Source organism: Massilia sp. BGA-UO-ETr-WB1 (assembly GCF_059567845.1).
In genome coordinates this window covers 1,313,207-1,427,032 of the sequence record NZ_JCAQOT010000027.1, presented here as the reverse complement: position 1 = coordinate 1,427,032, position 113,826 = coordinate 1,313,207, and the positions used below count along the sequence as shown (strand labels likewise).

96 protein-coding genes (2 of these 96 only partly in view) are annotated in these 113,826 nt (G+C 67.6%); 49 read left to right on the top strand and 47 right to left on the bottom strand.

Annotated elements, in window-relative coordinates; translation table 11 throughout:
• The 7 genes from AC56DV_RS33000 to AC56DV_RS32970 form a co-directional block, all read left to right on the top strand.
• A protein-coding gene (locus AC56DV_RS33000) for an MgtC/SapB family protein (protein WP_496318425.1) crosses the window boundary here: on the top strand, nt 1-1,199 show its 3' portion. 73 nt of this gene lie to the left of the window's left edge; 1,199 of the gene's 1,272 nt are visible here — the last part of the coding sequence; its start codon lies off the left edge, out of view; the stop codon is at nt 1,197-1,199.
• A gap of 481 nt (nt 1,200-1,680) precedes the next feature.
• Complete coding sequence (locus tag AC56DV_RS32995; protein ID WP_496318424.1) at nt 1,681-2,016, top strand: metalloregulator ArsR/SmtB family transcription factor; 336 nt, start codon at nt 1,681-1,683, stop codon at nt 2,014-2,016.
• Nucleotides 2,013-2,444: a YeeE/YedE family protein gene (locus AC56DV_RS32990; RefSeq protein ID WP_496318423.1), complete on the top strand. Its 432-nt coding sequence runs from the start codon at nt 2,013-2,015 to the stop codon at nt 2,442-2,444. Before AC56DV_RS32995 ends, AC56DV_RS32990 begins: the two co-directional genes overlap by 4 nt.
• A gap of 10 nt (nt 2,445-2,454) precedes the next feature.
• Nucleotides 2,455-2,886: a YeeE/YedE family protein gene (locus AC56DV_RS32985; protein WP_496318422.1), complete on the top strand. Its 432-nt coding sequence runs from the start codon at nt 2,455-2,457 to the stop codon at nt 2,884-2,886.
• A gap of 170 nt (nt 2,887-3,056) precedes the next feature.
• A complete protein-coding gene (locus tag AC56DV_RS32980) occupies nt 3,057-3,758 on the top strand; it encodes an MBL fold metallo-hydrolase (RefSeq protein WP_496318421.1) in 702 nt (233 codons plus the stop codon).
• Entirely contained in the window at nt 3,751-4,527 is a 777-nt protein-coding gene (locus AC56DV_RS32975; protein ID WP_496318420.1) for a substrate-binding periplasmic protein, read from the top strand. Before AC56DV_RS32980 ends, AC56DV_RS32975 begins: the two co-directional genes overlap by 8 nt.
• Before the next feature lie 210 nt (nt 4,528-4,737).
• On the top strand, nt 4,738-5,991 hold the full coding sequence (locus AC56DV_RS32970; protein ID WP_496318419.1) for a putative Na+/H+ antiporter: 1,254 nt from the start codon (nt 4,738-4,740) through the stop codon (nt 5,989-5,991).
• Between the two features lie 230 nt (nt 5,992-6,221).
• On the opposite strand, the gene AC56DV_RS32965 is transcribed toward AC56DV_RS32970, so the two are convergent.
• The 4 genes from AC56DV_RS32965 to AC56DV_RS32950 form a co-directional block, all read right to left on the bottom strand.
• Nucleotides 6,222-6,488, bottom strand: a complete 267-nt coding sequence (locus AC56DV_RS32965) for a DUF5985 family protein (protein WP_496318418.1) — start codon at nt 6,486-6,488, stop codon at nt 6,222-6,224.
• A complete protein-coding gene (locus AC56DV_RS32960) occupies nt 6,488-6,745 on the bottom strand; it encodes a DUF5985 family protein (RefSeq protein ID WP_496318417.1) in 258 nt (85 codons plus the stop codon). The genes AC56DV_RS32965 and AC56DV_RS32960 overlap by 1 nt, the downstream gene beginning before the upstream one ends.
• The gene (locus tag AC56DV_RS32955; RefSeq protein ID WP_496318416.1) at nt 6,746-7,126 is read right to left on the bottom strand and encodes a winged helix-turn-helix domain-containing protein; all 381 of its coding nucleotides are present in this window, start codon (nt 7,124-7,126) and stop codon (nt 6,746-6,748) included.
• Between the two features lie 305 nt (nt 7,127-7,431).
• On the bottom strand, nt 7,432-10,101 hold the full coding sequence (locus AC56DV_RS32950) for a TonB-dependent receptor (protein WP_496318415.1): 2,670 nt from the start codon (nt 10,099-10,101) through the stop codon (nt 7,432-7,434).
• A 386-nt stretch (nt 10,102-10,487) separates the two neighbouring features.
• Between AC56DV_RS32950 and AC56DV_RS32945 the strand changes: the two genes are divergently transcribed.
• The 6 genes from AC56DV_RS32945 (at nt 10,488) to AC56DV_RS32920 (ending at nt 17,486) form a co-directional block, all read left to right on the top strand.
• Nucleotides 10,488-11,780 (top strand): cyanophycinase, encoded by a 1,293-nt coding sequence (locus AC56DV_RS32945; protein ID WP_496318414.1) that lies wholly within the window; start codon nt 10,488-10,490, stop codon nt 11,778-11,780.
• A complete protein-coding gene (locus AC56DV_RS32940; protein WP_496318413.1) occupies nt 11,777-13,090 on the top strand; it encodes an amidohydrolase in 1,314 nt (437 codons plus the stop codon). The genes AC56DV_RS32945 and AC56DV_RS32940 overlap by 4 nt, the downstream gene beginning before the upstream one ends.
• Nucleotides 13,091-13,094: 4 nt before the next feature.
• Complete coding sequence (locus AC56DV_RS32935; protein WP_496318412.1) at nt 13,095-14,102, top strand: GlxA family transcriptional regulator; 1,008 nt, start codon at nt 13,095-13,097, stop codon at nt 14,100-14,102.
• The gene (locus AC56DV_RS32930; protein WP_496318411.1) at nt 14,102-15,127 is read left to right on the top strand and encodes an arginine N-succinyltransferase; all 1,026 of its coding nucleotides are present in this window, start codon (nt 14,102-14,104) and stop codon (nt 15,125-15,127) included. The genes AC56DV_RS32935 and AC56DV_RS32930 overlap by 1 nt, the downstream gene beginning before the upstream one ends.
• A gap of 298 nt (nt 15,128-15,425) precedes the next feature.
• Nucleotides 15,426-16,322 (top strand): LysR family transcriptional regulator, encoded by an 897-nt coding sequence (locus tag AC56DV_RS32925; protein ID WP_496318410.1) that lies wholly within the window; start codon nt 15,426-15,428, stop codon nt 16,320-16,322.
• A gap of 132 nt (nt 16,323-16,454) precedes the next feature.
• Nucleotides 16,455-17,486 carry an MBL fold metallo-hydrolase gene (locus AC56DV_RS32920; protein ID WP_496318409.1) on the top strand — a complete coding sequence of 344 codons (1,032 nt, stop codon included), beginning with the start codon at nt 16,455-16,457 and terminating at the stop codon, nt 17,484-17,486.
• Here the strand turns inward: AC56DV_RS32920 and AC56DV_RS32915 are convergent.
• The gene (locus AC56DV_RS32915; protein ID WP_496318408.1) at nt 17,467-18,492 is read right to left on the bottom strand and encodes an NAD-dependent epimerase/dehydratase family protein; all 1,026 of its coding nucleotides are present in this window, start codon (nt 18,490-18,492) and stop codon (nt 17,467-17,469) included. The genes AC56DV_RS32920 and AC56DV_RS32915 overlap by 20 nt on opposite strands.
• Nucleotides 18,489-19,073, bottom strand: a complete 585-nt coding sequence (locus AC56DV_RS32910) for a TetR/AcrR family transcriptional regulator (protein ID WP_496318407.1) — start codon at nt 19,071-19,073, stop codon at nt 18,489-18,491. The genes AC56DV_RS32915 and AC56DV_RS32910 overlap by 4 nt, the downstream gene beginning before the upstream one ends.
• Before the next feature lie 158 nt (nt 19,074-19,231).
• Between AC56DV_RS32910 and AC56DV_RS32905 the strand changes: the two genes are divergently transcribed.
• The 4 genes from AC56DV_RS32905 to AC56DV_RS32890 are packed head-to-tail and all read left to right on the top strand — an operon-like array spanning nt 19,232 to nt 23,900.
• Complete coding sequence (locus tag AC56DV_RS32905; protein ID WP_496318406.1) at nt 19,232-19,834, top strand: sigma-70 family RNA polymerase sigma factor; 603 nt, start codon at nt 19,232-19,234, stop codon at nt 19,832-19,834.
• A gap of 7 nt (nt 19,835-19,841) precedes the next feature.
• Nucleotides 19,842-20,618: a hypothetical protein gene (locus AC56DV_RS32900; protein ID WP_496318405.1), complete on the top strand. Its 777-nt coding sequence runs from the start codon at nt 19,842-19,844 to the stop codon at nt 20,616-20,618.
• A gap of 37 nt (nt 20,619-20,655) precedes the next feature.
• Nucleotides 20,656-22,503, top strand: coding sequence for a DUF1800 family protein (locus AC56DV_RS32895; protein WP_496318404.1), 1,848 nt, complete (start codon nt 20,656-20,658; stop codon nt 22,501-22,503).
• Nucleotides 22,504-22,514: 11 nt separating this feature from the next.
• Nucleotides 22,515-23,900, top strand: a complete 1,386-nt coding sequence (locus tag AC56DV_RS32890; protein WP_496318403.1) for a DUF1501 domain-containing protein — start codon at nt 22,515-22,517, stop codon at nt 23,898-23,900.
• On the opposite strand, the gene AC56DV_RS32885 is transcribed toward AC56DV_RS32890, so the two are convergent.
• The 3 genes from AC56DV_RS32885 to AC56DV_RS32875 all read right to left on the bottom strand — a co-directional run bounded on the left by AC56DV_RS32885 (nt 23,884) and on the right by AC56DV_RS32875 (nt 26,522).
• Nucleotides 23,884-24,447 carry an RNA polymerase sigma factor gene (locus tag AC56DV_RS32885; protein WP_496318402.1) on the bottom strand — a complete coding sequence of 188 codons (564 nt, stop codon included), beginning with the start codon at nt 24,445-24,447 and terminating at the stop codon, nt 23,884-23,886. The genes AC56DV_RS32890 and AC56DV_RS32885 overlap by 17 nt on opposite strands.
• Before the next feature lie 56 nt (nt 24,448-24,503).
• Nucleotides 24,504-25,292, bottom strand: a complete 789-nt coding sequence (locus AC56DV_RS32880) for an alpha/beta fold hydrolase (RefSeq protein WP_496318401.1) — start codon at nt 25,290-25,292, stop codon at nt 24,504-24,506.
• Nucleotides 25,293-25,367: 75 nt separating this feature from the next.
• On the bottom strand, nt 25,368-26,522 hold the full coding sequence (locus tag AC56DV_RS32875; RefSeq protein WP_496318400.1) for an alanine racemase: 1,155 nt from the start codon (nt 26,520-26,522) through the stop codon (nt 25,368-25,370).
• 112 nt (nt 26,523-26,634) lie between these two features.
• Between AC56DV_RS32875 and AC56DV_RS32870 the strand changes: the two genes are divergently transcribed.
• Entirely contained in the window at nt 26,635-27,549 is a 915-nt protein-coding gene (locus AC56DV_RS32870; RefSeq protein ID WP_496318399.1) for a LysR family transcriptional regulator, read from the top strand.
• Nucleotides 27,550-27,663: 114 nt separating this feature from the next.
• Entirely contained in the window at nt 27,664-28,917 is a 1,254-nt protein-coding gene (locus tag AC56DV_RS32865; protein ID WP_496318398.1) for a styrene monooxygenase/indole monooxygenase family protein, read from the top strand.
• Between the two features lie 35 nt (nt 28,918-28,952).
• Here the strand turns inward: AC56DV_RS32865 and AC56DV_RS32860 are convergent, their stop codons facing one another.
• The 11 genes from AC56DV_RS32860 to AC56DV_RS32810 form a co-directional block, all read right to left on the bottom strand.
• Nucleotides 28,953-29,381, bottom strand: coding sequence for a bacteriohemerythrin (locus AC56DV_RS32860; protein ID WP_496318397.1), 429 nt, complete (start codon nt 29,379-29,381; stop codon nt 28,953-28,955).
• A gap of 7 nt (nt 29,382-29,388) precedes the next feature.
• The gene (locus tag AC56DV_RS32855; protein WP_496318396.1) at nt 29,389-30,576 is read right to left on the bottom strand and encodes a thiolase family protein; all 1,188 of its coding nucleotides are present in this window, start codon (nt 30,574-30,576) and stop codon (nt 29,389-29,391) included.
• Nucleotides 30,577-30,794: 218 nt separating this feature from the next.
• Complete coding sequence (locus AC56DV_RS32850) at nt 30,795-31,484, bottom strand: ABC transporter ATP-binding protein (protein WP_496318395.1); 690 nt, start codon at nt 31,482-31,484, stop codon at nt 30,795-30,797.
• The gene (locus tag AC56DV_RS32845; protein ID WP_496318394.1) at nt 31,481-32,725 is read right to left on the bottom strand and encodes an ABC transporter permease; all 1,245 of its coding nucleotides are present in this window, start codon (nt 32,723-32,725) and stop codon (nt 31,481-31,483) included. Before AC56DV_RS32845 ends, AC56DV_RS32850 begins: the two co-directional genes overlap by 4 nt.
• A 9-nt stretch (nt 32,726-32,734) precedes the next feature.
• A complete protein-coding gene (locus AC56DV_RS32840; RefSeq protein ID WP_496318393.1) occupies nt 32,735-33,754 on the bottom strand; it encodes an efflux RND transporter periplasmic adaptor subunit in 1,020 nt (339 codons plus the stop codon).
• Nucleotides 33,755-33,824: 70 nt separating this feature from the next.
• The gene (locus AC56DV_RS32835; RefSeq protein WP_496318392.1) at nt 33,825-34,556 is read right to left on the bottom strand and encodes a lipid-binding SYLF domain-containing protein; all 732 of its coding nucleotides are present in this window, start codon (nt 34,554-34,556) and stop codon (nt 33,825-33,827) included.
• Between the two features lie 70 nt (nt 34,557-34,626).
• The gene (locus AC56DV_RS32830; protein ID WP_496318391.1) at nt 34,627-35,460 is read right to left on the bottom strand and encodes a universal stress protein; all 834 of its coding nucleotides are present in this window, start codon (nt 35,458-35,460) and stop codon (nt 34,627-34,629) included.
• A 157-nt stretch (nt 35,461-35,617) separates the two neighbouring features.
• Nucleotides 35,618-37,159 carry a L,D-transpeptidase family protein gene (locus AC56DV_RS32825; protein WP_496318390.1) on the bottom strand — a complete coding sequence of 514 codons (1,542 nt, stop codon included), beginning with the start codon at nt 37,157-37,159 and terminating at the stop codon, nt 35,618-35,620.
• 267 nt (nt 37,160-37,426) lie between these two features.
• On the bottom strand, nt 37,427-37,846 hold the full coding sequence (locus AC56DV_RS32820; protein WP_496318389.1) for a universal stress protein: 420 nt from the start codon (nt 37,844-37,846) through the stop codon (nt 37,427-37,429).
• 30 nt (nt 37,847-37,876) lie between these two features.
• The gene (locus tag AC56DV_RS32815) at nt 37,877-38,662 is read right to left on the bottom strand and encodes a Crp/Fnr family transcriptional regulator (protein ID WP_496318388.1); all 786 of its coding nucleotides are present in this window, start codon (nt 38,660-38,662) and stop codon (nt 37,877-37,879) included.
• A 138-nt stretch (nt 38,663-38,800) separates the two neighbouring features.
• Nucleotides 38,801-39,526, bottom strand: a complete 726-nt coding sequence (locus AC56DV_RS32810; protein WP_496318387.1) for a Crp/Fnr family transcriptional regulator — start codon at nt 39,524-39,526, stop codon at nt 38,801-38,803.
• 290 nt (nt 39,527-39,816) lie between these two features.
• On the opposite strand from AC56DV_RS32810, the gene AC56DV_RS32805 reads away from it, so the two are divergent.
• The 11 genes from AC56DV_RS32805 to AC56DV_RS32755 all read left to right on the top strand — a co-directional run bounded on the left by AC56DV_RS32805 (nt 39,817) and on the right by AC56DV_RS32755 (nt 49,896).
• The gene (locus AC56DV_RS32805) at nt 39,817-40,269 is read left to right on the top strand and encodes an Hsp20/alpha crystallin family protein (RefSeq protein WP_496318386.1); all 453 of its coding nucleotides are present in this window, start codon (nt 39,817-39,819) and stop codon (nt 40,267-40,269) included.
• 12 nt (nt 40,270-40,281) lie between these two features.
• The gene (locus AC56DV_RS32800; RefSeq protein ID WP_496318385.1) at nt 40,282-41,331 is read left to right on the top strand and encodes a zinc-dependent alcohol dehydrogenase family protein; all 1,050 of its coding nucleotides are present in this window, start codon (nt 40,282-40,284) and stop codon (nt 41,329-41,331) included.
• Nucleotides 41,332-41,342: 11 nt separating this feature from the next.
• Nucleotides 41,343-41,780, top strand: a complete 438-nt coding sequence (locus AC56DV_RS32795) for a hypothetical protein (protein WP_496318384.1) — start codon at nt 41,343-41,345, stop codon at nt 41,778-41,780.
• A 28-nt stretch (nt 41,781-41,808) separates the two neighbouring features.
• Nucleotides 41,809-42,807 carry a zinc-binding alcohol dehydrogenase family protein gene (locus AC56DV_RS32790; protein ID WP_496318517.1) on the top strand — a complete coding sequence of 333 codons (999 nt, stop codon included), beginning with the start codon at nt 41,809-41,811 and terminating at the stop codon, nt 42,805-42,807.
• A 117-nt stretch (nt 42,808-42,924) separates the two neighbouring features.
• Entirely contained in the window at nt 42,925-44,004 is a 1,080-nt protein-coding gene (locus tag AC56DV_RS32785; RefSeq protein ID WP_496318383.1) for a CBS domain-containing protein, read from the top strand.
• 208 nt (nt 44,005-44,212) lie between these two features.
• Entirely contained in the window at nt 44,213-44,650 is a 438-nt protein-coding gene (locus AC56DV_RS32780; protein WP_496318382.1) for a universal stress protein, read from the top strand.
• Nucleotides 44,651-44,654: 4 nt separating this feature from the next.
• Nucleotides 44,655-46,061, top strand: coding sequence for an efflux transporter outer membrane subunit (locus AC56DV_RS32775; protein WP_496318381.1), 1,407 nt, complete (start codon nt 44,655-44,657; stop codon nt 46,059-46,061).
• Nucleotides 46,062-46,073: 12 nt separating this feature from the next.
• Nucleotides 46,074-47,327: an efflux RND transporter periplasmic adaptor subunit gene (locus tag AC56DV_RS32770; RefSeq protein WP_496318380.1), complete on the top strand. Its 1,254-nt coding sequence runs from the start codon at nt 46,074-46,076 to the stop codon at nt 47,325-47,327.
• A gap of 182 nt (nt 47,328-47,509) precedes the next feature.
• A complete protein-coding gene (locus AC56DV_RS32765; RefSeq protein ID WP_496318379.1) occupies nt 47,510-47,947 on the top strand; it encodes a bacteriohemerythrin in 438 nt (145 codons plus the stop codon).
• Between the two features lie 150 nt (nt 47,948-48,097).
• A complete protein-coding gene (locus tag AC56DV_RS32760) occupies nt 48,098-49,015 on the top strand; it encodes an MBL fold metallo-hydrolase (RefSeq protein ID WP_496318378.1) in 918 nt (305 codons plus the stop codon).
• A 107-nt stretch (nt 49,016-49,122) separates the two neighbouring features.
• A complete protein-coding gene (locus AC56DV_RS32755; RefSeq protein ID WP_496318377.1) occupies nt 49,123-49,896 on the top strand; it encodes a hypothetical protein in 774 nt (257 codons plus the stop codon).
• 10 nt (nt 49,897-49,906) lie between these two features.
• On the opposite strand, the gene AC56DV_RS32750 is transcribed toward AC56DV_RS32755, so the two are convergent.
• The 5 genes from AC56DV_RS32750 to pelA form a co-directional block, all read right to left on the bottom strand.
• Nucleotides 49,907-50,269, bottom strand: coding sequence for a cupin domain-containing protein (locus AC56DV_RS32750; protein WP_496318376.1), 363 nt, complete (start codon nt 50,267-50,269; stop codon nt 49,907-49,909).
• Between the two features lie 133 nt (nt 50,270-50,402).
• Nucleotides 50,403-53,396 carry a TonB-dependent receptor gene (locus AC56DV_RS32745; RefSeq protein WP_496318375.1) on the bottom strand — a complete coding sequence of 998 codons (2,994 nt, stop codon included), beginning with the start codon at nt 53,394-53,396 and terminating at the stop codon, nt 50,403-50,405.
• Between the two features lie 25 nt (nt 53,397-53,421).
• Nucleotides 53,422-54,801, bottom strand: a complete 1,380-nt coding sequence (locus AC56DV_RS32740; protein ID WP_496318374.1) for an oligogalacturonate lyase family protein — start codon at nt 54,799-54,801, stop codon at nt 53,422-53,424.
• Nucleotides 54,798-56,228, bottom strand: coding sequence for a glycoside hydrolase family 88/105 protein (locus AC56DV_RS32735; RefSeq protein WP_496318373.1), 1,431 nt, complete (start codon nt 56,226-56,228; stop codon nt 54,798-54,800). Before AC56DV_RS32735 ends, AC56DV_RS32740 begins: the two co-directional genes overlap by 4 nt.
• Nucleotides 56,225-58,861: a pectate lyase gene (gene pelA, locus AC56DV_RS32730; RefSeq protein WP_496318372.1), complete on the bottom strand. Its 2,637-nt coding sequence runs from the start codon at nt 58,859-58,861 to the stop codon at nt 56,225-56,227. Before pelA ends, AC56DV_RS32735 begins: the two co-directional genes overlap by 4 nt.
• 232 nt (nt 58,862-59,093) lie before the next feature.
• Between pelA and AC56DV_RS32725 the strand changes: the two genes are divergently transcribed.
• On the top strand, nt 59,094-61,382 hold the full coding sequence (locus tag AC56DV_RS32725) for a hypothetical protein (RefSeq protein ID WP_496318371.1): 2,289 nt from the start codon (nt 59,094-59,096) through the stop codon (nt 61,380-61,382).
• Here the strand turns inward: AC56DV_RS32725 and AC56DV_RS32720 are convergent.
• The 4 genes from AC56DV_RS32720 to AC56DV_RS32705 all read right to left on the bottom strand — a co-directional run bounded on the left by AC56DV_RS32720 (nt 61,374) and on the right by AC56DV_RS32705 (nt 68,774).
• Nucleotides 61,374-63,167, bottom strand: coding sequence for a glycoside hydrolase family 28 protein (locus tag AC56DV_RS32720; protein WP_496318370.1), 1,794 nt, complete (start codon nt 63,165-63,167; stop codon nt 61,374-61,376). The two genes, AC56DV_RS32725 and AC56DV_RS32720, sit on opposite strands and share 9 nt — an antisense overlap.
• A gap of 5 nt (nt 63,168-63,172) precedes the next feature.
• Nucleotides 63,173-66,748 (bottom strand): TonB-dependent receptor, encoded by a 3,576-nt coding sequence (locus tag AC56DV_RS32715; protein ID WP_496318369.1) that lies wholly within the window; start codon nt 66,746-66,748, stop codon nt 63,173-63,175.
• A gap of 495 nt (nt 66,749-67,243) precedes the next feature.
• Entirely contained in the window at nt 67,244-68,191 is a 948-nt protein-coding gene (locus AC56DV_RS32710; RefSeq protein WP_496318368.1) for a FecR family protein, read from the bottom strand.
• Nucleotides 68,178-68,774, bottom strand: a complete 597-nt coding sequence (locus AC56DV_RS32705) for an RNA polymerase sigma factor (RefSeq protein WP_496318367.1) — start codon at nt 68,772-68,774, stop codon at nt 68,178-68,180. The genes AC56DV_RS32710 and AC56DV_RS32705 overlap by 14 nt, the downstream gene beginning before the upstream one ends.
• Nucleotides 68,775-69,033: 259 nt before the next feature.
• On the opposite strand from AC56DV_RS32705, the gene AC56DV_RS32700 reads away from it, so the two are divergent.
• Nucleotides 69,034-69,333 carry a YciI family protein gene (locus tag AC56DV_RS32700; protein ID WP_496318366.1) on the top strand — a complete coding sequence of 100 codons (300 nt, stop codon included), beginning with the start codon at nt 69,034-69,036 and terminating at the stop codon, nt 69,331-69,333.
• Between the two features lie 3 nt (nt 69,334-69,336).
• On the opposite strand, the gene AC56DV_RS32695 is transcribed toward AC56DV_RS32700, so the two are convergent.
• From AC56DV_RS32695 to AC56DV_RS32670, 6 genes are all read right to left on the bottom strand, one after another.
• Nucleotides 69,337-70,242, bottom strand: coding sequence for a helix-turn-helix domain-containing protein (locus AC56DV_RS32695; RefSeq protein WP_496318365.1), 906 nt, complete (start codon nt 70,240-70,242; stop codon nt 69,337-69,339).
• 99 nt (nt 70,243-70,341) lie between these two features.
• The gene (locus AC56DV_RS32690; protein ID WP_496318364.1) at nt 70,342-70,980 is read right to left on the bottom strand and encodes an Isoquinoline 1-oxidoreductase subunit; all 639 of its coding nucleotides are present in this window, start codon (nt 70,978-70,980) and stop codon (nt 70,342-70,344) included.
• Entirely contained in the window at nt 70,977-73,151 is a 2,175-nt protein-coding gene (locus AC56DV_RS32685; RefSeq protein WP_496318363.1) for a xanthine dehydrogenase family protein molybdopterin-binding subunit, read from the bottom strand. The genes AC56DV_RS32690 and AC56DV_RS32685 overlap by 4 nt, the downstream gene beginning before the upstream one ends.
• Complete coding sequence (locus AC56DV_RS32680) at nt 73,148-73,633, bottom strand: (2Fe-2S)-binding protein (protein ID WP_496318362.1); 486 nt, start codon at nt 73,631-73,633, stop codon at nt 73,148-73,150. Before AC56DV_RS32680 ends, AC56DV_RS32685 begins: the two co-directional genes overlap by 4 nt.
• Nucleotides 73,634-73,791: 158 nt before the next feature.
• Nucleotides 73,792-74,991, bottom strand: a complete 1,200-nt coding sequence (locus AC56DV_RS32675) for an ABC transporter substrate-binding protein (protein WP_496318361.1) — start codon at nt 74,989-74,991, stop codon at nt 73,792-73,794.
• 32 nt (nt 74,992-75,023) lie between these two features.
• Nucleotides 75,024-76,607, bottom strand: a complete 1,584-nt coding sequence (locus tag AC56DV_RS32670) for an FAD-dependent oxidoreductase (RefSeq protein WP_496318360.1) — start codon at nt 76,605-76,607, stop codon at nt 75,024-75,026.
• Between the two features lie 188 nt (nt 76,608-76,795).
• On the opposite strand from AC56DV_RS32670, the gene AC56DV_RS32665 reads away from it, so the two are divergent.
• The 8 genes from AC56DV_RS32665 (at nt 76,796) to lnt (ending at nt 85,924) form a co-directional block, all read left to right on the top strand.
• A complete protein-coding gene (locus AC56DV_RS32665; RefSeq protein WP_496318359.1) occupies nt 76,796-77,143 on the top strand; it encodes a hypothetical protein in 348 nt (115 codons plus the stop codon).
• A gap of 114 nt (nt 77,144-77,257) precedes the next feature.
• A complete protein-coding gene (locus tag AC56DV_RS32660) occupies nt 77,258-77,713 on the top strand; it encodes a cache domain-containing protein (RefSeq protein WP_496318358.1) in 456 nt (151 codons plus the stop codon).
• Between the two features lie 87 nt (nt 77,714-77,800).
• Nucleotides 77,801-78,310 carry a coiled-coil domain-containing protein gene (locus AC56DV_RS32655; protein WP_496318357.1) on the top strand — a complete coding sequence of 170 codons (510 nt, stop codon included), beginning with the start codon at nt 77,801-77,803 and terminating at the stop codon, nt 78,308-78,310.
• Nucleotides 78,311-78,388: 78 nt separating this feature from the next.
• Nucleotides 78,389-79,159, top strand: a complete 771-nt coding sequence (locus AC56DV_RS32650; RefSeq protein WP_496318356.1) for a ThuA domain-containing protein — start codon at nt 78,389-78,391, stop codon at nt 79,157-79,159.
• A 155-nt stretch (nt 79,160-79,314) separates the two neighbouring features.
• The gene (locus tag AC56DV_RS32645) at nt 79,315-81,510 is read left to right on the top strand and encodes a putative bifunctional diguanylate cyclase/phosphodiesterase (RefSeq protein ID WP_496318355.1); all 2,196 of its coding nucleotides are present in this window, start codon (nt 79,315-79,317) and stop codon (nt 81,508-81,510) included.
• Nucleotides 81,511-81,721: 211 nt separating this feature from the next.
• Nucleotides 81,722-82,798: an SGNH/GDSL hydrolase family protein gene (locus AC56DV_RS32640; RefSeq protein ID WP_496318354.1), complete on the top strand. Its 1,077-nt coding sequence runs from the start codon at nt 81,722-81,724 to the stop codon at nt 82,796-82,798.
• Nucleotides 82,799-82,806: 8 nt separating this feature from the next.
• Nucleotides 82,807-83,415: a hypothetical protein gene (locus AC56DV_RS32635; protein WP_496318353.1), complete on the top strand. Its 609-nt coding sequence runs from the start codon at nt 82,807-82,809 to the stop codon at nt 83,413-83,415.
• Nucleotides 83,416-83,455: 40 nt separating this feature from the next.
• Nucleotides 83,456-85,924, top strand: a complete 2,469-nt coding sequence (gene lnt / locus AC56DV_RS32630) for an apolipoprotein N-acyltransferase (protein ID WP_496318352.1) — start codon at nt 83,456-83,458, stop codon at nt 85,922-85,924.
• Between the two features lie 12 nt (nt 85,925-85,936).
• Here lnt and AC56DV_RS32625 read toward each other — a convergent pair whose 3' ends face one another.
• Nucleotides 85,937-86,533 (bottom strand): NF038129 family PEP-CTERM protein, encoded by a 597-nt coding sequence (locus tag AC56DV_RS32625; protein WP_496318351.1) that lies wholly within the window; start codon nt 86,531-86,533, stop codon nt 85,937-85,939.
• A 21-nt stretch (nt 86,534-86,554) separates the two neighbouring features.
• Entirely contained in the window at nt 86,555-89,572 is a 3,018-nt protein-coding gene (locus AC56DV_RS32620) for a putative Ig domain-containing protein (protein ID WP_496318350.1), read from the bottom strand.
• 345 nt (nt 89,573-89,917) lie between these two features.
• Between AC56DV_RS32620 and AC56DV_RS32615 the strand changes: the two genes are divergently transcribed.
• Nucleotides 89,918-92,875 (top strand): diguanylate cyclase, encoded by a 2,958-nt coding sequence (locus tag AC56DV_RS32615; RefSeq protein ID WP_496318349.1) that lies wholly within the window; start codon nt 89,918-89,920, stop codon nt 92,873-92,875.
• A 5-nt stretch (nt 92,876-92,880) separates the two neighbouring features.
• Here the strand turns inward: AC56DV_RS32615 and AC56DV_RS32610 are convergent, their stop codons facing one another.
• Nucleotides 92,881-93,099 carry a hypothetical protein gene (locus AC56DV_RS32610; protein ID WP_496318348.1) on the bottom strand — a complete coding sequence of 73 codons (219 nt, stop codon included), beginning with the start codon at nt 93,097-93,099 and terminating at the stop codon, nt 92,881-92,883.
• Nucleotides 93,100-93,307: 208 nt separating this feature from the next.
• Between AC56DV_RS32610 and AC56DV_RS32605 the strand changes: the two genes are divergently transcribed.
• Nucleotides 93,308-94,198, top strand: coding sequence for a LysR substrate-binding domain-containing protein (locus tag AC56DV_RS32605; protein WP_496318347.1), 891 nt, complete (start codon nt 93,308-93,310; stop codon nt 94,196-94,198).
• A 107-nt stretch (nt 94,199-94,305) separates the two neighbouring features.
• Nucleotides 94,306-96,048 (top strand): cation:proton antiporter domain-containing protein, encoded by a 1,743-nt coding sequence (locus AC56DV_RS32600; RefSeq protein WP_496318346.1) that lies wholly within the window; start codon nt 94,306-94,308, stop codon nt 96,046-96,048.
• A 28-nt stretch (nt 96,049-96,076) separates the two neighbouring features.
• Here the strand turns inward: AC56DV_RS32600 and AC56DV_RS32595 are convergent, their stop codons facing one another.
• Nucleotides 96,077-96,496 (bottom strand): universal stress protein, encoded by a 420-nt coding sequence (locus tag AC56DV_RS32595; protein WP_496318345.1) that lies wholly within the window; start codon nt 96,494-96,496, stop codon nt 96,077-96,079.
• 353 nt (nt 96,497-96,849) lie between these two features.
• Between AC56DV_RS32595 and AC56DV_RS32590 the strand changes: the two genes are divergently transcribed.
• Nucleotides 96,850-97,038 carry a YgaP family membrane protein gene (locus AC56DV_RS32590; protein WP_496318344.1) on the top strand — a complete coding sequence of 63 codons (189 nt, stop codon included), beginning with the start codon at nt 96,850-96,852 and terminating at the stop codon, nt 97,036-97,038.
• 109 nt (nt 97,039-97,147) lie between these two features.
• On the opposite strand, the gene AC56DV_RS32585 is transcribed toward AC56DV_RS32590, so the two are convergent.
• Nucleotides 97,148-98,980 (bottom strand): PHA/PHB synthase family protein, encoded by a 1,833-nt coding sequence (locus AC56DV_RS32585; RefSeq protein ID WP_496318343.1) that lies wholly within the window; start codon nt 98,978-98,980, stop codon nt 97,148-97,150.
• 196 nt (nt 98,981-99,176) lie between these two features.
• Here AC56DV_RS32585 and AC56DV_RS32580 point away from each other — a divergent pair, with 196 nt between their 5' ends.
• From AC56DV_RS32580 to AC56DV_RS32565, 4 genes are all read left to right on the top strand, one after another.
• Nucleotides 99,177-99,824 carry a BON domain-containing protein gene (locus AC56DV_RS32580; RefSeq protein ID WP_496318342.1) on the top strand — a complete coding sequence of 216 codons (648 nt, stop codon included), beginning with the start codon at nt 99,177-99,179 and terminating at the stop codon, nt 99,822-99,824.
• A 30-nt stretch (nt 99,825-99,854) separates the two neighbouring features.
• Nucleotides 99,855-100,292 carry a universal stress protein gene (locus tag AC56DV_RS32575; protein WP_496318341.1) on the top strand — a complete coding sequence of 146 codons (438 nt, stop codon included), beginning with the start codon at nt 99,855-99,857 and terminating at the stop codon, nt 100,290-100,292.
• A 96-nt stretch (nt 100,293-100,388) separates the two neighbouring features.
• Nucleotides 100,389-102,005: a bifunctional aminoglycoside phosphotransferase/ATP-binding protein gene (locus AC56DV_RS32570; protein ID WP_496318340.1), complete on the top strand. Its 1,617-nt coding sequence runs from the start codon at nt 100,389-100,391 to the stop codon at nt 102,003-102,005.
• Between the two features lie 259 nt (nt 102,006-102,264).
• A complete protein-coding gene (locus AC56DV_RS32565) occupies nt 102,265-102,723 on the top strand; it encodes a KGG domain-containing protein (protein WP_496318339.1) in 459 nt (152 codons plus the stop codon).
• Nucleotides 102,724-102,735: 12 nt separating this feature from the next.
• Here the strand turns inward: AC56DV_RS32565 and AC56DV_RS32560 are convergent, their stop codons facing one another.
• Genes AC56DV_RS32560 through AC56DV_RS32550 form a run of 3 tightly spaced genes read right to left on the bottom strand, consistent with a single transcriptional unit; the run spans nt 102,736 to nt 106,945 of the window.
• On the bottom strand, nt 102,736-104,598 hold the full coding sequence (locus AC56DV_RS32560; RefSeq protein ID WP_496318338.1) for a feruloyl-CoA synthase: 1,863 nt from the start codon (nt 104,596-104,598) through the stop codon (nt 102,736-102,738).
• Between the two features lie 13 nt (nt 104,599-104,611).
• Nucleotides 104,612-106,066 carry an aldehyde dehydrogenase gene (locus AC56DV_RS32555; RefSeq protein ID WP_496318337.1) on the bottom strand — a complete coding sequence of 485 codons (1,455 nt, stop codon included), beginning with the start codon at nt 106,064-106,066 and terminating at the stop codon, nt 104,612-104,614.
• Nucleotides 106,067-106,111: 45 nt separating this feature from the next.
• Entirely contained in the window at nt 106,112-106,945 is an 834-nt protein-coding gene (locus tag AC56DV_RS32550) for a p-hydroxycinnamoyl CoA hydratase/lyase (protein ID WP_496318336.1), read from the bottom strand.
• Between the two features lie 126 nt (nt 106,946-107,071).
• Here AC56DV_RS32550 and AC56DV_RS32545 point away from each other — a divergent pair, with 126 nt between their 5' ends.
• On the top strand, nt 107,072-107,530 hold the full coding sequence (locus AC56DV_RS32545; RefSeq protein ID WP_496318335.1) for a MarR family winged helix-turn-helix transcriptional regulator: 459 nt from the start codon (nt 107,072-107,074) through the stop codon (nt 107,528-107,530).
• Here AC56DV_RS32545 and AC56DV_RS32540 read toward each other — a convergent pair.
• The 4 genes in view from AC56DV_RS32540 to AC56DV_RS32525 are tightly spaced (at most 19 nt apart) and all read right to left on the bottom strand, a layout consistent with a single transcriptional unit that may run on beyond the window.
• Nucleotides 107,507-108,790: a thiolase family protein gene (locus AC56DV_RS32540; RefSeq protein WP_496318334.1), complete on the bottom strand. Its 1,284-nt coding sequence runs from the start codon at nt 108,788-108,790 to the stop codon at nt 107,507-107,509. The two genes, AC56DV_RS32545 and AC56DV_RS32540, sit on opposite strands and share 24 nt — an antisense overlap.
• On the bottom strand, nt 108,787-110,742 hold the full coding sequence (locus AC56DV_RS32535; protein ID WP_496318333.1) for a carboxylesterase/lipase family protein: 1,956 nt from the start codon (nt 110,740-110,742) through the stop codon (nt 108,787-108,789). The genes AC56DV_RS32540 and AC56DV_RS32535 overlap by 4 nt, the downstream gene beginning before the upstream one ends.
• The gene (locus AC56DV_RS32530; RefSeq protein WP_496318332.1) at nt 110,723-112,339 is read right to left on the bottom strand and encodes a methyl-accepting chemotaxis protein; all 1,617 of its coding nucleotides are present in this window, start codon (nt 112,337-112,339) and stop codon (nt 110,723-110,725) included. The genes AC56DV_RS32535 and AC56DV_RS32530 overlap by 20 nt, the downstream gene beginning before the upstream one ends.
• Nucleotides 112,340-112,358: 19 nt before the next feature.
• Nucleotides 112,359-113,826 carry the 3' portion of an efflux RND transporter permease subunit gene (locus AC56DV_RS32525; protein ID WP_496318331.1) on the bottom strand. It continues 998 nt past the right edge of the window, so the window shows 1,468 of its 2,466 coding nt (coding positions 999-2,466); the start codon falls outside the window, past its right edge; it ends in the stop codon at nt 112,359-112,361.

The following is a 113,826-nucleotide window of genomic DNA, read 5'->3' as shown; positions in this document are numbered from 1 at the left end:
AGCGCGGCTGGAGCCAGCGCCACGGCGAAGAGGGGAGCCGGGTAGCCGGGCTGCGCACGTTTTCACTGGTGGGTCTTTTGGGCGGGCTGCCGGTCCTTGTCTCAGGACCGCTGGATGCATGGACGCTGCCGTGTGCGCTGCTCGGCCTGTCGCTGCTGCTGGCAGTCGCGTACCGCGAAACGGCGCGTACGACGGGTAATCTGAGCATCACCACGGCAGTGGCTCTGCTGCTCACGCTGATGCTGGGGGCCGCTGCCATGCACGGGCACGTGGCGATTGCCCTGGCGTCGGCAGTGGTCGCGGCCGTGTTGCTTGACCTGAAGTCGACCCTGCACAGCTGGTTGCGCCTAATCGAGCAACGCGAGCTGGCGGCATCCTTGCAGTTGCTTGTGTTGTCCGTGGTGATCCTTCCCAACCTTCCAGACGCGGGATATGGGCCTTACCACGCAGTCAATCCATACCAGTTGTGGTGGGCGGTGGTGCTAATCGCTGCGCTCTCTCTGGCCGGTCATCTGGCGATGCGCATCGCGGGCTATGCGCGCGGCCTTTTCCTGACTGGCGTGCTGGGCGGATTGGCGTCCTCCACTGCGGCGACCCTGTCGCTGTCGCGCTTGGTCGCAAGGCAGCCAGCGTTGTTGAGAAGCGCCGCTGCCGGCGCCTTGGCCGCCTGCGGTGTCATGTACTTCCGCATCTTGATCCTGCTGCTGACCATTGAACCGGCCTTGCTGAAATCGCTTGGTGCCGCGCTGGCTGTTACCGGCACCGTATTGTTGCTGCTTGGCGCCTGGCATTGGCGCCGCGTCCAACCGCTGCAGCCGGCTGAGGGACAAGCGCTATCGATCGAACCGTTCGATCTGTCGACCGCTTTGGTCTTTGGCGCATTCCTGGGACTGATGGCGATGGCGGTTCCGGCCGCAAAAGAATGGTCAGGCATAAGCGGCGTTTTCGCGGTCTCCGCCTTATCGGGATTGCTGGATGTCGATGGCATTGTCATCTCGATGGCCCGTATCCACCGCGCCGGCGACATCGCACAGAAAGTTGCAATAACCGCCCTGTGCCTGGCAATTTTCGCCAATATGGTGAGCAAGGTCATCATCGCCTGGGTCGCCGGCGGGCGCGCCATCGGCAAATGCTTACTGCAGGGTTATGCAATTGCGTTGCTTGCGGGGGCGGTTACGGTGTGGAGCGTGATCCTGTAGCCAATGGCGCGCGGCGCGGCCGCGATACAGCGCGCTGCGCGGCAGGCGCTGTGGGGGAAACCCTACGGATAATAGTTTAAGAAAAACCTACACCGAGAAGCGGGATTCCTTGATGACGGCTTCCAATCCGCTGCCCTACATTGAATCCAAGGCGAGCACCGCTTGCCGCTATCCGGAGTAGAGATCATGGACAACAATTTAGCTCGCCCCCAACCAAGCAGCAATCCAGTTTTTGCGCCGCTTCCGAGCGGCAAACCGGAGCCCCACGTCACACCCGAGCGTATTCGCGAACAGCTTGGCTGGGGCTTGCTTCAGACGAACTGGCGCTAACAGGGGGCGATTCGGCTGACGCGGCCACAGGCAGGGGGATGGCGACAATCCTGATGCCCGGTGAGGCAGGGCTATTGCATCATTATATCGGCATATAATATATAATATTGTATAATGATTGCGTTACTGTGGAACCGTGGTGATTTGACTTATGAGCGACCCTGATGGCCAGTTTGACTTAACTGTCATGCGCGCGGCGGCATTGCAGGCATGCGGCCTGCTGAAGATACTTGCCAACCCTGACCGGTTGCTGCTGCTGTGTCAACTCACGCAAGGCCCCCTATGCGTGAGCGAACTTGAAGCGCTGCTGGGAATTCAGCAGCCTACGCTTTCCCAGCAACTGGGCGTGCTGCGCGAGGAGGCGCTGGTGACGACGCGGCGTGAAGGGAAACAGATTTTTTACAGCATCGCCAGCAGCGAGGCGATGGCGGTGTTGCAGGTGCTGTACCAGCAGTATTGCGAAAAGCCGAGCGGAGCAACAGGATGATGATCGATTGGACAAACTTTACCCCTTGGGCGTCATTGGCCGGCGGCGCGCTCATTGGACTGGCCGCGGCGCTGTTTGTGCTCTTCAATGGGCGAATCGCCGGCATCAGCGGCATCCTTGGCGGCTTGCTGCAGTGGCCCAAGGGCGACATCGCCTGGCGGGTGGCATTCCTGTTCGGCCTGATCGCCGCCCCCGTCGTTTATGGTCTGATCGCCCCGGTGCCGATGGTGCAAGTCGACGCCGGGACCTCAACCCTGGTGATTGCCGGCCTGTTGGTCGGCGTCGGGACGCGTTATGGCGCCGGTTGCACCAGTGGCCACGGCGTATGCGGGCTGTCGCGCCTGTCGCCGCGCTCGCTGGCGGCGACGGCCGCTTTCATGGCGGCCGGCTTTGCCACCGTCTTCATCGTTCGCCACCTGCTTGGATAAGGAGCACCGCATGCACATCATCATGGCATTGTTCGTCGGGCTGGTGTTTGGCACTGGCCTGATCATCTCGGGCATGAGCGATCCATCCAAGGTCATCGGTTTCCTCGACTTGGCGGGCCGCTGGGATCCTTCGCTCGGTTTCGTGATGGGCGGCGCCATCCTGGTCGGATTCGCGGCGTTTCGTTTCGCTGCAGGGCGCGGCCGGTCGCTGCTAGGTGCTCCGATGCGCTTGCCGACGGCCACCCGGATTGACCGGCGTTTGATACTGGGCAGCTTGGCTTTTGGCACCGGCTGGGGACTGGCCGGTTACTGCCCCGGTCCGGCGCTGGCTTCGCTCGCCAGCGGCCAGACAGAACCGCTCGTTTTTGTTGCGGCGATGGTGGCCGGCATGGCGATCTTTGAATGGCTGGAACGCCTGCAGGCACCCAGGCAAGGAGCCTAAATGGACAACGACATGCTCATTGTGACTGGACTGGATGGGGAATGGCGACACGGTGTGGAACGTCGCGCTTCCGTTCGCAGCTGGTGCTCTTGCCGGCATGTTTGGCGTCGGCACGATCGCCAGGCCGGCACCTTAGCCGCCTTTACCCGCTTCCCCCTATGGAGACCGCGATGCACGCCAACCCTATTCAGCTGTTCGATGCCGAGTCATCGACCTTTACCTATATTCTGGTCGCCGACGATGGCCGCGCGGCAGTGATCATCGATCCCGTCGCGCGCCATTGGCAGCGCGATGTGGGACATATCGAACGGCTCGGTCTGAAGCTGGCCTATGTGCTGGAAACCCATGCGCATGCGGACCATGTCACCTCGGCCGGCAAGCTGCGCGAGCTTACCGGTGCGCTGGCCGCCGTTCCGTCCGGTTGCGGCATTGCGCCCGCCGAGGTGCAGTTGAACGACGGCGACATCATCCGCTTCGGCGCCGATGAACGGATCGAGGTCCTGCATACACCGGGCCACACGGCGGGCAGTGTCAGCTATGTATGGCGCGGCAACGTGTTTACCGGCGATACCTTGCTGATCGACGGCTGCGGGCGCACCGACTTCCAGAGCGGCAGCGCAGCGGCGCTGTACGCCAGTGTCAACGGCAAATTGTTTGCGTTGCCCGACGCAACGCGCATGTGGCCCGGCCATGACTACAAAGGGCAGTCGGTATCGACGATCGGATGGGAGAAGCGGCACAACGCGCGGCTCGCCAACCGCAGTCTGGAAGAATTCGTCACGCTGATGGCCGGCTTGAATTTGCCCAATCCCCAATTGATGGATATCGCGGTGCCTGCGAACAAAAATCTGGGACTTCCCCACGATGCTTGAGCCTATCCTGGTCCGATTCGTAACGATGGCCTTGGCCTTGGCCTTGGCCTTGGCCATGGCGTTGGCCTTGCCCGCCATGGGCGAGACGCTCAAAATCGTAACGATACACGGCCCTCCCTGGGGATTTGTTGGGATAGACGGCAAGCCCACTGGCATCATGTACGAGATCGGCAATCGCATCGCGGGGGAGGCAGGATTCAGCTTTACCAACGCTCTCGTGCCTTATCCCCGAACCGCCGTCGAGATAGAGCGCGGCAGCGCCGATTTCATCCTGCGCTTCGGTAATGATCAGATGACGCGCGACGCCGTGCCGGTGGCCACCGTCGTAGCCATGCCCATCATCCTGATCGGCCCTGGCGGAACACGCTTCAGTAACTTAAGCGAGGTGCACGGCAAGACCGTTGGCGTGGTCAGGACCAGTAAGTATGTCGAGCAGTTTGATACCGACGCGGCGATCCAGAAGTACGCCGTGAAAGACTATGTGGTGATGACAAAGATGCTGGCGTTGCGGCGCTTGGATGCCGGTGTGGGCTCGAGCGTGGGCTTGTTTTACGGCGCCTACACAGCCGGGGTCAAGCCGGAAGAGCTTGGTGTCCCGCTCGTCCTGGGCAGTAACGAATTCATCTTGTTTTTCTCCAAGAAAAATGCGAAACCGGAAACGATCAAGGCGCTGAAAGAAGCGGTGAGGAAACTCACTGCCAGCGGAGAGATCAGGCAGATCATCAACAAGTACAGCAAGGCCACCGGCTTCGAGCTGCCGCAGAAGTAGATCCGCTCTGGGTTGTGGGCCTGTCAGAATTCTGCGTGCGGGCGCTCTCGGTCGGACCGCGACAATGAAATTTGGTTTTCGTCGCTGCAACATTTCGCCCCTGCATGTTGAATCGCGTATAATTCCCGCAAAGGGTGCTCGCACAATTCGGTGCGACAGGATGCGCGAAGGTCGGGCCGCCACGCGTGTTTCTTGACGCCTTCATTTCTGATGCAACCGACTTCCATAGAGCTTCTTGGCGCCACGCTGTTCGGCGTCGCCGTCCTGCACACTTTTTCCACCGGCCTGTTCGAGCGTCTGGCTCATCGGCATCCGCGCCATGCCGGCATCTGCCATTTGCTGGGTGAAGTGGAGGTGGTATTCGGCTTCTGGGCAATGCTCCTGATGCTGTTCATGTTTGCAGCGCATGGCAAGGACGAGGCCATCGACTATCTCGAGAATCGGAATTTCACCGAGCCGCTGTTCGTCTTCGCCATCATGGTGATCGCTGGCACCCGGCCTATCCTGCAATGTGCGGCCCGTGCGGTTTCCTTGATTGCGGAGCGCCTTCCGCTGTCGCCCAATATCGCGCTGTATGTGGTGGTTCTGACCGTCGTGCCGGTCCTGGGTTCGTTTGTTACGGAACCTGCCGCGATGACGCTGGCCGCCTTAATGCTGCGCGAGCACTTTTATCGCCATCCCTTGTCGTCAAAGTTGAAATATCTGACGCTGGGTACGCTCTTTGTAAACGTATCGATCGGCGGAACACTGACAACTTTTGCCGCGCCGCCGGTGCTCATGGTGGCGAATGTCTGGAGCTGGGACGCTTCCTTCATGCTGACAACGTTCGGGTGGAAGGCCGTGATCGCTATCGTCCTTAATGCCTCGCTTGCAGCGTTCTGGTTCCGCAAGGAGCTGTCCGCCATTGATGGCACACCGGAGCGTATCGACCCTGTGCCGATGCCTATCGTGGGTGTTCACTTGGCGTTCCTGGTGCTGGTGGTGATGTTCTCGCACCATCCAGCAGTGTTTCTCGGGGTCTTTTTGTTCTTCCTTGGATTTGCACACGCATACGAGCGCCACCAGGACCCGCTGATTCTGAAAGAAGCGCTGCTGGTCGCGTTTTTCCTTGGGGGCCTGGTGGTCCTGGGGGGGCAGCAAGGGTGGTGGATCGAGCCGCTGCTGCTTGGCTTGAATGCGGACGCGGTCTTTTACGGGGCTGCGGCGTTGACTGCCATTACCGACAACGCGGCCTTGACTTACCTTGCATCTCTGGTGGAAGGCTTGTCGCCACAGTTCCAGGTTGCCTTGGTCGCGGGGGCGGTGACCGGCGGCGGACTTACCCTCATCGCAAACGCGCCCAATCCTGCAGGCGCGGCGATATTGCGGGAACGCTTTGATGATGGCGCGATCCGTGCGGAGTTTCTGTTTCTGGGGGCACTGGTGCCGACCATCATTGCGGCGTGCGCCTTTCGTATCTTATGACCGCCGGACGGCGGTAGGCCGGCGCAGCGGAGTACGGACTCCGGCGGTGCGCCTGGACAAGGCGCCGTCCGATTCTCTGGCGCCGACGCGCGTATTGCGGCAGTGCCGCGTGCTGTTCAACGACGTGCGCGGCCATTTCCGGGAAGTTGAGCGGGCGGCCGGTATAGGCGGCGCGCAACTGTGGGCGTCAAGCGAAATCAGCGCCTCGCCAGGCATGGGGCTGGGCGACTTTAGCGGGGAGGGGCGCGGTTCTTATTGACGATAGCCACCAGGATCAGCACGTAGGACGCCAAACGGATCAGGTAGTATGCCGGGGCATCGGCGTCGCGCAGCGGCGCGAGCGCCCAAAGCAAGCGGTGCAACGCCTCGAGAACGAACGCGACGGCGAAACACAGGAAAAAGCGGTCTCTGGTCTGACGCCAGAAACGCAGGAAGAACAGCGCGGCGACCAGCGCCGCCATCGCGATGGCGCCGGTGAGCAGGGCATTGATCGTCATCAGTCATCCTCCCAGATCAAGCCATACAACAGCGGCATCAACGACAGCAGTGCCGACCCCAGGCGCCAAGTCGACAAGTCCCGTTCGGGCAGAATGACGCGGTCCAGGACCAGCAGTAAGTTATTGATGAACATACCCGCGAAGCACAGCCCACTCCACAGTAGCAGACGATGCCGGGTGGCCCGGTAACTGCGCAGCAGCAACCAGGAACAGGCCAGGGCGGTGGCCGCGCACAGCAAGTAAATAACGGTGGCCATTCAGGGCTCCTTCTTGCGCCATACAAAGGCGTCTGCAAACAGGTGCGCCTTGCGGTTGGTCTTCAGGTGGATAAGGGTGCTGACCTCAACCAGGTTTTGTCCGTATACCACAGCCAATTGTTCGACCAGGGCGGCGAGTTGCGGCGTGCGCGGGGCGTAGACGTAGCGTGGCGTGGGCGATTGCTCCACACTCAGCAAGCCCGCGCGCACCAGTTGCGCCAGCAATGCGCTTGCCCTGGGTGTGTCGAGATACAGGCGCTGAGCCAGCTGAGTGCTGTCCCATTCCCTGCGCCCGCTTTCCCGCAAGAGCAGCAGCGCTTCCAGGAACGGCACGGAGGGAATGCACTGGACGATGAAGCGTCTGATGTCGTCGGGAATCATGGTTGAGGTGATGGCGGCGCGATTTACATTTGGACAAATTATATTGCAGGCGCCATATCCATGGCGCATTATGTTGCGCTACCGCCATGGACCGGACCAGGCTGAGCACCATCGCATGGCCGTCCACCATTTCCATCACGATGACCCGCCGCAAACACTGGCACGGCCGGGGACATGAGCCTGATATGGGAAGGCCACAAGGCTAGGCGCGACATAGGCTACTGTCATCTGCGCGCAAGATCCGTGCGGTAGGAGAATCCAGCCACCCTGCCTGCCACTGGCAGGACGGGGCGCCTGAGGGAAGATTAGAACTTGTACTGCAGGTTCGCAAACATCGAGCGGCCGCGCGGATCACCGTAGGTTGGGTCCCAGGTCACTTCAAAGTAGCGCGACTGGTTGGTGAATGGCGGCGGCGTATCGAACATATTGATCACGCCGACGCGCAGCTTGAGGTGCTTGTTGAACGCATAGCTGCCTGTCAGATCCCACAGCGAATAGGCTTTCACGTCACGGTCGTTCCAGCCCGGATCAGCCAGGCCCGGAATGTTCTGATCGCGATAGCTGGAGAAGAAGGTGTGGCCCAGGCTCAGATTGATGGGGCCGTCAGCCCAGTCAACATTGAGCTTGTGGCGCCAGCGCTGCACGGCCTTGTCGTCGCGGAATACGCCCAGGCCGTCGGTCATCGGCGAGTTGGGGTCCGACTGGAACTTGTACTCGGTGATCAGCGTACCGTTCAGGCTGGCGCTGAGGCGGCCCAGCGCGGTGGCGTCGCCATGCCAGTTCAGCGCGATATCGAGTCCGGAAGTGTCGAGCTTGCCGCGGTTCTCTTTCTTGAACTGCAGGTAGGACACGAAACCATCCTCGTCACGCACCACGATATTCGGATCGTTATAGTAGATCGGGTTGTCGAACACGGTTTGCTCGCCGATTTCCGAGATGATGTCGGATTTGCGGATGATCCAGTAGTCGAGGCTGGCGTTCCAGTTCTTGTTAGGCTCCAGCACCAGGCCGGCCGAAAACTGCTTGGATTTCTCCGGCTTCAGCTGCGGATTGCCGTAACGGTCCAGATCGAACTGGGCAATTTCACCCGAGACCGGGTCATTCACGAAGCTGGCCGTGGTGCCGGAGCGCACCGGCAGGAACAGTTCGGCAATCGATGGTGCACGGAAGCCGGTGCCGTAGGAAGCGCGGGCCAGTACTGCCTTGTTCGGACGGTAGCTGACCGCGATTTTCGGATTGGTGGTGGTCAGCTTCGGCGTGGTGACCTTGGTCAGCGGATCATGCACGCCTTTGTAGCGGTCGTGACGGATGGCGAACTGGCCTTCCCATTCCTTGCTGAACGGCGCGTTGATTTCCGTGTAGATGCCGGCGATGTCGCGCGAGTTGGAGGAGTCGGCCAGCAATTCGTCGGAGCTGGCGCGGTCGCCCTGCACGTCGTTGGTGCGCAGCGCATCGGTGGAGCTGAACGCGGTCTTCTCGCGCCGCAGTTCGGCGCCCACCGCCAGCATGACGTCGCCGCCGCCCAGGGCCATCAGCGAGCGGGTCAGCTTGCCATCGAAGCTGTCGCTGGTGCCTTTGGAAATACGCGCTGCGCCATGGATTTTGATCGAATCCATGAACTTGCGGCCCGCGTCATCTGTGGCCGGGACAAACGGGTTGTATTTGCCACTGGCAATGCCAGCCAGCATCTGGGTGCGCGAAACCCAGCCATCGATATCCAGGTCGGTGGCCTTGTTGACGCTGTGGTTATAGGCCGTATCGTATTCCCAGGCGCCTACCTTGCCGGTCGCACCCAGTACGAAGCGCGACCCTTTACTGGTCACTTCCGAGGTGCGGCGGCCCGCGTCCGTCAGGCGGAAGCGGAAGTTGACCGGGGTGGTGATGCCGGTCTTGGCTTGCAGATCGGCTGGCAGAGAGATGCCGGTGCTGGCGCCGTTGATGGCGCCCGAGGTGGCGGGCGAGGCGGCATAGCTGGTCTTGGCCTTGCTCAGCAGAACCTCGGCAAATATTTGATGGTCGTCTGTCGCCAGGAAGGTGGCACGGCCGATAAAGCTCTGTTTCTTGGATTCCGGATAGACTTCCGAGTCACCCATGTAGTTGAAGGAGCAGCCCTCCGTGCCGCCGGGACCGAGCGGACGCACCACGTTCGGGCTGCCGTTCACGCAGGAGTCCTTGCCGAAGTTGACGCGCCGGCCCGGCGATGGCGCCCAGGTGCCGCCGGGGCCGGAGCCCTTCAGGTAGCCCGATCTGTTCAGGGTCGCCAACTGGGCGGCAGTCAGGTCGACGTTGGCCGGGAACGAGTAGCTGGACAGCTGCGGCGACAGGCGGTCGGGCAGGCTGTATTCCTGCATGAATTGCCGTTGCGAGCTGGCCAGGCGGTCCGTTTCCTGCAGGTCCAGCGCGCCGAACACGTTGTAGCGGTCGGTGCTCAAGTTACCAATGCCGCCGGACAGCGAGGCCGATTTTTTGCCGCCGCCGCCTTCGTCCGTCCGCAGCGCATACAAGCTGGCATCGCCACCCTGGTAATCCTTGCGGGTGATGAAGTTGATCACGCCGCCCATGGCGTCGGTACCGTAAATTGCAGACGCGCCATCTTTGAGCACCTCCACGCGCTGGATGGCGCCGGCCGGGATGTTGTTCAGGTCGACGCCGGAATTGTCGCCAGGGCTGGCGAAGTTGGCCATGCGGCGGCCGTTCAGCAGCACCAGCGTGCTCGAGACACCCAGGCCGCGCAGGTTGGCGCCGTTGAAACCGCGCTGGCCGCCCATGACGTCGCTGACGCTGGCGCCATCGGTCAGGCCGCCCACATTGGAGGAAATCTTTTGCAGCAGTTCGGCAGCAGTGGTCACGCCGGACTTGTCGATATCTTCCCGCTTGATGATTTCCACTGGCAGTGCTGCCTCGCCCTCGATGCGCTTGATACTGGAGCCGGTGATTTCCACGCGGGGCATGGTTTGCGCGTAAGCGAGGCTCATGCCCATGCCGCCAAGCGCGAGCAATACGGCATGGGTGCAGCGGGAGCGGCGGAATGCAGACGCCTTGTGCGTGCCAGGTATTTTCATTGCGATCTGTCCTCGTAAGTGGGTATTCATACGGAAGCAACAAGCTTGTGCCACCCCTCGGTGGTGATGAAACAGTTTCATAGTATGCAACGTTGGCGGCTTGCGCGCACCGGAACTTGCCGGCGTCGCTCTGTGTAAAAGTCATGTCGCATTTGCAATGATAGTTAGCTGTCATTTGTTGTGGACTGTCCACAGTGCGACATGCAATTGCCAATGCGCGCAAACAGCGGAGCGTGTCTGGCTATTGCTGCCGGATTAATGGCATAGTGGCAATTCCATTGTGGTGAAGGAGTTTGCGCGTGAAATCTGTGTCGATACTGCTGCTCTGCGCGGCGCAACTGGGCGCTCAATTGCCGGGCTTCGCCGCCCATGCCGCAGAGACTACGCAGTCGCTGGCGTTCCAGCCTGTCGCTGGCACCGTGATACCGATGGGCGGCGCCGTGCGCTCCGACAATGAGGCTGTACGCCAGCGGCTGGTGCAGCTGGCCGGCGGCTCCGAGGCACGGTTTGTGGTGATACCCAGCGCATCGTCGCGTCCTGAAAAGGCGGGAGCGGATGCAGTAGAGCAACTACGGCGCCGTGGCGCGAAGGCGGAATTGCTGAAGGTCGCACCGCTCTGGGCTGGTGAGACGCTGGAGTCGGCGCGCCGGGCAGCAGCCGACCCGGCCAACGTGGCCAGGATCCGCGCCGCCACGGGCGTGTTCTTTACCGGCGGTGCGCAGGAACGCACGGTGGATGTACTGAATCCGGGCGGGGTGGCGTCGCCGGTGCTGCAGGCCGTGCGCGAGTTGCAGGCGCGCGGCGGCGTGATTGCCGGCAGCAGTGCCGGCGCCGCCATCATGAGCAGCACCATGTTCCGCGATGCGCTGAATCCGGTGCAGGTGATGAAGGGCGTGATGCGCGATGGTAAGGAAATCGATCGGGGCCTGGGGTTTGTCGGCGACCAGCTGTTCATTGACCAGCATTTCATCAAGCGGGGCAGGGTGGGGCGCATGCTGGCGCTGATGCTGGCCAAGGGTTACAAGGTGGGCCTTGGGGTGGACGAGAATACCGCAGCCATTATTCACGGGAGTGAAATCGAAATTGTCGGCGGCAGCGGCGCGCTGTTGCTGGACTTGCGCCAGGCAACGCAGGAAGCGGGGCCTTTGAATGTGCGCAATGTACGGATTTCTTATCTCGATAATGGCGACCGTTACGACTTGGCTAAATTGAAGGGGCAGGTGCTGGCGGCCAAACAGGCCAGGGGCGAGATCAAGTTCCGCCTGCCGGGCTTTGCGTCGGACCTGGAAAATATTCGGCCTGCTTATACCGACATCCTGGGTGAAAACGCCATCCTGCGCGCACTGACGCAACTGGTGGATGGCCCGCGCGATCATATTCGGGGCCTCGCCTTCGACCTCGAGCAGTTCCCCGATGCGCCAGTGGCCGATCCTGCCCCTGAGCTGGGTTTCGAGTTCATGCTGCGGCGTGATGAGCGCACGCATGGCTGGGATGATGCGGGACTGGACGATCATGATTACTCTATCTTGGATGCGCGGCTCGATGTGCGGCCGGTGCGCCTGAAAACGCCGTTCTATCAGGCTTGGCCATGAAGCCAGGACATTGGATCGCCAGCCTGCTGCTGTGCAGCCAGTCCGCCATTGCGATTGCGCAGTCGGCGCCGCCGGCCCGCTACCACAGTCAGCTCGACGCTGCGGCAGCGAAAGTGTTGCCGGAAGTGGTGAACTGGCGGCGCGACCTGCACGCCCATCCTGAACTGGCGTTTCACGAGCGCCGCACGGCGGACCTGGTGGCGAAAGAACTGAGCCGCATGGGATATGAAGTGACGCGCGGCCTGGCCGAGACGGCCGTGATCGGCTTGCTGGACACGGGGCGTCCCGGCCCGGTGGTAGCCCTGCGGGCCGATATGGATGGCTTGCCCGTGACGGAAGAAACCGGCCTGCCGTTTGCTTCGCGCGAGCGGGTGCAGTCGGGCGGCCAGGAGGTCGGCGTGATGCACGCCTGTGGCCATGACATGCATGTGGCCATGCTGCTGGGGGCAGCACGTGTGCTGGCCGGCATGCGCGGGCAGTTGCCGGGTTCCATCAAGCTGGTGTTCCAGCCTGCCGAGGAGGGCGTGGCCAATGCACCGAATGGCGCCGAACGGCTGGTCAAGGCGGGCGTGCTGGAAAACCCGAAAGTGTCGGCCATGTTCGGCCTGCACGTCGGCATTACGCCGCAGCCTACGGGAACCATCTCCACCCGCGCGCGCGGGCTGATGGCCGGCGGCGATACCTTCGAGATCGTGGTGCAGGGGCGCCAGACCCATGGCGCCCTGCCATGGAATGGCGTGGATCCGGTGGTGGTGGCGGCGCAGATTGTGCTGGGGCTGCAAACCATCGTCAGCCGCCAGACCGATTTGACGGCCGCGCCAGCCGTGATCACGGTTGGCACATTGCACGCCGGCCAGCGCGCCAACATCGTGCCCGGTGAAGTCAAAATGAGCGGCACGATACGCAGTTTCGATCCGGCCGTGCGCGAGCAGTTGCTGTTGCAGGTCAAGCGTACGGCGGAACACCTCGCGCTGTCGGCCGGCGCCACGGCCAGGGTGAGTTTTGATCCCGGTTATCCCGTGACATGGAACGATCCTGCGCTGACGGCAAAAATGCTGCCCAGCCTGCGCCGCGTGGCAGGCGCCCAGTTGCTGAGCGATGTGGCGCCGAGCACCACTGCGGAAGATTTTTCCTATTACGGCCGGCACGTCCCTTCCATGCTGTTTTTCCTCGGCGTGAATCCGCCCGGGGCCGACCCGGCACAGTGGGCTGCCAACCATTCACCGCGTTTCAATCCCGATGAGGCGGCCTTGCTGACGGGCGTACGCGCGCTTGCCAGTCTGGCCGCCGATTATTTGACCGGTAACTGACAGCATGGGGAATCCCTATTCCGTTTCATTGATTTTGCTCCCCGGCTTCTCGCTGTTCACGCTGGGGGCGGTGCGTGCTGCGTTCACCGTTGCCAATCAGGTGGAAGGGGAAGCCTTGTATCGGCTGCGTCAATACAGCCCGGAAGGCGAAGCGGCCTCGTCCCAATGTGGCCTGACGCTGGCGGCGGAAGCGCTGGCCGGATTGAATCTTGAGCAGCCCGGCCTGCTGTTGCTGATTGCGGACGAACGCATCGACGAGCGTCTGAGCGAAGAGGCCAGCCGCCTTCTGGGGCAGCAGTTGTGCCGTCTGGGGCAGGACAGTGTGTGGGTACTGGGTGCCTGCGGCATGGGCGCGCAAGTGCTGGCGCAACATGGGCTGCTGGATGGCTACCGGGCCGCGATCGACTGGCAATATCACGCGGAGGCAGCGCAGAGCTATCCCGATACGGTATTCACGCCGGGACTATACGAGATCGACCGCAACCGCATCAGTGCCGGTGCTGGCGCTGCGGTGATCGATTTGCTCCTGCACTGGCTGGGCAAGCGTCACGGCAGCATGTTTGCCGCCGAAGTGGCGGTCGTGCTGGGGTTGGAAAGGCTGCGAGGTGGCGATGAGCTCCAGCCCGTGCCCGCATCGGCGCAGCCGGCGGTGGGGTCGACACGGCTCAAGGATGCGCTGGAACTGATGGCGGCCAATCTGGCCGAACCGTTGCAAGCGGAAGATATTGCGCAACTGGTTGGGGTGTCGCGCCGCCAGCTCGAGCGGCTGTTCCGCCAGCACCTGGATACCTTTCCGTCTCGCTACTATCTGGAATTGCGGCTCAAGCAAGCCCGCCGCCAGTTAAAACAGACCACGCTCTCGATCCAGCAGGTGGGGCTGGCCTGCGGATTCACCTCGGGTTCGCATTTTTCCACGACCTACCGCAACTATTTCGGTTGCACTCCGCGCGAGGAACGTTCCCGGCATACCATGCCGCTAGTCGAGGCTAATAACGCCGGAGAGGAGATGTAATGAATCACCTGGACTACCTGTTGCGTCCGGCAACCCTGGATGATCTCGACGTCATAGAGAAGTTTTCCAGGGCTGCGACATTCAGCATCCGCACGTTGAAACCGGACCGTGCCCGGCTGGCGGCGCGCGTCGAACGTTCGCTGCAGGCGTTTGCCGGCACCGAACCGCTGAACGGCGATGAAATTTACCACTTTGTGCTGGAGGACATGCGGGCCGGGCGGGTAGTGGGCACCAGCGGCATCGTCGCCAGGGCAGCCTCGAATGGCCGCTTCTACTGCTATCGGAACGAGTTTCTCGCACACGTTAGCGAGGAGCTGGGCATCACCAATCGCGAGCACACCTTGCGGCTGTGTGAAGAGCTGTCCGACCACACCTTGCTCAGTTCGTTCTACATCGAGCCCGACTACAGTGAAACGCTGGCGCCGCAACTGCTGTCGCGTGGCCGGCTGCTGTTCATCCGTAACTACCCGCACCTGTTCGCAGAACGGATAGGAGCGGAAAATCCCGGGCTGTGCGATGACGAGGGCAATAGCCCCGTGTGGGATGCGCTGGGGCATCGCTTCTTCAACATGCCGTTGCCCGAGGCCGAGCTGCGTACGGGCGGGCGTTCCAAGAGTTTTATTGCCGAGCTGATGCCACGGATGCCGGTGTATGTGTCGCTGCTGTCCAAGGAGGCCCAGTGGGCCATGGGGCAGTTGCATCCAGATGCCGAACTGCCGTTCGGCATACTGGTGGCGGAAGGGTTTGATGTGGACTCCTACGTGGACATCTTCGATGGCGGACCAATCGCGGAGGCGCGGGTCGCCATGTTGCGCTCCGTGGTGTCGGCGCTCAATGTGGAACTGCGTGGTGATGCGGTTGCAGAGGGCGAGACGTGTCTGGTCGCCAATATGGAGCGCGCAGGTTTCCGCGCCACGCTGACGCACGGCAAATTCCTCGACGATACCTTGCAGATGACGCGTCCGGCGATTCAACGCCTCGGGCTGACCGAGGGCGCACGAGCCTGTGCTGTGCGCGTGAACTGATGGCTGCCGCGTTGATCCAGGCAGCTAGCTGCACCGAGTGCTTGTCCAATCCACTTTCCGGCGGATCGTCGGAGCGCACCGCGCCGGCAATCCCCGCGTGTTCGGTTCTGTGCTTCGAGGTTGCGATACGGACGAGAGCGACCTGGAATGCAAACCTTTAACTCTGGCAGAATGATGGTATCGGCAAGGGTCTTTTGTGGTTGAGGAAAAGATGGGCAAGTTCAGTGACTTAAATTTGTATTCTCATGGGGTGTTGCGCACCTGGGCACTGGGCGGCTGATGCCTGGAACCGTTGACAATGATCGATAGCATTTCGGACCTGCTCCTGTTTTCCCGCGTCGCCAGCATCGGCAGCATGACCGCCGCTGCGCGCGAAATGGATCTGTCCCTGGCAGTCGTGAGCAAACGCATTGCGGGACTGGAAGAGCGGCTCGGTGTGCGCCTGCTCAACCGGACCACGCGGCGGCAGTCGCTTACCCACGAAGGCAAGAAATTTCACGCGCACTGCACCCGCATCCTGGCCGTGGTGCAGGATGCCGAGTCGGAGTTGATCGAGAGCCGCACCGCAGTGGCCGGCGTGCTGCGGGTTACCGCGCCGCTTGCTTTCGGCCGCCGTTACGTCACCGGCCTGGTCGCGGCCTTCCATGCCATGCATCCCGCGCTGCAGATAGAGCTGGTGCTGGACGACGAGATGGTCGATCTTGTCGAAACCGGCATCGATGCGGCGCTGCGCTTTGGCGCGCTGGACGACTCCAACCTGATCGCCCGCCACATCGCGCCCAATTACCGGGTGATGTGCGCCTCGCCGGCCTATATCGCGCGGCGCGGCGCGCCGGCCGTGCCGGGCGACCTGAAGGACCACGACTGCATCGTCTACCGCGCCCGCTCCACCAGGCACTGGCTGCTGAACCACGCGGGAGAGCCGGTCGATGCAGCGGTGCCGGCCACTTTTGTCTGTAACGACGGGGACGCCGCCCAGGCATTGGCGGTGGCGGGCGCGGGCATCATTTACCGGACCATCTGGGATGTGGCGCCGGCACTTGAAAGCGGGGCATTGGTCCGCCTGATGCCGGACTACAGCGCGCCCACCGAGCCTTTGCACGTGGTCTACGCGCACACGCAGCAACTGGCTCCACGGGTGCGCCAGTTTGCCGATTTCGCTATCGAGTACTTGCGCGCGCAGTGGCGCTGGTAGCGCAGCCGGCGCCTGCCGGTGGCGGCAAGTGCAATTATCAATAATTTGGAAATATTGTTTCGTTCTTCCGCTGGTTTATCAATGAAATTGAAAACCTAGAATGGGCTCACCATTCAAACACGGAGAAACAAGATGACTCTCACCCGACTTCACCAGGTGACCGCTTCGGTACTGCTGGGCGCGCTCCTCGCTGCGAATAGCGCATTTGCGGCCGCCGCCGCTGCCGCTCCGGGCAAGGCCGGCCAGCAGCACGCCGGCGTCAAACCGGCCAAACTCAGCCGGGCGCAAGCAGGTTTCTACCATTTCACCATCGGCAGCGTGAATGTCACAGCGCTGTCCGATGGAACGCTGTCGCTGGAACCGCACCAGCTGATGACGAACACCACGCCGGCGCAGGTCAAGGCCGGCCTGGCCGATCATTTCCATGGCACGTCGGTCGATATCTCGGTCAACGCCTACCTGATCGAGACGGCGGACCGGCTGATCCTGGTGGACGCCGGCACCGGCGAGCTGTTCGGGCCAACGCTGGACAAGCTGCCGGCCAGCCTGAGGGCGATCGGCTACCAGCCGGAGCAGATTACGGACATCCTGGTCACGCACATCCATACAGACCACACCGGCGGATTGAGTGCGGGCGCGGCGATGGTCTACCCCAAGGCGACCCTGCACGTTGCCCGGCAGGAGCTGGACTATTGGCTGAGCGCCGCCAACAAGGCAAAGGCGCCCCAGGCCAAGCGCAAGGATTTCGACGAAGCGCAGGAAAAGATGGCGCCTTACATCAAAGCCGGCCAGGTCAAGGCGTTCAGCGGCGCCACGCAGTTGTTCCCCGGCGTGCGCACCATTCCCAGCCCAGGCCATACGCCCGGCCACAGCTTTTTCGCGCTGGACAGCGAGGGCGAAACGCTGGTGTTCTGGGGCGACCTGCTGCATGTCGCTGAAGTCCAGATGCCGCATCCGGAAGTAACCATCGCCTTCGACGTCGATCCCGCTGCGGCCAGGCGCCAGCGCGAGCTGGCATTCGCCCACGCGGCGAAACATCGCTACATGGTGGCGCCGGCGCACGTGTCCTTTCCGGGCACAGGCCATATACGTGCCGACGGCAAGGGCTATCGCTGGGTGCCGACCACTTACCGCAACGATTACGTCAAGCCTGCGGCGAAATGACCGGCTGCGGGAGCTGCCGCAATTCGAGCATGCCCGTCGGCAGGTCAATCACCGGTGCATAGCCAAGCTCCTGTTGGGCCTTGCGCGTGTTCAGCGTGACTTCCACCGCCATGGCGGCATATTGCTGCAAGCCGATAGGCATGGCGATCTTCCCCGAGGACAGCTTTGCCAGGGCATCTCCCACGGCCGCGGCACTGCGGACAAGCCAACGCGGAACGTTCTTGTCCGGCGCGGCCAGGCCTTGGGTGGCAAGCAAGCCGGTGACGAACTCCCTGAAAACCACGGGGGCGGCGTCCGACAGGAAGTAGGTGTGTCCCGCGTTGCCGCGCGAAAGTGCCAGCGCTACGCCATGGCATAAATTGGCAATGTGCGTCACGGACGTCATGTAGCGCCCGCCGTCGATCCATGCAAGCTGCCCCGTGGCAGCGGCCTTCGTCAATTGCGGCAGGGCGGTGGTGTCGTCGCGGCCCCAAACGAAGCGCGGCCGCACCGCCATCACGTCGAAATCGTGCGCGCCGAGTTGAAGCGCAAGCTGCTCGGCCTCGGCTTTCGTGGCGCTGTAGCTGCCGACGGCACGACGTGGCAAGGGATGGCTTTCATCCGCATTGACCAGCGGTTGCCCGGTGAGCAGCACCGATTCCGTGCTGAGGTGCACGGCGCGCCTGATCCCTGCCTGGCGCGCGGACGCAAAGATATGCCGGGTGCCGTCAACGTTGGTTCGCCTCTGCGCCGCATTGCCCCAGCCATGATTGGTGTCGGCGGCGGCATGCACCAGCAGTTCGCAGCCTTGCATGTGGCGGACCATGTCCGGGTCGTGCAGATCGCCTTGCCGCACGTCGGCGCCCAGTGCTTGCACGGTTTTCGCAGCAGCGTCGGAGCGGGCCAGGGCGACCACGCCCATGCCTTGTGCCCGGAAATGGCGTATCAAATTTCGTCCGACGTAGCCGCTGCCGCCGGTGATAAAGATCTTGCCTGGAGGCGCCGGTGCGATGTCGTTCGAATTCATTGTTTTACCTTTGGTTCTATGGAAGTGTCTTTTGTTTCGGCGTCCACGAGCCCGGCTATCTCGCGCAGAATCCGCGTGCGTTCCGGTTCCTCCCAGCTGTAATAGTCCAGTGCCTCCAGCAGCTTCAGTCCCTCCAGCGCGAGGTACGCAATCAGCGCGCCCCGGGGGCTTCGGGAATCCGACAGGATCTGGCCGACCACCTTGCGCTGGTTTTCCTGCACCGCCGACCGCAGGTCTCCGTCTTGCGCGAGGGCGGCGCACAGATTGAGCGCGACCGGCCGGAACTGTTCCGGCAGCGGTTGCGCCGCGGCGGCGATGCGGCCGCGGATGACGGCACTGTCGTCCGCGCTGAATCCGGCGGCGGCATCGTCGTTGAGGCGGTTGTCCGCCGCGACGGCGCGTTGAACCAGGGAGCGTATCAACGCCTGCTTGGACTTGTGGTCATAAAGCACGGTGGCCTTGCTGACGCCCGCTTCGATGGCCACCGCGTCGATGGTGAGATTGGCGGCGCCATCGCGTGCGATGACCTTTTCCGCGGCATTCAGGATGTCATCCGCGTGGATTTGCCGTTTGCGGCCCATGGTGTCCTCTTTTTTATAACCGAATGGTCGGATATTAAATATTGGGCGCCAGGACTGTCAAGCCGTTTTTGCTGCTGCGTCCAAAACTGCGCGGGCTTCGTATCTCAGGTATGCGGGCCGCGTTGACTGGCCTGCTTTTCAACTTTGATTGACTCGACATGCACAACCCAACCCCTGAAAACCTGCGCCTGGTGACCTTGCTTAACCGCGTGGCCCTGCACGACCACGCCGCTTTCGAAGAGCTGTACCGGCTAACCAGCGCGCATCTGTTCGGCGTCGCCGTGCGCCTGATGCGCAAGCGCGAAGCTGCGGAAGAAATCCTGCAGGACGCCTTCATCAACGTCTGGCAGCAGGCGGGGCGCTACGCCTCGGGCCTGTCCAGCCCGATGACCTGGCTGATCTTCATCGTCCGCAACAAGGCGCTGGACCGGCTGCGCAACAGCAAGCGCGACGCCGACACCCCCGCATCGTGCGGACCGGAAGGCAAAGCGGATGCCGATCCGCGCGAGGAGGGTGGCCATGCCGATCCGGAATCGCTGTTCGCCGCAGCAACCGACAAGATCATGCTGAACCGCTGCATCGGCCAGCTGGAGCCGCCGCAGCGGCAGTCGCTGGCGCTGGCCTACTACGATGGCTTGTCGCATTCAGAACTGGCGCTGCACCTGCAGGTTCCCCTTGGCACGGCCAAGGCATGGGTACGCCGGGGGCTGGAGCGGCTACGCAAGTGCATGGAAGCCGCCTCGTACTCGGCGGCGGCGTGAGGATGCCATGAACTACGAACGCCCCGGATTGCTCGAAAAACTGGCCGGCACTTATGTGCTGGGCACCATGAACGCCCGCGCGCGCTCGCGCTTTTCCCGTGTGCTGGCGCAATCGGCGGCGGCGCAGCAGGCTGTCGCCGCCGTCGGTGAACAATTTGCGCCGCTATACCGGGCGATCGCGCCGATCCAGCCGCCGGCGCATGTGTGGCGGGCCATTGCAGCCCACACACGGGCGCGCCCGGCGTTGCAGCAAGCCTCGCACGCGGCCTCGCACGCGGCCTCGGGCGCGGCCGGCTGGTGCGGCGCGCTGGCAGCCTGCGTTTCGGACTTGCGCGCAGGCTGGGTCGTGCCGGCCGCATGCTTTTGCCTGGGCGCGGCGCTGGCGGTCGGCGTGGTGTCGCTTCACCCGCACACCTTCGGCATGCACCACGTGGCCGCCTCGCTCCCCGCCAGCTATGTCGGCGTGCTGGCCGACGCCGGCGGCGTGCCCGTGCTCACGGCCGGCGCCCACCGGCACGGCGCGACGATAACGCTCAAGGTCGTGCGCCCGCTTGCTATTCCGCCCGGCGCCGTTGCGCGGCTGTGGGCCTTGCCGCAGCACGGCGCGCCGGTGGCCATCGCCAATGTGCCGGCCAGCGGCAAAGTGATGGTCGCGCTGCGCGCCCCCGCCGAGCAGGTCTTCGCCGATGTGCCGCGTCTCGCCCTCAGCTACGAAGCCGATCCTGCGGCGGTTGCGCCAACCACGCCGTTCGTGCTGAGCGGCCTGTGCGTCAAGCTTTGGTAGGAGTAATCGTTGGTCAACTTAAAGGAGTGCACAAGTAATGAAGCCAGCTAAGTATGGAATCACTGGACGCTGTGTAAGGAGCGCCGTCCTGGCGCTCGGCATTGCCGGCGGCGCCGGCCCGGCCCTGGCCGAGGGCAATGCCGCGCTGGAAAAGCAGGTGGACGCTTCGCGCCTGATGACGCAGGCGACGTTCGGCCCCACTTTGCAGGGTGTGCGGGAGATCCAGGCATCGGGCGCGAAAGCCTGGATGCAGGCGCAGTTCCAGCTCCCCGTCACGCAGTACACGGTGGGTTCGGAATTCATTCATAAAATCGCCGGCGGCTGTTCGAAAGGCACGTTCGACGACCACTACACGGCCGAACACTGCGGCCGGGACAACAATACCAGCGACCCGCTGATCTGGGAGTTCTACAGGAACGCCATCTATGCGCCGGACCAGCTGCGCCAGCGCACTGCCTTGGCCTTGTCTGAAATCCTGGTCGGCATGGGCGAGGGCTCGAACGCCACCTACGGCATGCGCATTCACCAGCAGATTTTCCGCGACCGCGCTTTCGGTAATTTTTACGAGATCCTGCGCGCCTTCACGCTCAGCCCAGTCACCGGCGACTTCATCAACTCGCTGAACAACGCGGGCAATGATCCCAACCAGAACTTCGGCCGCGAATTCCTGCAGTTGTTTTCCGTCGGTCCGTGCTTGCTGAACCATGACGGCAGCTTGCAGGAAGGCCGCTGCAGGCCGACCTATTCGGAAGAGGTGGCGTTGAGCCACGCCTACGCATTCTCCGGCCTGACTTATCCGCCCGGAGGGTACTCCCGGTACACGGTGCGCAGTCCCGATTCGTGGAACACGCCGTACTTCGCCGGCCCGATGGTGTTCATCAACGCAAAACACGACGACCCCGCCGCCATCGCGCGCGGCGACAAACGCACGCTGCTGTCCGGCCTCCAGCTGCCGGCCTCGAAGGACGCGGCGGCCGCGTTCGAGGCCGCCATGCAAGGCGTTCGGCTGCATCCGAACGTGGCGCCGTTTATCAGCAAGCAGCTGATCCAGCGTTTCGTCACGAGCAATCCCAAGCCGGAATACGTGGCGCGCGTGGCCGATGCGTTCGACAGCGGCTTCCACGACGATATCGGAAGCGGCCAGGCGGGCGATATGCAGGCGGTGCTGGCGGCGATCCTGCTCGATACGGAAGCGCGCAGCGCCTTTGCGGCGGCCGACGCCAGCTTCGGCAAGCTGAAAGAGCCCATCATCTTCATGGCCTCCTTGTTCCGGGCACTGGAAGGATCGGTCACGGATGGGCGCCAGATGGGACGCCACAGCATCGGCGAGCCCCTGGGCCAGATGGTGTTCGACGCGCCGACGGTCTTCAACTTCTTCAAGCCCGACAATCCACTGCCGGGCGAGAGCGGCGCCGGCTTGCTCGGCCCCGAATTCGAGATCAATGGATCGAACGAGATCGTGGCCCGGGCCAACTTCGACAATTACCTGCTGTTCAACCAGTACAACCTGGGCGCCGGCATCCTGCCGAATTGCGATACGAATCTGAAGCGCATCGGCGGCGAATGCCCCTTGGGCAGCGACGGCAAGCCGCGCTACAACTCGCCCTGGGACCAGGGCACGCGCCTCGAATACCGCAGCCTGAAAGCCATGGCTGCGGACGCGTCCGGCCTGGTGCGGGCATTGAATCTCAACCTCGCCGCCGGCGCGCTGCCGGAACCGGATCTGCAAACCATCATCGCCGAAGTCTCCCGATGGACGCCCGACAGCGACAGCGCCAACAGCGGCGCGCTGGTGAAGCTGCGGCAAAGCGATTACCTGACCGAGCGCAGCAAGCTGGCGCTTTATCTGATCCGAAAATCGGCCTACTACCAGATCCAGCGTTAAGGAGACCCCGAATGAAACGTCGTAATTTTTTGAAGTCCGCTGCTGCGCTGAGCGGCCTGTCCCTGTTTTCCCTGCGCGACGCGCAGGCCGCCGACAGCGCATACAAGGCGCTGATCTACGTCTACATGACAGGCGGGAATGATGGCTTCAACTGTTTCGTGCCGCTCGATGAAGCGGTCTACCGCATCTACAGCCAAACCCGCGCCGGCCTGGCGATGCGGCGCACGGCGGCCGATGCCGGCGCCGGCGGCGACAACGGCTTTCTGCTGCCGCTGCAGGGCGATGAAGCCATCGGCATGCACCCCTGCCTGGCGCCGCTGCAGCAGTTCTGGAACGACAGGAGCATGGCCATCATCACCAACGTCGGGCCGCTGGTGCGGCCGATCCAGAAAGCCGAGTACGCGGAACTGGTGCGCGAGGGCGATACCAGCAAGATCCCGGGTCAGCTGTTCGATCATGGCGGGCAGCAGAACTGCTGGCACAACGCCATGGGCGACCCCAAGGTGCAAAGCGGCTGGGGCGGACGCGCGCTGGAAGCTGCCGGCATGGGCGCCTCGTACTCCTTTGCCGGCGACAAGCGCTGGGGCCAGGCGCAACGGGTGCCGCAACTGCGCCTGTCCGGCACGGCGCTGAAATACACCGACAGCATGATCGTCCAGCCCAGGAGCGATGCCCCTGCGCGCCTCGATATCATCAAGTCCCTGGTCGAATCGGCCTCGCGCTCCGATGCCGCGCTGGTAAAAGCCTGGGGCGCGCAGGAACTGGACACCATCACGGTCAGCGAAACCATCGGCCCGCTGCTGACGGGGCAGCCGGCTGCGGCGGTCAGCCTGGGATTCGCCGGCACGCGCGATGTCGAATTTGTCCGCCACCTGAAACGCGCCGCCGCCATCGTTGGCGCGCGCGCCCAGTTGAACGGCGTGCGCGACATTATTTGCGTGGGCACCGGCGACTTCGACACCCACGCCAATCAGCTCGGGCGCCATCCGATACTGCTGCGCGACCTGGCCGAAGCGGTGGCGGGATTCAGCAAGGCCATGCAGAACATGGGCTTGAGCAGCCAGGTGACCTGCATGACGGCGTCCGACTTCGGGCGTTCGCTCAAGCCGAACAGCAGCGATGGAACCGACCATGCCTGGGGCAACTGCCACTTTGTTGTCGGCGGCGCAGTGGAGGGCCAGAAGGTGTACGGGAAGTGGCCCGACTACAGCGTCGGCGGTCCGGACGACAAAGGTTCCGGTCCCAGCGCCAAGGGCACGCTGATACCCACAACGTCGGTGAACCAGTACGCGGCCACCGTGCTCAAATGGTTCCTGCCGCAAGTGGACCCGGCGCAGACCTTGCCGGACCTGCGCAATTTCACGCAGCACGACCTGGGCTTCATGAAGCCGGGCTAGTCCGGGGCGGCGGGGCGGCGACGCACTTTCCCAGCGCGCCGAGCCCCCGCCGCACCCACGCTTTCGCGGTGCCCAGCGGTACCTGGAGATGCTCCGCCAGCTCGGCGTGCGACAGCCCGGCGTAATAGGCCAGCGCCAGCGATTGGCGCTGGCGCGCATCCAGCCGCGCCATGCACCGGTTGAGGAGCATCTTCTCGTTGGCCGCCGCCAGCAGCGCTTCGGGGCCGATGTGCTCCACCTCGCCCTGGGGCTCCGCCATGCCGGCTGGTTCGCCCGTTTCCGCAGGCACGGGGCCGTGCCAGGGCGCGCGCCGGGCTTTGCGCAAATGATCCAGCGCCTTGTTACGGACAATGAACATCAGCCAGGTCATCGGGCTGGAACGCTGCGGGGCATAACTGCCTGCTTGCTGCCAGACGTTGATAAACGCATCTTGCAGAATTTCCTCTGCCGCTTCCCGCTTGCGCACCAGCTGTATCGCCACGCCGTAGAGGTGCTTGCTGGTGAGTGCGTAAAGCTCTCCGAACGCCGCGTGGTCGTTCAGCGCCACGCGAGCGAGCAAACCCACCAGCCTTGAACTCCCGTGAGTGTGAATGGCCATGCGGCTTAGTTGGCCTGGGCGGCCTGCTCGATCAGGCTGGCGACCGCCGCCGGGTTCGACGTCATGACCACGTGCGACGCGCCGGCCACCACCACCGTCTTGCGCGACTTGGCGCGTTCCGCCATGAAGCCCAGCGCGGCGGCCGGAATGTTTTTGTCGGCGTCGCCGTAAATGAAGTACGACGGCAGCGTTTTCCATGCGGGGGCGCCGGCCGCTTCGGTCAGCGCCGCTTCGGCAATCGGGCGCTGCGCCATGGCCATCAGCTCGGCGTCGGCCTTGGGCACGTCGGCGGCAAATTGCTGGTGGAATTTGTCCTGCCGGATGTAGAAGTCCTTGCCGCCGCCTGGCAGCGCCACCGGCTCGGCCAGCGCGCCGCCCAGCGTGCCGCCCGGATAGCGGCCGGACAGTTCGAGCGCGGTCTCGCCGCTGTTGGGCGCGAAGGCAGCCACGTACACCAGGCTCCTGACGTTGGGCTGGCCGTTGGCGGCGGCGGAGATCACGGCGCCGCCGTAGGAGTGGCCGACCAGCACCACCGGCCCCTTGACGCTTTGGATCACCGTTGCGATGGACGCCGCGTCGCTCTTCACGCTGCGCAGCGGGTTGGCGGCGCCGATCACTTGATAGCCGTTCGCGCGCAGCTTGGCCGCCACGCCGTTCCAGCTGGCGGAGTCGGCGAAGGCGCCGTGCACCAGCACCACGGTGGGTTTGGCAGGTGGGGTTGCGGCGGCGGCTGGCTGGGCATGGGCGGCGCCGATCAGCGACAGCGAGAGGGCGATGGTGTTGAGCGTTTTCATGGTGGTGCCTTTCAGGGTTGGAACTGCGAAGGAAGGTTGAAACGGAATCGGTGTTGAATGGGCGTTGAATCGGCGCTACCAGCCTTGGAGCCGTGGCCATACAGCCTGGATCCGCGTGTCCGCGCCGTTGATCACGACATACCTGTCGTGTTGCGCTGCCGTGGCGCAGGCATGGTTGGGCAGGATGCGCACCAGCGAGCCGACCGGCAGGTGAGGCATGCGGGCGGGGTCGCCCGAACGGTGGGCGATAACGCCGTGTTCCTGGTTGGCGTCGATCACGATGATGTCGTCCAGCGGCTCGCCAAGCGCGTCGCAGACGACGCCGTAGCCCTGGTCCAGTGCTTGCCGGCTGGTGCCCCGGTCGCGCGACATGGCCATCCAGCCGGCGTCGATGATGGTCCAGCCCTTGTCGTGCTGGTGTCCCACCACGGTGGCCAGCACCGAGATGGCGATCCGGCTGGGCTGCGTCACGCCGATGCCGCTCATCACCAGGTCGCCGAATACGAACACGCCGGCGCGCACCTCCGTCACGCCGCCCAGGTCCTCGGCGAATTGCGCCGTGGGAGTGGAACCGATCGACACTTCCGGGCATGCGTGGCCCTGCGCCCGCAGTTGCAGCGCGCAGTCCACGGCCGCATCGCGCTCCTGCCGCGCCACCCGGATGATGTCGTCCCGCGAGCGGCAGTCGTAGGAGCTGCCGGCGTGGGTCAGCACGCCCCTGAGCGCAATGCCGCCGTCGCGCAGGCGGCCGGCGATAGCGGCCAGTTCCTGCGAGCCGGGCTGCACGCCGGAGCGGTGGCCGTCCGAATCGATCTCGATCATGGCCGACGGCAGGGCGGTCCTGCCGCGCGCCGCGTCGGCCAGTTGCCCGGCCGCTTCCATGTTGTCGAGGATGACGATCAGGGCCACGCCCCGCTCGCACAGGTCGAACACGTGCGCCAGCTTGTTGGGGGCCAGGCCGACCGCGTACAGGATGTCGGTGAAGCCGTGGGCGGCGAAGTAGTCCGCTTCCTTCAGCGTGGAGACGGTGATCGGCCCGGCGGCCGCGCCCAGCATGCTGCGCACCACGTTGACCGATTTGCTGGTCTTGGCGTGGGGCCGGAACGTTACGCCGTGCCGGTCCAGCCGGGAGCGCATGCGGGCGATGTTCGCCTCCATCTTGTGCGCGTCCAGGACCAGCGCCGGGGTTTCCAGTCCGCTCATGGCGGCGGTTGCTGTCGATTGCGTCATTTCGGCTGCTCCTTGTTTTGCGTGGTGATTGGTGTTTCCTTGCTAAGAATTATGTCGCTGCGATGCTTTAATGTGGTTAAATGAAGCTAACCCCTAACTTAAGTTGAACTTAATGATCGACCTGGACGACATCCGCTTTTTCCAGACCCTGGTAAAGGCCGGCAGCATGGCTGCCACGGCGCGCAACATGAATGTCACGCCCTCGGCGGTGACCCAGCGCCTGCAGCAGATGGAGAAGCGCTACGGCGTGGTGCTGGTGGACCGCTCCTACCGCCAGCTGCGGCTGACGGGCGAGGGCGAACTGCTGTACGAGAAGGGCGCAGCCATCTGCGACGACACCGACGACCTGTTCGACCTGCTGAAAGCGCGCAGCGGAGAGATCGCCGGCCATCTGCGGGTGGAGGCGCCCTTTGGATTCGGGCGGCGCTACCTGGCGCCGCTGATCGCCGGGTTCCATGCCGCCCACCCGGGCCTCAAGGTGTCGTTGTCCTTGTTCGACAAGCTGAAGGCGCAAGGCCCCAGCGCCTCGGACATCGTGTTCTTCATTGGCGAGCTGCGCGATTCGAACATGGTCAGCCATCCGATCGCGTCCAACAACAGGCTGTTGTGCGCCTCGCCGAAGTACCTGCGCGCGCGCGGCGTCCCCGGCGATCCGGATGATCTTGCCCGGCACGACTGCATCACGCTGAACGAAAACAACGAGGACGTCAGCCTGTGGCGCCTCACGCGCGGCAAGGCCGAGCGCTGCGTGCGGATTGCACCTGTACTCAGCTGCAACGACGGCGAAGTGGTGCGGGATTGGGCCATCGGCGGCAAGGGGATCGCCATGCGCTCGGAATGGGACGTGGCCGATTTCATCCGGTCCGGCAAGCTGGTGCAGGTACTGCCCGCGTGGTCGATACCGCCGGCCGACATCGTCGCGCTGGTGCCGCAGCGTAAAGGGGTGTCGGCGCGGGGGCGCGCCTTCATCGATTTTGTCCGGGCGCGCTTTGCGCCGGCGCCGCCCTGGCGCGCGGCCCCGCGCTGACACGGCTGGCCGGACGCTGCATCCAATTCCCGGTTTCCGCCGTATCTCTGACTGACGCACGCAATCTTCAAGCAGGGGAGCGTGCGCGCCCACGCCAGTTCAGAGAGGAATGTCATGAAGAAGATTGCTATTGTTGGTGCAGGCCAGGCGGGATTGCAGCTTGGTTTCGAATTGCTGTCGCGCGGCCTTCAGGTCACGCTCTACACGGACCGCAACGCCGAACAGGTGCTGAACGGGCCCACCGGTCCGATCGCGATCCAGTTCCATCCGCGCACGCAGATCGAGCAGCAACTGGAATTGAATTTCTGGTCCGCCTACGAAGGCGGCAGGATCGATACCACGGTGATGAAGCTGTTCACGCCGGCCGGGGAGCAGGTGCTGCAGGTGGCCGCCATGCTGACGCCGCCGGCGCAGGCCATCGACCTGCGCCTGAAGTACTCGGCCTGGATGAAGGAGTTTTCGCGCCGTGGCGGCACGCTGGTGGTCGAGCCGGCCGGCATCGCCCTGCTGGAACGCGCGGCGGCCGCGCACGACGCGGTATTCGTCACCACCGGAAGGAGCGCCTTCGGCGAGCTGTTCGCGCGCGACGCGCAGCGGTCCACGCTGGACCGGCCGTACCGCCATCTCGCACTGTTCTTTGCCAAGAATTGCGTGCTCGATCCGGACGCCGATCCGGCCCTCCACATCAATGCCTTGAACAGCATCGTGGGCGCCGGCGAATGCCTGTTCTATAACTTCCTCGACCGCGACCTGACGCAGACCACGGTGCTGCTGTTCGAGGGCGTGCCGGGCGGCCCGCTGGACTTGCAGGCGCAGACCGGAAGCGTGCGGGAGAAATTCGAACTGCTGCGGCACCACCTGAAAAGCGCCTGCCCGCCGGTGTACGCCATGATCGAGTCCGCCGATCTGATCGAGGACGAATTTATGCAGGGCGCGATTACGCCGACCGTCAAGCATCCGGTCGGCAGGCTGCCATCGGGCAAGCTGGTGATGGCGCTGGGCGATGCGCTGGTGACGTACGACCCGGTGACCGCCCAGGGCCTGAACGCGGCCTCGCGCCTGGCGCATCAAGTAGCCCAGGCCATCCTTGCCGACAGCGGCGCCGTCTTCGACGCGGCCTGGATCGAAGGCGTGTTCGCAGCCTACTGGCAGACGGCGCAGCACGGCTTCGGCCTGACGCGGGACTTCATCACCGGATTGCAGCCGCACCAGCAACTGGCGCTGTACGCGGCCAGCATCAACCCGGAGATCGCCAGCGACATGCTGAACAACTCGGGCGAAATGGAAAAGGTCTATGCCTGGCTGGGCGACGCCGCCGCCACCATGGCCTACCTTGAAGGCAAGGGCTTCAAGCCGGAGCGGGCGTAAATCAGCGCGATATTCAACCGGCGTGATTGAGCGCGTCAACCATGCCGCGATTGGGCGGCCGCATCGCAAGCGCCCGTGGCCCGCGTGAAGATCCGCGCGGCCACGGAGAGTTCCAGGTCCATGGTGGCAAGATGGATCAGAAACCAGTGCGGCAGCAGCGCGATCGTAGCGCGGGCAGGCCCGTGGTCGGCACGTTGCAAGGCGTTAATCGCTTGCCGCAGCATGCCCAGCACCTTGGCATGCTGTTCCCTGTGCGGCGCAAGGCCCGGCGCGGCAAGGCTCTCCATCAGCGCCTCTTCCGCAGCGAATGCATGTTCCATTCCGGCCGCCAGTTCAGTCAGGCGCAGCAGCCATTCATGGTCGGCGCTGTGTTCCAGGCAGCCGAGCCGTGCCACGAACAACCGATGCGCGTGATCCACTTGCGGTATGCCAAGCCGCATATGCGGCGACCATGCGAGTGCCATGGCGATGTCAGGCCAGCATTTCCAGCGCCAGGGCGATGCCCTGGCCGCCACCGATGCACAAGGTCACCACGCCCCGCTCAAGGCCGTCGCGCTGCATCGAGTGCAGCAGGCGCGTGGCCAGCACGGCCCCGCTGGCGCCGATCGGGTGCCCGTGCGCGATGGCGCCGCCCTCCACGTTGACTCTCTCCTCGTCGAGCCCCAGTTCCCGCAGGCATGCCAGCGCGACGGCGGCGAAGGCTTCGTTGATCTCGATGCGGTCGACCTGGCCGATGGTCCAGTTTGCCCGCTGCAGCGCCTGGCGCACGGCGGGAACGGGCCCCAGTCCGAACATGCCGGGTTCGACCGCGCCCACGCCGTAGGACACCAGCTTCGCCAGCGGCGCCAGGCCGTTGCGCCGGGCCCACGCTGCCTCGGCGACGATCATGGCGGCGGCGCCGGAGTTCAGCCCAGGCGCGCTGCCGGCCGTGATGCTGCCATCCTTGCGGAACGCCGGCTTGAGCCTGGCCAGCGACTCGGCGTTGGTGTCGGGGCGGTTGTGCTCGTCCTTGTCGAACAGGGTGGGCGCCTTGCGCCCCGGCACGTCGAGCGCGGCAATCTCGGCCACGAACTTGCCTGCCGCCTGGGCGGCGGAAAAGCGCTGCTGCGAGCGCAGCGCCCAGCGATCCTGGTCCGCGCGCGAGATGCCTTTCTGCTGCACCAGGTCCTCCGTGTGCCAGCCCGAGTGCTGGCCGGAGAAAGCGTCGTTCAAGCCGTCGTGCAGCATGCTGTCGAACAGCGTGACGTCGCCCATGCGCGCGCCCCAGCGGCCCTGCGGCAGCAGATACGGCGCCCGGTCCATGTTCTCCATGCCTCCGGCGACGGCGCAGTCGATCATGCCGGCCCAGACTTCCAGCGCCGCGCTGGCGATCGCCTGCGCGCCGGAACCGCAGACGCGGTTGACCGTCAGCGCCGGCGCGGTGACCGGCAGCCCGGCGGCGATGGCGGCCTGGCGGGCCGGGTTCATCTTGGCGCCGGCCTGGATCACGTTGCCCATGACCACGGCCTGCACCTGTTCCGCGGCCAGTCCGCTGCGGGCCAGCACGGCGCGGATCGCAGCGGCGCCCAGGTCGGTGGCGGGGATGGCTGTCAGGCTTCCTCCGAACGTGCCGATGGCGGTGCGGACCGGCTGGCAGATGACGACTTCTCTTTGGTTCATGGCGTTGCTCCTGATTGGGTTCGAATGTTCGTGGCTGGGGCCGGGCGCGGCGCCAGGCCGCGCTCGGGCCGCAATGGCCGACGCTGGCCGCTGCGCTGCGCGACGGGCATGAAGGCATTCTTCAACAGCGAAGTTCCGTTTTACAGCGCTGCGGCCGCAAAATCCCTGACCCAGGTCAAATGCGGGGGCTTTGCCGGAAGGGAAGAGGCGGCGGCGCCTCAGGACTGCGGCCCGCGGTCCGGCGCGAGTTTGCCGTCGAGCAGGTGGATGCGGCGGTCGGCGGCGGCGGCGAATGCGGCGTCATGCGTGACCGCGATCACGGTCTGGCCGCCGTCGGCCAAGCCGCGCAGCGTGCGCTGCACGTTCTGCGAGGCGGCCGAGTCCAGGTTGCCGGTCGGTTCGTCGGCAAGGATCAGCAGCGGGGCGTTGGCCAGGGCGCGCGCGACGGCGACCCGCTGCCGCTGGCCCCCCGACAGCTGCGCCGGCAGCTTGTCGGCGTGCCCGGCCATGCCGAACTGCTCCAGCAGGCCCATGGCCCGCTCCCGGGCTGCGGCTGCGGGCAGGCTGCCGAGCCGGCGCATCGGCAGCGTGACGTTCTGCAGCACGGTGAATTCGGCGAGCAGGAAGTGAAACTGGAACACGAAGCCGAGCTTGGACAGCCGCAGCGCCGCCAGCTGGTCGTCGCTGCAGCGCGAGATATCCTCGCCGTCGAGCCACAGGCGGCCCGCGTCGGCCACGTCCAGCAAGCCGAGCAAGTACAGCAGCGACGATTTGCCCGAGCCGGACGGCCCCATGATGCAGACGAACTCGCCGGCAACAATGTCCAGGCTGACACCGTCCACCAGCGTCACGGGCACCGCGCCGGGCAGCGTGCGCACCAGCCCTTCCGCGCGCAGCAAGGCGCTCATGTCGCCCCCCTAAGTATGTCGACCGGACGCAGCTTGCCGGCCTTGCTGGCGGGCAGGTAGGCCGCGCCCAGGCAGGATGCCATGGCGAAGCCGGCGGCAACGACGTACTGGCCGGCGCCCCACCACACCGGCAGTCTGACCACCTCGCTGACGCCGGGCGGCTTCAACTCGACCGTGACCAGGATGTGCATCAGTGCGTTGCCCAACAGCAGGCCCGCAACGCTGCCGAGCAGGCCGATGATGCCGCCTTGCCACAGGAAGATGCGCCGCATGTCCGCGCGGCGAAAGCCGATGGACTTCAGGATCGCGATGTCGCGCGTCTTTTCCATCACGGTGGTGGAGATGGTGTTGTAAATGCCGAACGCCGCGACCACCAGGATGGCCGAGACCACGCTGTACATGATGACATTGCGTACCAGAAGCAAATTGAGCAGGTCCTCCGACGCCTCGATCCAGGACACCGACTTGTAGCCGATGCTGCGTTCGATGGCGGCGGCGACGCCGAGCGCGGCGTGCGGATCGGCCAGCTGGATGATGAAGCGGTTGACCCGGTTGGGACGGTCCAGTATCGCCTGGGCGCGCTTGAGCAGGGTGAAGGTCTCGGTCTCGTCGTAGGCCGCGTTACCGGTTCGAAATATGCCAACCACCTTCATGACCCGGCTGCCGGTGCCTGCCGAGACCACCGTCAGCGTGCCGCCCATGCGCAGGCGGAACTTCCCGGCCAGGCCCTGGCCGATGATCATGCCGTTCGGCGTCGCGCCCAGGTCGTCCAGCGAACCGGCAACCATATGCCGCTCGATGGCCGAGACCATTTTCATGCGCTGCGGTTCCACGCCCGACAGGCTAATGCCTTGCTGTTGGCCGGCGAACACCAGCACGGCCGAGCCGTGCAGCAGGGGCGCAACCCGCAGCGCCGGCAGCGCCTCGATCTGCTCGAGCTTGCTGCGATAGCCGCGGATGCCGCGCGTCTCGACCAGCGGTTTGGCATTGCTGACCGATACCACCGCCTGCGGCCAGCGCAGCTCGGCCGGCTGGGCGTGCGGGATCCGGTACTGGTCGTAGACGGTGATGTGGGGGCTGTTGTCCACCAGGCGCTGCAGGAAGTCCTGCTCCGAGCCGCGCATCAGCGCCGCCACGGCCAGGAAGAAGGCGACCCCGAGCGCGATGCCGCACAGCGAAACCAGCGTCGAGCGCCGGTGATGCAGCAAATGGGTGCAGGCGATGTCGAGGTGGATCGGCATGGCGCCCCCTCAACGCGCGAGCGGCCGCGCTGGCCGGTTTTCCCGCAGGCCCGCATTGGGCTGCAGAACCACCGTTTCATCGCCGGCCAGGCCGCGCACGATCTCGCTGCGGCGCGCGTCCCGTATGCCCAGCTGGACCGCGCGCCGCTGCAGCCGTCCTTGCGTCACCAGCCACACCGCGCCGTCCACGATGGCGCTGTTGGGCAGCAGCACGGCGTTCTCGCGCCGGCTGACGATCAGGTTCGCCTCGACCGTCATGCCGGTGCGCAGCGCGCCGGGCTCGGCCAGGCGGATGCGGACCCGGTAGCTGCGCGCCACGGGGTCGCCCTGCGGGGTTATTTCCGTCACTGTGCCGTCGTACACCGTGCCGGGCACGGCCGGCGCCTTCAGCAGTACGGGCTGGCCGACCCGCACCCGGTTGATGTCTTCCTCGTCGATGTCGGCGCTCACGCGCAGCGGCGCGCAGCAGGCCAGCACGAACACCGCCTGGCCCGGGCCGATGTACTGGCCGGGTTCGCCGTCGCGGCGGATCACGGTGCCGTCGGCCGGCGCGGTCAGCGCCATATAGCCGCGCTGCGCCAGTGCGCGCCGCAGCGCCGCCTCGGCCGCGGCGAGCTCGCTGCGGCTGCGCTCCTTTTCACCGGCGGCAATGAAGCCGCGCTCGGCCAGCGCCGCAATGCGCGCGTGCTGGCTGCGGGCGTACTCGGCGCGCGCGCGCTGTTCGTCGACCGTGCCGGCCAGGTCGGCGTCGTCCAGGCGCGCCAGCACCTGGCCTTTACGCACTTGGTCGCCTTCGTCGGCCAGCCGCTCGGCCAGCCGGCCGCCCACCCGCGGCGCGATGGGCATCTTCACCGTCGGCTCCACGCTGCCGGCGGCGTACACCGCGTCGACCACACTGCCGCGCTCGGGCCTGGAGGTCGCCAGCGCTTCCGGCGCGGCGGCCCAGTAGACGGCGGCGGCCAGGGCCAACAGCGCGGCGGCGGCGGCCGCCAGGCGCGGCCGGGTGAATCGGGACGGATGGCTGGTCATCGCTGTCGCTTCGCGGTTGGCTGGCAGCCCGGCGCGCAGGCGCGGCCGTGCTGCCGGGAAGGCGTGCGCGTCAGCGCGCGCGGTTGCCCGCTTCGGCCAGCGCTTGCTGCAAGGCCAGGGCCTGCACGTTGTCGACCAGCCCGGTGGTGACGTCGCTGGCGGACAGCGTGCGGCGGTAGTAGGCGTTGGTCAATGTCGAGTTGTAGCGGATGTCGGTCACGCCCACCGCGAGCAGGTCGCCGAACAAGCCCTTGGCGGAAGTCCAGGCGATGACGTCGCCACCGCCGACGCTGCCGCGCGCCAGCTTGTGCCAGCTCAGTAGAGTGAGGCCGGCGTCGGCGCCCAGCGAGAAATTGTGCTTGTTCGTGAATTCGGCGGTGGCCTTGTCGTTCATCAACACCAGCGCGATCGGCCCGCGCTGGGCGCCGGCCTGCAGCCCAACGTCCAGCGCACCCAGCGTATAGAACACGGGCGCACTCCACTGTCCGTCGGGCCGTTTCAGCAGCATGACGCCGCCGCCGCCGCCACCGCCGATGCCGATGGCAGCCCTGCGGTAGGCGGGCACGATGAAGACGCCGTTTGCCAGGCGCAGCGCTTCGGCGATGACAGGATCGCCCGCCATGGTGCGCACGACGGCCAGGGCCTGGTTCACCTGGCCAATTGCGGTGGCCCATTGCTGCGACACGTCGCTGGTGCGGTCCGGGGCGGGCGGCGCGACCGGGCCGGGCGGCGCGGCCTGGCGGGCGTTGGCGAAGGCGCTGCAGCACAGCAGCAGGGCCAGGGAAAGGCGGCGGGGATGCATGGCGACTCCTCAATGCGGGTGGTAGGGCCTGCCCGGTCAGGGGCGGTGCGAATCCTGGGACGCGGGCGCGTCAATGCGTCATCAGCACGGCGATCTCGTCCTGGTCCAGCAGGCAGGCCGTGGTGCTGCCGAGTACCCATTCCCGGAAGCGGCTGTGGCCGTATGCCCCCGCCACGATCAGTCCGGCGCCGCTGCTGCGCGCCAGGTCGAGCAGCGCCTCGCCGGGGTCGGCGGCGGTGTTCTCTGTGATCACGGCGACATTGCCGCAGTGGCGCGCCAGATAGCTGGCGATGTCCGAGCCGGGCGCGTCGCCGTGCAGGCGCGGACCCTGGTCGGGGTTGAAGACGGCAATTTGCACGCGCTCGGCGCGCCGCAGCAGCGGCAGGGCGGCAGCGACGGCGCGGCTGGCTTCGGCCGCGCCGTTCCAGCCGATGACGGCGGTGCCGTCCAGGCGCGGTTCGGCGCGCGTGGCAACTTGCAGTACCGGCCGGGTGGCATGCATGGCCAGGTAGCCGGCCAGCCGTCCAGGCAGCAGCGGCGATGCCTCGGTGGTGGCGCCGCCGGCCACCAGCACCAGGTCGCAATAGCGCGACTGCAGGGCCAGGGCGGACTCGGCGGCATCGTCTATCAGGCGCGACTCGACCGACGCGAACGGGTATGCCGCCGCAGCCTGCTCGAACTGCTGCAGCCGCTGCCGGGCTTCGGAGCGGAGCTGGTCGTAGCCGATAGGCGGATACAGCGCGAATGCGCCGGCGCCGGCCGCCGAATTTTGCAGCACCGCAAACCCGGTGCTGGCCAGTCCGATCAGGTGCGCCTCGCGCTCCTTCGCGAGATCCGCCGCGGCGCGCAAGCCGTTGTGCCAGGTTGGCGATTGGCCGATGTGCAGCAGGATGGTCTTGTACATGGTTGCCTCCGCATTCGTGTTGGACCCGGGGCCCGCACGCGGCGCGCGCGGTATTCCGGCTGCGTTATTGTGATCCGCACCGGCTTGCCCAAACCATGATCTGGATCAAATTGCGCCGCAATCGGCGGGGGACGCGGCGCAGGGTGCACGCCGGCGCTTAGTTGCGGCGCGCGGCCAGCGCCGCCTCCAGCGCGGCGTCCAGGCCGTAGATGTCGTTGCTGAACAGCGTGCGGCCGGTCTGGTCGGCCAGCGCGGTGGCGTAGAAGATCACCACCGGCAGCGGCGCGCGCAGCGGTACGGTGCGCTGCGTGGGCGATTCCAGCGCCTGGCGCACCGCCGCCGCGTCCCAGCCGGGCTGGCCCTCCAGCACGAAGGTTGCCAGGGCAGCCGGGTCCTGCACGCGGATGCAGCCGTGGCTGAAGTCGCGCCGCGCGGCCTGGAACAGCTGCCCGGCCGGGGTGGCGTGCAGGTAGATGCCCATCGGATTGGGCAGGCCGAATTTGATCGGGCCCAGCGCGTTCTGCGGCCCGGGCCGCTGGCGCACGCGCAGGGCGCCGGCGCGCAGCGCGGCCGGCGCGTCGCGGCCGGCGGCGGGGCGGCCCTGGGCGTCCACCAGCTCCATGTCGTGGCTGGCCAGGTAAGCCGGGTCGCGCGCCAGGGCCGGCAGGATCTCGGCCCGCGTGATGCTGGCCGGCACGTTCCAGTAGGGGTGGAATTCCACGTAGCGCATCTGGCCGATGAACAGCGGCGTGGGATGGCGTCCGGCGCGGCCGACAATGACGCGCATGGCCAGCGCCGGCCGCGCCCCGGGCGCCGTGCTGCGGTAGGCCCACAGGCGGTAGGAGGGCAGGTTGACGGCGATGAGCGGGCCCGCCAGCTCGGGCAGCCAGCGCAGCCGTTCCAGCGCCAGTTCGATCTGGCGCACCCGGGCCGCCAGCGGCACGTTCAGGGCGGCCAGCGTCTGCCGGCCAAGTTTGCCGTCGGCTTGCAGGCCGTGCCGGTCCTGGAAGCGCGCCACCGCCGCCGCCAGCGCAGGCGGGTAGTCCGCGCCGGCGGCGGCGCCGTCCTGCGGGGCGAGGTCGCCCAGCGCCGCCAGCAGGGTGCGCAGCGCGTCCGCGCCCCGATAGCTGCCGCCGGGCGCGACGGCCGGGCCGGCCGGCGGGGGCAGGGGATCGAAGCGCCGCGCCGCCAGCGCCCGGTACTGCGCCAGGCTGGTTTTCAGGCGCTGGTAGAGCGGCAGCCGGGGCGCGGCGGCGGCGGCCGCGCCGGCCACGTCGCCGGCCGTCAGTGCCGTTTGCAGCAGCGGGACGGGATCGAAGGCGGGCCCGGCCGCCGGCGCCGCCAGGCCGCCGGCGGTGCGGCCGGCGTGCAAGTCGTGCAGGTAGCGCAGCATGGCCTGCGTGAGCGCGGCGTCGAATTGCGCTGGCGTGGCCGCGCGCGGGGCGAGGGCGTAGTCGGCCGGCGCCAGGCCGTCCTCTGCGGCCCGGGCCAGCAGCGCGAGGGCTTGGGCGGCGCGGGGCGAGCCGGCGCCGTCCCACGCCGGCGCATCGGCGCGCGCCGCGTAGAAACGCTCCAGCCAGGCGCGTTCCGCGTCGGCGGCGGGCGGGGCGCCGCGCACCGCGCCGTGCGTGAGCGCCAAGAGCAGGGCGGCCGACGCAGGGCCGCGCGCCGCACGGCGCAGGGTGTCGAAGAGAGGCATTTTGTGCAAGGCGGAGCGGTTCGCGGTGTATGGCCGGGCACAGCGCCCGCCAAGCGCATTGTCGGCGCATGGGCCCTGCGCCTGCCTTGATCTGGATCAAATCGGCCGGCTAACGCGGGGTGAATGTTCGCCGCATGATCTTATTCCAACGCAACATCTATTGGAAAAGCCCATGTCCCCAGCCCGGCACTGCTCCCGTATTCCGCCCGGCCGGCCAGCGCCGGGCGCACCGGCCGCCAGACCGCCCTGCGGCGGGCCTGATCCGGTTTACACAGGCGCGCCCGCCGCCAGGGCGATGCCCGACTGCTGCAGCGCGGCCCTCTCGGCGGCGTCCGGCATGCGCTCCATGGCGTCGGGAAACACCAGGTCGCACTGGCGTTCGCGCGCCGCCGCGATGACGGCCGTGTAGGGCGCGGCCGCGCAGCGCGTCAGCACCGTGCAGGGCACCCCTGCGGCGGCGGCGGCCGTTTCGACCGCGCGCAGCGCATCGGCGGCGCGCACGACGCTCGACGGGCGCTCCCGTTCCTGCAGGTAGCTGTCGTCCTCCGGGACCGACAAGTCTTCGCACGGCAGCACGTACAGGCCGACGACGGCGGCCGCGTTGGCGCGCGCCAGCCGCATGCAGCGCTCGATGGCCGGCGCCGCGCGCGGGTTGCCGTCTGTGGGCAGCAGGATGGTGTGGGGCACGTTGCTCTCCTTGACGATGGGGGCGCGCCGCTAGCGCTGCGCCGTGCGCGGCCGCGCGTCCGGCGTGCGGTCCTTGCCGGCCGCCATGCGCTCGAGCCGGGGCTGGTCGGCCAGCACCACGTGGCGCCGTTCCACCTGCAGCACGCCGTCGCGCTGCAGGCGCAGCAGCTGGCGCGTGACGGTGGCGTCGGTCAGGCCGAGATAGTCGCCGATGTCCTGCCGCGTGAGCGGCAAGTCGACGCACACGCGGCCGCCGTCGCGGTGGCGGCTGCTCCACGCCAGCTCCAGCAGGTAGCAGGCCAGCTTCTGTTCTGCGCGCGCGTAGCCCAGCATCATGGCCAGGCCGTGCTGGCGCGCCAGTTCCCTGCTCAGCATCTGTTCCAGGCGCTGCTCCAGCGCGGGAAAGTGGCGCGCCGCCTCCAGCAGGCGCGGGTGGGACAGCTCGCACAGCACGCTGTCGGAGGTGGCGGTGGCGGCGCCGGCGTGCCGCTCCTGGCCCAGCGCTTCCAGGCCCAGCAGGGTGCCGCGCCCGGGCAGGGCGGTGATGCGCTGGTCGCCGCCCGGCGTCAGGCGGTAGCACTTGAAGTGGCCGCTACGCACCGCGTACACGCGGCCGCGCACCACCTCGTTCATCTGGTACAGGTCGTCGCCGCGCAGCAGCCGGTGGCGCTGCAGCACCAGGCGGTCGACGCGGGCGCAGTCGGCGTCGTCCATGCCGGCCGGCAAGCACGCGGCGCGCGCCTCGCAGCTCAGGCAGGACATGGCACGGGTGTCCGTGCGCAGGGGGATGACGTTGTGCAATTTGCTGGAGTTCATGGCCGTGCCTTTCTGGCGCGGGGGCGCCGCGCGCCGGATCCATGCGACGCAGGGACCAGGCGCGTATTGCATGATAGTCGCCGCCGGCCGCGCCCAGGTTTGATCCAGGTCAAATTCGAAGCACTCAGTCCTGAGGGTTCAGGCCGCGCGCGCCGGCGCCGCCAGCGCCTCCAGGCCGGCGCGGTCGAGCAGGGTGACGTCGTGGCGCCCGGCGGCGATCAGGCCGAGCCGGCGGAAGCGGCCGAGCAGCCGGCTCAGGCATTCAGGGGTCAGGTTGAGGAAGGCGGCAATGTCCTGGCGCGCCATCGGCAGGCGGTAGCGCAGTTCGGAACAGCCGCGCGCGGCGTGCCAGGCCGACTGGCGCAGCAGGAAGGCCGCCAGGCGCTGCTCGGCCGTGGTGCGACGCTGCTGCAACAGCACGTCCTGCATGTCGCGGATGCTGTGGCTGATGACGCCCTGGAAAAACTGCGCCTGCTCGCGCATGCCCTCGTAGCCGATTTCGCACACCTCGCTGTCCTCCAGCGCCACGGCGCTGCAGTCGTGGTGTGCCAGGCCGATCGCCTCCAGCGCCAAGAAATCGCCGCTGCCGGGAAAGCCGAGGATGACGCGGGCGCCGCCGCGGTCCGTGCGGCTGAGCTTGAAGCAGCCGTAGCGCACCACGTAGACGTATTCGCCGACCGGCGCGCCGGCGCTGTACAGCGCGCTGCCGCGCGGCACGCGAATGCGGCGCAGCGGCGCGCGGGCGGCGGAGCCGGCCACGCCGGCCGTCGGCAGGCAGAAGTGGCGCGCCATGCAAGTGTCGCAGCCGGTTTGCCGGCCCGGGACCGGTGCGGGAGGAAGAGCGGTGGAGTGCGGGGTATTCATGGCGTCGGGGCGCGCCTTGCGGTCGGCGTCTGGGTCTCGGACTGTCAGTGTTATCCAGGGCGGGGCCCGTGAACAGGGGGCTAGATCAAATTTTTCCCGAAAAAGGGGGCGCGCAAAGAATTGTGCGCGAACTTGTTCCAGATCGGTTTTGCGGCGCGCGCGCCGTTGCGGCTTGCCGCAGAATCCAGCCATCGACAAGCAGCGCGGCCTGCACGCTGCTTGCGATCCTGCGGGCGGTGGCCGGCGCCCGCCAGCGTTCCCCGGCCTAACCAATTTCTAGGAGAAACACCATGGCACACCATCATGTGACGCATTTCGACCCCTTCCGCGACCTGGTGCGCGCCGATCCGCTGCGCAACGTCGAGGATTTTTTCCGCGACATGGGCTTCAAGCATGCGCTGCGCGACCTGGCCGGCCCGCCCCAGATCCGGCTCGACGTCAGCGAAAGCGAGCAAGCCTACAGTGTCAAGGCCGAACTGCCCGGCATGAAGAAAGAAGACATCTCGGTGCAGATCGACGGCAGCCGGGTGTCGATCGCGGCCGAGTCCAGGCGCGAGCACGAGGAGAAGAAGGGCGAGACGCTGCTGCGCAGCGAGCGCTATGTCGGCCAGCAGCTGCGCAGCTTCACGCTGGGCCAGGACGTCGACGAGAGCAAGGCCGTGGCCAAGTACCACGACGGCGTGCTGGAGCTGACCCTGCCCAAGCGCGCCAACGGCGGCGCCAAGAAGCTGGCCATCAACTAGGGGGGCACGGCCATGCGCGCGCTAGTGTATGAAGGACCGGGCCAGCCGGTACTGCGGGACAAGCCGGTGCCGCAGGTGCAGGCGCCCACCGACGCGGTGGTGCGCATCACCCGCACCACCATCTGCGGCACCGACCTGCACATCCTGAAGGGCGACGTGCCCACCTGCCTGCCCGGCACCACGCTGGGCCATGAAGGGGTGGGCGTGGTCGAGGCCGTGGGCGCGGCCGTCAGCGGCTTCGCGCCGGGCGACGCGGTGCTCATTTCCTGCATCACGTCCTGCGCGCGCTGCGAATACTGCCGGCGCGGCATGTATTCGCATTGCGCCAACGGCGGCTGGATACTGGGCCACAAGATCGACGGCACCCAGGCCGAGTACGTCCGCATCCCGCATGCGGACACCAGCTTGTACCACATCCCGGCGGGGGCCGAGGAGGCCGCGCTGGTGATGTTGAGCGACATCCTGCCGACCGGCTTCGAGTGCGGCGTGCTCAACGGCAAGGTGGCGCCGGGCGGCAGCGTGGCCATCGTCGGCGCCGGCCCGGTGGGGCTGGCCGCGCTGATGACGGCGCAGTTCTACAGCCCGGCGCAGATCATCATGGTCGACATCGACCCGCACCGGCTCGAACTGAGCCGGCGCTTCGGCGCCAGCCACACAGTGCGCGCGGTGGACCGGGCCGCCGTGAAGGCGGTGCTGGCGCTGACCGGCGGCGTCGGCGTGGACACGGCGATCGAGGCGGTCGGCGTGCCGGCCACCTTCGAGCTGTGCGCCGACATCGTCGCGCCGGGCGGCACGGTGGCCAACGTCGGGGTGCACGGCTGCAAGGCCGACCTGCACCTGGAGCGCCTGTGGTCGCACAACATCAGCATCACCACGCGCCTGGTCGACACGGCCGCCATCCCGCAGCTGCTGCGCGCGGTGCTATCGGGCCGGCTCGACGCGGCCGGGCTGGTGAGCCACCGCTTCCGCTTCAGCGACATCCTGCAGGCCTACTCCTGCTTCGGCGAGGCGGCCGCCAGCGGCGCGCTGAAGGTGCTGATCTCGGCCGATCACCTGACTTGAGGGAGACGCACATGGAACGCATGCGATGGAGGGCCGTGCTGGGCGGGGCGGCCATGCTGGCCGCGCTGGCCAGCGGCGCGGCCGGCGCGGCGCAGGACGGGCCGGGCGCCGCCTACCTGGACGGTGGCGCGGGGGAGGAGGAGCGCCAGCAGATGCGGCAGCAGCGCGCGGACTACAACCTGGCGCTGCTGTTCGCCAACCGGGGCAGCGGCGCCTACCGCGCCGATGTCGAGGTCGAGATCCGCGACAGCCGGGGCGGCGCGCAGTTGCAGCTGGCGCAGGCCGGGCCGCTGCTGTACGTGCGCCTGCCCGCCGGCAGCTACCAGCTCACGGCGCGCGCCGGCGGCCAGACGCAGACGCGGCGCGTCCGCGTGGCCGATGGCGGCCGGCGCGAACTGGTGCTGTACTGGGCCGCGCCGCCGGAAGAACGGGATGATGCGCAGCGATAGCCGGGCCGCCGCGGCCCTGCCGGCCACGATGCCGGCGATGGTGCTGGCGCACGGCGGGCCCGGGGCGGGCCTGGAGGCGCGGATGCTGCCGGTGCCGCGGCCGCGCGGCCACGACGTGCTGCTGCGCGTGACGGCCTGCGGCGTGTGCCGCACCGATTTGCACCTGCTGGACGGCGAGCTGGCGCCGCGCCGCCTGCCGTTGGTGCCGGGGCACGAGATCGTCGGCGTGGTGGTGGCCGCCGGCAGCCAGGCCGGCCAGTGGCGGCTTGGCCAGCGGCTGGGCGTGCCCTGGCTGGCGCGCACCTGCGGCCGCTGCGCCTACTGCCTGGGCGGGCGGGAGAACCTGTGCGCGCGGGCCCGCTTTACCGGCTGCGACCGCGACGGCGGTTACGCCGGCTATGCGCTGGCCGACGCGCGCTACTGCCTGGCGCTGCCCGAGCGCTACGACGACCTGCACGCGGCGCCGCTGCTGTGCGCCGGCCTGATCGGCTACCGGGCCTACGCCATGACCGGTGCGGCGCGCCGGCTGGGCCTGTACGGCTTCGGCGCCGCTGCGCACATCGTGGCGCAGCTGGCCGTGGCCGAGGGGCGCGAAGTGTACGCCTTCACGCGTCCCGGCGACCGCCGCTCGCAGCAGTTCGCGCGCGCGCTGGGCGCGGTGTGGGCCGGTTCGTCGGCGCAGCCGGCGCCGGTGCCGCTGGAGGCGGCCATCCTGTTCGCCGCCGACGGCCGCCTGGTGCCCCTGGCGCTGGCCGCCTGCGCCCGGGGCGCGACGGTGGTGTGCGCCGGCATCCACATGAGCGAACTGCCGGCCATGCCGTATGCGCTGCTGTGGGGCGAGCGCAGCCTGCGCTCGGTGGCCAACCTGACGCGCGCCGACGGCGCCGCCTTCATGGCGCTGGCCGCGCGCGTGGCGCTGCGCACCGCACCGGTGCCCTACGCGCTGGCGCAGGCCAACGCCGCGCTGGCGGACCTGCGCGCCGGCGCCTTCGACGGGGCCGCCGTGCTGCTGCCGGAGGCGGGCTGATTTGACCTGGATCAAGGAAACCGGCCGCGCCAGCCCCCATAGTAGGCAACGCCGGCGGCATGCCGGCAACCATTTCAAGGAGCACGACATGCGCAACACAGAACCGGAGCGGCGGCCATGATCGCCGCCGACGTCATGGCCCGCCTGCTGATCACGGTGGGCCCCGAGGCGGGCGTGCGGCACGCCATCGGATTGATGCTCAAGCACCGGCTGGGCGCCTTGCCGGTGGTCGATGCACAAGGCCGGCTGGCCGGCATGCTGAGCGAGGGCGACCTGCTGCGGCGGGCCGAACTGGGCGGCGGCGGCGCCGCGCCGCCGTGGCTGGCGCTGCTGCGTGCGCGCGGCGGGGCGGACCGGGCGGGGCGGGGCGCCCTGGTGGGCGAGGTGATGAGCGCCGCCGTCGTCGGCGTGGCGCCGGACACGCCGCTGGAACAGGTGGCGGCGCTGATGGCCGAGCACCGCATCAAGCGGGTGCCCGTGCTGCGCGAAGGGCGCCTGGAGGGCATGGTGAGCCGGGCCAACCTGCTGCAGGCGCTGCTGCGCCTGCTGCCGCCGTCGCCGGCCGCGCCGGCTGCTGCGGAGCACGCCGAGTTGCAAGACGGCGGCGTGCTGCCGCTGGTGGATGCCGCGGCGCTGGAGCTCGACTCGGACATCAGCGCGCTGGCCCTGGGCCTGCTCGACACCCTCAAGCTGCGCCGCTCGCAGCGCGCCTTCAGCCCGCGCGCGTTGCCGCGTTACCGGCTGTCGCGCCTGCTGTGGGCCGCCTACGGCGTCAACCGGCCGTCGGAACACGGCCGCACGGCGCCGTCGGTGTCGAACGCGCAGGAGATCGACATCTATGTGGTGATGGCCGACGGCTGGTACCGCTACGAGCCGGCCGCGCCGGCGCTGGTGCTGTGCGGGCGGGCCGACCTGCGCGCCGCCACCGGCAAGCAGGATTTCCCGGGCGTGGCGCCGGTCAACCTGCTGTACGTGGCCAACCTGGGCCGACTGCCGACCGAGGATCACGCCGAGCGGCTGCTGCACGCCGCCTTCGACGCCGGCCATATCAGCCAGAACGTGTACCTGCTGTGCGCCGCCGAGGGCATGGCCACGGTCACGCGCGCCTGGTTCGATCCGGCCGAACTGGCGCAGCGCATGGGCTTGGGCGCGGGCCAGCGCGTGATGCTGGCGCAGACGGTGGGCTACCCGGCCTGATGCGCCGATGGCCTCCCGGCGCGCGCCATGTTGGCCGCACTTGATGCATGTCGGGGAAATGGCGCGGCTGGCGGCGTACAACAGTAACAGGCCGCGCGGCGCGGCCGCTTTTTCCACCGTCAAGCGCAAGGCCGGGGACCAGCGCATCGCGGCGCATTGACCCGTCCCCGATTTGCCGACCTATCCGCCATACCGACGAGAGCACATCATGTTCAACCATATCCTGCTTCCCACCGACGGCTCGGACATCGCTGCCGCCATGACCGCCAAGACGCTGGCCTTCGCGCGCAGCTGCGGCGCCCGCGTCACCGCCATGCACGCGATGCTGGACTTCCGCACGCTGACCTACCATGCCGACATGCTGGCCGACACCCGCGAGCGCTACGAGCGCGAGAGCGCCGCGCACGCGCACGCCCTGCTCGACGCGGTCGCCGCGGCGGCGCGCGAGCAGGGCGTGCCCTGCGAGACGGTGGCGGTGCGCGCCGAGCAGCCGCACGAGGCCATCGTCCGCACCGCGCGCGAACGGGGCTGCGACCTGATCTGTATCGCCACGCACGGCCGGCACGGCCTCAAGGGTTTGCTGCTGGGCAGTGAAACGCAGAAAGTGCTGGTGCACAGCGACATCCCGGTGCTGGTGCTGCGGTGACGCCATGGCCGCCCGCTTGACGCTGTGCGCCGGCGTGGCCGCGCTGGTGCTGTCAGGCTGCGCCGCCTGGCGGCCGGTGCCGTTGCCGCCGGCCGCCGTGCCGTACGCGCCGCCGGCGGCCTGGTCCGCCGGCGGCACGGCGGCGCCGGCCAGCGACCTGGACGCGTGGTGGCGCCGCTTCGGCGATCCGCAGTTGGACCGGCTGGTGCAGCGCGCGCTGGCGGCCAACACCAGCGTGGCCGCGGCGGGCGCGGCGCTGCGCGAGGCGCGCGCCGCGCGCGACGCGGCGGCCGCCGGCCTGGGCAGCACGGTGCGGCTTACGGCCCAGGCCCGGCACAGCAGATCGGACGGCGTGACGGCGGACAAGCAGGGCAATGCCGCCCTGGAGGCGAGCTGGGAGCCGGACGTGTTCGGCGCCAACCGCCATGCGCTGGCCGCCGGCGAGGCCGACCTGGCAGCCAGCGCCGCCGCGCTGGCTGCGGCCCGGGTGGCGGTGGCGGCCGACGTGGCGCGCGCCTACCTGGAGCTGCGGGGCGCGCAGGCGCGGCGCGCCATCGCCGAGGCCAACCTGGCCAGCCAGCAGGGCACGCAGCAGATCACGGCGTGGCGCGTGCAGGCCGGGCTGCTGACCTCGCTCGAGCAGCAGCAGGCCGTCGGCGCCACCGAGCAGGCGGCGGCCCAGCTGGCCGCGCTCGACAGCGGTGCGGCCCTGCTGGCCCACGCCGTCGCCGTGCTGTGCGGGCAGGCGCCGGCGGCGATGGCGGCCGAGCTGGCGCCCGGGCCGGGCATTCCGCAGGCGGCCGGGGAACTGGCGCCGGCGCCGCCGGCGGCCGCGCTGCGCCAGCGGCCGGACGTGCGCGCGGCGGAGTGGCAGTTGGCCGCCGCGCGCGCGCGGGTGGGCCAGGCCGACGCGGCGCGCTATCCGGTGGTGCGGCTGGAGGGCTCGCTCGGGCTGAGCGGGGTGGGCACCGGCGGCAGCGGCGCCACGCTGCTGCGCGCGCTGCTGGGCAGCGTGGCAGGCAACGCGTTCGACAGCGGCGCCAGCCGGGCGCGCCTCGCGCAGCAGCGCGCCGCGCTCGAGCAGGCGCAGGCCGCCTACACGGCGGTGCTGCTGGCGGCGCTGCAGGAGGTGGAGGACGCGCTGGCCGCGCTGGCCGCCGAACAGCGCCGCGCCGCGCATTTCCGCCTGGCCGGCGCCGCCGCCGCCAATGCCGCGCTGCTGGCGCGCCAGCGCTACGCCGGCGGCCTGGCCGACTACCAAACCGTGCTGGAAACCCAGCGCGCGCTGTATGCGTCGCAGGACGGCCTGGCGCAGGCCAGCACCGGCGCCGCTACCGCCCTGGTGCGCCTGGCGCGGGCGCTGGGCGGCGGCTGGCAGCCGGACCGGCCGGACCCCGGCCGCAACGAGTGAAAGGTGCATGCCATGTTACCCATGTTCGACGAGCCGGCGCCGCCGGACGATGCGGCCGGCGCCGCGCCGGATGCGCGGCCCCGGTGGCGCAACGCGGCGCCCTGGCTGGCAGCCGCGCTGGCGGCCGTGCTGGCCGGCGCGGCGCTGTACGCGTGGCAGGCGCGCAGCGGGCCCGGCGGCCCGGCGCCCTACAGCAGCACGGCCGTGCGGCGCGGCAGCGTGGCCATGAGCGTGACCGGCAACGGTACGCTGCAGCCGACGCGCGCGGTCAACGTCGGCAGCGAGCTGTCGGGCACCGTGGCGCGGGTGCTGGTGGACATCAACGACCCGGTGCGGCGCGGCCAGGTGCTGGTGCAGCTGGACACGGCCAAGCTGGAGGACCAGATCGTGCGCTCGCGCGCCGCGCTGGCGGCCGCGCGCGCCGGCGTGGCCCTGGGCGACGCCACGCTGGCCGAGGCGCGCAGCGCGCTGGCGCGGCTGCAGGAAGTGGCGCGCCTGTCGGGCGGCCAGGTGCCCTCGCAGGCCGAGCTCGACGCCGGCCGGGCGGCGCTGGCGCGCGCCGAGGCCGGCTGGCTGAGCGCGGCGGCCAGCGTGCAGAGCGCCCAGGCGGCGCTGTCGACCGACCGCACCAGCCTGGCGCGCGCGGCGATCCGCTCGCCCATCGACGGCATCGTGCTCAGCCGCAGCGTCGACCCCGGCAACGCCGTGGCCGGTTCGCTGCAGGCCGTCCCGCTGTTCTCGCTGGCCGAGGACTTGCGCCGGCTGCGCCTGCGCGTCGATATCGGCGAGGCCGACGTGGGCGCGGCGCGTGTCGGCCAGCGCGCCAGCTTCACCGTCAGCAGCTACCCGGAGCGCCTGTATCCGGCCGTCATCACGCGCATCGCCTATGGCGCCACCACCGCCGGCAACGTGGTCACCTACGTGGCCGAGCTGGACGTGGACAATGCCGACCTGAGCCTGCGCCCCGGCATGACGGCCAGGGCCACCATCCGCGTGGCGCAGCGCGCCGACGCGCTGCTGATACCGAACAGCGCGCTGCGCTATGGGCCGCGCGGCGCCGACGCGGCCCGGCCCGGCGCGCTGGTGGCCAGCCTGGTGCCGCACGGGCCGGCGCGCGCGCCGCGCACGCTGTGGGTGCTGCAGGACGGCGCGCCGCACCCGGTGGCCGTCACGCTCGGCATCAGCGACGGGCGCGAATCGGAGGTGCTGGCCGGCGCGCTGCGCGAGGGCATGCAGGTCATCACCGACCAGCGCGCCGCGCCATGAAGGCAGCGGCGGTGACGGCGCTGGAGCGGGACTATCCCGGCGCGGCGCCCGCTTATTGCGGCGCTTCTTGATCTGGCGCAGAAACAGCGCGTGACAGGTGCGGCGCAAGCGCCTACCTTGGCAAGTGACCCGGCGCCAGCCGCACGAGAGTCCGCCGCAACCGCTGCAAAGGATACGCAACCATGAATACCGACACTTGGCCACCCGAGCTGGTCCTGGGCCAACCCGCCATCGACGCGGCACACAGGGCGCTGGCTGAGCGGGTCGCCGGACTGCTGGCCGGCAACGACAGCGGCCTGGAGGCCGGCGTGCCGGCGCTGATCGACGACATCGAGGCCGACTTCCGGGCCGAAGAGGAGCTCATGGAGCAGATCGGCTTTCCCGGCATGCAGCCGCACCTGGAACAGCACGCGCGGGTGCTGGCGGCCCTGCACCACATCGATCCGCTCAACTACGCCGCGGCGCGCAGCGCGCTGCAATTGCTGATGGAATGGTTCCAGGTGCACGTGGCCACGATGGACAATGTGCTGGCGATCGCCCTGCAATTGGCCGGCGGGGCTGGCCAGGCTGGCGTGGGCACCGCGCACGGGACCGCCGACGGCAAGGCGCACACCGGCTAGCGGTGTTTGGTGCGTTTAAGGCACCACTGTGAGCCCTGCTGCATGCCTACCGCCGCGCGCGCTTCAACTCTACGATGAGACCTACCACTTGCTGCCAGTCGCCCGACTGGTTTGTCCGGGCAACCGGGCTGTCTTTTTGGAGGTCTCATTATGTTTGCCATTGATAACGCCTTGTCCCAAGGTACGCAGAAGCCCAGCGAACTGGTGCCGTCCCGCTACGCGCTGCAGGTCGGCGAGATAGACGTGCTGATCGTCAGCGACGGCGTGCTGCCGCTGCCCACCGCGACCATGGCCACCAATGCCACGCCGGACGATCTGGCGAACTGGCTGGACTACATGTTCATGCCGCGCGACGCGTTCGACTGGCCGCTGAACGTGATGGTGGCACGCAGCGGCGGGCAGACCATCCTGGTCGATACGGGGTTGGGTTCGCAATTCTCGGGCTTCCCGCGCGCGGGGCAGTTCCCGCAGCGGCTGAAGGCTGCCGGCATCGCGCTGAACACCGTGACCGACGTGATCATTACCCACATGCACATGGACCATGTGGGCGGCCTGCTGGCCGAAGGCGTGAAGGAGCAGCTGCGTCCTGACGTGCGCATCCACGTTGCCGCCGCCGAAGTCGAATTCTGGGACGCGCCCGATTTCACCCGGACGGCCATGCCAACCCCGGTGCCGGCCGTGCTGCGCTCGACCGCGGCCAGCTTCCTGAAGGAATACCGCGGCAACCTGCGGATTTTCAAAGACCGGTACGAGGTTGCGCCAGGGGTGGTGGTGCGCCTCACCGGCGGCCACACGCCGGGGCATAGCGTGGTCGACTTGACGTCGGAAGGCGAGCGGCTGACCTTCGCCGGCGACGCCATGTTCCCGGTCGCCTTCGACCATCCGGAATGGCAAAACGGCTTCGAACATGATCCCGAGGAATCGACCCGCGTGCGGATCGGCCTGTTCCGCGAACTGGCGGAGAATGGCGGACTGCTGGTGGCGTCCCACCTGCCGTTCCCATCGGTCGGCCGGGTGGCCGTGGACGGCGGCGCCTTCCGTTATGTGCCGGTGATCTGGGATTTTTAACCGCTTGTCGCTGGCCGCGTCGCTGTCACTTGTCGCGTCAGCGATGCGGCGGCGGCCGAATTGTTGTTGTTGGCCTTGCACATTATCAAGAAAGATTGGAAGATGGCATGGCGTGCCAGGAAGCGGGCCGCCTGCCATTAACCATCATTGCGGAGAGCGCTTCCTGGTACAAAGAATCTTGTGAGAACAATACCGGAGCCCAGCGCGTGAATAAGACCAAAGAACAATTACTGGCGATTATGGCCGATGACAAAGTCGCCTATGTAATCGAAGGGAAAGAAGCCTACATCAAGCTTGCCAAAAACCAATACAACACGATCCAGACGTCGGTTGTGGAAGGCGTGGAAGAGCTCGATATCGAAGGCGACAAGAAGAGAACGCTGTGGTGGGTGGATCTCGCCATGTGGCCGCACCTCGCCGACGGCATCCTCCAGCAATTCAAGGACGAACCCCTGGCCAAGCCCGACGTCAGCATGCTGTGGAATCCCCGGCGCTCGGTGAGCCACAAGATCATTGACAATGGGGCCCAGTCGGCCAAGCTGCAATCGATCACCGTCATGGGTGGCCGCGTCCTGTCGCTGGAGACCAACATGACGGTGGGCGGCGCCGCTGGCGGGATCCAGAAACTGGCCACAGCCATCTATACGGAATTCGCGGGTTCCTATGAGCTGACGCAAGCCGATCCGCGCCACATCGGCACCCACCGCGACCAGACCCTTCCTCCGCAGCACAAGCACATCGTGAAACGGGGCGGAGGGGAGTGGAGCGCCGACGATGTCGACACCGTGTACGCCCTGGCGATGAGCCTGGGGCTGACGGAGTGGGATCCTGTTTTCGGCGCCAAGCACAAAAAAGTGCGCGATCTTTCCAAGAAAGCGTAAGCCTGCCGCGTCAGCCCTTGCGGTCGACAATCACGTAGTGCTTCTTTACCGGTTCAAGCACTTCGAACACGCCCCGGAAGCCGGCCGGGATCACCAGCGCCGAGCCCGGGCCGGCCTCGACGGCATGGCCCTGCTCGTCGATCAGGCGGCAGCGGCCCTCGGTGACGAAGAAAAACTCATCTTTTCCTTCGGCGAAGGCGATGCGCCAGCTGCCCACCTCGCACGCCCAAATCCCCGCCGCCATGTCGCCGCCCGCGCTGGTGAAATGGTTCCAGGTTGTGCGCGCAGGATTGCCCTGCAGGCGGCGCTCCTCGCGCGGATGGTCGTATTCAGGCAGCGGCGTCTGGGCGCTGAAATCGGTAATGGCTGGCATGTCGGACAAGCGGAAAAGTGAAGACCCCGCGATTGTACCTGCGCCGCCAAACCCTGCCGCCGCAAAAAAAAAGACGCGGGACCAAGCCCGCGTCAAAACACCGCAGAGACATTCAGTGCGTGGACGGCTGCGTTCAGAACTTGTAGTTCGCCCCCAGCACGTAGGACCGGCCGGATTTCCCGTACAGCAGCGTGTCGTCACGCTCCGTGTCTTTGCCGTAGCGCAGCGGCTCGTCGGTCAGGTTCTGCGCCTCGAACGACACGCGCAGCTGCGGCGTGACGTTGTACGACATCGACAGCCCGACCTTGGTGGACGGGTCGGCGAACGAGTGGTCGCTGCCGTTGGCGTTGCGCAGCACGTCGCGGATGAAGCTGGAACGGTGCGTGGCCGACACGCGCGCGCTGAACTTTTTGTCCTCGTAGTAGACCGTCAGGTTGTAGGCGTTGGGCGACAGGCCGATGAAGTTGGCCTCCTCGGTCAGCTGCTCGTTGGCCGGCGTGCGCGGATTGTCCACGCGCGTGATGTAGGTGATCCGGGACTTGACCTTGGTGTAGTTGGCCAGCGCGCCGAAATTGCTCCACGCGCCAGGCAGGAAGGTGAACGGCAGCTGCCAGTTGACCTCCAGGCCGTCCAGCGGGCCGCCCTTGGTGTTGACCATCTGGCTCACGCTGACCTGCGTGTTCGGCTGGATCTGGCAGGCCGGCGTGCCGCCGGTGATGGAGCAGCCGGTGGCGGTCAGGTAGGAGTTGGACAGGCCGGTCTCGGCATACGTCATCAGCTCGTTGGTGCGCTGGATGAAGGTCTTGATGTTTTTGTGGAACACGCCCACCGAGAACATCGCGTTCTTCGCGTAGTACCACTCGGCCTGCAGGTCGAAGGTGTTGGCGCGGATCGGATCGAGCGTTGGATTGCCGATCGAGACCGATTGGCCGGTCAGGTTGATGGATGCCGATGGCGCCAGGTCCACGTATTCCGCGCGCGACAGGGTTTTGCCGGCCGAGAAGCGCACCAGCAGGTCTTTCGGCAGCGTGGCCGTGACGTTGAACGCCGGCAGCCAGTCGCGATAGGTGTGCTCGACCACGCGCGGCACCAGCTGGCCGGCGGGGTCCTTGATCAGCTGCATGGCGGTGGTGGTGGTCTCGGCGCCGCGCACGCCCAGGTTGCCGCGCAGCGGCAAGCCCCATGCGTTGACCTTGAAGTCGCCCGACAGGTACAGCGCGTCGATCTTCTCGTCCACCTGGCGTTTCACCTGGTTGGCCAGCACGTATTCCGACAGCGGCACCGCGCTGCAGTGGCACTCCGTGTTGTACACGGACTGGAACTTGTCCATGTCCACCGCCGCCCACGACGACGGCACGCCGGCGCCCAGGCCGCTGCCGAAGCCGGAGATCTGGCGCGTGAGGCTGGCCAGCGAGACGCCGGCAGGCAGGCCCTGGGTCGGGATGCCGCCGGACGCCACCTCGTAGTTGAACCAGCTGTTCCTGCGCGCCGACAGGCCGGTGCGCAGGGTGAGGTTGTCGGTCAGCTCGTAGCTGGCGTTCACGGAGTTGGTTTTCAGCCGGTTCGAGGTGCGCAGGTAGCGGCCGACGAAGTTGCCGTGCACGGTGCCGTTGGCCTCCTGCGGGCCGAACGAGAAGTTGTTCGGGTTGCTCACGTCCATGCCGAAGTCCAGTGCCGGCACGCCGCCCTTGGAGAAGTCCCAGGTGAAGCCGTTGACGTTGGGCGCGTCGATCTGCACGGTGGCGCGGTGCGGGTTGCTCAGGCGTGAATCGGACACGCCGAGCATCACGTCGACCACCAGGCGGTCGGTCACGTCGCGCTTGGCCGACAGCACGCCCTGCTTGAACAGGGTGGTGTACTCGTCCACCAGGCCTTCGCTGCGGATGTCGACGCCGTCGAATTTGCCGTAGGTCCAGCTGCCGTTCTCGTTGAACTTGGCGTCCACGATGGAGGTCTGGCCCTTGCCGTTTTCAACCATGTCGCGGCCGAAGGAGATGGCCTGGATGTAGTTGTCGTAGCGCTTGTTGCTGTAGCGGCCGCCCATCAGGTCCAGATTCAGTTCGGTGGCGCGGTCGGGGCGCCATTGCAGGGTGCCGGTCAGGCCGGTGCGGTCGTATTCGGTCTGCGAGCGGCGGTAGCGCGGAATGCGCGGATGGAAGGCGCCCGAGCTGCCCAGCGGCGCTGCCACGGTGCCGCCGAAATCGTCCTTGCGGCCCATGATCTCGTAGTAGACGGCCAGGTTGCCGGAGCGCGGCACGCCGAAGCCGCAGTTCTGCGCATCGATGCCCTTGGCGGGGTTGTTGAGCGGGTACTGGGTGGCGGCGCCGATAGGCGAGCAGAAGCCGCCGTTGACGGAGCCGGCGATGTTGTCCACCGATTCGTAGCCTTCCTCGATGGCGCTGCGCTTGGCGTAGGCCAGCGCCACCAGCGCGCCCACTTTGCCGATCGGCGTGTCCCAGCGGTTCGAGTACAGGGCCGTGAGGCGCGGCTGGGTCTTCTTCGAAACGGTGTTGTACAGGCCCTGGCCGCCAATGCTGGCGGTCTCGCCCTTGAAGTCGAACGGGCGCGCGGTGCGCAGGTCGACCGTGGCGCCCAGCGAGCCTTCTTCGATCCCCGCCTCGGAGGTCTTGCGCACCGCCAGGCTGTTGAACAGTTCGGCCGCGAAGACGCTGAAGTCGAACGCGCGGCCACGGTTGGTGCTGCCGTTGATGTCCGACGCGCCGGTGGCCGTGGTGCCTTCGATGCCGTTGATGCGCACCCGGGTAAAGCCGGCGTTCAGGCCGCGCACGGTAATCTGCTTGCCTTCGCCGCCGTCGCCCTGCGCCACGGACACGCCGGGCACGCGCTGCATGGATTCGGCCAGGTTCGCGTCCGGGAATTTGGAAATGTCCTCGGCCTTGATCACGTCGATGATGCCGTCCGAGTTCTTCTTGATGTTCAGCGCATTGTTCAGGCTTTCGCGGAAGCCGGTGACCACCACCGTGTTCTCCGCCGCCGCCGCCTCCGTGCCGGCCCGCTGCGCCTGGGCCTGGGCCTGCGTGGCCCCCACCAGGGCCATCACGCCCAGCGCTATCTGCCGCAGCCTGGCGTGTGGAATGCCTGCCCTTGGGCGTATTGCTTGCTTCATCTTGTCTCCTGTTGTTGTAGTTGAATCAGATACCTGCCTCGACGGCATAGACGTGGTTCGCGCCATGCATGTTCGAGGCGAACACCAGCCACTTGCCGTCCGGCGTGAAGCGCAGGTTCGGCTCAAGGCGGTAGTCGTGCGCCGACATGTCGACCAGCCGCGTCGACTTGAACTTCTCGATGGTGATGAGCTTTTCATCGTAGGACTCCAGGTCGGCGTCCACGATGGGCTCCGCCTGCAGCAGCGAGATCCATTTGCCGTCCGGGGCATGGGCGACCATGTCGAAGTCGCCGCCGTCGCTGGCGAAGGTCTTGTTGTCCGGGGCGATATTGAAATGCACGCCCCAGTCGTTCTGCTCCACGCGCTTCCATACGCGCTTGCCGGTGGCCAGTTCCAGGCCGGCCACCCAGAACACCTGGCCGCGCGGGGTCTGCAGGTCGTACCACAGCCACTTGCCGTCATGGCTGAAGAATTCGTGGCCCCAGATCTCCATGTTCATGGTGCGGGCGTGCGCGCTGCGCAGGCCGCTGCCGTCGGCCTTGATCAGCTTGATGCGGTCCACCCGGTGCCACGGGCCTTCCATGCAGAAGCGGATCAGGTTCGGATCGGCCGGCGAAAACTGCGCGTGGCCGATCCATTCCTCGGTCTTGTACAGCACCTTGCGCGCGCCGGTCTTGATGTCGATGGTGAACAGTTCCGCCGGCACGCGCGCGGCCCAGCGCTCCAGCATGCGCACGCCCTTGGCCTTGGCGAAGTTGAGCGGCTTGCCGTCCGGGCCCAGGGCCGCGTATTCGGTGGTGCCGAACGTGGCGATGCTGGCGGCGTCCTTGGGCTGCAGCGGCTTGGCGCCGTAAGCCACGGTGCCGATCAGCAGGGTGTCGTCGGCATTGGAGCCGTTGATGCCGCCGGCCTCGATGCGCGCCAGCTTGCGCACCTTTTTCGTGTCCACGTGGATGGCGTAGTAGGTCTTGGGGCGCTGCGCGGCTTCGCCTTCGCCGGGATCGGTGACGGCGTAGACCGCCTCGCGCGTGGTGCGCAGCATGAACAGCAGCTCGTTCTCTTTGCCCTTGATCAGCAGGCTGGTTTTCCAGTCCTTCAGCCGCACGGCGGCAATCCCGGACGGGGATTTGATGACCATGACGTCGCCTTCGGGCGTATAGGCGTTGCGGTAGAAGTACAGCACGCCGGAGGCGTCTTCGTCCGAAATGCGGACGATGCGGCGGCCGGTCTTCGGGTCGGTCCAGGACTTGGGGGCGGGGCCGGCCGGCGGCGCCGGTGTGGGCTGCGGCGATGGCGGCTGGGTCTGCGTCTGCGATTGGCTTTGCGCGGATGGCGCCATCAGCGGAAGCAGGGTGGATGCGGCCAGTAGGCTTTTCAGTGCGGTGCGGCGGCTTGCTTGCGTCATTGCGGTTTCCTTGCTGGGTCGTAGGACAGGGCGCGGGTGGCACGCATCTCCTGTTCGCGGCGGGCTTTTTCCGCCTCGCCGACCACGGTCTTCGGTGCGATGGGTTGCGGCGTGGTGGCCTGGATGGTGGCTTCGTCGTCGCGGGTGATGGCGGGTTCGGGCAGGGCTTGCGCCGGGCCGTGCAGGCCGATCACTTCCAGGCCGGCCAGCAGGTAGGCGCCGGTGGCGTAGGGCCCGACATCGCCGGCCTTGGTCGGCACGGGGCGGTCGCCGGTCTTCTGCGCCGCGCCGATCAGGCCATTGGGAAGCACATGGCGGTTCAGCGCCGCCCAGCCCTTGGTCACGGCGGGCTGGTAGGCCTCGCGGTCCAGCAGGCCGTGGTTGATGCCCCAGGCCAGCGCGTACACGAAGAAGCCCGAGCCCGAGGTTTCGGGTTCGGGGAAGTTCTTCGGGTCATTCAAGTCGCTGCGCCACAGGCCGTCGGGCTGCTGCAGTTCGAGGATGCGGCCGGCCATTTTCTTGAAGATGCCGGTATAGAAATCGCGGCCCTCGAAATTGGCGGGCATCGCTTCCAGCGTACGCGCCAGGCCGCCCATGACCCAGCCGTTGCCGCGCGCCCAGTAGATGGACTTGCCGCCGGCGCCCAGGTGGTCCTTGTCTTTGAAGCGCTCGTCGCGCAGGAACAGGCGGTCCTTCTCAACCCATAGCCGGGCGGCGGTGCGCCGCCATTCCTTGTCCATGGCGCGGATGTACTGGGGATCGCCGGTCAGGGCCGAATGGCGCGCCAGCACCGGCGGGGCCATGAACAGGGCGTCGCACCACCACCAGATCAGGGCTTCGGTTTCCTGCGGGCGGTTCAGGTGCGGCAGCATGAAGTCGAGCCGCTGCCGCAGCGGCATGATCACGCCCTGCTGGCCACGGCGGGCATACAGTTCCTGGTACAGGTCGCCGATGGCCAGTTCGTCGGCATTGAGCAGCAGGCGGTCGGCCCGTGCGCCGCGCAAGGCGTAGTTGTAGTGTTCAGCGGTGGCGGTGAGGAAGCGCAGCGTGTCCTTGTTGGCGGAGACGCGCGCCAGCCGCGCCGCGCCGACATAGAAGGTGGCGGCCACCCAGTTGGAGGAAATTTCGGCCAGGTTGGAACCGGTCGACAGCTGGATCGGATGCCGGCTCATGTCGGCGACCTGCGAGGCGGACACGTATTCCAGCGCCGCCAGAACGGCCGGGCGCGAAGGCAGTTTGTCCGGCACGAAGGCCATGTCGGGGCGTGGCGGCGGGGTAAGCCAGCTGGCCTCGATGCCGGCCACGGGTGGCTGGCCGTTTTGCGGCGCGTCGGCGGCGAACGACGGCAGCGCCTGCGCGAGCAGGCCGGATAGGCCAAGCATGGCGAAGGACAGGGTGCCTTTTCGTGTGGAAGCTGATCGGGTCATGGGGCCGCCGCAATCTGGATGTTGTCCGCGTTTTCCAGCGCGATGGGCTGCCCGTTGCGGCCGGCGATGCGGCTGCGCGTGATCTGCACGTTGCGGGCATGGCGGATGGCTCCGGCCGCTTCCGCTTCCAGGTCGACTTCGTCGATGTGGATATTCTGCAGCGGCGCGTCCGCGTAGGCTTCCAGCTCCAACGCCGTCTTCAGACCCTTGGCCGTGACGCGGCTGATGCGGATGTCGCGTACCTGCGGCAGGCCTTTTTCGCGCGGCACCTGCGCGGTCAGGGTCTTCCAGTAGGTTGGGGCGTCCTTCACGTTGTCCGGAATCTTCGCGTAGCTGTAGGCTGGAAACCAGTTGAGATTGATGCGGATGCCGGTTTCGGCCTGTTCCACGGCGATGTCGTGGATGTCGATGTCCGAAGCCCCGCCGCCGCGCGTGGCGGCCGACTTGAACAGGATGCCGTAGCGTACCGGCCCCACCACTTTCAGGTTGTGAACCCGCACCTTGCGGATGCCGCCGGAGGTTTCCGAGCCAAAAGTCACGCCGGCATAGGCCGAACGCACGGTGGAATTGCGGATGACGACATTCTCGGTCGGCCGGTTCACGCGCAGGCCGTCGGCGTCGCGCCCGGCCTTCAGGCACAGGGCGTCGTCATTGGCGTCGATGTCGGCGTTCTCCACCAGCACCGTGTGCGAGGAGTCGATGTCCACGCCGTCGGTGGATGGCCCCTTGCCGTCGATGTTGTTGCGCACGGCGATGCCGGACACTTTCACGTCGTGCGAGTAGACCACCTGCACGGTCCAGAAGCCCGAGCGCATCAGCTGCAGGGGTTCGGCCTGCGGCCCGTTGCCCAGTTCAATGCGGCTGGAATTGTAGATCTGGATCAGGCGCGGGCGCTGCGCGTCGTAGTCGGCGGCCCAGCGCAGGCCGCGCGCTTCGTAGTCGTAGCGGATCGATTGAAAGCGGTCCCAGAAGACCTTGCCGTTGCCGTCGATGGAGCCTTCGCCATAAATCTTGACGTCGCTCTGTTCGTAGACATTGAGCAGCGCCGACGGCCAGGCCAGCTCGATGCCGGCGATCCGCGTCGGCATCACCGGATAGGCCTTGATGTCCTGCGCGCCGGCCAGCTTCACGCCCTTGTCCAGGAGCAGCGCCATGCCGGACTTCAGGAACAGCGCGCCGGTAAGGTAGGTGCCGGGTTTCAGCACCAGCGTGGCCTTGCGCGCCGCCGTGGCGTCGATGGCCTTCTGCAGCGCCGCCGTGTCGTTGCTCACGCCGTCGCCCTTGGCGCCGAAGGCTTCGGCCTGCACGATCACGCTGGACAGGCCGCGCGGCGCGGCGATGGCAATGTCGGAGGCCGCCTTCGAGTAGGCGTCGATCGCCTTCTGCGGCGCCGAGTTGTACCAGGAGTAGCCGTTGCGGCGCCCCTTGGAGATATTGTTGACATCATCCTGGATCGACTTGTCCCAGTCGCCGAAGATAGGCTTGCCGGTCTGGATGTCGTAGTTGCGCGACCAGATCGGGCCCGCGCCCGGCTTGTCCACCAGCTTGCGGCCTTCCTCGTCGCTCACCTTGGTGAATGCCTTGCCGTAGATGGCGTGCGCCTTCAGCCACGCGATGCCGGCGTCGATCGCGGCCTTGATCTCGGGCGTCTGTTTGGGCTGGCGCATCAGGAACAGCAGCACTTCGCTGCTTTCCGCGCTGGCCAGCGAGCGCATCTCGTAATTGCGCGCCGAGATGGGCTGCAGCGTAATGGCGTCCACCTGCTGCGGCCAGACGGTCTTCTTACCGTCGACGACAACCTGCGCGTCCAGGATAGGCTTGATGGCGCGGGCGCTGGCGGCGCCGGCCTGCTCGCGCATGTCCCTGGTCACGAAGGCGAAGTCGGCGTGGCCTTCGGCGACATCTTCGAGGATCATGGCCGCTTCGGCCACCGCGTTGTCGTTGAACGTGATGCCGTCGTGGAAACCGCCTTCCAGCGGGTAGTTCTGCGGCCAGCCGCCGTTGGGATACTGCGCCATCAGCAGGTATTTGATGGCCTTGACGATGCTGGCGCGGTAGGCGTCGCCGTCCTTGCCGGGTAACTGTGCCTGGACGCGGCCCAGGAAGCGCATCTCGGTGGTGGTGGCGCCGTTGTCCAGTGAGCCCACGAAGGTCCAGAAGCGGTCGCGCGGGGCGTCGAAACTGCCGGTGTTGAGCTGCATGGTTTCGGCATCGTTGGCAAAACGCTGTCCGCGCAGGCGCGGAGGCTTAGTGCGGTCCTGGTTCTTGCTCCAGCCGCCCGAGGGCGTCTGGAAGCTGACGATGGTGTCGGCGATGGCGCGGGCTTCGGCCGAGGTGTACCATGCGGCGTCTTTCGTCAGCGGCATTTTGCCGCTGCCTGCCACCGGCGGTGGCGGCGGGATTTCTCCGGGCTGGAGTTCGGCGGCCAGGCTGTCGCGGTCGAACCGCTCCTGCTTCTGCGAGCGGGCGATATAGTCGGCCCATACGGCGCGCTGCGCGGCTGGCAGCTCGCCGAGCCGCGCCAGGCTCACTTCGGGGGCCGGGGTGTTGGCGCCGACTACCGCGCTGAACGCCGGCGCGGCGAGCGCAAGGCACATGGCGCCGATTACGCCCGTCCTGTTGGAAAATCTCATCCTGTCTCCTTCATCTTGTTTTGCCGGGCGCATGCTGCCCCGTTACTACTAAAGACTAGCGAAGACGAAGCTTCCTCAAGCAAAACCGCAAACACGCAAAAACATGATTAATTGGGCTGCGCCGGCGTATAAACCTTCACTTCCGGTTGTGCCGTATGGTTGAATGACCAGCCCTGAATCGATCATCAAGGCCTGTCACATGCGTCCGATTTCCCTTTCCCGCCGCCGTCTCATGTTCACCGCCGCGGCGGCCGGCGCGGCGCTGGCCCTGCCGGCCGGCGCCGGCGCTGCGGGCCGCCGCGATGAGCGGGGGGAGCGCATCGACCGTATCGACCGCCAGGCGCTGGTCAGCAGGCACAATCCGGTCCTGACCGAGGTTGACCCGTCCGCGCCGCTCATGCTGGGCAACGGCAGTATCGGCTTCACGGCGGACATCACCGGCCTGCAGACCTTCACCGAGCCATACAGCAAAATCGCGCCGCTACTGACGCAGGCGCAGTGGGCCTGGCACAGCTTCCCCAACCCGGAGGGCTACACGGTGCGCGACACCCAGGTAGACATCGACGTGCGCGGCCACACGCGCCGCTACGGCTACATCAAGGACTGGGCCGACGCGGCAAAGAACCCGGCGGTAGCCTGGATACGCGAGAACCCGCACCGTTTTTCGCTGGGCCGCGTGTCGCTGGATCTGCGCGCAAAAGACGGTTCGCCGGCGCGCTTCGCCGACATCCGGAAGGCGCGCCAGACGCTGGACATGTGGCGCGGGACGCTGACCAGCCGCTTCGTCTATGACGGCGAGGCGGTCACAGTGGTCACCCGCGTGCTGCCCGGGCAGGACACCATCATGGCCGAGGTGAGTTCCGCGCTGATAGGGCAGGAACGGCTGCGCGTCGCGGTGCGCTTCCCCGGCGTGTCCAAAAACCTCAATCCCGATCCGTCTGACTGGGCCAATCACGGCGCGCACACCACGACCGAGCTGCCACGCGTGGACAGTGAGGTGCGCTTGCAGCGCCGCATTGACGGGACTGTCTACCACGTCGCCATCGCAGCGCCGGGCTCGGGAATCGAGAAGACGGACACCCACGCCTACCGGATCGGCGCCAAAGGGAACACGCTGGCGGTCATGGTGCAGTTCTCGCCGGAGCCCGCCGCCACCATGCCCGGCCCAAGGGCGGCGGCGGGGTGGACCACGCGCCACTGGATCAACTACTGGGCTCAGGGCGGCATGGTCGACTTCTCGGGTTCCACCGATCCGCGCGCCGTGGAACTGGAGCGCCGCGTGATCCTGTCGCAATACCTGATGAAGGTGAACGCCGCCGGCAGCTTTGCGCCGCAGGAGGAGGGCCTGTTCTCCAACAGCTGGAACGGCAAGTCGCACCTGGAGATGCACCCCTGGCACGCGGCGCACTTCGCGCTGTGGGGCAGGCCGCAGCTGCTGGAGAAGAGCCTGGGCTGGTACGTCGGCTTCCTGCCGAAGGCGAAGGCGCGCGCCGTGGAACAGGGGCTGAAAGGCGCCTGGTGGCCCAAGATGATAGGCCCGGACGGCGTGGACAGCCCGTCCAAGGTCTCGCCCTTCATCATGTGGCAGCAGCCGCACCCCGTCTACATGAGCGAGCTGCTGTACCGGGCCGGCGGCGGCGAAGGCGGCAAGCGGGTGCTGCAAGCCTATGGCGGGCTGGTGGAGGAAAGCGCGGCCCTGCTGGCGTCATACGCGCATCTGGATGAGCAGAGCGGCAAGATGCGTCTCGGCCCGCCCATCATCCCGGTGCAGGAGAATTTCCCACCGCTGGCCACCTTCGATCCGGCCTTCGAGCTGGCCTACTACCGCTGGGGCATCGAGACGGCGCAGGCCTGGCGCGAGCGCGCCGGCAAGGCCCGCCGCGCCGACTGGGACGCGGTGCTGGCCAAGTGGCCGGACCTGCCGCAGAAGGACGGCCTGTACCTGCCGGTGCGTTCCGAGCCCGGCTTCTGGGACAAGGCGGCCGGCGCGTGCAAGTCGAATGCGCTGGAGGAAGCCTGCCAGAACCGCGACCACATGTCCTTCCTGATGCCGCTGGGCTGGCTGCCCGGCCGCGACGTGGACAAGGCCACCATGCGCCGCACCTTCGACCGCATGAAGCGCGACTGGGACCTGCGCCAGACCTGGGGCTGGGATTACCCGATGATGGCCATGACAGCCACGCGGCTGAACGCGCCTGAGGAAGCCGTCAACTGGCTGTTCTTCGACGCCAGGAACAACAAGTTCGGCAAAAGCGGCATGACGCCGCGCGTGCACCTGGACGCCCACGCCGCCGCCTTCGTGCCCACGGCCACCGGCGCCAGCGCTGGCGCACAGGCTGAGGCAGGGCCGGATGGGCCGGGCTACCAGCGCGCGGCGGAGACCTATTTCCCTTCGAACGGCGGGCTGCTGCTGGCGGTGGCGCTGATGGCGGGCGGCTGGGACGGGCAGGCCGGCTCCGCCCCCGGCTTCCCCAAAACTGGCTGGAAGGTCAGGGCGGAAGGCATACTGCCGTCACTTTGACAGCGTTTCGGTGACGGTCTTGCCGTTGATTGTCACGTTCTTCAGAACGACGTTTTGCGCGTTGTGAAGGAAAACCGGTTGGCCGGCATTGCGCACCGTTCCAAAGTCGCAGCCGGTGAAGGAGATGTTCGTCACCGGCAGGATCGCGGTCCCCGCCTGGCCGTTGAAACTGGATGCGACCGGGCCGAGTATCAGCACCGCCTGGTAGCACGAGTACTCGCCGTCCGCCATTTTGACCGTCCCGGCCCGCAGGTTCGAGATGTGCACCTCCGACACGCTGGGTGGCCGGATGCGCACGCCGTCGTCGCCGGCGGCGTAGTTGCAGTCGATGGTGACGATGGCGCCGCCCCCGGTCGCCAGGCCCTTGAGCGGGTTGGCGGGGTCTTGCTTGCCGCGCCGGTCGCGCGCATCCACGCCGTTGGGCAGCTGCACCTCCCGCACGTACAGGTGGCGCAGGAAGCCGCCCCGGTTCATATTGGTCTTCAGCCGGATCGCGGTACCGAGCGGATCGGTGGCCCAGTGGGCGTTGCGGAACTCGATGTTCTGCGCGTACACGTACTCGATTCCGCCCGCCATTTCGCTGCCCAGCGTTACGCCGCCATGGCCGCTGTTCATGATGCAGTTCTGGATCACCACGTTGCGCGTTGGGCCGAACTGGGTGTCGCGGTTCTTGCCCGACTTGATGGCGATGCAGTCGTCGCCGGTATTGAAGGTGCAGCCGTCCACCAGCACGGTGTCGCAGGACTCGGGATCGAAACCGTCGTTGTTCGGTCCAACGCTCTCCATGTTGACCTTGCTGATGCGGACGTAGCGGCAGTTCACCGGGTGGTGCAGCCAGAACGGCGACGCGACGGCCTGGTAGCCTTCCAGCACCACGTCGCTGCAGCCGATGAACTCCACCAGGCAGGGCCGCAGGTGGTGGCCGATGCCGAACGCGCGCCGCGCCAGCGGCACTCCGGCTTCCGACAACGCCGGCAGGTAGCGGGTGTCGCCGTTCCAGCGCGGGTGCTCGCCCTGGATCAGTTTGCGCTGTTCCGCGTTCAGGCCCGGCGCCACCGCCTCCAGCGGCGGGTTGAGCGGATTGACGGTGGCGGCGGACACTTCGTCGCCCTTGCGGTCGACCCAGCCCCACCATGAGCCGCCGCCGGACTCGAACGGCACGCCGGCCTGGCCATTGAGCACGCCGCTCCAGTCCGCGCCGGTCAGGGCGATGTTGTACTGGTTGTAAGCGTACACCAGCGGTGAATAGTTCAACACGTCGTTGCCCTGCCAGCGCGAGACCACCAGCTTGCCGCGCTCGCCGCAGTCGATGTCGCCGTACTTCGCGTAGTCGAGCGGGTTGGCGCTGAAGTAGACCTGCGCGCCCGAGGCCAGGTGCACGTGGACGTTCGAGCGCAGCACGATGGGGCCTTTGCAGTACCAGTTCCCGGCCGGGATCAGCACACGCCCGCCGCCGGCCTGGTGGCAGGCGGCGATGGCCGCCGCGATGGCCGGGTAGCAGTCGTGCGATCCCGGCGCCGGGGTCTGCACTTCCCACTGCTGCTTGCGCCAGGTGGACTTTGCGGCCACCAGCCTGCTGGATTTGGCGCCGAAGGCCGTAATGGGGAAATCCTCCTTGCGGAAGTTGAGTGGCCTGGAGCAGCGCGCGGCGATGTCACTCGCGCGCTGCCAGGGATCGGTGCCGGCCCGCGCCCGCGAGAAGGGGGCGGCGGTGCCGGCGCTGGCCGCGAGCGCGCTGGCTTTGCGCAGGAACAGGCGGCGGTGCGGATGGGTGGCGTGGCTCATGGCGCTTACATGGTGCGGAAGTTGGCGCCGACCATGATGCGGCGGCCGGAGTAGTTCAGGTCCAGCAGGTTGGGCGTGCCGTCCGCGAACGGGGCGAACTGCGCCTGGCTGTTCGAGGTGGTGGCGTTGGCCAGGTTGCGGCCCTCGATGAAGAACTCCACGTTCGGCCGCCACCGGTACGACAGCTTGGCGTCGATGTAGCGGGTGGCGTCCTTGAAGTTCGGCGAGCCGGGGTTGTACGGGAAGCCCACCCGCACCGGCGCCGCGTTCGGGTAGTTGTTCACGCCCGCCGCGTTGCAGGAGGCGATGCAGGTGAAGGAGGCTGCCACCGCCTGCACCGCCACGCGCGCCGCCAGCCGGCCGTCGTCGTACCACAGCGCCCAGTTGTAGGTGTACTTGGATTCGCGCGCCGGCGGCAGCGGGGTGCCGGTCAGCAGGTCGACGATGTTTTCGTTGGAGGCCTTGGAGCGCTGCTTGCTGTAGTTGGCGTCAAAGCCGGTATAGCGCAGCACCGAAGGCAGGAAGGTGAAGGCGGTCTTGGTGGTCAGCTCCAGGCCAGTGCGGCTGGTGGCGGCGCCGTTCATCCAGGTGGAATAGTCGAACAGCACGTCCGCCAGCGGGATGCCGGTGGCCGGGTCGACCATGTCGGTGCCGGCGAACAGCGGCACCTGCGACACGCCCTGCGGGATCGCCGGCCCAACCTTGCCGCGCTGTTTGAAGACGGCTGCGCTGAACATGGTGTCGCGGTTGGGGTAGTATTCCAGCGCGATGTTCTGGTTCACGTTCTGCTGCGCCTTCAGCAGCGGATTGCCGATGGTGCCGGAGCAGCGCTGGAACACTTCGTTCTCGTCCTCGCGGCGCTCGTCGAAGGTGCAGGTGCCCGATGGCAGCAGGCGCGAGACCGGCGGCCGCGCCACCGTCTTGGCGATGTTGTAGCGCGCCACCACCTTGTCCGGCACCAGCCACATGGCCAGGTTCAGGCTGGGCAGGATATCGTTGGCGGTGGCCTCGGTGCGCGTGGCCTGCGAGACCCTGGTGGTGACGGTGCCGCCCGGCGCGTCCCGGTTGAACGGGTCGTAGGTGGGCGTCTTGGTGATGGCGACGAAGGTCATCATGCCGGTGCCCTCGACCTGGGTGCGCACGTAGCGCACGCCGACGTTGCCTTCCAGCTCCCAGCCGAAGGGCAGGGCGCGGCTAGTGAAGGGCACGCGGTCCACGCTGAAGTCGCCCATCAGGTAAAAGGCGGAGGTGCGTTCCTTGAGTTGCGCATAGGGCTGGTCGTAGACCTGGCCGTCGCTTGCCCTGCAGCGCTTCACGCAGTCGAAGTTGGCGTTTGGAATGCCGGTCAGCGCGAACACCTTTTCCACGTCGATCTGGGTCCAGTTGTCCATCAGGCCTTCCGGGCGGTCCTTGGCGCCGTGGAAGAACTGGGTGGGCGTGGCCTGCAGCACCATGGTTTGCTTCAGCAAATCCAGGAACTGCGGCATGGTCATGACGGCCGAGCTGTCGAAGGCCTGGCGGGTGTTGTCCTTCATGATCAGGCCGTACTGGCACTTGTTGCCGCCGGGGCCGAGCGAACCGGGCGTGTCCTGGCAGCCGTACAGCGTGCTGCGCAAGGTGGGCGAGGGCAGCACCAGCGGCGCCTTGTAGCCGGGCTGGCCGAAGGTGCCCACCGGGTCGCGCAGGATGTAGCCGCCGTTGTTGATGGTCCAGCTGTCGCTGCCGGTGTCGCGCAGGTTGAAGCCGGATTTCACGCGCTTGAGGAAGGGCACCGACTCCGGTATGGCGTAGCTCAGATCCAGCTTGGCGGTGCGCTCGCCGCTTTCGCGGATCTGCGGCTCCCACGTGACGTTCGGCGACGAGGTCACGGCCTGCTGCTGCGCCGCCGTGTAGGCCGGGATCGGCTTCGAATTGTAAGGGCCGGGATTGACCGCCGCGCTGGCGCCGTTCGGGTACAGCTGTGCGAAGCGGTCGAAGCTCTGCTCCTTGATCGGGTCCACGCCCGGGAAGGTATAGCCCCACAGCCCGTTCGACAGCAGCCTGGCGGTGGCCGGGCCGTAGTAGTCGATGAAGGACAGGCGCTTGGCGCCGCGCCGGAAGTCGGACCCTGCGTCGCCCACGAAGAACTCCGCCGTCAGCCCGCCGCGCTTGAAAGTGCCGCCCAGCTGCAGGTACTTCGCTGTGGTGAGACCGATGTCGTGCAGCTGGTCGGTGCGGGCCGCGCCGGCCAGGAAGGTGTACTGCGTTACGTGGTGCGCCGCATCCACGGTGACCGAGCCGGGCACCGTGTTCGGCTGGCCGTTGGCCATGGCCAGGTTGCCCAGGCTGTAGGCCAGCTGGTTGATGTCGTTGTGGCGCTTGTTGTAGCTGCCCTTGGCGTACACGGTCAGTTCGTCGTTCACCTTGAAGTCGGCGCGCAGGTCGAGGTTCTTGCGGCGGTCGATTTCGCGTTTGACCAGGTAGCGCGGGCCGGACGGCGTGTAGTCGTTCCACTGGTTCAGGCAGGTGGCCAGCTCGTTGTTGCGCTGGTTCTGCGCGGCGGTGCGGGCGGCCGACGAGATGGCGTTCAGCTGGGCGGCGCTGAGCGCCGGGAAGGCGGTGGCGCAGTCCGCCTTGGTGCGCGCGGCGGCAGAGCGGGTGACGATGTCGATCGGGCTGCCCGAGTTGAAGAAGCCGCCGCCCGTCAGCGGCGATTGCAGCAGCGGGTTGGTGGCCGCCATGTCGGCCGTGTTGACCGTGCCGGGCTGGAAGGTGAAGGTCTTTTCCGGCGAGTTGTCGAAGTCGTGCAGGCGGAAGTAGCCCTGGTTGCCGTTGCCTGCCGCCTGCGCCGAGTGGCCTTCGTTGAGCAGGGTGGTGGTGGAGGCGTTGAGCAGCAGGCCGAGGCGGCCGTCCAGGAATTTGTCGGCCAGGATCAGGTTCGCATCCGGCTCCCACTTCTTGTTCAGCGAATGCTGGGTGGCGCCCAGGCGCAGCGAGGCGAACGGCTTTTTGAAATCCAGGCCGGTGCGGGTCTTGATGATGATGCTGCCGCCCAGCGCGCCTTCGGTCATGTCGGCGGTAGAGCCTTTGACCACGTCCACGCTCTTGATCAGGTCCGCCGACAGCTGGCGGAACTCAACTGCGCGGCCATCGCCGCCGCCGTTCATATCGGAGCCGCCGGCCGACTGCACGCCTTGCCCGTCCAGTTCGACGCGCGTCAGCTCCGGACCGTTGCCGCGCACCGCAACGCTCACGCCTTCGCCGAATTCGCCCCGGTCGAGGGCGATGCCGGCCATGCGCGAAATGGCCTCGCCGATATTGCGGTCCGGGAGCGAACCCACGTCTTCCGCCACGATGGAGTCGATGGCGGTGGCGGCGTTTTTCTTGCGTTCGATGCTCGATTGCTGCGATGCGCGCGTGCCCACCACCAGCACCTGCTTCACTTCGTCCTTGGCCGCGCCGGCCGTTGCCGGCGGCGTCTTGGCATCTTGCGCGGCGGCCTGCGCCTGCGCGTCCGCCAGCGGCGCGCCCATCATCAGCACGGCGGCCGACACGGCGACACAGGTCGCCTTGCGCTGGCTGGGGGGAGTATTTTTCGTCATGTTCTGATCCGATATTTTCGAGTCGCTGGTTAGGTTTCCAGGTGACGCAGGTGTGCGCCTGAGTATCACCACGGTGCCGCTGGAGCCAACCCTGCCTACCAGATCGGTGCACATCAACAGCCTGTCCACCGCCTCGGAAATACCAAACGCGCCCGCCACCGCATTGGTGCTCACGCCGTCAAGAATCTCGGCCGACGTCAATATATTGATGCCGGCCTGCCGCGCGAACTCCGGAATCGAGTCCGTCGCAACGCCTGCCGGAATATTGAATGGCCGTGCCGATTCCTGCGCCGTGGACGTGCCAGCGTGAGCTGCCAGGCTGACGGCCAGCATGACGCCGGCCGCATTTGCGCAATGGTGCATAGAAAACATGCACATCTCCTCTTTCTGATTGGCGGAACTATGCTGCTCCGTTATGACTAAAGACTGCCGGCACAGGCAGCTTCCTCAAGCGGCCCGGATGGAAAACCTAAACACTCAGAAATATGATCGGACTTAGCGCAAGCCGCTGTCGTCGGCCTGCCCGATGAGTATCGTGTCCGCAGTGATGGTGATGGGGACGGCCAGCACGGTGCTGACGTCCCTGGCGAACAGCTCCGGCGCATCCAGCTTGTACTGGCCGAACAGGCGCTTGTCCGCCAGCGCCGCGTCGACGATGACGATCGTCTTCGGGCTGTAGCGGTTGAAGTCGGCGACGGCGTCGCTCAAGGTCTGGTTCTTCAGTATCAATTTACCCTCTCGCCATGCGAGCTTCCGGTTCACTTCGGCGGGCTGGCGGGTCACGGAAATGGCGCTTGCCTCCTGCTCCAGGTAAGCCCGTTCTCCAGCCGCCAGCTGGCGCCGTTGCGCGGTTCGGTCCTTGCTCCACACTTCGACGGTTCCCTCGGTCACCAGCACTTCCGTGCCGTGCTCAAAGCGGCGCACGGCGAACGCGGTACCCACGGCGCGGATGCGCGCGTCGCCGGCTTCGACGATAAAAGGTTTGGATTTGTCCTTGGCCACTTCAAACCACGCCTCGCCCCGCTGCAGATTGATCCTGCGCCGGGTCTGGGTGAATTCAACTTCCATCCGGCTGCTGCCGTTGATGGTGGCAATCGACTTGTCCTGCAGCGGCACTTTGCGGAACTCGCCTTTTGCCGTGGTCAGTACCTTGTCTTCCCGCAGGACGGAGAAGCTCAGCGTTCCCACAGCGGCGACGAGGCAGGCTGCCAGCGCGCCATGCTTCAGGAAGCTGCGCCGGGACGGGGGCGCCTCCATCGCGGGCGATTGGGGCACGGTGGCGAGGTTGATCGCGTTGTAAATCGCCATGGCGCGCACATACGCGCCCTTGTGCCGCGAGTCGGCCGCATACCACGCGTCGAACTGCGCGCTTTCCGCGTCGCTCAGGCCGCGCGCTATTTTGCGCGCCACCCACTCGAAGGCCTGGTTATCAATCTTTGACATTGTTTCTCTTGCCTGCACGTTTACGCGCGACGAATTGGACGCTCCCGGTTTCCTGCGTCACGCCATGCCTGGCAATCATCTCCGACATCAGCCGCATACCCTTCATCATTTCATGTTCCACCACGCCGTCGGTGAGGCCCAGCGTTTCCGCCGTCTCCTGCTGCGACAGGCCGTGTATCCGGCGCGCCCGGAACACGGTCTTGCAGCGGTCCGGCATGTTGGCCACCAGTCCGATCACCCATTTGAGCTCCGAGCGCGCGAAGACCACGCGCTCCGGGGACGGCGCCGTGTCTGCAATGTCCAGGTCGTCGAGATTGGCGATGGTTTCTATCTGGACCACCGAGTCGCGCTTGATGCGGTCGAGAACAATGTTCTTGGCCGCGCGGAACACGAAGGGCTTGGGATCGCGCACATGGTCCAGGCTGGGCATCGACAGGATGCGGTAGCAGGTTTCCTGCACCACGTCGTCGATCTCGGCCGGGCCCATGCAGACGCGGCGCAGCATCCTGCGCAATTCGGCCTCGTGAGGCAGGAAATTTATTGTCAGCCAGTCAACTACTTCGGTGTGCATAAGCTCGCTCATTCGTGCGTCCCCTAGTCCTTAAGACGAGCAGGCAAGCTTACTCCTCAACAATTCTTGATTGACCCTCCATTCAATCAATCGGATGAGCGTTTCACCTGCCTCGGTGCGCCGGACTTATGTTCTTGACATGCCTGGGACGATTGTCCCAATATCCAAGCTTGGACAACCGTCCTAACACGCTTGCCCATGCATTCCGTGACGGAAAGTTTGTTCGCAAGGAAGTCGCCACGTTGCGCAATTGGCTAAAAGGAGTCAACAATTGTTCGTCATAACACTGCGTTTTTCACACAACAAAGGCCAGGCGGCCCAGCACATGGATGGGCACAAGGCCTGGATCGGCAAGGGGCTGGCGGATGGGGTCTTCCTGCTGGCGGGCAGCCTTCAGCCGAGCGCCGGTGGCGCCATCATCGCGCACAACACATCGCTAACCGCGCTGCAGGAAAGGGTGGCGCTGGACCCGTTTGTAGCGGAAGGCGTGGTCAGCGCCGAGATCCTGGAAATCACGCCATCGTTGACCGATGAACGGTTGGCGTTTCTTAAAGCGCAGGAGCCGCGCTAGCCATCAGCCGTAGCGTTTCACGCCGATGGCGCGGACGTAGGAAGAGGGCGTCAGGCCGCTGTAGCGGCGAAAGCGCTTGCTGAAGTAGCTCTGGTCCTCATAGCCGACCAGCGAACCGATCTGCCCCATGGGCAGGCCGCTGCTGCGTATAAGCTGCTGGGCGCGCTGCATGCGCGCGTGCTCGAGGTAGGCCATGGCGGTCATGCCGGCGCATTCACGGAACATGCGGGCGAAATGGAACTTGCTGACGTTGGCGATGCCGGCCAGGGTTTGCAGGTCGATCTGCTCGTGCAGATTGGCGGCGATGTAATCCTGCACCCGCTGCAAAGTGCGGGGATGCATCCTGGCGTGCAGCCGCTCGGGGCGCAAGGCCTGGCTGTTCAAGCGGTGCACCAGGTGGCACGCCAGCGCATTCGACAGCGCTTGCGTGATGTAAGCCTGGCTGGGATGCTCCGGGTTGCGCAGTTCGTTCAGCAGCAGCAGCCCGAGCCGCTCGATGAACTGGTCGCGCAGGCTGAAGACGTTCTGCAGCTCGACCCGGCCCGGCTCGTCCTTGCTGACGGCTGCCGCCGCGCCGGCCAGCAACTGCGGCGGCATGCGCAGCACCAGGATGGCGCCCGGCCGGTCCCACATCCAGCGCGACTCCATGCCGCGCGGGTGAATTGAGATATTGCCGGAGCTGATGTTGGCAACGTGGGTTTTGCCGTCGCGGATCTGCGTCAGGCGCACGTTGCCGGAAGTGCGCATGGCCAGCACGTCGTGATCGAGCTCCGGGGAGCGGGCTTCGCCGCCGTCCTGCCAGTCATGCCAGTTGACGGTCATTCCGCTCCACAGCCGGCCTTCGCTGGTAGCGTCCGGCGGCGCAAGGCGTGACTGCAGGCCCTGCGCAGTAGCAATAGCGCGCAACATAGCGCATCTCCCCTAAAACTTAACCGCGAGTCGGTATGCCAAGCAAAACAATACCACCAATTCGGCTGGCGCGGAATATGCGGCGGGGCTGCGGCGCGCTCAGGGCGGGCACTCGGCGCCGCTGTCTATCCACGCGCCGATCAGTTTGCCGAATGCGTCCTGCGTGCCTGGCGCCGGCGTGCGCCCCTCTCCCGGGCGCCAGGCCCAGCCCACCAGCGTGTCCTTGCCCATATGGTCGCGGATCTGCTGAAGGTTGCGCCCGCCGTTGCGGGTGGTGTCCTTCAGTTGCTGGCAGATCTCTCCCAGCGTCTTGCCTTGCCAGGCCATGGAGGACGGGGCCAGCATCCAGTGCGCGTGGCCGGGGATGGAGCGGAACCCGGCGCCCGGCGTGCTGACGTTCTTGGCCTGGTGGCAGGAAACGCAGAACAGGCCCGGCTGGCCCATGCCCGCCATGCCGGCGTTGATCGGCGGCGAATGCGGGTGCAGGTCGTCCCCTTGGGTGGGCGAGCGCATCCCGGGGTGGCAGTTCAGGCAGCGCGGGTGGTTGATGACCTTGCCTGCCTCCACGAACAGTGCCGCGGCGCGCTCCTTGCGGTCCTTGATGCCGTTGAAGGCAGCCGCCGGTTTCAGCTTGCCGGCGGCGGGGGAAGCCTGCGGCGCGGATGCGGGAGCGGCGTGGCTCCATGCCGTGACTGTCGCGGCCAACACGAAAGCCTGGTAAAGCGTGCGGAGCGTCATGATTTCACCTTGAAGTCGGCCGGATCGAGGGGCAGGGAATAGCTGCGCACGCCGGTGGCGGCGAACACCGCGTTGGCGACTGCGGCAATGGCCCCTGACGTGCCGGGCTCTCCCACGCCGCCGGGCGCCTCCACGCTGTCGACCAGGTGCACGTCGACCTGCGGCGCCTCGTTCATGCGTAGCAGCCGGTAGCCGTCGAAGTTGGCTTGCTGGACGCGGCCGTTCGCCACCGTGATGCGTTCATGCAGCGCGGCGGAAACGCCGAACATGATGCCGCCCTCGATCTGCGCGCGCACGGTATCCGGATTGACAGCGATGCCTGTATCGACCGCGCAGGTGACGCGCTCGACCCGGATTTCGCCGCTATCGAGCACGCGTACCCGGGCCACCAGCGCCAGGAAGCTGCCGAAGCTGTTCAGCACGGCCACGCCGAGCCCAGTGCGCGGCGGCAGCGGCGCGCCCCATGCGGCCTTCTCGACTGCCACATCGAGCACATGCCGCAGGCGTTCCGGCGCCTTGCCCATCAGGGCGCGCCGGTAGGCCACCGGGTCACGGCCGGCGCGGGCGGCCAGATCGTCCAGCACGCTCTCGACGATAAACACGTTGCGGGTGGGACCGACGCCGCGCCAGTTACCGGTGCGCATGCCGTCGGGCGCCTCGTGGCGCGTGAAGTCGATGTGCATGTTTGGAATGTCGTACGGCCCGCTGGAGTCGTGCACGATGTCGAGATCGACGCCGTCCTTCTGGTACACGGGCAGCCAGCGCGCCATCACGTTGGGACCCACTACCCGGTGGCGCCAACTGAGGGGCTGGCCCGCGCTGTCCAGCGCCACCGTGACCCGGCTGTGGTTGTGCCCACGGTAGCAGTCGTGCTGCAAGTCTTCCGCGCGGCTCCAGGTCACCTTGACCGGGCCTGTCACCTGGCGCGCGATCAGCGTGGCCTGGGTGACGTAGTCGGTTTCCAGGCGCCGGCCGAAGCCGCCGCCCAGCAAATGGTTGTGAACCTTGACCTGTTCCAATGGCAGTCCGGCGGCGTCGGCGGCGGCCTTCTGCGCACGTCCCACCACCTGGCTGCCGCACCAGACGTCGCAGGCGCCGGCACGCACGTGCACGGTGCAGTTTAGCGGCTCGATGGCGGCGTGCGCCAGCGCGGGCAGGCGGAACACGGCCTCATAACGGTTCGCCGCGCCAGCCTCCGCAGCCTGGATGTCGCCCGCGCTGGCGAAAACCAGGCCCGGTGTTTCCAGTGCCGCGTCGGCGCGCGCAATGAGGTCGGCACTGCTGATGGCGGCGTTGGCGCCTTCGTCCCACACGATCTTCAGCGCGTTCAGCCCTTTCATCGCCGCCCAGGAGGAATCGCCGATCACGGCTACCGCGTCAGCCAGGTGGACCACCTGGCGCACCCCTTTGACGCGCCTGGCGGCGGCCGCGTCCACCGAACGCAGCTTGCCGTTGAAGACCGGGCAGGCCGCTACGGCGGCATGGCGCATGCCCGGCAGGACGACGTCGATGCCGAACTTGGCGCTGCCGTTGATTTTGCCCGGGCTGTCGAGCCGTTTCATGGGCGTGCCGATGATCTTGTACTGGCCGGGTTTCTTCAGCGGCGGGTCGGCCGGCACCGGCAGGCGCGCTGCCGTTGCCGCCAGCGCGCCATAGCCCAGCTTGCGTCCGGACGCGCCGTGCACCACTTCGCCGTTCACGGCGGCGCATTCGGCGATGGCGACGTTCCACTGGCTCGCGGCGGCCTGCACCAGCATGATGCGCGCGGCGGCGCCGGCGGCGCGCATGGTCATCCACGTGCCGCGCAGCGAACCGGAGCCGCCCGTGATCTGCCCGCCGAACAGCGGGCTGCCGTAGCGCTTTTCGTCGGGCGGCGCCGGCTGCAGCACCAGGCGGGCAGGATCGACCTCCAGCTCCTCGGCCATGATCATGGCCTGCGAGTTGTAGGCTCCCTGTCCCATCTCGACATAGGGCAGCACCACGGTGACGGTGCCGTCCTGGTCGATGCGCAGGAAGGCGTTGGGGGCCAGTGCGGCTGCGGCACCGGCCGGGGCAGCGGCGATGGCGGCAGCTGTGGAGGAAACGGGGCCGATCAGCAGGCTACCGGCCCCGGTCAGCGAGGCAACCAGCAGGATGCGGCGGCGGTGGTTGATGCCGGTTGCGGTATTCATGCCGTCACCTGCGTGCCGGGGCCGGCCAGCGCGCGCGCGGCCTGCCTGATCGCGGCGCGGATGCGATGATAGGTGCCGCAGCGGCAGAGGTTGCCGGCCATGGCCTCGTCTATGTCCGCATCGGTGGGGGCGGGATTGGACTGCAGCAGCGCGGCGGCCTGCATCAGCTGGCCCGACTGGCAGTAACCGCATTGCACGACCTGCAGCTCCAGCCAGGCGTGCTGCAAGGCGCGGCCCACCGGCGTGGCGTGCAGGCCTTCGATGGTTTGCACCTTGCCGCGCCGGACCACCGATACCGGGGTGACGCAGGCGCGCCGGGCTATGCCATCGACGTGCACGGTGCACGCGCCGCACAACGCTGCGCCGCAGCCGAACTTGGTGCCGGTCAATCCCAGCGTATCGCGCAACACCCACAGTAGCGGAGTATCCGCGTCGGCATCCGCGCGCAAGGCTTTGCCGTTGACATCGAGGGAGTAGCTCATTTTTCTTATTCCTTCGCCAAGTAGTTTTGAGAACCCGGATGCCGGCGCTGCATAGCATCTTGGTAGCAATTATGATTCTTGGCTAAGGTTTCCTCTGGTGCCTGATTGCTCAGTTTTGGTACTTTATTGCGGTGGCGTGGCGTCCGCGGCGCCCGGCGCTACTTCCAGAGCGCGCAGCGGCTCTCGGCCCGGCTTGTGTAGGCCTGCTCGCCGGGGATGGTGTGCCGAAGCTGATAGTAGTCCCACGGGTAGCGCAACTGGTCCGGCCGTTTGACCTGCATCAGGTACATATCGTGCACCATGCGTCCGTCGGGCCGGATCACGCCATGGCTGGTGAACATGTCGCTGATGGTGCTGCCCCTGAGCCGGGCCATGACAAGGTCCGCGTCGTCGCTGCCGGCTGCGGCGACCGCTTTCAGGTATTGCGTGACGGCCGAATAGTCGGCCGCCTGCAGCATGCCGGGCATGCGCTTCATCTTCGCGTAGTAGCGCCTGGCCCACGCCCGGCTCTGCGGACTCTGGTCCCAGTACCAGCCGTCGGTGACGTACATGTCCTGCGCCAGTTTCAAGCCCAGCGCGTGGACGTCGGAAATGAACACCGCCATGCCGGCCAGCGTCATGGATTTGCTGATGCCAAATTCATTGGCGGCCTTGACCAAGTTGATGGTGTCGTTGCCGGCGCTGGCCAGGCCCAGTATCTGCGCATTCGAGGCGCGGGCCTGCAGCAGGAAGGACGAGAAGTCCGAAGCCGACAGGGGAAATTTGACGCTGCCCAGCACGGCGCCGCCAGCCGCCTCGACGATGTGGGCGGTGTCGCGTTGCATCTGGATGCCGTATGCATAGTCGACGGTCAGGAAGAACCAGCTTTTGCCGCCCTGCGCGGCGATCGCGGCGCCCGTGCCGCGGGCCAGCGCGACGGTGTCGAAAGCGTAGTGTATCGTGTAGGGTGAGCATTCCTCGTTGGTCAGGCGGGTGGCGCCGGCTCCTACAGCGAAGAACGGGCGCTTCTTTTCCGCCGCCACCTTGGCCATGGCCAGCGCGGTGCTGGAATTGGTGCCGCCGACCAGCATGTCGACCCCTTCGAGGTCAAACCAGGCGCGCGCCTTGCCGGCCGCCACGTCCGGCTTGTTCAAGTGGTCCGCGACCAGCAGCTCCACTTTCTTCCCCGCCACGAGCGGCCCCGCATCGGCAATCGCCATCCGGATGGCTTCCACGCCACCGGCGCCGTCGATATCGGCATAGACTCCCGACAGGTCGGTAATAAATCCGATGCGGACCGCGTCCGCCGATATCTGCGCCTGCGCCGCGCCGCTGGCGGCGCACAAGGCCAGCGCGGCGAAACAGCGCGTGTACTTCATGAGAAGCTCCCGCTTGTGTCTGATAGAAAATTCTATCTCGTGCGGGTGTCTTGCTCAAATACTTTTTTGCCGTGGCGGCCTCCGCCCGGCGACAGCTCGGCCGCCTTGAGCGGCGTATTGGCCGGCCCATGCAATACCGCGCCGTCGGTGGCGAAGCGGGACGCGTGGCATGGGCAATCCCAGGAACGCTCCACCGAATTCCAGTGCACCTGGCAGCCGAGGTGGGTGCACATCGCCGAGACGGCGTGCAGGCCGCCTTCGTCGTCGCGGTACACCGCCAGCCTGGCCGTGCCGTCCTGCACGATGGCGCCTTGCCCCGCCGCGATCTCATCGGCCGACTCAACCTCCCCGCCTTTGACCCAGTCCGCGTACTGCGACAGGGTGTTGGCCTGTTGCCGGGCGAATTCCGCCAGCCCGTGCGTGGCCTTGCGGGCCGGATCGTACAGCGCGATCCAGGGATTCTCGCGCCGCATCAGCTGGTCGCGGATGATCATGGCGCCGATGGCCGTATGCGTCATGCCGTTGCCGGAGTCGCCGGTGATGACGAAGACGCTGTCGCTGTCGAGCGGATTGCGGCCGAGGAAAGCCATGCCGTCGGCCGGCTCCATCACCTCGCCGGACCACCGGTATTCCACCGATAGCGCCGTGGGGAAATGGGCGCGCATCCATTGCTCCAGCTCGCCGAAACGGTGTTCCGGGTGGACGTCCTGGCCCACCTTGTGGTCGGCGCCGCCGACGATCAGCAGCTCGTGGTGCGGCCGGTGCCAGATGCGGTGCAGGCGGACGTAGTAGTAGGGCTTGCCGGTGTCCCACAGCAGGATGCGGGGCACGCTGCCTTGCGGTACCAGCGCGCCGATCACGTAGGTGCGGTAGCCGGCCTGCTTGGTGTGCATGACAACGCGGTTGTTGAATGGCGTATTGGTCGCGACCACTACGGTATTGGCCTGGATGTGCCCGTGCAGCGTGGTCACGCGTTCGCCGTGGTTGGTTTGCATGATTTGCGAGGCCGGGGTGTGGCCGTAAATGGCGACGCCGCTGCGGGTGAGGCAATCGGCCAGGCCGACCAGGTATTGCACCGGGTGGAACTGCGCCTGGCGCAGATAGCGGACGCAAGGGCCGGTATCGAAGCTGAGCCCCGGCACTTGCTCGCCGAATTCCACGCGCACGCCGGCGCGGCCGGCCGCGTCGAATTCTTGCGACAGGTCTTTGGTGCCGCCGGGCAGATTGTATAAATAGCCGTCCAGGCGTTCAAAGGAGCATTCAATGCCTTCCTGCTCGATGATCTGCTCAACCAGGCCGATGGCTGCCGCGTAGCTGTCGGCAACCAGGCGGGCCTGGGCCGGGCCGAACCGTTCTTCGATGCCGGCGTACCATTCATCGGGTGGGAAGAAGTGCGCCGTGGTGCGGCCGGTTTCGCCGGCGCCCACGCCCAGCGCGTCGATCACGGTGACCTTTTTGCCTTCCTTCATGAGCAGGTAGGCGGTGGTCAAACCGGCAATGCCCGCGCCGATCACGCATACGTCTGTATCGAGGTCGCCGGGCAGCGGTGGAAATGTCAGATCGGAAGCGTCGTCCATCCAGACCGATGACGAGCGTCCATTGGTGGGAAAATTCATGATGGCTCCTTTCATTCTTGGCAGGGCCTACTGGCAGTTTAGTCAAGTTTGAACCGGTTCGTAGGTGCGTTGACACACCTGGCGCCTGAATATTGCAATGGAATGTAATTTTTTTTGAGAAATTAAAAGTGCCGTGCAACAATGAATTCAAGCGGTCGGCCGACCGCTCTTAGCTGAGGAGACTAGCCATGAACGCCAAGGTCAAAGCCGTCTTGCTGATTGCCATTGCGTGCGCTGCCGGCGCGGCGGGAGCCGATGAACCCGGTCCCAATTTTCAGGGATTGATTTCGTTCCGCGACGGGCCGGACCCGGCTGGACGCACGCCGGTATTCTGGGCCACCAACCGCACCTTGCACCATGTCCTGCATCCGAAGATCGCGGTGGCCAGATTCGGATCCAACTGGACCGCCCAGATTACGTGGTGCGGCAACTCGGCCGGCCAGCCCAATCCGGGCGCTTGCAGCGAGATCTACTATAAGTTCGGACGCGGCCGCCAGATCGACGAAAACACGGTCTCGCTGATCCCGGTGCGGTGAAAACCAGTGGGGAAATCACCTGGTCTGCTTGCCGCCGCCCAACGGCGTTGCACTGGTATAGTAGGCTGCCGCCATTGCAGCGGCCTTCGACACTATTGGAGACCAGGTGACACCATGAAAAATACACTCATATCGGTGCTGTTCGCAGCAAGCGCCCTGTCCGCCGTTCCGGCGCTTGCCGCCGACCCTGCCGCCGCAGCCGTGGCGATGGTGGACAAGGGGACGGCCTACCTGCAAAAGAACGGCAAGGATGCGCTGATCAAGGAAGTCAACGACAAGAACCCCGAGTTCGTCAACGACACTACCTATCTGACCGTGCGCGCGCTCGATGGCACGCAGCTGGCGCACCCGACCAATCCCAAATTGGTCGGCAAGAATATGGTGGTGCTGCCCGACGCGGACGGCAAACTGTTCCGCAAGGACATCATCGACCAGGCCAAATCCAAGGGCAAAGGCTGGGTGGACTACCGCTACAACAATCCGGCCAACGGCCAGATCGAGAAGAAGTCGACCTACTTCGTCAAGCAGGGCGACGTGATCCTGGAAGCCGGCATCTACAAAGGGAAGTAGGCGACGGATGAAGCGTCTTTGCGCGCGCGCAAGGACGCTGGCTCGAAATCGAATCATCCTGACGGGATGAATCGACAGGAGCGGGAAATGACCGAACCAGTGCCGCTTGACAGGCCCACGGCTTCCGACCACCATGAACACGAGGTGCGCATCGCTCGGTTGGAGGTCGCCGTGGAGAATCTCGCCAGTACCGTCAAATCGCTTCAAGAGCATATGGACGAGGGGTTTAAATCCCTGACCGCGCTCATCCATGATGTGGAGAAAAGGCTGCGCGCCGAAATGCTGCAACTGGCTGCAGCTCAACAGGCGGCCCTCGAGGCCTTGCGAACGGAACTGCGAACCGAGTTCCGCGCCGAAATCCAGCGCCTCGATAGCAGGATTGACCGTCTCGCTGACAAAGTCGCCTATCTCGCTGATAAAGTCGACCGTCTCGAGGACAAAATCGAGCGCCTCGACGATAAAATCGAGCGCCTCGACGACAAAATCGAGCGTCTCAACGGCCGGATCGACCTCATGAACCGCTGGGCGATCGGCCTTTTCATCACCTATCTGTTTGGCACGGTGAGCCTGCTGGCGCGGCCGTATCTCGGCATCTGAAGCGCTGCATTTGAAGCGTTGACAAAGTAGCGGTCCTCCGTTACGTTGAGGAATTCTCAACCTCCCACTCCACGCCTGATGAAGCGACTTCTTGCGGCCGTCCTGGCCATCGGCAGCATGGCGGCTGGCGCCTGCGCCCATGCCGAACAGTTCAATGTACTGGTGTTTTCCAAAACCGCCGGCTGGCACCACGAATCCATCCATGCCGGCGTCACGGCGGTCCAGGACTTGGGCAAGCTGCACGACTTCAAGGTGTTCTGGACCGAGGACGCGAACCGCGTCTTCAACAACAAGGAACTGGCCAAGTACCAGGCCGTCATGTTCCTGCTGACCACCGGCGACGTGCTGGACGATAAACAGCAGGCCGCCTTCGAGCGCTACATCCAGGCCGGCGGCGGTTACGTCGGCGTGCATAGCGCTGCCGACACCGAGCACGGCTGGCCGTGGTACAACAAGCTGGTGGGCCGCATGTTCCAGATGCACCCGGCCGTGCAGACGGCGGTGCTGAAAGTGGAGGACCGTAATTTCCCCGGCATGGAGCGCTTCGCCGCGCGGTCGCTGGCCACCGAGGAATGGTACGAGTTCGGCCCGCCGCGCACGGACCAGCTGAAGTACCTGCTGACGGTAGACGAAAGCACCTACAAGCCGGAGGCTTCGTGGGGCGACCGGCACAGCAAGGGCATGGGCGGTTTTCACCCGGTCAGCTGGTACCAGCAATACGACCAGGGGCGCTCGTTCTACACCGCGCTCGGTCATCTGCCGGCCACCTATGGCGACCCGGTTTTCCTGCACCACCTGTACGGCGGCATTTACTGGGCAGCCACCGGCCGCGGCTTCAAGGCCGAGTAGCTGAGCAGCTTGGCACGGATTCTGCATCCCGGGAGTATGCAAGAGGCAAAACGCACTGCTTTCCCACGCCGGCGCTTCAGTGTGGTGCGGGAACTCCTCGCTTCGGTGCGGGGGAGCGCAGCTGCGGCGATGCCGCAACTCCTTTCAGGGACACTATGGCCAACAATGTTTTACACCTGCGCCCCGCTGCGCCCGCAGATCCGATCGACGAGATAGCCGGACTGGGCCGCTGGTCCATGGTGCGGGCCGGCGCGCACATGAGCCTGTCCACGGTCTCCTTGCGCCTGCTTGGCGCCGACGGCGCGCCGGGCGGGCAGTGGGCCAGGGCGGTGGTGGCGGAAGACTCGGCCGTGCTGGCTGCCGTGCTGTCGGAGATCAGCGAGCACGGCACGGCTGCGGACTGCGAGTTCCGCGTCATCGAGCCGGAACAGGGCATACGCTGGCTGCGCCTGCAGTCGCTGGCGGCGGAGGGCCGGCCCGTGGCGAGCGGCCTGCTGACCGACATCACGGCGGTGAAGCGCGCCGCCATGCGCGAACGCTTCAATTTCGCGCTGACGCGCTACCTGATCGGCACCGACACTTTCGACGAAGCGGTCTACAAGATCATCCACTTGGTGTGCGAGGAACTGGGCTGGGACTGGGGCGCGTTCTGGGCCCGGGAGCACGGCGCCGGCGCCGACACGCTGCGCTGCCGGCACGTCTGGCACACGGCCGACCGCGACTATTCCGCCTTCCGCAGCGCGGCGGCGGCGCTGGCGATCAAGCCGGGCGAGGGCCCGGTGGGCCAGACCTGGCTGACCGGCCAGGCGCAATGGGTGGACGCCGGCGCAGCGCAGGCGGGCATGGCGCGGGTGCATGCTGCGCAGCGCTGCGGCCTGCAATCCGGCTTCTTCTTCCCGGTGACCTATGCCGCCGCCGACGGCAGCCTGAACTGCGCCGGTGTGCTGGAGTTTTTCAGCGTTGCGCCGCGCCAGCGCGAGGCGCAGTTGCCGGGCCTGGCCGAATCGATCAGCGCGCTCATCGCGCAGACCGCCCAGCGCATGGTGCAGCAGGAGCGGGTGAGGGTGCTGGCGCAGACCGACGAGCTGACCGGCCTGTTCAACCGCGCCCACTTCCACGCGTTGCTGGAGGGCGCCTGCGCGGCGGGCGGCCAGTTCGGCCTGCTGTATATCGACCTGGACCAGTTCAAACCCATCAATGACGGCTTCGGGCACGCCGCAGGCAATGAAGTGCTGCGCCAGTTCGCCGCCCGCCTGCAGCAGCTGGCGCCTGCCGCCGCGGTGGTGGCGCGCCTGGGCGGCGATGAATTCGCCCTGATGGCGCCGCCCGGCCTCGGCGAAGCGGCGCTGGACGGGCTGGCCGCCGCCGTGCTGGAGGCGGCGCGCACGCGCTTCAGTTACATGGGCCACGAGCTGTCGGTGTCGGCCAGCATCGGGATCGGCCTGTTTCCGCGCCATGGCCGCGACACCGCGCAGCTGCTGCACGCGGCGGACGCGGCGATGTACGTCAGCAAGCGTAACGGCCGCAACCTGGTCAGCTACTTCCGGCCCGACGGCGACACGCAGCAATGCGCGGTGGCGGCCCAACTGTTGATGCTGTCGGCACTGCAGGACGCGCTGCAGCGCGACGAGTTCTTCCTCGAGTACCAGCCCATCTGCGACGCGCAGGATACGCGGGTGGTGGCGTTGGAGGCGCTGATACGGTGGCGCAAGGCCGACGGCAGCGTGGTGCCGCCGGACCAGTTCATCCCGCTGGCCGAGCAAAGCCGGCTGATCGTGCTGATCGGGCGCTGGGTCGTCGAGCAGGTGTGCCGCGACTTGCCGCTGCTGCGCGCCGGCCTGCCCGGCGTGCGGGTGCACGTCAACATGGCCGCGCCGGAGTTCCTCGACAGCGAGCTGCCGCGCGAGCTGATGGCCATCACCTCCGCCGCCGGCACCGATCCCGGCCAGATCTGCCTGGAGCTGACCGAAGGGGTGGTCATGCAGCGCATCGAGAAGGCAGTTCCCATCATGACGGAGCTGGTGCGGCTGGGCTTCGAGATAGGACTGGACGATTTCGGCATGGGCTATTCCTCGCTGTCGCTGCTGAAGGCCTTGCCTGTCAGCTCACTGAAGATCGACCGCTACTTCCTGCAGGGCGTGCCGCACCAGCGCGACGACTGCGCCGTGGTGCGCTCGATTATCGACCTGGGGCGCAATATGAAACTGCGGGTGATCGCCGAAGGCGTGGAGAACGACGCCCACCTGGGCTTCCTGCGGCAGTTCGGCTGCTCCCTGATCCAGGGCTATCTGCCGGGACGGCCGCTGGAACTGGCCCCCCTGCTGGCCAGGTGGCAAGTGCCAAGCTACTGATTATAGAGGCTTTTTTTCGTGAAGTTGCACGCCTACTGTGCTCGCGGCGCGACAGCGCGGCGGGCCTGGCAAGCCATTTTATTGACCCCGGGAGCCAACGCGCGGGTAATGCATTTCGGAATTTGTCATCTGGTTAAGATGAATCGTTTGCCAGCTTCGTCAAGAAGAGCTGCAAAAAACCATCTCGAAGACCATCGACAGGAGACCTTCCATGCATGCTCGCTTTTCCAGTGCCTTGCTCACCGCAGTACTGCTCGCCGTCGGGGCGCCGGCCGCCGCCAGCACCCTGAACCAAAACGTTTCCTGGACCATAGACCGGGCCGGCACCACCAGCAAATACCGCGTGGTGGCCTACGGCGATTCGATCTACGCCGGCTACAACGGCTCCACCACCAGCGCGGCCAAGTACTCGGCGCCGACGGTGGACGCGGAGTACCTGTCCGCGCAGTGGAACGCCGACATTGAAAGCGTGCGCCGCACCAAGTCCGGCGCCATCGCCGAGGACGTGTACAACAACAAGATCGTGGCCGAGCGCTCCTACATGCAGGCCAGCAGCACCCGCGTGGTGACCTTCGAAATGTGCGGCAACGACGGCCTGCAAGCGCGCACCGCCTACAAGAGCCAGACCGGAACCTGCAACGACGCGGTGCTGACGGCGGCGGAGAACAGCTGCAAGACCTATGTGACGGCGGCCATGGACTACATCAACGCCAACGCCTATTCCGGGGTGAAGCTGAAAGTGATCTCCAATCTGCACTACCCGGGCTATGCGGCGGACAATACCCAGAGCTCCTGCAAGGACCCGAACACCGGCGCCACGGTGAAAATGCAGGACAAGTTCCTGCCGTCCCTGGCCCGGATCAACCACATGATGTGCGACGTGGCGCGCCAGAAGGGCTTCATGTGCGCGGATAACTTCGCCCAGTACATGGGCGCGGACCACGACGGCAACGGCGACGGGCAGGTCGACTCCGAAGCGCTGCGCTACGTGGCGGGCGAGAGCCAGTCCAGCTACGTCAACCGCATCACCACGGCGCTGCGCTCCACCATCCGCGACGCCAACACCCACTTCGTGTCCAGCAGCAGCAGCTACGACTACATCCAGTCCGACGACACCCACCCTACCTATAGCGGCAGCACCGTCACCGCCGGCCTGTTCGGCGGCAGCACCGGCAGCGGCGCGCCGCGCTACACGTCCTTCACGGGCGGCAAAAATCCGATCTGGAACCAGTACGGCCACGAGCGCATGGGCTGGGCCGTATCGGTCTTCAACCTGGCCACGCCCTGACGCCAGGCATGCGGCCCAGCTCCGGCTATCTGGCCGCCGCGCTGATGCTCGCCGTGGGCGGCATCAGCCTGGCGTTCTTCCTGTGGCTGTGGTCCGGCGACGACGGCGCCGGGGCCGCGGCCGCCCCGGCTGGCACGGCAACCGTGGCGGCATCGGCGCCCGTCGCGCCGGGTGCGTTACCGGCGCATGCGCAAAAGCCCGATCCGCGCCTGCCCGAGGGCGATGCCGACCCGACGCGCGACCTGAAAAGCTACGTGGTGCGCGGCGAGAACCCGAGCATGGGCGAGGTGATCAAACGCCTGCACGAGCGCGGCGTGCATACCGGCCTTGGGGCCTTTTCGCCGCCCGGCACCAGCCCGCCGCTGGTCGGGCTGGCGGTGCCGGAGGACTTCGAGCTGCCGGAAGGCTACGTGCGCCACCACCAGGCCACCGACGACGGCCAGCGCATCGAAGCCATCCTGATGTTTGCGCCCGGCCACCAGCTCTACGACGCCGCCAAACAGCCGATAGCCATGCCCAAAGACCGCGTGGTGCCGCCGGAACTGGCGCCCCCAGGGCTGCCGGTGCGGCGCATCACCATTCCACCACCATCCGATCCGGCCGCATTGGGCCGCTGAACACATGAAGCAATCCTCATCTCCTTACTCCAGGCGGCACGTGGCCGCATGCATACTGGCCAGTGCGGCCCTGTCGGCCCTGTACGTCCGTGGCGGCGCCGGCTGGGTGCTGGGCTTCGTGTTCCTGGCGCCCTGGCTGCGCGCACTGGACGCCGGCCGCACGCTGGCCGGCACGCTGCTGAGCGCCTATGCCATGTCGGTGGCCTACACGGCGGCCGGCTTTGCCTGGTTCGGCGCCGCGCTCGGCCAGTACGCAGGCGTAGGCGAGGGCGCCGGCCTGGCCGTGCTGCTGCTGGCCGCACCGCTGTTCCAGCCGCAGTTCTTCGCCTTCGCCCTGGTGCGCCGCGCGGCGGCACAGCGCCACGGCCCGGTGCTGACCGCGCTGGCGGCGGCCGCTGCCTGGGTGGCGGCGGAACGGCTGTTGCCCCGCTTGTTGGGCGACACGCTGGGCTACGGTCTGTATCCCTCGCCGCTGCTGCGCCAGGCGGCCGACGTGGGCGGCGCGGCGGGTCTGACGGTGCTGCTGTTGCTGGCCAACGAAGGCGTGGCGGCGGCGTTCGACCGCCGTGCGCATGGCTGGCGGGCGGCCGCCACGCCGCTGGCGCTGGCCGCGCTGGCGCCGCTGCTGCTGGCCGGCTATGGCCTGGCTGTGCTGTCCGGTCCTGCCGAACCGGCCGGCAAGCCGCTGCGCATGGGACTGATCCAGGCGAACCTGGCCGACTACGAGGGCCAGCGCGAACGGAAGGGCGCCTACGCGGTGGTGCGCGAGGTGCTCGATACCCATTTCGCCATGAGTTACGACGCCGTGGTGCGGCAGCGCGCGGACGCCGTGCTGTGGTCGGAGACGGCCTATCCCACCACCTTCGGCCAGCCCAAGAGCGAGGCCGGGGCGGAGTTCGACCGCGAGATCCTGGCAAACGTGAACGCCGCCGGGGTGCCGTTCGTGTTCGGCACCTATGAGCGCGACAGCGCCGGCGAGTACAACGCGGCCGCCTTCGTTCAGCCGGGCGCAGGCTTGCTGGGCTTCTACCGCAAGACGCGGCTGTTCCCGCTCACCGAATATGTTCCGGCCTGGCTGGACGGGCCGGCGCTGCGGCGCCAGTTGCCGTGGACCGGCGCCTGGCAGCCCGGCAGCGGTGCGCGCGTGTTTCCGCTGCGGCTGGCCGACGGCCGCGAGGTCCCTGTGCTGCCATTGATTTGCCTGGACGATACCGACGCCGGCCTCGCCGTCAACGGCGCGCGGCTGGGCGCGCAGGCCATCCTCACCATGTCGAACGATTCCTGGTTCAGCGCCAACCCGCAGGGCGCGCAGCTGCACCAAGCGGTGGCGGCGTTCCGCAGCATTGAAACGCGGCTGCCGCAATTCCGCGTCACCACCAGCGGCTACAGCGCGGCAATCGACGCCACCGGCAGCATCCTCGCCGGCACGCGCATGGGCGAGCCCGCACTGCTGATCGCGGACATGCCGCTGCGCCGTCCGGCGCCGACGTTGATGGTGATGTGGGGCGACTGGGTGGGCGCGGCCGCCAGCGTCTTCCTGCTGTTGCTGGCGGCCAGGCTGGCGCTGCGCGCGTGGCTGCCCGCGTGGTTGCCCGATGCTGCGCGCGCGGCGGCGCGGCCCGCCATGGCTTTCCCGGTTCGCGTGGCGCTGCTGCCGCCGGCCGCCCGTTTCGCCGCAGGCCTGCTGCGCGCCGCCGCGCGCCTTGGCCTGCTTGGCATGTGCGTGGCGCTGCTGCTCAACGAAGCGCTGCGGACCAACACGCTGGCGCAAATCCGCCTGTTCGCCATGTTGTTCCTGGTTCCCGAAGCCGTGGCGTGGTGTTTGCTGCGGGCCTTTGCCGCGCAAGTGTCGCTGGGACAGGACGCGTTGGGAAAGGGCACGCTGGTGCTGACGCGGGGAGCGCAGCGCATGGAACTGGCGCTGCGCGACATCAGCGCGGTCGAGCTGTGGCGGCTGCCGATCCCGGGCCCGGGCGCCGCACTGCGGCTGGCGTCCGGCCGGCGCTGGCGCTACGGGCTGGCGCTTGCCAATCCTGCCGGGCTGGCGGCCGCGCTGGCCACCATGTCCATCGTGGCCGGCGCGGGCGGCACAGCGCTTGCGGAACGCCCGCAGGCGGTGCTGGGCGTGTACGTGCAGGCGCGCCTGGCGCTGCGGCGCTGGAAGCTCGACCATCCCTTGAGAAAATTCCTGCTGCTTCCGCTGGCGCTCGCGATTCCCGCTTTCCACCTGCACCAGCATATCGCCTACGGCAGCGCACTGGGCGAGTATCACACGTTCGGATTGAAGGCCTATCTCAGCGCGTTTGCGCTGTGGTGGGCCGCATGGTCCATCGGTGTGGTGCTGTGCGCGTCGTTGCTGCGCGCGGCGATCGAAGCCGCCACCTTGTTGGCGGCACTGCTGCGTCCCAGCCAGACCGTATCGGTCCGGCTCCAGCTGGAACGCGCCGGCCACACGGCGCTGTATGTCGGCTTGCCCGCGTGGCTGCTGTTGAACCTCTACGGAGCGTAGCGTGCGCGAGCCTTAGCGGCGGCCGCGCCGGCGCGCCACCATGGTCAGCGGCAGGCTGGCCAGCAGCATCAGCCACACGGTGGATGGCTCCGGCACGGCCTGCACGGTGCTGAGGGCGCTGTTGTCGGAGAGCGCATAGATGCCGCCCGGCGCGGCGCCTGGCTGGATCGACACCGTGCCCAGGTCGCCGTCCGCACCGAGGTAGCTGGTGTCGTTGAACAGTGCCCAGCCGAAGGTGCTGCCGACGTCGCCGGTGCCCATCACGAAGGTGAGGTCGAAGGAGAACATGCCGCCCAGCGTGATGGCCTGCACCAGCTCGCTGCCGCCGTTGGCGTTGCTGAACATCAGCGGGCCGGGCAGGGCGCCGTCCACGGCGCCGGTCACGTCCGCCGGGCCCGCCAGCGCGCCGGACAAGTTGCTCACCGTGGCGCTGGCTTGCGCGGCGTCGGCCAGGCCCATGAAGTACAGGCCCAGGTAGGCCGGGCCGCCGCCCAGCGTGGCCGTGTCGATGCGCACGCTGTAGATCGGGCCCGCCGAAGCGGCGCCCGCGCTGCACAGCAGGAATACGGCCAGCATCAGCCTGGCCAGGAGGTCTTTCAGATTGTTCATGTGTTTTCCTTGGAATTTAGCTTAGTACTTGACGCTGATAAGTTTGCGCACATAGCTGATGGCAGCCTTGGCCGGATTGCTGAAGACGGTGGTCACGATGGCGGTCTGCCCCGGGGCCAGCCCGCTCACCGGCAGCGTGATATAGGGCACGCCGTCCTTCACTCCGGTGGCGTTGTCCAGCGCGACGCCGGCCGTCAGGCCATGCAGGTGCAGGTGCAGCGGGCCGGTGAGCGTGGTCTGCGTGGTGTTGGTGAAGGCCACCGTGCCGGTGTACTTCTGCGTGAAGCGGTTCGGCGCCAGGCCGGACTGCAGCATGCGCACGCTGGCGCTCACGTCCACCGGCGACAGCAGGTCATAGCGGTTGCCGTGGAAGCGGAACTCGCTGTACGACGAGATGCCGGGGTAGGCCGGGTCGGTCGGCGGCCCCGGATGATCGACCCGCACCATGAAGTAGCGGTAGCGCTCGTCCTCCAGGCCGGCGATCACCGGAATGACTTCCATCTCGAAGTTGCGGTTGGCGGTGTCGGTGGTCTCGCGGCTGGTCAGCAGCGTCCAGCTGGAATTGTCGTTCGAGCCGTACACATTGATGCCCTGCGAGCGGTTGCCGAACATGAAGCGGGCCTGGATGCCGAAGGCGTTCACCGATACGCGGTAGTTCTCGCCGAAGTCGATGGTGACCACGTTGCGCAGGTCGCCCGAGGTGCTGTTGTAGTCGCCGTCCACCAGCAGGGCGGCGCGGGCGGCGTCCAGCACGGTGGTGGTCACCATGCTCTTGCTCCAGTCCAGGCTGTTGTCCGAGGCCACGCGCGGGTTCAGCAGCTGCAGCTTGGCCGCCACCGCCTTCACCGCTGTCAGCAGCGCGCCGAATTCGGCGTCCGGCACCGTCATCATGGATGCCTGCAGCGGCGCCAGTTCCGACTGGAACGCGGCCAGCGAGGTGGTGGTGTACACGCTTGCCGGATCATAGCCGCCCATGGCCGAGGCGAAGGCGGCGGCGCGGTCCGGCTGCACGCTCAGCCTGGTGGTCATGGTGCTGATCGAGATGCCGTCCGTGGCGCTGATGACGACGTCGTGCACGCCGGCCTGGGCTGCCGTCGGCGTCCAGCTGAGCGTTCCGTTGCTAGTGTCCAGCGTGGCGCCCGGGGGCAGGCTGATGGCCTGGTAGACCACGCTGTCGCCGGCTTGCGCGTCGGTGGCGGTGTAGGCGGCCTGGTAGGGCACGCCCTGCACGATCAGCTCGGTGGCCGGGAAGGCCGGCATGGCGAAGCGCGGAGGCGTGAGCTGGGTGGGCGCGGCCATGTTGACGAAGTCCACATCCACCGTGGCGCCCTCGGCGCCGGTGAACTTGAAGTAGATGATGTTGTCGCCGAAGCCGCGCCCGGCGGCGGCGGTCCACGACGAATCCGGGACGATGTAGCGCCACTGGCCGCCGGTGTCCGGCACCGTCATTTCGCTCCACGGGGCGGCGCCGGCGTTGCCGCTGGCGGCCAGCTTGGTGACGGCGTTGGTGCGCACCATCAGGCCCACCGGCGCGTACTTGGCGCGGTCGGCGTAGCGCACGTCGTGGAACACCACGGTTGCGCCGGCCGGCGTGACCTTGGCGTGGCCGTAGGTGCGTTCGGCTTCGGTTTCCGTGGTCCACTCGCCGTCCAGGAAGACCGCCTTGCGCTCGGTCTCCAGCATGCCGGTGTTGACCGGCAGCGCCACGCCGGTCAGCGGCACCGGCAGCGACAAGAAGGCTTCGGCGCCCATGTCCTTGTTGGCCGGCGAGGCCTGGCCCCAGGCGGTGACCGGGCCGTCCGCATGGGCGGCGGCCGTGGCCAGGAAGGGCGCCACGGCGTCCACGTCCACGCCCTGTTCGTATTTATAGACGTTGTACAGCTCGGGGATGCCGCCCACCTCGTACAGGCGGCCGCGGTAGGCGCCCGACATATACGAGGTGCCGCCGCTGGTGTCGGCCCACGGCGCGTTATAGCCCAGCATGAACTGGGCGTAGGCGTTGGCGCCCATCAGCACGCGGTTGCCGCCGAACTTGTACACGTTGACCGCGTCGCTGGCGGTGGACGGCACGCCGGTGAACGGGTCCACCAGCGTGCCCTGGGCGGTGACCATGCGCAGCAGGCCGGTCAGGTTGTCCACGTTGTCGCCGCCGTGGGCCTGGTCGCGCTGCATTTCCTGGATCTGGTAGAAGGGATAGCCGACCTTGTTGAGTGGATTGCCGGTGTCGATCAGCGGGATCAGCGGCAGGATGGCGCCGTTGATGTCCTGGCGGGTGGAGCTGGCGTTCACGGTCATCCATTCCACGGTCTCGTCGTAGCGCGCCCGGTTGTCGGTGAAGATGGCGCCGGCCATGCGGCCCACCAGCGAGTACACGTGCTGGTTCATGAAGCGCTCCTTGCTGGCGAAGAAGGTGCGCTCCATCGGGTCGATCAGGTTGTCCTTCAGCTTCTGGGTGTCGGTGTCGGTCCAGGCCAGCGGGTAGGCGGTGTAGGCCGGATCGCCCGGCGTGTAGCGCATGATCTCGGCGGCGGCCAGCATGCGGAACAGCGGCACGCCGGTGTGGATGTGCGCGTCCGGGTAGTAGGCGTAGCCGGCCGGGTTCATATTGCTCCAGGTGCGCAGGATGCGCATGGCGTTGCGGCGGTACTCGTTGCGGCCGGTCATGTAGTACAGGATGGCCTGGGTCAGCGCGCCCTGGGAATCGTTGATGATGCGGGTCTGCGCGGTGCTGCCGTTGAAGTTGGGCGTGTTGGGCGTGTCCACCTTGGTGGCGTCGCGGTTGGTGGGCAGCAGGTTGATGTTGGCGTAGTTGCAGCACACCGTGGCCAGGGTGTTGTAGTAAGTCTTGTACGGCTCAACGTCGGCCCGCGTCTGCACGCGCGCGTATTCCAGCTGCTCCAGCGTGAAGCCCAGGGCAGGGTGCCTGATGCCGGCCGCGCTGACCACAGGCTGGGCCGCCGGCGTGGCCACGTAGGTGAGCGCCTGGGCGGGCGTGCCTGCCAGGACCAGCAGCGCGGATGCAACTGATAGCGCTACCATCTTGAGTTTGCCGCGGCTCGGGGAGGTTGCCCGTTGCCGCTCCGAATTGGATTGCTTGTGCATAATTTTTCCTTATAGTTGTGAAATCACGCTGCTTAGAACATCCAGCACGTATCGGGCACAGGTGTCTCCTCCTGAGTTGTGTTATCGATACCAGTGCAAATATAGCACGACATTTCCGCCATGGCGCACACTTCTGTTATCGATATCTTATGGTGTGGTATCTGGCGCGCTATAAGGAGGTGATGCGGGAGCGATGGCGGGGAAATTTGTCTTGGCAAAGGCGATGCTGCGCCGTAAGCTTGTCGTACGACAATATCGCAACCCAAACGTAGAGATCGAGCTTTGCTGGGACGACTGACATTTATCAGGGCGCGCAATCGGGCGGCCGGGCTGTGCCGCGCACTGCGCGGCCTGGGTCCGCTGGCGCTGCTGCTGCCTGCGATGGCGGCGGCACAGCAAATGCCGCTGCGCTACTACGGCCAGCAGGACGGCCTGGCGAATCTGGCGGTCAGCTCGATGGTGCGCGACCGTGCCGGCTACATGTGGGTGGGCACGGAGAACGGCGTATTCCGTTACGACGGGGCAGGTTTTCAGCGCTATGCGCAAGGCGCGGGCCTGGACGATCCCCTGGTCACGGGGCTGCTGCTGGATCACGAAGGCCGCCTGTGGGTGGGAAATTACAACAATCTTTTCCTCAAGGTCGGCGAGCGCCTGCAACCCGTGCTGCGCGACGACGGCCGCAAAATGGGCATCTGGCCGTCGCAGACCCTGGCGGCCGGTCCGGACGGCAGCCGCTACGTCGTCACCGGCCAGCGCGTTTATACGCTGGCGCTGCCCGGCGGCAAGCCGCGGGTGCAGCCGGTATTCTCCGAGCAGCAGATCAAGCGGCATGCCGAACTGGCCGAGATCGCCAGCGTGTATCCCGACAAGGATGGGGCTCTGTGGCTGGGCTGCGGCAAGGCACTGTGCCACAGCGGCGGCGCAGGCGTGACCGTGTGGGGCCCGGAGCAGGGCGTGCCGGCGGATAACTGGCGCGCCATACTGCGCGACCGTGGCGGCCAGCTGTGGGCGCGCGGCGAGCACCGCATCGTCGCCTTGCCGGCGGGCGCCCAGCGCTTTGTCGAGCGCACGCCGCCCGGCGACCGGCTTCACAAGGCCAATCTGCGGCCGATGCTGGCCGAGGATGGCCAGGGCCGCGTGCTGAGCAATGTCGACGACGGCCTGGTGCGGTGGGAGCAGGCGCGCTGGGAACACTTCGGCCCGGCCAACGGCTTGCGCTCGGCGGGCGGCCTGAACGCCATCCAGTTCGACCAGGGCGGCGGCTTGTGGCTGGGCTCGCTCGGCCTGGGGGTGATCAACTGGCCGGGTTACGGCAATTGGGAAAACTGGACCTCCGCGCAGGGCTTGCCGAGCGATGTGGTGCTGTCTTTTGCGCGCGACGCCAAGGGCGTGCTGTATGCGGGAACCCGTTCCGGGCCCGCCAGGTTGCTGCCCGGTTCGCAGCGCTTTATCCCGGCGGCGTCGGCCGAACACGCGGACCAGTGGTCCAGCATGGTGGTGGATGGCGACGGACAAGTCTGGGGCGGCTCGTATTCCGGTTCCCTGCGGCGCTTGACCGGCGATGGCGGCGCCGTTGTGCACGCGAGCCGGCTGCCGGCGGTCCACCGGCTGCTGATCGATGGCCGGCAGCGCCTGTGGGTGACCACAGCCGACGGCATTGCCGTGGCCGACCTGGCCGGCAGCGCACGGCAGCTCCGGCCGCCCGAAGGGCTGGTGCAGCCCACCGGCGCGAATGCGGAGAGTTATGGCGCTGCATGCCAGGTGCCGGACGGCGCCGTCTGGTTCCTGGGCGTGCATCAATTGCTGCGCCTGGAGGCGGATGGCAAGGGCTGGAGCCGCCATTCCGCGCCCAAGCCGGGGGGCGGCGCGGCCGGCGGCGTCGATTTGTACGGCATGAGCTGCTCCGGCGACGGCTCGCTTTGGTTGAGCGATATGTCGAGCAGGATATGGCGCGCCGTGCCGGGCAAGCAAGGTTTGCAGTTTCAGACCGTCGACAGCAGCCTGCTGGGCGGCGCCAGCGTAGTCGGCCTGCATGAGGACCGGCGCGGCTGGCTCTGGGTCGGCACGGACGCCGGCATCGCGATCTGGAACCGCGCGCAGTGGCGCTTTTTCAACCAGAACGATGGCCTGGTCTGGAACGACGCCAATGGCAGCGCATTCTACGAGGACGTGGACGGCTCGATGTGGATCGCCACCAGCAACGGGGCCTCCCATGTGCGCCGCCCGGAGCTGCTGTTCGCGCCGCATCAACTGGCGGTGCGCGTCGAGGCTGCGCGCCGCGACGGCCAGCCGCTGGCGCTGGACCAGCCATGGAAGCTGTCCTGGTCCAGCGCGCCGCTGGACCTGAAGCTGAGCAGCCCGTACTACCAGAACCGCAGCATGCTGCGGTTCCACTACCGCATGGCCGGACTGGAGAACGGCTGGGCGGAATCGGCCGTGCCGCAACTGCGCTACGCCGCCCTGCCGCCCGGCGAATACCAGTTCGAGTACTACGCCACCAACGCCTACAGCCAAAGCGTGTCGTCCTTGCACCGGCAGACGGTGACGGTGCTGCCGCCGTGGTGGCGCACCGGGCAGTTCTACCTGCTGTGCGGGCTGTCGGCGGTGCTGCTGCTGGCGGTGCTGTACCGGCTGCGGGTGCGCCACCTGCTGCTGCGCCAGTTGCACACCGAGCAGCTGGTGCGCGAGCGCACGCGGGAACTGGAGCTGTCGCGCGAGCAGCTGCGCCAGCGCGCGCTGAAGGACAGCCTGACCGGCGCCTGGAACCGCGGCGCGATCATGGAGATCGTCGAGCGCGCGCTGGAGCAGGCGCTGGCCCAGCAGCGGCCGTTGTTGCTGATCCTGCTGGACCTGGACCACTTCAAGCGCGTCAACGACACCCACGGCCACGCAGCCGGCGACGCCGTGCTGCGCGAAGCGGTGGTGCGCCTGAGCGCGGCCGTGCGGCAAAGCGACGCGGTGGGCCGCTACGGCGGCGAGGAATTCCTGGTGCTGCTGCCGGGGCTGGACGAGGCCAGCGGCCATGCGCGCGTCGAGCAGCTGCGCAACGCGCTGCGCTGCGAACCGATCGACATCGGCGGCCAGGCAAGCATTAGAGTGACCGGCAGCTTTGGCGTGATCGCGTTTGAACCGCGCCGTCCGCTGCCTGCGGCCGAGCTGATCGCGCTGGCCGACCAGGCCCTGTACCGCTGCAAGGAAAATGGCCGCGACCGCATCGAGTATGCGCCGGCCGCCGCGTGACGGGGCTAGGCGGGGCGCGGCGCGCGGGCCAGGGCGATGCAGCGCTTGGCCATGATCAGCGTGGGATCGACCAAGTCGGCCAGCATGGCCCGGCCGTCCGTGCCGGTTCCCGCATCGAAGCCGCGCTGCTGGCCCAGCAGCATGGGCAGCTCGGTGCAGCCCAGTATCATGACGGTGGCGCCGCGCGCGGCCAGGTGGGCGATGGCCGCGCGCAGGTCGTCCACTCAGGCGCCCGAGGTGTGGCCCGCCTTGACGCCCCGTTCGCCGTAGATGGCCGCCATCACGCGCGCCTGCCAGGCCGGTTCCGGCGTCAGCAGCTCAAACGGCGCACGCCGCGCCGCCTCTTTTCTGCCTCCCGCATGGGGCGCCGGCCGCGCTCCGTGATGACAATTGGGACTGGCCTCACGCCGGTCCGGAATAGCCGAGGCCTGCATGGACACCCGTTGGATAGAAGACTTCCAGAGTCTGGCGCAGACGCGCAGTTTTTCGCGTTCCGCCGATGAGCGCGGCGTGACGCAATCGGCATTGAGCAAGCGCATCCGGGCGCTGGAGCAGTGGGTGGGCGCCGACCTGATCGACCGGTGCGGTTTTCCCATGGCGCTGACGCCGGCCGGCGCGGTCTTCAACAACGCCGCCGCGTCGGCGATGAAAACCCTGAACGACGCCCGCGCGGTGCTCAGCAAGCAAAGCGGGGAGCGCGGCATGCTGCGCATCGCGGCCGGCCACACGCTGGCGCACGCCTTCGTGCCGCGCTGGCTGCAGGCGGCGGGCGCAGGGCGGGCGCAGCTGCAGGCCACCGTCAAGGCGGCCAATGTGCACGACTCGGTGCTGGACCTGACCGAAGGGGCGTGCGACCTGCTGGTGTGCTACCACCATCCCGATTTGCCGGTGCTGGTGGACCCGCAGCAGTTCGACAGCCTGGTGGTGGGCGAGGACGTGCTGCTGCCGGCGTCGGCGCCGGGGCGTTCGGGCACCGCCGCCTTTGCCTTGCCGGGCGCGCAGGCGGTGCCCTTGCCGCTGCTGGCCTACGGGCGGGATTCCTATTTCGGCCGCGTGGTCGACTACCTGACCGCGCGCGCCGGTCCGTGCGCGCTGAGCGCGGCCTGCGAGTCGGACATGGCGGAAGTGCTGAAGAGTTTCGCCATCGCCGGCATGGGCGTGGCGTGGCTGCCCCAGAGCAGCATCGCGCAGGAGCTGCAGGCAGGGCGCCTGGTGCCGGGCGGCGGTCCCGCGTGGTCGCTGCGGCTGCAAATACTGGTGGTGCGCAGCAGGGGCAACGGCAACCCGGCGCTGGCGGCGCTGTGGGACGGCTGGGCGCCGTAGTCCGGCTGCAGGCGCACAAAATGCCGCCGGCTTGATCCGGCCCGCTTGTGTCATCGGCGGCGCTCCCCTACACTCCAGACACCTCAACAATTGCCCCACCTTCCTTCATGTCAGCACACCACCTGCGCGAAACCTTACTCTTTCTGGCCCTGGCCGGCATCCTGGTGCCGGTGCTGCAGCGGCTGCGCGTCAACCAGGTGTTGGGCTTCCTGGTGGCCGGTGTGCTGTTCGGCCCGCACGGGCTGGGATACTGGGCCGGCGCGGCGCCCTGGCTGGCGCTGGTGACGTTCCAGGATGTCGAGCGCATCAAGTCGCTGGCCGAACTGGGCATCGTGTTCCTGATGTTCATGATCGGCCTGGAGCTTTCGCCGGCGCGGCTGTGGGCCTTGCGCCGGGACGTGTTCGGCACCGGCGCCGCGCAGGTGGCCATCACCGCTTGCGCAATCGGGCTGCTGGCCTATCTGTTCGGCAATGCGCCGCCGGCCGCCATGGCGATCGGCCTCACGCTGGCCATGTCCAGCACCGCCGTGGCGATGGAACTGATGAGCAAGCAGAACGCATTGAAGACCGTGCTGGGGCAGAAGTGCTTTGCCATCCTGATGCTGCAGGACCTGGCCGTGGTGCCGGCGCTGATCCTGGTCGAGGGACTGGCAGGCAGCGGCAGCCAGGCGCTGGGCTGGACCTTGCTGGCCGCCGTGGCGAAAGCGGCCGTGACCATCGCCTTGCTCTACATGGTGGGGCGGCGCGTGGCCAAGCCGCTGTTTTCATCGGCCGCCGTGCAACGTCAGCCGGACGTGTTCGTCGCGCTGATCCTGCTCCTGACGCTGGGCATCGCCGCCCTGACGGCGGCCAGCGGCCTGTCGCTGGCGCTGGGCGCATTGCTGGCCGGCCTGCTGCTGGCCGACACCGAATTCCAGTACGAGGTGGAGATCATCGTCGAACCGTTCAAGGGCTTGCTGATGGGGCTGTTCTTCCTGGCGGTGGGCATGGAGGTCGACCTGCGGCTGGCGCTGCAGTTCCCGTGGTTGCTGCCGGCCTCGGTGCTGGGCCTGCTGGCCGTGAAGGCGTCGGTGGTGGCGCTGCTGCTGGCGCGCCAGGGCTGGGCCAGCGCGCTGCAGGGCGGGCTGCTGCTGGGGCAGGGCGGCGAGTTCGCCTTCATCATCCTGGCCTACGCCGTCAGCACCAGGCTGCTGACGCCGGAGGCCAGCCAGTTCCTGCTGCTGGTGGTCAGCCTGAGCATGCTGCTGGCGCCGGCCGCCGCCGCCGCGGGCCGCGCGCTGGTGCGGCGCGAGCGGGCCGGGCGGGAAACCGACGCGCCGCCGGACGGCCGGACGCCGGGCGCCGCGCAGCTGAGCGGCCACGTCATCATCGGCGGCTTCGGCCGGGTCGGCCAGCTGCTTGCCGACGTGCTGGCCAAGCAGGGCATCCGCTACCTCGCCGTGGAGCGCGACCGCCGCCTGGTGGACCTGGCCAGGAGGCAGCGGCAGGACGACGCGGTGTTTTCCGGCGACGCCTCGCTGCCCGAGCTGCTGGGGCGGTTGGGCATAGACGATGCCGCGTGCGTGGTGCTGACCATGGACGATCCGCGCGCGGCGCTGCACGCGGTGAGCGCGTTGCGGCGGCATTACCCGGCCCTGTGCCTGCTGGCCAGGGCGCGCGACGAAAAGCATGCGCGCGCCCTGAAACAGGCCGGCGCCACGGAGGTGGTGTCGGAAGCGGTGGAATCCGCGCTGCAGCTGGCCAGTTTCGCGCTGGGCGCGGCCGGCGTGCCGATGGCGGCGGCCGCATTCCAGGTGGCGCAGGAGCGTACCGGCCTGCAGGCCCGGATCGACGACAGGCCCGCTTCCTGACGGCTGCCGGGCGCGGCCCTGGCCCGCTTCAGCGGGACGCGGCTGGCGCCACGCAGATGCCGGATTGGTCCAGTTCGGCGCGCTCAGCGGCATCGGGTACGCGCGTCATGGCGTCCAGGAAAATCATGTCGCAGTGCTGCTCGCGCGCCGCCGCGATGGTTGCAGTGTAGGGCGACGCGCCACAGCGCGTCAGCACCGTGCACGATACGCCGGCGTCGGACGCCGCCGCTTCGATGGCGCGCAGGCCTTCGCTGGCGTGGACGATGCTGGAGGGCCGCTCGCGCTCGGACACATAGCTGTCGTCCTCGGGTGTCGACAAGTCTTCGCACGGCAGCAGGAACAGGCCGATGACCTTGGCATCGTTGGCACGCGCCAGGCGCATGCAGCGCTCGATGGCCGGCGCCGCGTACGGGTTGCCGTCTGTGGGCAACAGGATGGAGTGGTGCATGCTGGTCTCCTTGGCAGTGTGCAAGCGGCCACCTGGCCGCACCGCCATTGTCGGCCGGCGCTGGCGGCGCTGGCTTTGACCTGGATCAAATCTCGGCGCGCGCACGGCCCCGCTGGCGCGGACGGGACGGTGGAGGTGAGCGGGGCGCGCATGGCATCGAGTGCGCCGGCGTCGGTCTGGTGGCCGGTGTGATCCAGGCCAGCCACGGTGAACAGGGTGTCGGATCAAATTCCGTCAAAAAACCGTGCGGCGGGAAAATTATGGCGGAACTTGTCCTGGATCGGTTTCGCGGCGGGCGTGCGGCCGCGCCTTGCGGCAGAATCCAGCCATCACCCCCACCGCAGGAGACAGGCATGGAAGCCAATGTAGGCAAACTCGACCGCAGATTGCGCATCGCGCTGGGCCTGGCGCTGACGGGCGCCGCGCTGGGCGGCTGGATCGGCGCCTGGGGCTGGATAGGCCTGGCGCCGCTGCTCACCGGGTGGTGGTCGCATTGCCCGCTGTACGTCGTGCTGCGCATCCGCAGCGGCCCGGCCAATTGAGGCGCCGCACTTTTCCGGCCCGGTTCGCCTTGTCGGCCTGACGGGCCTGGGCGCCGGCCAGCGCGTGATGCCGGCGCAGACGGTCGGCTACCCTGCCCGAGGCCGGGCGCTAGCGCTGCAGCACGTAGTGCCCGGGCGCCGGCGCCAGCGCGGCGCCCATGGCCGGCGGCGCGCCGGCCGCGCCGGCGTGGCGCCGCAGCCAGCGGGCCCATTCCGGCCACCAGGAGCCGTGATGCGTGCTGGCGCCCGCCAGCCACGCGTCCCCATCCACATACGGCGCGCCCGCCGCGCGGTGGCCCACCTGGTAGCTGCTGCCGGCCCGGCCGGGCGGCGACACCACACCGGCGTTGTGGCCGCCACTGGCCAGCAGGAAGGTGGCGTCGGCGTCGGTCAGGTGCAGCAGCTTGTAGACCGAGCGCCAGGGCGCCACATGGTCGGTCACCGTGCCCACCGCGAACAGCGGCAGGCGCAAGTCGTTCAGCGACACCGGCCGCCCGCCGCACAGGTACAGATTGCGCGCCAGCTCGTTTTGCAGGAACAGTCGCCGCAGATACTCCGAATGCATGCGGTAGGGCATGCGCGTGGCGTCGGCGTTCCAGGCGGTCAACGCGGTCTCGGCGGCCGGCTGGTCCAGCAGGTAATGGCGCAGCTGGCGCGACCAGATCAGGTCGTTCGAGCGCAGCAGCTGGAAGGCGCCGGCCATCTGCGCCGTGTCGAGGTAGCCGCGCTGCCACATGGCCGCCTCCAGGAAGCTGACCTGGCTGTCGTCGATGAACAGCGACAGTTCGCCCGGCTCGGCGAAGTCGGTCTGCGCCGCCAGCAGGGTGACGCTGGCCAGGCGCCGGTCGCCGTCGCGCGCCATGGCCGCCGCCGCGATGGCCAGCAGGGTGCCGCCCAGGCAATAGCCGGCCGCGTTGACGGCCGGCGCGCCGGTGATGGCGCCGACCGCGTCCAGCGCCGCCATCACGCCGTCGCGGCGGTAGTCTTCCATCGACAGGCCGCGCTGCGCCTCGCCCGGGTTGATCCACGAAACCATGAACACCGTGTGGCCCTGTCCGACCAGGTAACGCACCAGCGAGTGCTCAGGCTCCAGGTCCAGGATGTAGTACTTCATGATCCAGGCCGGCACGATCAGCAGCGGCCTGGCGTGCACCTGCGCGGTGGCCGGCGCGTACTGGATCAGCTCCATCAGCGCGTTGCGGTACACCACCGAGCCCGGCGTGACGGCCACGCCCTGGCCGGGCAGGAAGCGCGGGTCGGGCGGCGCGGCGCTCCCCTCCAGCGCCCGGCGCCAGTCGGCCAGCGCGCTGGCGGCGCCGTGCACCAGGTTGGCGCCGCCGCGCCGCAGCGTTTCCTGCAGCACCTGCGGATTGGTGGCCACGAAGTTGGACGGCGCCAGCATGTCGAGCAGCTGGCGGTTGGTGAAATTGACCACGTTCTCGTGATGCGGCGACACCCCGCGCACGCCGGTGGTGGCGCAGTGCCACCATTGCTGCTGCAGCAGGAAGCCCTGCGCCATCAGCGAGAACGGCCACTGGCGCCAAGCCGGATCGGTGAAGCGCTTGTCCTGCGGCAGCGGGGCGATGCAGGCGTCCGGCGCCGGCTGCGCGCCCGGCCGGCTGGACCGCAACGCCAGTTGTTGCCAGCGTGCAAGTTGTTGCCAGCCGCGCTGCGCCAGGTCCGCCATGTGGGACGGCGACAGCGCCAGGTGGCAGAGCCAGTCCGCGTAGGCCATGCCCAGCGCCACCGGCGAGACGTGGGCGGTGAGCCTGCCAAGGCCCGCGTTGAGCAGCAGGTCCAGCGTGGCCAGTTCGGGATGGGCGGGCTCGGCCACCTGGCCCTGCCAGGCGCTGGCGCGGCGTTCTCCGGGCGCGCGGCGCAGGGCGCCGCGCTCGGGCTGGACGGCCGGCGCGGCCGGGCTGGGACGGGAAGAGGTGTTCATGCTGGCGCTCCGGCAGGGGAAGCTGCCAGTGTGGGCCAGCGGCGCCGCGCGCGCCATGACCTGGATCAAGTCCGCCCGACAGGCGCGCCATGTCGGCCGCACTTGATTCAAGTCGGAGAAATGGCGCGCCGGGCGGCGTACAACGGTAACAGGCCGCGCGGGCGGCCGCCATTTCCACTACCGAGAGGGAACAACCATGGATACCGACTTTCATTTGAAGCGCCAGGTCGAGAGCGAGCTGGCATGGGACCCGGAAATCGGGCACAGCACGATGGCCGTGGCGGTGTCGGACGGCACCGTCATGCTGAGCGGCTTTGCCGCCACGTATGCGCAGAAGCTGGCTGCCGAGCGCGCCGTCAAGCGGGTGGCCGGCGTGCGCGCCGTGGCCAACGAACTGGTGGTGCAGCTGGTCACGGGCGAGCGGCCCGATCCGGACATCGCGGCCGACGCGGTGACGGCGCTGCGGCTGCAACTGCCGAGCGCCGCCGCCGACCTGCGCACCGTGGTCGACCATGGCCACCTGAAGCTGGAAGGCTGCGTGCAATGGCACTACCAGCGCGAGCGCGCGGAACAGGCGGTGCGCCACCTCACCGGCGTGAAGAGCGTGCTGAACCAGATCCGCATCGTGCCGCCGGCCAAGCCGGGCGAGGTGCAGCACCAGATCCAGGCCGCCTTCCACCGCGACGCCACGCTGGACGCCAAGCGCGTGCATGTGGAAGTGAACGGGCACGAAGTGGTGCTGAGCGGCGCGGTGCGCTCCTGGAGCGAACGCCAGACCGCCGAGCGCGCCGCGTGGCAGGCGCCGGGGGTGTCGGCGGTGGACAACCGCATTGCCGTGTACTGAGCCGTCCCCACCAACCGACGAGAGCACATCATGTTCAAACACATCCTGCTTCCCACCGACGGCTCGGACATTGCCGCCGCCATGACCGCCAAGACACTGGCCTTTGCGCGCAGCTGCGGCGCCCGGGTCACCGCCGTCCACGTGGTACTCGACTTCCACACCCTGACTTACCACCCCGACATGCTGGCCGACACGCGCGAGCGCTACCAGCGCGAGAGCGCCGCGCACGCGCGCGCGCTGCTCGACGAGGTCAGCCAGGCGGCCCGCGAGCAGGGCGTGCCGTGCGATACTGTGGTGGCGAGCGCCGAACGGCCCCATGAGGCGATCGTGCGCACCGCGCGCGAGCGGGGCTGCGATCTGATCTGCATTGCCACGCACGGCCGGCATGGCCTGCAGGGCTTGCTGCTGGGCAGCGAAACGCAGAAGGTGCTGGCCCACAGCGACATCCCGGTGCTGGTGCTGCGCTGACGGTTGCGCTGACGCCGGCGATACGCCGGTGGGCGGCCGTGGGGCTGGCGCAAGCGTGAGACGGCGATGCGGGAGGCAGCGGTGCGGGAGACGGCGATGCGGCAGGCGGACGGACGGCGGCCAAGGCGGGACGGGCAGGACGGGCAGGACGGGCAGGCGCTGGAACGGCAGCGCGTCCTGCTGTCGGCGCTGGAGGCGCAATGGCGGCGCCTCGGTTGCCGGGTGCAGCGCTTCGAGACCCACATCTCCTGGGTTTTCGTGGTCGATGCCCTGGCCTACAAGTTCAAGAAGGCGCTGCGTTTCGACGTGCTGGACTACTCCACGCTGGAGGCGCGCCAGCATTGCTGCGCCGAGGAAGTGCGCTTGAACCGGCGGCTGGCGCCCTCGATCTACATCGGCGTGGCCGCCGTGACGGGCAGCGCCGCGCGGCCGGAACTCGACGGCGCGGGCCCGGTGCTGGACTATGCGGTGCGCATGCGCGCCTTTCCGCAACAGTCGCTGTGGAGCGAGCGGCTCGGGGCCGGACTGCTGGACGCGGCGCAGATCGATTCGCTGGCGCTGCGGCTGGCGCAATTCCACGCCCGTGCGGAGGCGCCGGAGCCGGACAGCGGCTGGGGCACGGCGCGTGCGCTGGCGCGGCGCGGCGCCGAGGACCTGGCTGCCGTGGCCGACATGCTGCGCGGCCGGCGCGCGCAGGCGCAGCTGGCCAGGCTGGCGCGCTGGCACCGGCAGCAGACGGCGTCGCCCGGACGCTTCGCGCAGCGCCGCGCCGAGCAGCGCATACGCGCCTGCCACGGCGACCTGCATAGTGCCAACATCGTCACGCTGGACGGCCAGGTCGAGGCCTTCGACTGCATCGAGTTCAACGAGGAGCTGCGCTGGATCGACGTGATGAGCGACGTGGCCTTCATCGCCATGGACCTGCGCTTTCACGGCCGCCCGGACCTGGCCGCGCGGCTGCTGCAAGGCTACCTGGAGCAGAGCGGCGATTATGCTGGGCTCGCCGTGTTGAACTACTACGAGACCATGCGCGCGGTGGTGCGCTGCAAGGTCTGCCTGCTGCGCGCGGCCCTGCCCGAAGCAGCGCCGCAGGCGCGCATGCTGGCGCGGCGCTACCTGGAGCTGGCCGGCGCCGGCCTGCGGCGGCGCGGCGCGGTGGTGCTGATGCACGGCTGCTCGGGCAGCGGCAAATCCTATTGCGCCGAGCGGCTGGCCGGCGCGCTCGGCGCCATCTGCATCCGCTCGGATGTGGAACGCAAGCGCCTGCACGGCGTGGCTGCCGCCGCACGCATGGAGGCGGCGTCGGCGCAGGGTATCTACGGGCGCGCCAGCAGCGAGGCCACCTACGCCCGTCTGCGCGGCCTGGCCCGCGCCATCGCGGGCGCGGGAATGAGCGTGATCGTGGACGCGGCCCATCTGCAGCGCGCGCAGCGGCAGGCCATGCGCGCGCTGGCAAACGCCTGCGGCGCGCCGTTTTTCATTGTCGACTTGCAGGCCGACGCGGCGCTGCTGCGCGCCCGCCTGGAACGGCGCACGGCAGAGGGCGGCGATGCGTCCGACGCCGGCGTGCAGGTGCTGGCCTATCAGTTCGCGACGCGCGAAGCCCTGTCGGCGGCGGAGCTGCGCCATGTGCTGCCAATGGATTCCCGTAGCGAAGGCCTGGCGGAACGCCTGGCGGCTGCGGCCGCGCACATCCGGGCCGCGCTGCGCTGACTGGCCATCCGGGCTGCTGCCGGGCCAGCCTCCGTCGGTGCCGCGCACCGCGCTGCAATTCAACTTTCCGGGTAGAAAAAATGCCGGCCTTCAGCAGCGTTCGCCGGGCCATGGCTTGCATGGCGGGATAGGATATGGCCTACGCGGCCTGGGCTGGCGTGCCTACGTCCATCCCCTTCGGATGGTTCTAAGATGGCTTCACCAACCCCGAAGCACTCCGTCCGGAATGCTGGCGGGTCAGGACCTACAGGAGATCACCATGGCTTCGAATCAAAAAAGCGGTTCCTCGAACAACGCATCGAAAGACGACGACAAGGGTTCCGGCGGCTCCGGCAACCAGGGTAGCCGCAGCGGCGGCAGCCAGAGCGGCAGCCAAGGCGGCAAGGGCGCCAGCAACAGCCAGAGCGGCGACACCAGCAACCGTGGTTTCGCCTCGATGGACCCGGACCAGCAGCGCGAGATCGCTGCCGAAGGCGGCCGCGCCGCGCACGCATCGGGCAACGCGCACGAGTTCACCTCCGAGGAAGCCCGCAAGGCCGGCGCAATGAGCCACAAGAACGACGGCAACCAGCAGAGCGACTCCGGCCAGGGCTCGTCGCGCGGCTCGTCCGGCGGCAACCAGTCGAGCAACCAGTCCGGCAGCCAGTCCGGCGGCAAATCGTCGGGATCGAAATCCGATTCCGATTCGGCTTCCGGCTCCGGCTCGCGCTCCAAGTAAGGTAGGCGGCGTTCAGGCGGCGGTCAATACTGCCGCGCCGCCGCCGTACATCGCCTCCACCAGCGCGGCGCGCCGCGTCAGCACCACGCGCTGGTTGATCGAGCCCTTGTCGGTCTGCTCGCCGGCCGTCACGGACGGCGCTTCCTCCAGCAGCATCATGCGCTCCACGCGGGAGGCCGATCCGGTCGCCTTGGCGTTCAGTTCCGCCAACAGCTGCCGGAAGTGGCTGCGCACGGCGGCGCTGGACAGGATGGCGGCGGCGTCGGCGCCGGCGCCCAGCCCGGACAGCGCCAGGCACTGGTCCAGGCGCGGGAACACCAGCAAGCCTATGCTGTCGCGGTCGATGCCGGCCACCACCACGTCCTGGATGTACGGCGCGCCGGCGCTGATCACGCGCGCCCGCAGCGGTCCCACGCTGACGAAGGTGCCGCTGCTGAGCTTGAAGTCCTCGGCGATGCGGCCATCGAACATCAGTCCCAGTTCCGGCTGCGCCGGATCGACAAAGCGCACCGCATCGCCGCTGCAGTAATAGCCATCCTCGTCGAAGGCGGCGGCGGTGGCTTCCGGCGCGCGCCAATAGCCGGGCATCACGTGCGGGCCGCGGAAGCGCGCCTCGTACTTGCCGTCCACCGGCACCAGCTTGACTTCGCAGGCCGGCGCCGGCAGGCCGACATAGCCCGCCATCATCACCGGACCCGTAGTAAAAGTGCAGGAGGGCGCCGTTTCCGTCATGCCCAGGCCGGCCATGATGCGGATGCGCTGCCCGCACTGCTGCTCGCTCACCTGTTCCAGCGCGTCCCACGCCGCCTGCGACAGGCCGGCGCCGGCGAAGAAGAACAGTTCCATCTGCGAGAAGAAGCGGCGGCACAGCGCGGGGTCGCTGCGCAGCGCGGCGGTGAGCAGCTCCCAGCCCTTGGGCACGTTGAAGAACACCGTCGGCGCGATATCCTTCAGGTTGCGCACCGTGGCGTCGAAGTCGCGCGGGGTGGGCTTGCCGTCGTCGATGTAGTAGCTGCCGCCGTTGTACAAGGCGATGCCCACGTTGTGGCTGCCGCCGAAGGTGTGGCTCCACGGCAGCCAGTCCAGCAGCACCGGCGGCTTGTCGCCGAAGGCCGGGAAGGTTTGCAGCAGCATCTGCTGGTTGGCGCACAGCATGCGCTGGGTCGTGGTCACGGCCTTGGGCAGCTTGGTCGAGCCGGACGTGAACAGGAATTTGGCGATGGTGTCCGGGCCGCTGGCCGCGTTGGCCGCGTCCACCGTGCACGGCGCCGTGGCCAGCAGGCTGGCCAGCGGCGTGCTGGGGCGGCCCGCGTCGCCGTGCCCGACGACGATCTCGACGCCGTCCGGCACCGTGGCCGCCAGCGCGGCGGCACAGGCGCCGGCGTCGGTGGCGTAGATCATGCCGGGCGTCAGGTGGCGCACGAAGTGGGTCAGCTTGGTGTAATCCGAGGCCAGCAGCGAGGCGGCCGGCGACACCGGGCAATACGGTATGCCGGCGTACAGCGCACCCAGCGCCAGTTGCAGGTGCGGCAGGTCGTTGCCGGACCAGATCATCAGCGGGCGCTCGGCCGACAGGCCCCGGTCCAGCAGCGCCTGGCCGATGGCGCGCGCCTGCTCCAGCATCTGCCGGTAGCTGACGTGAACCCAGGCGCCGTCCGGCCCGCGCTGCGCGGCCAGCGTGCGCTCGGGGTGCCGTTCGGCGCCGCGCACCAGGCAATCGGTGATGCGCTCGGGGTAGGGACCCAGCGCTTCCTGCGACGCCAGGCGCCAGCAGCCCTGCGCGTCGGTTTCGACCCGTACCGGCGCGCCGCCGACGCGCACCGGGCGGTAGCGCGACAGGTCCAGCGCGGCGGCGGTGGTGTGGAGCTGCGTCATGGCATGCCCCCCATTACACCGGGTAGTGGCGGTGGCCGCTCTGGATGGTGATCCAGCGCAGGTCGGTGAATTCGGCGATGCCGGCCTTGCCGCCGAAGCGCCCGTAGCCGCTGGCCTTGACGCCGCCGAACGGCATTTGCGCCTCGTCGGCCACGGTGGAGCTGTTGATGTGGCAGATGCCCGATTCGACGCGGCGCGCCAGTGCCAGCGCGCGCGGGATGTTGCGGCTGAAGATGGCGGCCGACAGGCCGTATTCGCTGGCGTTGGCTTCGGCCAGCGCAGCCTCGTCGCCGCCGACCCGGATGATGCCGACGATGGGGCCGAACGATTCTTCCTGGTACACCGTCATGTCCGGCGTGATGTGATCGATGATGGCCGGCTGCAGCACGTTGCCGTCGCTGGCGCCGCCGCCGCACACCAGCGTGGCGCCCTTGGCCTGGGCGTCGGCCACCATGGCGGCCACGCGGGCTGCAGCGCTGGCATCGACCATGCCGCCCAGGACCGCGCCTTCCTGCCCCGGCTTGCCGGCGCGCAGGCCGGCGGTCTTGGCACGCAGCTTGTCGACGAAGGCGTCGGCAACCTTGCGGTCGACGATGATGCGGTCGGTCGACATGCAGATCTGGCCCTGGTTGAAGAAGGCGCCGAAGGCGGCCGCCTGCACCGCCTCGTCGAGGTCGGCGTCGTCCAGCACCAGCAGCGGATTCTTGCCGCCCAGTTCCAGCACCACCGGCTTCAGGTGCTGCGCCGCCTGCTGGGCGATGATGCGTCCGACCTTGGTGGAACCGGTGAAGTTGATGCGCTTGACGGCCGGATGGGCGATCAGGCGCGCCACCACGGCGGCGGCGTCCTGCGGCGCGTTGCTGACGACGTTGACCACGCCGGCCGGGAAGCCGGCGTCCTCGAACACGGCGCCGATCAGGCGGTGCAGGGCGGGGCACACTTCGGACGATTTCAGGACCACGGTGTTGCCGCAGGCGAGCGGCGTGGCGATGGCGCGCGTGCCCAGGATCACCGGCGCGTTCCACGGCGCGATGCCCAGCACCACGCCGCAGGCCTGGCGCATGCCCATGGCCATCAGGCCCGGCACGTCGGAGGGGATCACTTCGCCGGCGATCTGGGAGGTCAGCGAGGCCGCCTCGCGCAGCATGCCGGCCGCCAGCATCACGTTGAAGCCGTACCAGCCCGGCACGCCGCCGGCTTCGGCCACGCCGGCCGCGATGAATTCGGGCGCGCGCGCTTCCAGGCAGTCGGCCGCCTTGAGCAGCAGGCGGCGCCGCTCGCCCGGCGCGGTGGCGGACCAGCCGGGGAAGGCCGCCTGCGCCGCCGCCACGGCGGCGTCGGCGTCTTCCAGGGTGGCTGCGGCGGCCACCGAGGCGGTGTCGCCTGTGGCGGGGTTGAGGCGCTGGCAGGTGGCGCCGTTGGACGCGGCCCGGTCCAGGCCTCCGATCAGCAGTCGTGCTTCAAGCATGGCGTATCTCCTTTGTTATGAGTGGGCGGTGGGCTGCGGCGCGTCTTAGGCGCGCTTGTAGGTTTGCAGGCCGGGCTTGATGGTCTTATCGTCCAGGAACTGCTTGAGGCCCTGGGCGCGGCCTTTTTCCGGGTCGCGATAGTTGGACTGGTCAACCTTGGCATACAGATAGTCCTCGTTCTGCTCCCACGTCAGTTCGCGGCAGCGCTTGAAGCCGTTCTTGGCGATGCGCAGCACCGTCGGCGACTTGGCCAGCAGCTTTTCGGCCAGTTCGACGGTGGCGGCGCGCAGTTCGGCCAGCGGCACGCTCTTGTTGACCAGGCCCATGGCGGCCGCTTCCTTGCCGGTGAAGGTGTCGCCGGTCATGATGTAGTGTAGCGCCTGGCGGTGGCCCATGGTGTCGGCAACGGCCTTGCTGACCAGGTTGCCCGGCGGGATGCCCCAGTTGATCTCGGACAGGCCATACACCGCGTCGTCGGCGGAGATGGCCAGGTCGCAGGCCACCAGCGGCGAGAAGGCGCCGCCGAAGCACCAGCCGTTGACCATGGCGATGGTCGGCTTGCTGTACATGCGCAGCAGCTTCCATTGCCACTGCGAGCAGTCGCGGCGCAGCTTCTCCTGGAAGATCTCCGGCTTGCCGTCGTTCTCGCGGAAGTACTCCTTCAAGTCCATGCCGGCGGTCCAGCTGTCGCCGGCGCCGGTCAGCACCAGCACCTGCATGTCCGGGTCCATTTCCAGGGTTTCCAGCACGTCGATCATTTCGCGGTTCAGCGTAGGGCTCATGGCGTTGCGCTTTTCGGGACGGTTCAGCGTGACCCAGCCGATGCCGTCGGCGATCTCGACTTTGACGGTGCTCCAGCGGTTTTCATATTGGCTCATCTCATTCTCTCCTCATTCTCTGGTGTTAGGTTAATATCAGGTTGCCTGATACGTGACTTATAATATATTCTGCTTGGCCTGTAATGCAAGCGCTTTCTTGAACGCTTTTTGAACTTGTTGAGGACCATGAAAAAAGACCAGCCCGCCGCCGCGCACGACAAGCCCACCGGCATCGCCTACCTGATAGGCCGCATCGACCATGTGCTGAGCCGCCGCCTGCGCGACAGCCTGGGCGTGCTGGGGCTGACGGCTGCCCAGTACACGGCGCTGTCGGTGCTGGACACCCAGCAGCAGCTGTCGAACGCGCAGCTGGCCGAGCGCTCCATGATCTCGCCGCAGTCGGCCAACGAGATGGTGAAGGCGATGGAGGCGCGCGGCTGGATCGTGCGCCAGGCGGACGCCCATCATGGCCGCATCATCCATTTGCGCCTGAGCGCCGAGGGCAGCGCTTTGCTGCGCCAGGGCCACGCGGCGGTGGCGCAGCTGGAGCAGGCCATGCTGGCCGAGCTGGGCGTGGAGCAGCGCAGCGAACTGCATGCGCAGCTGCGGGTGCTGTTGCGGTCACTGAGCGCCATCGTGCTTTGACGGCCGCCAGTCCGGGTTTTCCAGCAGCAGGGCGATGCCCTGGCCGCCGCCGACGCACGCCGCCGCTACGCCATAGCGCTGGCGCCGCAGCTCGAGCCCGCGCGCCAGCGTGATGGCCAGGCGCACGCCGGTGGCCGCCAGCGGATGGCCCAGCGCGATGGCGCCGCCATGCACGTTCAGGCGGGCCCGGTCCAGCTCCAGTTCGCGCTCCACCGCCACGATCTGCGCGCCTTGCGCCTCATTGATCTCGAACAGGCCGATTTGCGGCACGCCCAGGCCGCAGCGCTGCAGCAGCAGGCGGATGGCGGGAGCGGGGCCGATACCCATGATCTCGGGCGGCACGCCGACCACCGCCGCCGCCGCGATGCGCGCCTGCGGCCGGTGCTGGCCGGCCCTGGCATAGGCGCCGGAAGCGATGATGGCGGCCGCCGCGCCGTCGGCCAGCGCGCAGCTGTTGCCGCCGGTCTGCACGCCGTCCGTATACAGCGGGCGCAAGGTGGCCAGCACGGAGGGCGGCGAAATGCGCGGATGCGTGTCCTGCGCCAGTTCCGCCACCGGCCCGTGCAGGCGGATGCCGCGTTCGGCGTAGCCGTCCTGCGCGAAGGTTTCGTTGCCCACGGCGGCGATCTCGCCGGCAAAGAATCCGCCGGCGCGCGCCTCCAGCGCGCGCGCATGCGACTGCGCGGCGTAGCGGTCCACCTCGGCGCGCGTAATGCCGTAGCTGCGCGCCAGGTTCTCCGCCGTCTGCGGCATGGTGACCGCGGCGGCGGGATCGGTCAGCGCCTCCCACAGGAAGTCCTGGAAGCCGACCGGCGCGCCCAGCCTGAAGCCGGCGCGGTGGCCGAAGGCGGCGATCGGATTGCGCGTCATGGACTCGGTGCCCACCACCAGCACGGCATCGGCGTAGCCCAGTGCAATCTGGTCGCCGGCCTGGCGGAACAGTTCGAAGCCGGTGCCGCATACGCGCTGCACGTTCAGGGCCGGCACCGTCAGCGGCACGCCGGCGTACAGGCCGATATGGCGCGGCAGCATGTACTGGTAGCAGTCGCCCGGCGCCATGCTGCCGGTGATGACGGAGCCGATGTCGGCGGCCGGCACGCCGCTGCGGCGCAGCACCGCGCGCGCGGCCTTGATGCCCAGGTCGGTGGGCGAAACGTGGCTGAACGCGCCGCAGTAGTCGGCCATGGGCGTGCGCAGGCCGTCCAGCATCCACAAGTCCTCGTAGCTGCGGAAGAAGCCCGGGTTGGCGCGCGCGCTCATGGCCAGTAGCTCGGGCGCAGTTGCTCGGTGGGGCCGGTGTAGCCATGGGCCTTGGCGTAGGCCGCCAGTGCCTGCGGCGCTTCCTGTCCGCCGAAGATGGACCACAGGAACATGCGGCCATACAGCTCGCAGCGCTCGCGCGGATTGGCGTGCAGCGCCGGGTCTTCCGCCAGCGCGGCCTTGAGCCTTGCCAGGCTGTTCTCGTGCAGCACCATGCGGCTGCCGCCGCCGGCATTGGTGTCGAACACCATCAGGCGCGGGCGGGTGGCGTCGCCGCTCCAGCGTTCCCATTCGGACAGCGTGCCGCCGGGACCGCGCCCGGGCCGGCCGTGGCGGGCGAAGCCGGTCCAGTAGCCGGCCATGGCGTCCGAGACTTCCTTGCGGCCCGGCAGGTTGGCGGCCGTGAAGGAGCGGAAGGGATCGAACTCGCCGTCCAGGTCGCGGAAGACGAAGGCCAGGTCGAGTACGTGGGCGGCGCCCAGCAGCACGCGCGGCGCGATCAGCGGCACGGCCGGCTGTTCGTCCCAGTCGAAGCGGTAGATCCAGACGTCGCGGTGGCCGGAAGCCAGCATGGCGTTGGCCGGCTCCAGCGCTCCCGCAGCCTGCCACAGGGCCGACATGTAGGCCGCATGGCGCTGGTAGCGGACGCGGTCGCGCATCAGCGGGATGCTGCCGAACAGCATGCGCACGTAGTCCGGATTGTTGGACATGAAGAGCTTGTATTCGTCGCGGTTGGTGCCGATGATGACCGGCACGGCGTTGTAGCGGCGGCGGTCGGTGAACACCTCCGGCAGCGGCATGGCCGGCAGCACGTGGCCGTCCTGCAGCACGCAAGGAGCGTCGTAGAAGCTGAGCGCGCCCGGGGTGATCGGCGCCAGCAGGGCGGCCGGCGGCAGGCTGCGCACGTAGGCCGCGATGTCGGCAGGCGGCATGGATGCGATCAGCGCCTTGGCGGCGGCGCGGTCGGCGGCGCGGCCGTCGCGCTGCAGCCACGCGCACAGCAGCTCGCGCGAACTGACGGGGTGGCCGGGTGCTGCGCCGTCGTCCGCGTAGTTGCGGGCCTGCGCCATGGTGTAGCTGGCCGTCAGCGGCGACTGCAGGATGGCGCGGTGGAACAGGCCTTTGGCCAGCGGGCTGGCCAGCAGGGTGTAAGTATTCAGGCCACCGGCCGATTCACCGAACACCGTGACGTTCTGCGGGTCGCCGCCGAAGGCCGCGATGTTACGGCCTACCCATTGCAGCGCCGCGATCAGGTCCAGGGTGCCGAAATTGCCGGAGCGGTCGGATGCGGTTTCATCGTCCTTGCCGCCGTCCTTGTCGCCGTCCTTGCCGTCTTCCTCGGCCAGTTCCTCCAGGCTGAACCAGCCGAGAATGCCGAGGCGGTAGTTGGCCGACACCACGATCACGCGGTCCTGGCCGGCCAGGTTGCGCAGCGTGGTGTAGGTGGCGGCGGTGCCGGCCGTGTTGGCGCCGCCGTGGATCCAGAACATCACCGGCAGCGTGGCCGCTTGCGCCTCCGCAGCGCTCATCTGCGGCGCAAACACGTTCAGCGTCAGGCAGTCTTCCGAGCCGGCCACCAGACCCCACTGCGCGGGCGGCAGTTCCAGCGTGATGCCGCCCAGCTGCAGGGCAGGCGCGCCGCAGGCCAGCGCCTCGCGCACGCCGCTCCAGGATTGGGGCGGACGCGGCGCCTTCCAGCGCAAGGGGCCGACCGGGGGCTGGGCATACGGCAGCCCGAGCCAGGCGTGGGTCTGGTGGCGGTCGGCGCGGCCCAGCACATCGCCCAGCGCGGTGCTGCGCAAGGAGTCGGGGGCAGCGGCGGCAACTGCGGAGGCTTGCGCTGAGGCGGCGTGGGCGGCGGCTGCCTGGCGCCGGCGGCGCCACAGCAGGGCGGCGGCCAGCCCCAGGGCTGCGGCGGCGTACAGCAGGGTGTCAGGCATGATGGGGGGCATGGTCGGCTTCCTCCTGGAGGGTGATTGTGTGGTGTGGGCTGGCGGCGTTGTCGTCCAGTTTGAAGGCGCGTACCAGCCGCGCCAGTTCCGCGGCCTGGCGGCGCATGCCGGCGGTGGCGCCGGTGGCGTGTTCCACCAGCTCGGCGTTTTGCTGGGTGGCCAGCTCCATCGCCTGCAGGGCGGCGCCGGCCTGCTCGATGCCGGCCTGCTGCAGGCTGCTGGCGGCGGCGATGTGGTCTATGATGGCGGTGACCTGCTGCACGCTGCCCACCACCTCCGCCATGGTGGCGCCGGCGCGCGCCACCAGGCGGTTGCCCGCTTCGACCTGCGCTACCGAATGTTCGATCAGCGCGCGGATTTCACGCGCGGCGGTGGCCGAGCGCTGCGCCAGGTTGCGCACCTCGCCGGCCACGACCGCGAAACCGCGCCCCTGTTCGCCGGCGCGCGCCGCCTCCACCGCCGCGTTCAGCGCCAGGATATTGGTCTGGAACGCGATGCCGTCGATGACGCCGACGATTTCGCCGATGCGGTGTGCCGAAGCGGTGATGGAATCCATGGTGCGTATCACTTCCGCCGCAGCCTGGCCGCCGTCTCCAGCCACCCTGGTGGCGCTGGCCGCCAGGACGGTGGCCTGGCGCGCATGGCCGGCATTGTCGCGCACGGCGACGGCGAGCTGCTGCACGCAGCCGGCGGTGGCGCGCAGCGATTCGCGCTGGCCGTCGCTGCGGCGGGTCAAGTCCTGGTGGCCGCCGGCGATATCGTCCGCCGCGCCGGCGATATGGTCGGCGCCGTGCCGCACCTTGCCGACCATGGCCGCCAGTTCGGTGCGCATGGTGTGCATGGCGAACAGCAGGCTGGATGCGTCGCCGCCGCGCAGCGCCACGCGGCCCGCCAGATCGCCGGCGGCGGTGCGGCCGGCAATGCTGACCGCGTAGGCCGGTTCGCCGCCCAGCTGCGCCAGGATGCCGCGCGTGAGCCGCCAGCACAGCACCCCGCCCAGCAGCAGGGCCGCAACGCCCAGTGCCAGCATCCAGGTACGCGCGCCAGCGTCGGAGGAACGGCTTTGCTCGGCGGCCTGCTCGTTCAGGCGGGCCTCCAGCGCCACCAGCTGTTCCAGCGCCGCCATCCAGCGCGTCTGGATCGGCAGCAGGCGCTCCACCAGCACGGTGTAGATGCGGTCCGATTCGCTGGCCATGGCCAGCTCCATGGCTTGCGCGATCGGCGCCCGGGCCGCCGCGTTGTGCCGCCCGATCTGCGCCAGCAGCTCGGTTTCCTCGGGCGTGGCGGCGCCGGCCAGCAGGCCGCGCAGCTGCGTTTCGGCGGCGGCATAGCGCCTGGCCTGGTCCTGTACCCGCTCCGCTTCCGGCTGGAGGTAGGACAGGGAACCGATCAGCGCCATGTTGCGCAGCGCGATCATGCGTTCATACACGGTGTCGCGCATCTGCGTGGCAAGCCGGGTCTTGACGTTGCCGACCTGGGTGATCTGGTCGGTGCGGCGCTGCGTCTGCGCCATGTGGCCCACGCCCAGCGCCACCACGGCGACCAGCAGCGCCAGGATCAGGCCGAAGCCCAGGCGCAGGCGGGAACCTATGCTCATGTCGGAAGCGCGCATGGCGTCAGTGGATCCCGGCCACGCTGGCTTGCTGTTCCGGCGCCGGTGCCTGCACCGGCGCCGCCTGCGGCGAGGCCCCGGCCTGCTGCGCGGCCTTCTGCGGCATCAGGAAGTAGGCCAGCGCCGGCACCAGCACCAGCGCGCCCACCATATTCCACAGGAACATGAAGGCCAGCAGGATGCCCATGTCGGCCTGGAACTTGATCGGCGAGAACAGCCAGGTGGCGACCGCCACGGCCAGCGTCACGCCGGTCAGTATCACCACGCGGCCGGTGAACTGCAGCGCGTGCTGGTAGGCGCTGGACAGGCTGGCGCCGGCGCGCATGCGGGTCAGCATCACGCTCAGCACGTACAGCGCATAGTCCACGCCGATGCCGACGCCGAGCGCGATCACCGGCAGGGTGGCGACCTTGACGCCCATGCCCAGCACCACCATCAGCACTTCGCACAGGATGGAGGTGAGCACCAGCGGCAGGATGGCCACCGCCACCGCGCGCCAGCTGCGGAAGGTGGCGTAGCACAGCAGGATCACCGCGCCGTAGACCCAGAACAGCATGTCGCGCATGGCCTGCTTGACGACGATGTTGGTGGCGGCCTCGATGCCGGCGCTGCCGGCGGCCAGCTGGAACTGCACGTCTAGTGTGTTGTTGGCGGCGGCAAAGGCTTCCACCGTGTCCACCACGCGGGTCAGCGTGGCGGCCTTGTGGTCCTTCAGGTAGACATACAGCGACAGCAGCGAGCAGCCCTGGTTGAACAGCTCGCGCGGGGCCCGGGTCTGCACCGCGCCCAGCGCGCCGGCGTTCGGGATCAGGTCATACCATTTGAAGCTGCCCTCGTTGTAGCCGGTGGTGGCCAGCTTGCTCAGCGCCGCCATGGAATTGGTCGAATCCACGCCCGGCAGCTGTTCCAGCTGCCAGGCCAGGGCGTCCACGCTGGCCAGCGTGTCGTAGCGGGTGCACTGGTCGGGCGCGGTCTTCACCATCACCACCAGGATGTCGGAGCTGGCCGCATAGTTGGCCACCATGAAGCCGTTGTCGCGGTTGTAGCGCGAGTCGGCGCGCAGTTCCGGCGCGCCGGGATCGAGGTCGCCCACCTGCAGGTTCAGGCTGTACAGGTAGCCCAGGCCGCCCAGCAGCAGGCTGGCGGCCACCGTGACGGCGGCCCAGCGGCGCCGGGTGAAGCGGTCCAGGAAGGTCCACAGCCACGGCTGGGGCGCGCCGTCCGCGCCGGCGCTGTCGGCCTGCAGGCTGCGCGCGGCGGCCTTGGCGCTGACGCCGGTGTAGGACAGCAGCACGGGCAGCAGCACCAGGTTGGTGAAGATCAGCACCGCCACGCCGATGCTGGCGACGATGGCCAGGTCCTGGATCACCTTGATCTGGATGCTGACCAGCACCGCGAAGCCGACCGCGTCGCACAGCAGCGCGGTGAGGCCGGCGGCGAACAGGCGCCGGAAGGTGTAGCGTGCCGCCACC

Excerpts from the sequence above, each read along its gene's own strand:
- AC56DV_RS32995 (WP_496318424.1), top strand. The coding sequence starts at position 1,681 with ATGAGCGACCCTGATGGCCAGTTTGACTTAACTGTCATGCGCGCGGCG.
- AC56DV_RS32990 (WP_496318423.1), top strand. The coding sequence starts at position 2,013 with ATGATGATCGATTGGACAAACTTTACCCCTTGGGCGTCATTGGCCGGC.
- AC56DV_RS32985 (WP_496318422.1), top strand. The coding sequence starts at position 2,455 with ATGCACATCATCATGGCATTGTTCGTCGGGCTGGTGTTTGGCACTGGC.
- AC56DV_RS32980 (WP_496318421.1), top strand. The coding sequence starts at position 3,057 with ATGCACGCCAACCCTATTCAGCTGTTCGATGCCGAGTCATCGACCTTT.
- AC56DV_RS32975 (WP_496318420.1), top strand. The coding sequence starts at position 3,751 with ATGCTTGAGCCTATCCTGGTCCGATTCGTAACGATGGCCTTGGCCTTG.
- AC56DV_RS32970 (WP_496318419.1), top strand. The coding sequence starts at position 4,738 with ATGCAACCGACTTCCATAGAGCTTCTTGGCGCCACGCTGTTCGGCGTC.
- AC56DV_RS32965 (WP_496318418.1), bottom strand. The coding sequence starts at position 6,488 with ATGACGATCAATGCCCTGCTCACCGGCGCCATCGCGATGGCGGCGCTG.
- AC56DV_RS32960 (WP_496318417.1), bottom strand. The coding sequence starts at position 6,745 with ATGGCCACCGTTATTTACTTGCTGTGCGCGGCCACCGCCCTGGCCTGT.
- AC56DV_RS32955 (WP_496318416.1), bottom strand. The coding sequence starts at position 7,126 with ATGATTCCCGACGACATCAGACGCTTCATCGTCCAGTGCATTCCCTCC.
- AC56DV_RS32950 (WP_496318415.1), bottom strand. The coding sequence starts at position 10,101 with ATGAGCCTCGCTTACGCGCAAACCATGCCCCGCGTGGAAATCACCGGC.
- AC56DV_RS32940 (WP_496318413.1), top strand. The coding sequence starts at position 11,777 with ATGAAGCCAGGACATTGGATCGCCAGCCTGCTGCTGTGCAGCCAGTCC.
- AC56DV_RS32935 (WP_496318412.1), top strand. The coding sequence starts at position 13,095 with ATGGGGAATCCCTATTCCGTTTCATTGATTTTGCTCCCCGGCTTCTCG.
- AC56DV_RS32930 (WP_496318411.1), top strand. The coding sequence starts at position 14,102 with ATGAATCACCTGGACTACCTGTTGCGTCCGGCAACCCTGGATGATCTC.
- AC56DV_RS32925 (WP_496318410.1), top strand. The coding sequence starts at position 15,426 with ATGATCGATAGCATTTCGGACCTGCTCCTGTTTTCCCGCGTCGCCAGC.
- AC56DV_RS32920 (WP_496318409.1), top strand. The coding sequence starts at position 16,455 with ATGACTCTCACCCGACTTCACCAGGTGACCGCTTCGGTACTGCTGGGC.
- AC56DV_RS32915 (WP_496318408.1), bottom strand. The coding sequence starts at position 18,492 with ATGAATTCGAACGACATCGCACCGGCGCCTCCAGGCAAGATCTTTATC.
- AC56DV_RS32910 (WP_496318407.1), bottom strand. The coding sequence starts at position 19,073 with ATGGGCCGCAAACGGCAAATCCACGCGGATGACATCCTGAATGCCGCG.
- AC56DV_RS32905 (WP_496318406.1), top strand. The coding sequence starts at position 19,232 with ATGCACAACCCAACCCCTGAAAACCTGCGCCTGGTGACCTTGCTTAAC.
- AC56DV_RS32900 (WP_496318405.1), top strand. The coding sequence starts at position 19,842 with ATGAACTACGAACGCCCCGGATTGCTCGAAAAACTGGCCGGCACTTAT.
- AC56DV_RS32895 (WP_496318404.1), top strand. The coding sequence starts at position 20,656 with ATGAAGCCAGCTAAGTATGGAATCACTGGACGCTGTGTAAGGAGCGCC.
- AC56DV_RS32890 (WP_496318403.1), top strand. The coding sequence starts at position 22,515 with ATGAAACGTCGTAATTTTTTGAAGTCCGCTGCTGCGCTGAGCGGCCTG.
- AC56DV_RS32880 (WP_496318401.1), bottom strand. The coding sequence starts at position 25,292 with ATGAAAACGCTCAACACCATCGCCCTCTCGCTGTCGCTGATCGGCGCC.
- AC56DV_RS32875 (WP_496318400.1), bottom strand. The coding sequence starts at position 26,522 with ATGACGCAATCGACAGCAACCGCCGCCATGAGCGGACTGGAAACCCCG.
- AC56DV_RS32870 (WP_496318399.1), top strand. The coding sequence starts at position 26,635 with ATGATCGACCTGGACGACATCCGCTTTTTCCAGACCCTGGTAAAGGCC.
- AC56DV_RS32865 (WP_496318398.1), top strand. The coding sequence starts at position 27,664 with ATGAAGAAGATTGCTATTGTTGGTGCAGGCCAGGCGGGATTGCAGCTT.
- AC56DV_RS32860 (WP_496318397.1), bottom strand. The coding sequence starts at position 29,381 with ATGGCACTCGCATGGTCGCCGCATATGCGGCTTGGCATACCGCAAGTG.
- AC56DV_RS32855 (WP_496318396.1), bottom strand. The coding sequence starts at position 30,576 with ATGAACCAAAGAGAAGTCGTCATCTGCCAGCCGGTCCGCACCGCCATC.
- AC56DV_RS32850 (WP_496318395.1), bottom strand. The coding sequence starts at position 31,484 with ATGAGCGCCTTGCTGCGCGCGGAAGGGCTGGTGCGCACGCTGCCCGGC.
- AC56DV_RS32845 (WP_496318394.1), bottom strand. The coding sequence starts at position 32,725 with ATGCCGATCCACCTCGACATCGCCTGCACCCATTTGCTGCATCACCGG.
- AC56DV_RS32840 (WP_496318393.1), bottom strand. The coding sequence starts at position 33,754 with ATGACCAGCCATCCGTCCCGATTCACCCGGCCGCGCCTGGCGGCCGCC.
- AC56DV_RS32835 (WP_496318392.1), bottom strand. The coding sequence starts at position 34,556 with ATGCATCCCCGCCGCCTTTCCCTGGCCCTGCTGCTGTGCTGCAGCGCC.
- AC56DV_RS32830 (WP_496318391.1), bottom strand. The coding sequence starts at position 35,460 with ATGTACAAGACCATCCTGCTGCACATCGGCCAATCGCCAACCTGGCAC.
- AC56DV_RS32825 (WP_496318390.1), bottom strand. The coding sequence starts at position 37,159 with ATGCCTCTCTTCGACACCCTGCGCCGTGCGGCGCGCGGCCCTGCGTCG.
- AC56DV_RS32815 (WP_496318388.1), bottom strand. The coding sequence starts at position 38,662 with ATGAACTCCAGCAAATTGCACAACGTCATCCCCCTGCGCACGGACACC.
- AC56DV_RS32810 (WP_496318387.1), bottom strand. The coding sequence starts at position 39,526 with ATGAATACCCCGCACTCCACCGCTCTTCCTCCCGCACCGGTCCCGGGC.
- AC56DV_RS32805 (WP_496318386.1), top strand. The coding sequence starts at position 39,817 with ATGGCACACCATCATGTGACGCATTTCGACCCCTTCCGCGACCTGGTG.
- AC56DV_RS32800 (WP_496318385.1), top strand. The coding sequence starts at position 40,282 with ATGCGCGCGCTAGTGTATGAAGGACCGGGCCAGCCGGTACTGCGGGAC.
- AC56DV_RS32795 (WP_496318384.1), top strand. The coding sequence starts at position 41,343 with ATGGAACGCATGCGATGGAGGGCCGTGCTGGGCGGGGCGGCCATGCTG.
- AC56DV_RS32790 (WP_496318517.1), top strand. The coding sequence starts at position 41,809 with ATGCCGGCGATGGTGCTGGCGCACGGCGGGCCCGGGGCGGGCCTGGAG.
- AC56DV_RS32785 (WP_496318383.1), top strand. The coding sequence starts at position 42,925 with ATGATCGCCGCCGACGTCATGGCCCGCCTGCTGATCACGGTGGGCCCC.
- AC56DV_RS32780 (WP_496318382.1), top strand. The coding sequence starts at position 44,213 with ATGTTCAACCATATCCTGCTTCCCACCGACGGCTCGGACATCGCTGCC.
- AC56DV_RS32775 (WP_496318381.1), top strand. The coding sequence starts at position 44,655 with ATGGCCGCCCGCTTGACGCTGTGCGCCGGCGTGGCCGCGCTGGTGCTG.
- AC56DV_RS32770 (WP_496318380.1), top strand. The coding sequence starts at position 46,074 with ATGTTACCCATGTTCGACGAGCCGGCGCCGCCGGACGATGCGGCCGGC.
- AC56DV_RS32765 (WP_496318379.1), top strand. The coding sequence starts at position 47,510 with ATGAATACCGACACTTGGCCACCCGAGCTGGTCCTGGGCCAACCCGCC.
- AC56DV_RS32760 (WP_496318378.1), top strand. The coding sequence starts at position 48,098 with ATGTTTGCCATTGATAACGCCTTGTCCCAAGGTACGCAGAAGCCCAGC.
- AC56DV_RS32755 (WP_496318377.1), top strand. The coding sequence starts at position 49,123 with ATGGCGTGCCAGGAAGCGGGCCGCCTGCCATTAACCATCATTGCGGAG.
- AC56DV_RS32750 (WP_496318376.1), bottom strand. The coding sequence starts at position 50,269 with ATGCCAGCCATTACCGATTTCAGCGCCCAGACGCCGCTGCCTGAATAC.
- AC56DV_RS32745 (WP_496318375.1), bottom strand. The coding sequence starts at position 53,396 with ATGAAGCAAGCAATACGCCCAAGGGCAGGCATTCCACACGCCAGGCTG.
- AC56DV_RS32740 (WP_496318374.1), bottom strand. The coding sequence starts at position 54,801 with ATGACGCAAGCAAGCCGCCGCACCGCACTGAAAAGCCTACTGGCCGCA.
- AC56DV_RS32735 (WP_496318373.1), bottom strand. The coding sequence starts at position 56,228 with ATGACCCGATCAGCTTCCACACGAAAAGGCACCCTGTCCTTCGCCATG.
- pelA (WP_496318372.1), bottom strand. The coding sequence starts at position 58,861 with ATGAGATTTTCCAACAGGACGGGCGTAATCGGCGCCATGTGCCTTGCG.
- AC56DV_RS32725 (WP_496318371.1), top strand. The coding sequence starts at position 59,094 with ATGTTCACCGCCGCGGCGGCCGGCGCGGCGCTGGCCCTGCCGGCCGGC.
- AC56DV_RS32720 (WP_496318370.1), bottom strand. The coding sequence starts at position 63,167 with ATGAGCCACGCCACCCATCCGCACCGCCGCCTGTTCCTGCGCAAAGCC.
- AC56DV_RS32715 (WP_496318369.1), bottom strand. The coding sequence starts at position 66,748 with ATGACGAAAAATACTCCCCCCAGCCAGCGCAAGGCGACCTGTGTCGCC.
- AC56DV_RS32710 (WP_496318368.1), bottom strand. The coding sequence starts at position 68,191 with ATGTCAAAGATTGATAACCAGGCCTTCGAGTGGGTGGCGCGCAAAATA.
- AC56DV_RS32705 (WP_496318367.1), bottom strand. The coding sequence starts at position 68,774 with ATGAGCGAGCTTATGCACACCGAAGTAGTTGACTGGCTGACAATAAAT.
- AC56DV_RS32695 (WP_496318365.1), bottom strand. The coding sequence starts at position 70,242 with ATGTTGCGCGCTATTGCTACTGCGCAGGGCCTGCAGTCACGCCTTGCG.
- AC56DV_RS32690 (WP_496318364.1), bottom strand. The coding sequence starts at position 70,980 with ATGACGCTCCGCACGCTTTACCAGGCTTTCGTGTTGGCCGCGACAGTC.
- AC56DV_RS32685 (WP_496318363.1), bottom strand. The coding sequence starts at position 73,151 with ATGAATACCGCAACCGGCATCAACCACCGCCGCCGCATCCTGCTGGTT.
- AC56DV_RS32680 (WP_496318362.1), bottom strand. The coding sequence starts at position 73,633 with ATGAGCTACTCCCTCGATGTCAACGGCAAAGCCTTGCGCGCGGATGCC.
- AC56DV_RS32675 (WP_496318361.1), bottom strand. The coding sequence starts at position 74,991 with ATGAAGTACACGCGCTGTTTCGCCGCGCTGGCCTTGTGCGCCGCCAGC.
- AC56DV_RS32670 (WP_496318360.1), bottom strand. The coding sequence starts at position 76,607 with ATGAATTTTCCCACCAATGGACGCTCGTCATCGGTCTGGATGGACGAC.
- AC56DV_RS32665 (WP_496318359.1), top strand. The coding sequence starts at position 76,796 with ATGAACGCCAAGGTCAAAGCCGTCTTGCTGATTGCCATTGCGTGCGCT.
- AC56DV_RS32660 (WP_496318358.1), top strand. The coding sequence starts at position 77,258 with ATGAAAAATACACTCATATCGGTGCTGTTCGCAGCAAGCGCCCTGTCC.
- AC56DV_RS32655 (WP_496318357.1), top strand. The coding sequence starts at position 77,801 with ATGACCGAACCAGTGCCGCTTGACAGGCCCACGGCTTCCGACCACCAT.
- AC56DV_RS32650 (WP_496318356.1), top strand. The coding sequence starts at position 78,389 with ATGAAGCGACTTCTTGCGGCCGTCCTGGCCATCGGCAGCATGGCGGCT.
- AC56DV_RS32645 (WP_496318355.1), top strand. The coding sequence starts at position 79,315 with ATGGCCAACAATGTTTTACACCTGCGCCCCGCTGCGCCCGCAGATCCG.
- AC56DV_RS32640 (WP_496318354.1), top strand. The coding sequence starts at position 81,722 with ATGCATGCTCGCTTTTCCAGTGCCTTGCTCACCGCAGTACTGCTCGCC.
- AC56DV_RS32635 (WP_496318353.1), top strand. The coding sequence starts at position 82,807 with ATGCGGCCCAGCTCCGGCTATCTGGCCGCCGCGCTGATGCTCGCCGTG.
- AC56DV_RS32625 (WP_496318351.1), bottom strand. The coding sequence starts at position 86,533 with ATGAACAATCTGAAAGACCTCCTGGCCAGGCTGATGCTGGCCGTATTC.
- AC56DV_RS32620 (WP_496318350.1), bottom strand. The coding sequence starts at position 89,572 with ATGGTAGCGCTATCAGTTGCATCCGCGCTGCTGGTCCTGGCAGGCACG.
- AC56DV_RS32605 (WP_496318347.1), top strand. The coding sequence starts at position 93,308 with ATGGACACCCGTTGGATAGAAGACTTCCAGAGTCTGGCGCAGACGCGC.
- AC56DV_RS32600 (WP_496318346.1), top strand. The coding sequence starts at position 94,306 with ATGTCAGCACACCACCTGCGCGAAACCTTACTCTTTCTGGCCCTGGCC.
- AC56DV_RS32595 (WP_496318345.1), bottom strand. The coding sequence starts at position 96,496 with ATGCACCACTCCATCCTGTTGCCCACAGACGGCAACCCGTACGCGGCG.
- AC56DV_RS32590 (WP_496318344.1), top strand. The coding sequence starts at position 96,850 with ATGGAAGCCAATGTAGGCAAACTCGACCGCAGATTGCGCATCGCGCTG.
- AC56DV_RS32585 (WP_496318343.1), bottom strand. The coding sequence starts at position 98,980 with ATGAACACCTCTTCCCGTCCCAGCCCGGCCGCGCCGGCCGTCCAGCCC.
- AC56DV_RS32580 (WP_496318342.1), top strand. The coding sequence starts at position 99,177 with ATGGATACCGACTTTCATTTGAAGCGCCAGGTCGAGAGCGAGCTGGCA.
- AC56DV_RS32575 (WP_496318341.1), top strand. The coding sequence starts at position 99,855 with ATGTTCAAACACATCCTGCTTCCCACCGACGGCTCGGACATTGCCGCC.
- AC56DV_RS32570 (WP_496318340.1), top strand. The coding sequence starts at position 100,389 with ATGCGGCAGGCGGACGGACGGCGGCCAAGGCGGGACGGGCAGGACGGG.
- AC56DV_RS32565 (WP_496318339.1), top strand. The coding sequence starts at position 102,265 with ATGGCTTCGAATCAAAAAAGCGGTTCCTCGAACAACGCATCGAAAGAC.
- AC56DV_RS32560 (WP_496318338.1), bottom strand. The coding sequence starts at position 104,598 with ATGACGCAGCTCCACACCACCGCCGCCGCGCTGGACCTGTCGCGCTAC.
- AC56DV_RS32555 (WP_496318337.1), bottom strand. The coding sequence starts at position 106,066 with ATGCTTGAAGCACGACTGCTGATCGGAGGCCTGGACCGGGCCGCGTCC.
- AC56DV_RS32550 (WP_496318336.1), bottom strand. The coding sequence starts at position 106,945 with ATGAGCCAATATGAAAACCGCTGGAGCACCGTCAAAGTCGAGATCGCC.
- AC56DV_RS32545 (WP_496318335.1), top strand. The coding sequence starts at position 107,072 with ATGAAAAAAGACCAGCCCGCCGCCGCGCACGACAAGCCCACCGGCATC.
- AC56DV_RS32540 (WP_496318334.1), bottom strand. The coding sequence starts at position 108,790 with ATGAGCGCGCGCGCCAACCCGGGCTTCTTCCGCAGCTACGAGGACTTG.
- AC56DV_RS32535 (WP_496318333.1), bottom strand. The coding sequence starts at position 110,742 with ATGCCCCCCATCATGCCTGACACCCTGCTGTACGCCGCCGCAGCCCTG.
- AC56DV_RS32530 (WP_496318332.1), bottom strand. The coding sequence starts at position 112,339 with ATGAGCATAGGTTCCCGCCTGCGCCTGGGCTTCGGCCTGATCCTGGCG.